Below are 111,122 nucleotides of genomic sequence, written 5' to 3'. Positions count from 1 at the left end.
TCGGCGGTGGCGCCAGCTTTCTTCAGCACATTCTCATGCGCGTCGATACACATGCCGCAGCCATTCATCGCCGAGACGGCGAGGCTGAACAGCTCGAAATCGACCTTGTCGATGCCCGGCGCGCCGATCACGTTCATGCGCAGCTTGGCCGGCATGGTGAGATATTCCTTGTTCCCGGCGAGATGCGTGAACCGGTAATAGACATTGTTCATCGCCATCACCGCCGCCGCCGCGCGGGCCGCATTGGCTGCCTCGGGCGAAAGCTTGTCGGCCACTTCGGCCTCCGTCGCATCGACCAAAGGCTTGTAGCCCGAGCCGTGCGCGCAGGTGAGCAGCAGGCCGTATTTCTGCTGGTCGGGCAGATGCGCTTCGTTGAGCAGCGAGCCGACATTCAGCCGGATATCCTTGGCGAAATCGGGCAGCGTGGCGGCGAATTCCTTGAGCGACATGATGTACTCCAATCAAGCGAAGGGGCGCGGAGCCGCTGGCCCCGCGCCCCTTCAACGTTCGTCAATTACGCGGCAACCTGGAGGACGTCGTCGCCCTTGTTCCAGTTGCACGGGCAGAGCTCGTCGGTCTGCAGCGCGTCGAGCACGCGGAGCGTCTCGGCGGGGTTGCGGCCGACGTTCAGGCCGTTGACCTGCACCGCCTGGATGACATTGTCCGGGTCGATGATGAAGGTCGCACGATACGCGACATGCTCATTGGCATCGAGGATGCCGAGCTTCGACGCGAGGACAGCGCCATTGTCCGCCAGCCAGGGGAAGTCGGCAGCGGCCAGATCCGGATCCGACTTGCGCCAGGCCAGGTGGACGTGCGCGGTGTCGGTCGAGGCGCCGATCAGCACGGCGTCGCGATCGGCGAAATCGTCCTTGAGCGCGGCATAACCCACGATTTCGGTCGGGCAGACGAAGGTGAAGTCCTTCGGCCAGTAGAACAGGATCTTCCAGCGGCCCGGAAACGCATCCTGGCTGAGCGTCTCGCCGGCGGGGAGCGCGTCGATGCCCTGCTGGACGGGAACGGTGAATTCGGGGAGCTTGTCACCGACAGTAAGCATATTGGCCTCCTCAAGAAATGGGTCGGCCTTCGGCATCCTCGCGACGCGGCGATTGATTCGCCGTCTGTGCTGAAGTGCATATAAGGCTGGCGTTTGATCGATCCAACAGGTTATTTAGGCCGTGTTGATCGATTGAGGCGATTATGGCCACTTACCTGCCGACCTTGAAACAGCTGCAATATCTCGTGGCGCTGAAGGACCATGGTCATTTCGGCCGGGCGGCGGATGCGTGCTTCGTTACCCAGTCGACCCTGTCCGCCGGCATCCGCGAGCTGGAGACGCTGATCGGCGTGACCCTGGTCGAGCGCACCCGCCGCGTGGTGCGCTTCACGCCGCTGGGCGACCGGATCGCCGACAAGGCGCGCCGGGTGCTGCGCGAGGCGGAGGAACTGGGCGACCTGGCCCGCGCCGCCGGGCGGCCGCTGTCGGGCGAGATGCGGATGAGCGTGATCCCGACCATCGCGCCCTTCATGCTGCCGCGTATCCTGCCGCGGCTCCGCCGCGACTATCCCGACCTGAAGCTGTTCCTGCGCGAGGAGCCGAGCGGGGCGGCGTGCGAGGGGCTACACAATGGCCGCACCGACTGCGTGCTGCTGGCCCTGCCCTATGCGTGCGGCGAGGTGGCGTCGCAATTCCTGTTCGACGACCGCCTGTTCGTCGCCGGCCCCGAAGGCGAGATCGGCAGCGCGACCGGGGCAATGCATGCCGATGACATCAATGAGGACCGGCTGTTGCTGCTCGAGGACGGGCATTGCCTGAAGGACCATGCCCTCGCGGCCTGCAACCGGCCAGAGCTGCGCGCGGAGGCGACGATGATGGGCACCTCGCTGCACACCATCGTCCAGATGGTCGACAACGGGCTTGGCGTGACGTTGCTGCCCGAGATGGCGCTGAAGGCGGGCATCCTCGACCATACGGGACTCACCGCACGGCCACTGGATGCCGCAAATCCTGCACGCCGTATCGCGCTGGTGTGGCGCCGTGCCTCCCCCCGCGAAAAGGATTTCCACCTGCTCGCGGAGGTACTTGCCGAGGCGCAGTAGCCTGCGGTTTGTGAAACCAATCAGCCGCCGGACCGTATCTTGTCCTGTGCGTCACCTCTGCGCGCATTCGATTAGCTGGAGAGACTGATGAAATTTTCCACCAAGCTTCCGGTTGTGGCGATATCCGGCCTGTTGATGGTCGCGTCCGCTGGAGCGCGTCCCCCTCAGGCGGCCCCTGCCCCCGCCGCGCCGGCAGCTCCCGCGGCCGAGGCGGCTCCGAACCCCGCCGTCGGCGGCGCCGCGATGGACGCGGCCAAGCCGATCCCGGAAAACGCCGCCGCCGCGCCGAACCTGACCACCCTGGTCAGCGCCGCGAAGGCAGCTGGCCTCGACGCGACTCTGGCTGGCCCTGGCCCCTTCACCGTGTTCGCGCCGACCAATGACGCATTCGGCCGGCTCGCGCCCGGCACCGTCGACACGCTGATGAAGCCCGAGAACAAGGCCACGCTGGTCAAGGTGCTCAGCTATCATGTCGTGCCCGGCGCGATCACGCTCGAGCAGCTCAAGCAGCAGATGACCGCCGGCGGCGGCACCGCGAAGCTGACCACCGTCGAGGGCGAGCCCCTGACCGTCACCGATCTCAATGGCGCGATCCAGATCACCGACGTCAACGGCAACAAGAGCTATGTCGAAGTGCCCGATGTCCGCCAGTCGAACGGCGTGGTGCATGTCGTCAACGGCGTGCTGCTGCCCAAGCTGGGCTGAGCTGGGCTAGGGCTTGTCCCATCGCGCGGCGGCATGCGTGTCGCCGTCGCGCGGTTCCACCCAACGCGCTTCGTCACCGCGCGTCTCGCGCTTCCAGAAGGGCGCCTCGGTCTTCAGGCGATCGATCAGGAAGGCGCAGGATTCGAGCGCCGCGCCGCGATGCGCCGCCGCCGTGCCGACGAACACCACCAGCTCGCCCGGTCGCATCACGCCCACCCGGTGCACCACGCTTGCCGCGGCAAGGCCCCATCGGCCGGCCGCTTCCTCCGCGAGACTGCGCAGCGCGGCTTCGGTCGCCCCGGGATAATGTTCGAGCTCCAGCGTGGTGACGCCGTCATCGGCGCGCACCACGCCGGCAAAGGTGGCGATCCCGCCGACGCCCGCCGCGGTGATCGCAGCGAATTCGGCGGACTGGTCGATCGGCTCGTGCTGGACGGCGACGCGGATCATCCCCCGGTCACCGGCGGGAAGATCGCCACTTCGCGCGGAGTCCCGAGCGGGGAATCGAGGCCGACAAAAACCTGGTCCACGGCGGCGCGCAGCCGGCCGCGATCGGCCAGGGCTTGGGCATGGCCGTCGCTGCGCGTCGCCAGCCAGTCGATCAGATCCGTGACCCGCGCCAGTCCTTCGGGTGGGTCCACCGTTTCACTGCCGGTGCCGATCGCTTCGCGCACCCAGGAGAAATAAAGCAGGTCGATCGCCATGACGGCGTTCAGTCCATGTGCTTCAGGCCGACCCGCAGATAGTCCCAGCCAGTGACCAGGGTCAGTACCGCGGCGCCCCAGAGGGCAGCGATGCTGAAGGTCTGGATCCAGGGAAAGGCGGGCAAGGCACCGGCAAGGATCAGCCCGCCGAGCGAGACGAGCTGCAAGGTCGTCTTCCATTTGGCCAGCTTCGACACCGGCACCGAGACCTGTAGCTGGGCCAGGAACTCCCGCAGGCCCGAAATGGCGATCTCGCGCAGCAGGATGATGATGCCGGCGATCAGCGACCAGCCCGCGATGTCGCGCGTCGCGACCAGCATCAGCACCACCGACGCGATCATGATCTTGTCGGCGATCGGATCGAGAAAGATGCCGAGCTTCGAGACGGTGCCCTTCGACCGGGCGAGATAGCCGTCGAAATAATCGGTGATGCCCATCAGGCAATAGAGCGCGAAGGCGATCGCATAGCCCGCCGGCCAGGCCGGCCACCACAGGAAGCCGACGAGCAGCGGCACCGCGAGAATCCGCGAGAGGGTGAGGATATTGGGCAGGGTCAGCATCGCCACCGACCCTAGGAGCCGGCGCCCTCCCCCGCAAGCTGGAGTCGGGCCTCGAGAAAGGGCCACAGCGAGGGGCTGGCAGGGCGGGTACCGACTATTCGGTTGCCGCCTTGTCTCCCGGTCGGCTATGCGATGCCCCTATTTCGCCACATGTGAGGCCGTTTCCCATCATGCTCAATGCGCTCGGCTTGCTGAAAGAGCGCCGGTTCATGCCGCTTTTCGTCACCCAGTTCCTCGGTGCCTTCAACGACAATCTCTTCAAGACTTCGATGGTGCTGTTCGCGACCTACCAGGTCTTCAACGACCCCAAGGTCGAACAGAGCTTCAATGCGCTCGCCACCGGGCTGGCGATCCTGCCCTTCTTCATATTGTCCGCCCTGGCGGGGCAGCTCGCCGACACGACCGACAAGGCGAAGATCATCCGGATCGTGAAGACCGCGGAAATCGCCATCATGCTCCTCGGCGCGGCCGGGTTGATGGTGGCGCGGGCCGGATTCTGGACACTCGGACTCGGGCTGATGCTTGGTGCCGTGCTCTGCCTCGGCGCGCACTCGACCTTTTTCGGGCCGATCAAATACGCGATCCTGCCGCAGCATCTGAAGTCGGACGAAGTGCTGGGCGGTACCGGCCTGGTCGAGGCGGCCACCTATCTCGCCATCCTGCTGGGCACGATCTTCGCCGGCGTGCTGTCCGTCGAGGGCGCGGCGATCATGGGCATCTGCGTCGCGCTGGTCGGCTGGTTCACGGCGCGAATGATCCCCGCGGCACCGCGCGCGGGCGCGGTCCTCTCGATCAACTACAATCCCTTCACTGCCTCCTGGCGGCTGATCAACGCCACAATGCACATCCCGCGCCTGTTCCTCGCGATCTGCGCGATCAGTTTCTTCTGGACGATCGGTGCGGTGCTGATCGTCACTTTCCCGCCGCTGGTGAAGAACGTCCTTACCGCCGATCCGCAGGTCTCCAGCATCGTCATCGCGCTGTTCTCGATCGGGATCGCGATCGGATCGATCGTCATCAATACCCTGCTCAAGGGGCGGGTATCGGCAAAATACGCCCCGGCCTCCGTGATCGCGATGGGGGGAATGGTGGTCGTCTTCTCGCTGATGATCCGCGCCTGGCCGGCCGCGCCGGCGGGCACGCTGTACGACTGGGTCGCCTTCTTCCAGATCCCCCGCGCGATCCCGCTCGTACTGGTGTTGATGGGCATCGCGATCACTGGTGGCATGTTCGTGGTTCCGCTCTACACCTTCCTCACCACCACGGTGACCAAGGACCAGACGGCGCGCACCGTCGCTGCCAACAATGTCGTCAATTCAGGCGCGATGGTGGTCGGGACGCTGCTGGTGCTGGGCGCGTCGGCGCTCGGCGTCACGCCCGACAACATGTTGTTCGTGGTCGCTGGCATGTGCCTGATCTCGGCCTGGCTGGCGCAGAAGCTCCATCTGGCCTGCGACTAGGTCGGTCGTCCCGGGATCGCGGAAATTCCCTGTTCCTGCCCCGTAACAGGGAATTAACAGGGAATTTTCATTTTTCTCGACCGTTTTTAGCCGATTTTCTCTGATTTTTTCTATTTTTTCAAGGTGTTAATGCCAATTCCCTGTTACCCGATAACAGGGAATTCATCCGCGCATAACAGGGAAATCCGTCTTCGCCCGCGATGAGAAACAGCGGGTTGGCGCCACGAGCGCCATCCGCCATCATCCTGCGACGATCGCCGTCTTCTTTGAATCGATGCGTGATCGTGCCGCGCCGGCCTTCAGAAGATGAAGGTGTAGATACAGATGAAGAAGGCCGTGAAGCTCAGCGCGAACAGCTTCAGATCCTGATCGTCGTTGCGCGGTCGCGACGGACTCGCCGGCTGTGCCGAGACGAGCCGGCGGCGGAACGGGTGACGGGCGGCGGTAGCCGCAAGGGCGAGATGCTGGGCCATGCGGAACAGTTAACGCCGCGTTTACGATTCGCGCCAGCCCCGAATTTGGTGAACCCGAGTCCGATATCGGGACAGCGCAGACAAGGATTTTCCCACACCCGAACTGGAACCAATCCAGGGTTGGACGATAGCGCCTCGAGCGGGTTAGGATTGCGCCGTGACCTTTTTCGAAAGCCTGATCGCGCTGCTGCTGATGGCGATCCTGCTCCTGCAGGTGGCGCGGCGCACCTGGATTCCCTATCCGACCATGCTGGCCGCCGCGGGGGTGATCGTCGCGCTGATTCCGGGCAGCCCGGTGATTCGCCTCGACGGACATACCGCGCTGGCGCTGTTCATCGCGCCGGTGCTGGTCGACGCCGCGTTCGATTTTCCGCTCGCCGCGATCCGCACCTTGTGGCGCCCGCTGCTCGCGCTGGCGGTCGGCGCGGTGCTGTTGACCACCGCGGTGGTCGCCTGGATCGGCTGGACCTTCGCCGGATTGCCGATCGCGGCGGCGATCACGCTGGGCGCGATCGTCGCGCCGCCCGATGCCGCGGCCGCGACCACGGTGCTGCGATCCGCCAAGCTGCCGCGCCGCACGGTCGAGGTGCTGACCGGCGAAAGCCTGCTCAACGATGCGACCGCGCTGCTGCTGTTCAGTGCCGCGCTCGCGGTCCAGAGCCATGGCGGGATCGACGGCGGCGTGGCGCTGCGCCTGGGCCTGGCGGTGCCGGGCGGCATCGCGCTCGGCATCGCCTGCGGCTGGGTCCATCGCTTTGTCGTGCCGTACACGCGCGGAACGCTCGGCGGAAACCTGCTCGAGTTCGTCAACACCTTCCTGGTGTGGATCATCGCCGACCGGCTCGGCCTGTCCGCCGTGCTGTGCGTGGTCGCGATGGCGATGTACCTCGCCAGTTCCCCGATCGTGCGCGCCAGCGCGCGCAACCGCATCCAGTCCTTCGCGGTGTGGGGCGGCGTGGTGTTCCTGCTCAACGTGCTCGCCTTCCTGCTGATGGGCATGCAGGTCCGCGAGATCGTCGGCGACATGCGGCCGGAGCGATTGCAGGAGGCGCTGAAGTTCGCGGGGCTGGTCGTCGCGGGCGTCGTCGTGACCCGTATCGCGTGGGTAGTGCTCTACAACCGGCTCGCGCGACATTTTGCGGCGATCCGCGGCCCCCTGAAGGCGCCGAGCCTGGCGCAGAGCATCGTGATCGGCTGGTGCGGCATGCGTGGGCTGGTGACGATGGCGACCGCCTTCGCCCTGCCCGCCGATTTTCCGGCGCGCGACATGATCCTGCTCGCCGCCTTCGGCGTGGTGCTGGCGACGCTGGTCGTGCAGGGCCTGACCCTGACGCCGCTGATCCGGCTGCTCAAGCTGCACGACGGCGGCGCCGAGGAGCGCGAGATGGCCAATGCCCGGAAATCCCTCGCCGACGTGGCCCTGGAGGCGATCGCCGATGCCAGGGGCAAGGTCGCCGAGGAAACGCGCCGCCAGCTCGAGATCGACCGGGATGCGTTGATCGATGCCGACGCCTGCACCGTCTTCGAGGAGCGCCAGAAGTTGAAGCGGACCGCCATCACCGCGCAGCGCGACCGGCTGCTCGCCCTCCGCGACGAGGAGAAGATCGGCGAAGATGCCTATGAGGTGCTTCAGGAAGAACTCGACTGGCGCGAGCTGGCGGTCGGACCTGAAGATATCCGCACGATCGAGGAAGGCTGACCTTGCCGACGAAACCCCTCCCCCATCGGCAGATCGGCGGTGTGATCGCACACGGCGTGCGGCGCGGACTCGTCCGGCAGGTGCGGGCCGTGTTCAACGATACGAAGAAGGGCGAGCGCCCGGTGGTGCGCAGCGACGACGCGCTGTTCGATCCCGGAACAATCGTGTGGCGCGTGCACGGCGACGTGACGACGATGATGGTCGGCGGGGTCGCCGCCTTGCTGCTGCAGATGCTTCATCCCGCGGTGCTGGCGGGCGTGTGGGACCATTCCAATTTCCGCACCGACATGCTCGGCCGCCTGCGGCGCACCGCGCGGTTCATCGCGATGACCACCTATGGCGCGCGGGACGAAGCGGAAGCCGCGATCGCCCGGGTCCGCGGCATTCACGACAAGGTGGGCGGGGTGCTGCCCGACGGCACGCCCTATCGCGCTGGCGATCCGAAACTGCTCGCCTGGGTGCATGTCAGCGAGGCGACGAGCTTCCTCGACGCCTGGATCCGCTACAGCGAACCGGACATGTCGGCCGCTGACCAGGACCGGTATTTCGCCGAGTTCGCGCGCATTCCCGAGGCGCTGGGTGCCGATCCGGTGCCGCGCAGCCGGGCGGAGGCGACTGCGCTGATCGCCGCGATGCGGCCCGAACTGACCGTCGATGCGCGCACGCAGGAAGTTGCCGCGCTGGTGCTGAACCAGCCCGCCCGAACCCTGTCGGCGGGGCCGGTACAGGCGATCACCTTTCAGGCGGCGGTCGATCTGTTGCCGGATTGGGCACGGCACATGCACGGCCTTGCCGCGCCGCGCCTGACCCGGCCGCTGGTGCGCGCGGGCACGTTCGGGATTGCGCGCACTTTACGCTGGGCGTTCGGTTAGCCCCACTCCCCCGTTCGTTTCGAGCGACGTCGAGAAACATTAATGGAGCGCCTGACCCGGTTTCTCGACTTCGCTCGAAACGAACGGAAAAAGAGGAAAAACAGACTTGGACGTAGAAGTTAGTCGGCCGCCGGCGCGACGATCCGCAACGCCCCTGCCCTGATCCGGAACTCCAGCGGGAATTCGAGCTCGCGCACTTCGCCGTCGAGACCGACATCGACACCCTTGCGATGCGCATGGACGGTCAGCGTCTCGCACTCGCCATATTCGACGAAATCCTTGTGGTGGTCGGCCCGGCCCGCCACCGCGCGAAGGGCGAACCACAGCAGGGCGAACCGCCCCGGCGCGGCCAGCGCGAAGACCGACAGCTTGCCCTGGCTGAGCGACGCCCGCTCGCCGATCTGCCCGCGTTCGAGCGAATAGAGATTGTTGCCGACGAAGAGCAGCGACGTGACCAGCGGCTTCTGCCCCTCGCCCATGTCGAGGCTGAGCTGATAGCGCCGCAACCGCCTCCAGGCGTTCCAGGAAGCGGGAATGGACGCGAGCCATTTCGGCATGCCCAGCCTTTCGCGATAGGCGTCGCGTTGCCGAACCATCATCGGGTAAAGGCCGATCGACGCGTTGTTGGCGAAGACATGGCCGTTGACCTCGGCAAGGTCGATCGAGGTCGCGGTGCCGTGAACGGCCAGCGCCGCCGCCTCTTCGAGCGTCGCGGGGATACCGAGGTCGCGCGCGAGGTGGTTCAGCGTGCCGAGCGGCAACAGGCCCATTTCGACATCGCCATCCGCCAGCACGGCGGCGGCGCACGCCGCGGTGCCGTCTCCGCCACCGACGACCACGCGCTTGCTGGTGGCCGCGGCATCGCGCACCGCGTCCGCCGTATCTGGTCCATCGAGCAGGCGGACCGCGATATCGGCACCCGCAAAGGCATCGACCAGATGCTGTTCGAGATCCTCGCCGGCCGATGCGGCGGTGCCTCCCTTGCGGTTGACCAGGACGGGAAGCGGCAAATTCGACACAGACCCGTAACGATCGAGTGTCGCGCTTGTTCAGATCGAAATCGCGGGCGTCTGAAAGATATCGTCCGCCACCTCGCGCGACGTCCAGCTGTCGCCGTCGCGGGCGAAGCGGACATGGTTGCCGCGATTGAACGCGGCCCCGTCCCAGGCGATCACCTGCAGTTCGATATCGTCGTTGCGATGGACATGGATCCAGTTGAAGCTCTGCAGCTCGTCATTGCGGAGCCGCGTCGAGGTCGCGGTGCCCGCCTGGATGACGAGCGACCCGCCGGCGGTTTCCACCATGCGGCGTGCCGCCTCGGCATAGGTCCGGTGAAAATGCCCGGCCAGCGCGATATGTACGCCCGCGCGGCACATCGCGACCACCGCGTCGCGGTGGCGGCCGACCGCCTCGCTCAGTTCGCCACCCTCGCCGATCGGCATGGCGAACAGCGGGTGATGCGTGACGAGGATGCGCGTCTTCTGCGGCGCCACCGGGCCGAAGCGGTCGTGAACCATCGCGAGCTGGTCGCGATTGATCCGGCCATCCTTGAAGGTGAGCGAGCGTGCCGTGTTGATGCCGAGGATCGCGACCTCGTCATTCTCGAACCAGGGACAGAGATTGTCGTCGACATAGCGCTTGTAGCGATCGAGCGGCGCGAGGAAACGCCGGGCCACGTCATAAAGCGGCACGTCGTGATTGCCGGGAATGAGCAGCAGTTTCAGGCCCGCCGCGCGCAGCCGATCGAGCCAGGCCGCCGCCTCGCGGAACTGGGCAACACGCGCACGCTGCGTAAAATCGCCGCTGACGATGACGAGATCGGGGCGATGCTCGGCCAGCCAGGCCTCGGTCGCCGCGACGATCCGGGGATCATGCGCACCGAAGTGAATATCCGAGAGGTGCGCGATCCGGGCCACGGCCGTCCAACGAGCGACGGCACGCCCGGTTTCATAATCGCCCTGCCGCATTTTTTCCTATTAAAAGCGTAGGAATTGATCCATGCAGACGGCGGACACAACGCCAGGACGGAGCGGGTGACGATCGCGTCTCCCCGTGACGTCCTGAAACAACTACGGAGAAACCGTCCATGAAGAAGTTCGTTATCCTGCCGCTCATCGCCGTCGCCTCGCTCGGCCTCGCCGCCTGCGACCCCAAGACGCCCGTCGACAACAGCGCGAACGCGACCGACGTCACGCTGAACAGCGAAGACACGCTGGACGTGAACGCGACCGACGAAGCCGCGCTGAACCTGACGGACAACGCGACCGCGGTGGACAATGCGATTGCCCCGCTGGACAGCGCCGGGAACGTCACGACCAACTGATTCCGACCCGGCGCTCCCTAGGCGTCGAACAGGCCGCGCGACCGGATGGTCGCGCGGCCTTTTTAATGCGCGACGCGCCGCCTGGATTTCATCCGATGGCCAAGGCGGACTATCGCAAAGCAAAGCAGCTCTGTATTTCCCAGTCATCCGATAGGGATTAGAGAGAAGCTGCGTTGATGCTCCCTAGCAGAACGTAACCTAAGGCCCGGCGCCCCTGGGTGCCGGGCCGCTACTTTAGGCCGTTAACCCATTGACGGCAGGCACGATGCCCGGCGTCCATCCGAGTTGGTCGAGGAAGGTCACGAGCTGAGCTGGGGCAGCATCCGCCGGCACAGCCCGTTGCCATTGTCGGTCTGCGATTGCGGTGTCGATGTAACGGAAGTCCACCATTCCCGACGGTAGCGGTGACATCCGGAGGTAGGGTCCAGCGTAGGGAGCCGTGTCGGTTTGCTGCACGCACAGATCGTGCATCGAGGTCCACCCGAATAGCGACCGGTTCAGGGGGCCTTCAGCGATCAGAATGGCGAGCTGTTCTACACCAGCTATTGCTGATCGAAACGTTTCGTCCCCAAGTGTTCGCTTCTGCCCGAAGATGGCAATGATGTTGGCCCACGGCTCACTCATGGAGGAAACCTGCGGCGAGAAGTACCGCCTGTCAAACGGCTGAAATGGCACTTCCGCCGGTCCAACAATTTGATGGACGCGCACCATGAGCCGATATGATCTGACCGACTTCGAGTGGCGCGTGATCGAGAGCGCTTCTTCAGCAGGTTCAAGCACTTTTGTCATATCGCCATCCGATACGGCAAGCCGCCGAGAAATTCCTCGCGATGGTCCAACTCGCCTCAGCGCACCTGGGGCTCCGCGAATGAGTCTACGGCCGCATTCGGGTCTGCCCCTGTCTGGCCGTGGCCGCGTCCTCGATCAGCGCGCTGACCTCGGCAGGGTGCGACATCATCAGCGCGTGCGACGCGCCGTCCACCACCACCGTCTTTTTCGCGTGCGCGCGTTCCGCCATGAACTTCATCACGGCGGCTGGAATATTCCGGTCCGCGGTGCCGTAGATCACGAACGACGGCAGAGTCTTCCAGCTGGCGTTCCGGGACGGCTCGCCCAGCGCCGACAGGGTGACCGGCCGCTGGGTAGCCGCCATCGTCGCGGCCTGCGCGTCAGGGACATCGGCGGCGAACTGAGCGTGGAACGTCTCCGCGCGGATATAGAGATCCTCGTCGCCATCGGGCAAGGCGATCGCCGTCAGGCTGTCCCCAAGGGTGCTGCCGGGGAATTTCGAGGAGAGCGAGAGGCTCGATTCGCCCGTCTCCGGCGCGAAGCCGGCCACATAGACCAATGCTCTGACGTTGACGTTGCCGGTGGCCGCTTCGGTGATGACCGGCCCGCCATAGGAATGGCCGACCAGCACCACCGGCCCCTTGATCGACCGGACGATCGTGGAAACGGCGGCCGCGTCGTTCGCGACGCCGCGCAGCGGGTTGGCGGCGGCGATGGCGGTATAGCCATGCTGCTCGAGCAGCGTGATCACCGGAGCCCAGCTCGAGGAGTCGGCGAAGGCGCCATGGACCAGCACGATCACCGGCTTTTCCGGCGCGGGCGCCGTCTGCGCCGCGGCGGGGCCGGAAAGGATGAGTGCCGCGGAAAACAGCGCGGGAAAAAGACGCATGACGATAGCTCCTACTTCTCAGCCGGCGCGGATCGAGAAGCGGCGCGGCTGCAGGCTGTCGCGCAGCCAGTCTTCGAATTTCAGCGACGCGATAAGCGCGTCCGGCCCGGCGAGCAGCGAACGCTCGCCCAGTTCGGCACCGAAATAACGGGCATGGACATCGGGCACGACGCGGCGCCCATCCTCATGCGCGGTCGCGATCTCGGTCGCCACCTCGTCGAGCCTGAAGCATTCCGGCCCGGCGACTTCGAGGATTGCGTCGGACGGCTCGCTGAACACCGCGTCCGCCAGCGCATCGGCGACGTCCTCGCCGGCGATCGGTTGCACCAGCGCGGGCGAGATCGGAATCTCGCTCGCCGTGCCTTCCTGCACGACGTCGCTGATGAATTCGAAGAACTGAGTCGACCGCAATATGGTGAACGGGATGCCCGAGCTCGCAACCAGATCCTCCTGGATCTTTTTCGCGCGGAAATAGTCGCTGGCGATCAGGCCATCGAGACCGACGATCGACAAGGCGATGTGGTGGCGCACCCCGGCGGCCCGCCCCGCGGCAAGCAGGTTGCGGCCCGACGCCTCGAAGAAGCGCAGTGCCGTGGGACCATCCAGCGACGGCGAATTCGACACGTCGACGACGATCTCCGCCCCGTCGAGCGCCGCCGCCAACCCGATGCCGGTAACGGTGTCGACGCCGAAAGTGGGGGATGCCTCGAAGACGCGCAGATCCTCCTGGCGCAAATTGCGGACCAGCTTCTCGCCGATGCGGCCACTGCCGCCGATCACGACGATTTTCATGTCAGCGCATCGAAGGAGGAGGAGTCGATCAGGGGGCGCGGGTCGAACAGGCCCTCCTCGGCGAGCGCGCGGCGTACGGTCTCGCGTTCCGCGACACGCTCGAAATACCCCAGCATCTCGGGCGACATCGGCACCCCGAATGCCCGGGCCCATCGCAGCATGACGAACAGATAGGCGTCGGCCACGGTGAAGCGCGCGCCGAACAGATAGAGTTCGTTGATATGCTCCGAAATCAGATCCAGCCGCTGCGCCACCGCCGCGCTCGCGGCCGCCCTCTCCTTTTCATCGTCGGAATGCCAGAAGGGTTTGAAGGCGATGTGAAGCTCGGTGGAAAGCCAGGACAGCATCTCGATCAGCCGCGTACGGCCGAGCGGGCCGCCGGGCGCGAGATTGGGATCGAGTCCGGAAATGAAGTCCAGAACGGCGGTGTTCTCGGTAACGGCATTGCCGTCGTCGAGCACCAGCATGGGCACATAGCCCCGGGGGTTGATCGCCGTGTAATCATAACCGTGCTCGGTGGTCTTGGTCTTGATGTCGACCCGCTCGAAATCGGCGGAAATCCCCGCTTCGTGCAGCGATATCCGGCCGGAGAGACTGCAAGCGCCAGGCGCGTAATAAAGCTTCATGCGATGAACTCCGTTGGAGAAATGGCCATCATGCCGGCGTCGCTGCGGGGCGGCGGTCGAGGACCGACCAGATGGTCAGTCCCCCACCGAGGAGCGCCGGCAGCGTGACCGCGGCGAAGTCGCGGAGGAGCGCCGAGGGCCCGCAAATGCCGACGGCTACCTCCCAGAAATGGAAGGTCGCGTGCGCGCCCAGCCATAGTGACGCCGCCGCCCAGAGCGTGGTTCGATAGGCAGGCCGCGCCGCGCCGAGCAGGAAGGCCGCGCCGATGAAGAGGAAGATCAGGCCGATATCCCGCAGGAAATGCTGATTGAACGGGCCGGTGGTGGTCACACCGGGCACCGCGAAATACCAGTTGGCCGGCGAGACGAGCATGAAGCAGCCATTCGCCAGCGCACCGAAACCCAGCACGACGGCCGTTGCGAGACAGAATTGCCTGAGCATCGCGCGATCTCCGCGCTTATCGGCGCGCCGGCGGCGGCACATTGGCCAGCCACCAGTCGAGCGTGGTCTTGCCGAGGCGGGCGCCCGGATCGGGCACCAGCGTCCGGTCGCTGACGGCGACGCCGAAATAGGGCGCGGCCGGATCGACGATCACCGCGCGCGGATCGCCGTCGAAGGCGAGCACCCGACGGACCGGCTCGTCGAGCGTGAACGCCTCCGGTCCGGCGATCTCGATCGTATCGTTCGCCGGCTCTCCCAGCGCGACCTCGACGATCGCGCTCGCCACGTCCGCCGCCGCCATCGGCTGGAATTGCACGGCCGGCAGCCGGACCGCGCCGTCGACGGTGGAGAATTGGGCGATCTGGCGCAGGAATTCGAAGAACTGGGTGGCGTGGAGCAGCGTGTACGGCACCGGCGAGGCCTTGATCTGCTCCTCCTGCGCCAGCTTGGCGCGGAAATAGCCGCTGTCCTGCAGCCGGTCCGTGCCGACGACCGACAGCGCGACATGATGGCGGACGCCAGCGCCCAGCTCCGCCGCGGTCAGATTGCGGCCGGCGGTCTGGAAGAACTCCATCGCCGCCGCTTCCTCGAACGACGGCGAGTTGGACACGTCGACGACGACCTCGGCCCCTGCCAGCGCGTCGGCGAGTCCTTCGCCGGTGATGGTGTTGACGCCCGTGTTCGGGGCGGCGGCGATCGCATCATGACCGCGCTCCTTCAGCTTCTCGACGACCTTGGAGCCGATCAGGCCGGTCCCGCCGATGACGACGATCTTCATGTTTTCCATCCCTTGCTGGCGTTTCGCTACGAGGGGGAAACTGGGCGGATCGGCAGACTCTCGCCATCGTGCGGACGGCTGCATCGGCCACGCCAAAGGTCAGGCGAACCCCACCCTTGGGGCAGGTCCGGCGCCAGACTTCCCGGCATCGGCGAGCACCCATCGATGCCAGGCTCTCCCGACATGCCACGATCTGGCGAAGGTGCCTTCTACCGGGGGGATGGGGCCGCCTCTTCTCCCGCCCGATCGATCGTCGGCCGTCCCCCGAATAGGCGAGGCGGGTGCCGCAAGGGCGTCCGCGTCGGACCGCCCGAGCACGAAGAGGAGGCGTATCGTGCCGCTATTCACCACCAAGGACGGTCATGACATCTTCTACAAGGATTGGGGCCAGGGGCCCGTGGTCACATTCTCGCATGGCTGGCCGCTCAGCTCGGACGCCTGGAGCATCCAGATGCAGTTTTTGGCGGAGAGGGGCTTTCGCTGCATCGCGCACGACCGGCGCGGGCATGGAAAATCGGCCCAGACCAGCACGCGCAACGACATGGACGGTTATGCCGACGATCTCGCGGAACTGATCGAGGCGCTCGACCTGAAGGATATCGCGATGGTCGGTCATTCGACCGGCGGCGGCGAAGTGGCACGCTATATCGGCCGGCATGGGACCGCGCGGGTCGCCAGGGTGGTATTGCTCGGCGCCGTGCCGCCCGTGATGCTCAGGAGCGAGGCCAATCCCGAGGGTCTGCCGATCGAGGTGTTCGATGGCCTGCGCCGCGACATCCTCGCCAACCGCTCGAAATTCTACCAGGACTTCGCCATCCCCTTCTACGGCGCCAACCGGCCGGGGGCGACCGTGCCGCAGAGCCTGCTCGACGAGTTCTGGCTCATCAGCATGCAGGCCGGGCTCAAAAACGCCCATGACAGCATCAAGGCGTTCGGCGAGACCGACTTCACCGCGGACCTCGCCAGGTTCGACGTGCCGACATTGGTGGTGCACGGCGAGGATGACCAGATCGTGCCGATCGCGGATTCGGGTCACAAATCGTCCAGGCTCATCGCGGGCGCCAGGACGATCTTCTATCCCGGCCTGCCGCATGGCCTGACGGCGACGCATGCGGACCAGTTCAACGCCGACCTGCTCGCCTTCCTGCGCAGCTGAGCATTCGCTGTCCGGCGGCTCCGCGAAAGGGGCCGCCGGACGACATCATCCGGGCGCGATAGCGGGCAGCGTGACCTGGAAGATCGCCCCGCCGCCGGGATCGTTCGACGCCGTCAGGGTGCCGCCATGCGCGGCGATGATCGACTGGCAAATGGCAAGGCCGATTCCCATGCCGTCGTCCTTGGTCGTGAAGAAGCTGTCGAAGATCAGGTCGAGATTCTCGGTCGGGATGCCGGGGCCATTGTCGCGAATGGAAAAGATGACGCGCCCCTCCCCATCCATGCCGGTTTGCAGAGATATCCTGCCCTTCCGGCCGCTATCCGGCGTCATGGCCTGAAGGGCATTCAGCACCAGGTTGACGAAGACCTGCTGCAACTGAACCCGATCGCCGAGCACGCGAGGAATCTCGCGGGCGTGCAGGACCGACAGGTCGATCGACCTGGAGGCGATCTCATAGCCCAGGAACAGCAAGGTCTCGTCGACGACGTCGTTGAGGTCGAGCGGAACCCGTTCCGGGGGGTGACGGGTCGTCATGGCGCGAATGCGCCGCACGATGTCGCTGGCGTGCCGCGCGCTCTGCGCGATCCGGGTGGTGAGCTGGGTTACCTTCGCCAGGTTGGGGTCCTCGCGCGCCATCCAGCGCAGGCTGGTTTCGGCATTGGTGACGATCGCGGAGAGCGGCTGGTTGACCTCGTGCGCGATCGAGGTCGCAAGTTCACCCAGCGTCGAGATTCTGGCAGCATGAGTCAGATCGGTCTGAAGCTGGCGGAGCTGCGCTTCGGTTCGCAGGCGATCGGTAACGTCCTCCAGCGTTGCGAGGTGCACGTCCACATTTTCCCTGGGCGCGGGAAAGGTGATCGAAAGCCGTACGTCACGGACGCGACCATCGAAGGTGACCAGCTTCACGACCTCGGAATAATGCCGTTTTCCGGCGAAACGGGCGACGATGATGCGCTGCTGGCTGTCGTGCGACACCGTGAACATGAAGGCGACCGGCCCGATGACTTCGGCCGGCGTGGCGCACCCCAACAGCCGCGCCGCGCTCAAGTTCGCCTGCACCACGCGCACTTCGCCGTCCGCCAGTTCGACCAGCTCGGGATGATCGTTCAGATACTGGTTCAGGCCCAGCTCGCTGATGCCTTCCGACTGGAGCTTGTCGTAGATCGGGCTCATGCAACTGGCATCGACCTGCAGCATGGCGGTCTGGGCGTGATGAATCAGGTCGAGATAACGGGCCTCGCTCCCGCGCGAATAACCGGGACGCTCGCTCTTCGGGGCATCGGTAATGGTGAGGAACACCAGGTCGCCGCGCCGCGGCTCGACCGATCTCCAGATCGTGAGGACCGGGTCCTGCAATCGCCCCTCCGGCGCGATCCTGCGCACGCGGGTGTTCGAGGCGGCATTGTCGCTCGCCACGGCGACGATCAACTGGGCAAGCACATCCCTGCTCCCAGGCGGCCAGAATGCCGACAGACGCTGTCCCAGAACATGCTCGCGCCCTGCCGGCCAACGGATCAGATTCTCCACATCCTCGGCGACTTCCGCAGCATGCGTGTCGCTCAGGATGGCATGCATCCAGTCCGGCGATGCCTCGCCCCGCGCCACCGAATCGATGATCGACCGCACTCGGGAGATGTCGAGCGCCCAACGCATTTCGTCGTGATAATGCAGGCCGCCGTCTCGAGGCGCGGCGGCTGCCTCCGGCATGGTCTCGCCGCTGCGCCCCGGCGGGGCGATGGAGGGGAAAGCTTCCCCCATGTCAGCTTTTCGGATGCTCCCCGCCCGCGACCATGCTTCCGCCAAGCGCCCGGCGCACATGACCGAGAAAGACCTCATCGGCCACGGGCTTGGTCAGACAGGCCAACGCGCCGGCGTCCATGGCGCGCGCATAGGACCCCTCATCCGTCGCGGAGGTAATGACGATCACCGGAAGGTTCGAACGCAGCGCGCGCAATTGCTGTTGCAGCTCGAACCCGTCGATACCGGGCATCCTGATATCGGTGACGAGGCAATTGAACCTGTCCGGCGCATAGTCCTTCAGAAACGCTGCCGCGCTGTCGAAGCCGCGGCACGGCAGGCTTTCAACCTGAAGGAGATCGCAAAGCGCCTCGCGCACGGCCTCGTCGTCATCCACGATGGCAATCACAGGCGGGTTCGACAAGCGCAGGCCTCTCATTGACAAGGCCCTTCTGGCCCCCCGTCGATGTCGCTGAATTCCGGGAAGATTGTAACCATACCATGGTCTAGGTCGCCCGGTCGCGCAGCACGGCGGGGAGCATGTCCCAGGCGCGGACGAGTTCGCCGATCGATGCCGCCTGCATCTTCTTCATCACGCTGCTGCGGTGGAGCTTGACCGTTACCTCGCTGATGCCGAGCTCGAAGGCGATCTGCTTGTTGAGCCGCCCCTGCGCAACCAGCCGCAACACCTGCCGTTCGCGTGCCGTGAGCGTGGCGTAGCGGTCCGCCTGTTGCCGCACCGCCCTGGAATCCGCCCGCTGGGCAAGATCGCGCTTGATGCCGGCCGTCACGGCATCGAGCAACGACTGGTCCCGGAACGGCTTGGTCAGGAAGTCCACGGCGCCGGCCTTCATCGCCTGGACCGTCATCGGGATGTCGCCATGCCCGGTCAGGAAGATGATCGGCTTGGCGTTGCCATTGGCGGCGAGATGCTGCTGGAGATCGAGACCGCTCGATCCGGGCATGCGGACGTCGAGCACCATGCAGCCCGGGCGTTCGGGCAGTTCCGCGTCGAGCAGTTCGCGCGTCGAAGCGAATCCGGTCGCGTCAATCCCCACCGACAGCATGAGTTCCTCGAGCGAGGCGCGAACCGCGGCATCGTCGTCGACGATGACGACCAGCGGACGCTCGCTGTCAGCGGAGAGCGCAGTCATGACGGTACCTCCTGATGCGAAGATGATGCGACGTGCGACGTGCGGGTGCGGCCCGCGATCCGGTTGCCGACCCACGCGTCCACCTTGGCCGGGAAGTCGGCGGGGGCCTTGCCGCTGACCGTTCGCCCCAGATCGCGCAGCGACGTGCGGGCAAGCGTGTCGCGCATCGATTTCTCGGCCTGCAACATCACGGCGTGGATCGCGCAGACTCCGTGCGTCGCCCAGCCCGGCGCCGCTTCGCCGAACACGGCGCAGCGCCCCCGGATCTCCTGGCAGTCGAACAACGGCTTTCGCCCTTCGATCGCGTCGACGATCTGGAGAACGCTGACCTCCTCGGGCGCGCGCGCGAGCCGATAGCCGCCGCGGACGCCCTCCGAAGCGCGGACTATCCCGGCCTTTTCGAGCTTGGGAAAAATCTTGGCGAGGAAGCTGTGCGAGATGCCCTGCAGGTCGGCGAGATCCCGGCTGCTCAGCGGCGCATCGCCCGAATCCGCCAGCCAGAGCAGGCAGTGAACCCCATATTCGACGCTGACGGTGAGATGAGCCATAACGCGGACAATATCACTCTGCGTTTGAGTCGGCAATTCGAAACGCGAACTGCTCGCACCACGCTTCACCCCAGCCGGCGCGGTCCGCGATCTAGTCGCTCCTCCCGAAATCCATGGCGCGGGACCTATCGGAATCATCGAGGCAGGCGACCCATCCGCTGGTCGAGCGCTGCCCAGACCAAGGTTCAGCCGAGGCCAGGTTTTGCGCCCACCCCCGGCCCGCGATCAGGTCGGCCGGCAGGACATCATCGTCGATCGTGGTGGCGAGCCCGGCCGATCGGCCGGCGCGGCACGTCCCCGGGTCCAGGCATGGCCATGCCGGCGTTCAGATGCAGCCGCGCGCTCGAACCGGCAGTGCAAACGGCGGTGGCTCCGCACCAGTAAGCCGGGGCGACCCTGGAGGGCCGTGTCAATCGGACGTGACAGGGATGATGAACGCAGGGGTTTTTCCGATTTCACCCTGCGGCCAACGAAATGGCAGTCGAGCGTCCAACCTGTCCGGCTCTTCGGGACACGATCAGGCCCCGGAACCGGCGGCCGGCCGCTTCCGCGATCAGCGCCGGAGCTGACGCGCCGCGTCTGGCGGGAGGCGGAGCTATCCCCGCACCGTCCAATTATACCAACAAAATCAATTTATAGGGAAATGGTGGAGCCGTGGGGGATCGAACCCCAGACCTCTGCAATGCCATCGCAGCGCTCTCCCAGCTGAGCTACGGCCCCATCGTCGCGGGTCTGGAATTTCCCGCGAAGGCGTCGCCCCTACCGAGGCGAGACGACCTTGGCAAGCGGTGTGATCACCATGCCGGTCGATTTTTAAGACAAACCTCGAAGCGACACCCCGGCCGAAGCCGGGGCGCCCCTTTTCATTGGATCAATGCTCGTCGTCGTCCGTCGGCGCTTCCACGCCGAGATCGTCGTCGCCGCCGAGATCGACCTCGTCGTCGGGCGAGGGCTCCTCGTCTTCACCGGTGTCGATATCCTCATCGTCGCCGACCAGATCGGCGTCCTTCTTGACGAGTTCCGGCTTCGGCGCGTCGAACGGCAGAGGCTGTTTGGATTTCAGAATCGGCTCGGGCACCCAGGTCGACCCGCATTCGATGCAGGTGACGGGATCGTCCTTGCCGAGATCGTAGAAGCGCGTTGCGCATTTCGGACACGACCGTTTCGTGCCCCATTCCGGCTTGATCATGCCGATTCGACCTTTCGAAGAAATGGGAGTTTTGCGAGTTGACCCGCAAAGTGGGGCGCGCCTTGCCATAGCGCAAGCGCACTGTCAAAAGCCCGCGCCAATGCCCCACCCCCTGCCCCGCCCGCTCCAGATCGCCCCTTCCGGCCCGCTGCACGGCACCGCCGTCGTGCCCGGCGACAAGTCGATCAGCCATCGCTCGCTGATGCTGTCGGCGCTCGCCGTCGGCGAAAGCCGGATCGAAGGGTTGCTGGAGGGCGAGGACGTGCTCGCCACCGCCGCGGCGATGCGGGCGATGGGCGCCGACATCCGGCGTGGCGAGGACGGCATCTGGACCGTCAACGGCGTCGGCGTCGGCGGACTGCTGCAGCCGGAAGCGGCGTTCGACATGGGCAATTCGGGCACATCGACTCGACTGCTGATGGGCCTTGTCGCCTCGCACGCCATCACCGCGACGTTCATCGGCGACGCTTCCCTGTCGAAACGGCCGATGGGCCGCGTCATCGAGCCGCTGTCGCGCATGGGCGCCGACTTCACCGCAAGTCCGGGCGGGCGCCTGCCGCTGATGGTGCGCGGGCTGAACCCGGCGGTGCCGATCGAATACACGCTGCCGGTCGCCTCCGCCCAGGTTAAGTCGGCGATCCTGCTCGCCGGGCTCAACACCCCGGGCATCACCCGGGTGATCGAGCCGGTCGCGACGCGCGACCATAGCGAGCGCATGCTGCGCGGCTTCGGTGCCGAACTGAGCGTCGAGGAAACGAATCAAGGCAGGATCATCTCGCTCGTCGGCGAGGCCGAGCTGAAGCCGCAATCGATCGTGGTGCCCGGCGATCCCTCGTCGGCTGCCTTCCTCGTCGTCGCGGCCTCGATCGTGCCGGGGTCGGACGTGCTCGTCATGAATGTCGGGCTGAACCCGACGCGCGCCGGCCTGTTCGAGGCATTGCGCATGATGGGCGCCGACATCGTCGAGGAAAATCCGCGACTCGTCGGCGGCGAGCCGGTCGCCGATCTGCGCGTACGCCATGCGACGCTGCGCGCGATCGAGGTGCCGGCCTATCTCGCGCCGAGCATGATCGACGAATATCCCGTGCTGTTCGTCGCCGCGGCCTTTGCCGAGGGGCGGACCGTCGCCCGCGGCGCGCACGAGCTGCGCGTCAAGGAATCGGACCGGATCACCGCGATGGCCGATGCGCTGGGCGCGTGCGGCGTGCTGGTCGAGGAGTATGAGGACGGTGCCGCGATCCAGGGCACTGGCGGCGGGCCGATCGCCGGCGGCGCGACCATTGCCTCGCAACTCGACCATCGCATCGCGATGAGCATGGCGGTGGCCGGCCTCGCCGCGAAATCCGCGCTGACCATCGACGACGTCTCGCCCATCGCAACATCCTACCCTATGTTCCTCGAAACGCTGGAGGGGTTGAAGGGTAAAGAAGTGGTTGCAGGGTCATGATCATCGCCGTCGACGGGCCCGCCGCATCGGGCAAGGGCACCATCGCCCGCGCGCTCGCGAAACGCTATGGCCTGCCCCATCTCGACACGGGGCTGCTCTACCGCGCGGTCGCGGCGAATGTGCAGCGGCTCGAGCTTGACCCGACGATCGAGGCCGATGCCGTCGCCGCCACCGATTTCGACGATCACCTGCTCGATGACCCTGAGCTGCGCAGCGACGAGATCGGCAAGAACGCCTCGGTGGTCTCCGCGCACCCGCTGGTGCGGGCGGCGCTGTTCCACCGCCAGCGCCGCTTCGCGCATCAGCCGGGCGGGGCGGTGCTCGACGGGCGCGACATCGGTACGGTCATCGCGCCCGACGCCGACGCCAAGCTGTTCATCCGCGCGACGCCGATGATCCGCGCCAAGCGCCGCCATGCCGAGCTGCGCGAGCGTGGGTCGCAGGTCAGTCTGGACCGGGTGCTGGCCGACATCCGTGCCCGCGACCTGCGCGATTCGACACGGGGCATCGCGCCCATGACACCGGCCGACGATGCCGCCTTGCTGGACACCAGCTTTCTCTCTATAGACGCCGCCATCCAGCGGGCGATTGCGCTCGTGGAGGCTCGGACAGCGGCGCAGGTGGCAACACCCTAGCCGGGCGAGGCGCGAAGCGGAAACGGCGCTCATCCTTGTCGGATGGTATCTGCCGATCCTGCTTACGCGCCCTTTTTCGCTTTGTCGGTGATCTTCACAAGGGCGATGGACGCTGGGCGTCGCGACCGGCAACCGGCCGCCGCGACATTTAGGCCAAGACCGCCGGAGACAACCGGCTGGCCGGAAACATAGTACTTAGGAATCAAAGATTTATGGCCACTTCGGCATCCCCCACGCGCGATGATTTCGCGGCACTTCTCGAAGCCACGCTCGGCGACGCAGACGGCTTTGAAGGCCGGGTCGTCAAGGGCACCGTCACCGCGATCGAGAATGATCTCGCGGTCATCGACGTCGGCCTCAAGTCGGAAGGCCGCGTGCCGCTCCGCGAATTCGCCATGCCCGGCCAGAAGGCCGATCTGAAGGTCGGCGACGAAGTCGAAGTCTATGTCGACCGAGTCGAGAATGTGCATGGCGAAGCGATGCTGTCGCGCGATCGCGCCCGCCGCGAAGCCGCCTGGGACAAGCTGGAAACCGAATTCGCCAAGACCGCCCGCGTCGAGGGCGTCATCTTCGGCCGCGTGAAGGGTGGCTTCACCGTCGACCTGAACGGCGCCGTGGCATTCCTGCCGGGCTCGCAGGTCGATATCCGCCCGGTCCGCGACGTGACCCCGCTGATGGACATCCCGCAGCCGTTCCAGATCCTGAAGATGGACCGCAAGCGCGGCAATATCGTCGTCTCGCGCCGCGCCATCCTGGAAGAGACCCGCGCCGAGCAGCGTTCGGGCCTGATCCTGTCGCTGGCCGAGGGCCAGGTGATCGACGGCGTCGTCAAGAACATCACCGATTATGGTGCGTTCGTTGACCTCGGCGGCATCGACGGCCTGCTGCACGTCACCGACCTGAGCTACAAGCGCGTCGGCCATCCGAGCGAAGTGCTGAACATCGGCGACACCGTCCGCGTTCAGATCATCCGCATCAACAAGGACACGCAGCGCATCTCGCTCGGCATGAAGCAGCTCGAGAGCGATCCGTGGGAAGGTGCAGCCGCCAAGTATCCGATCGGCGCCAAGCTGTCGGGCCGCGTGACCAACATCACCGAATATGGTGCGTTCGTCGAGCTGGAGCCGGGCATCGAGGGTCTCGTCCACGTCTCCGAAATGAGCTGGACCAAGAAGAACGTCCATCCGGGCAAGATCGTCTCGACCTCGCAGGAAGTCGATGTCGTCGTGCTCGAGGTCGATCCCGACAAGCGCCGCATCAGCCTTGGCCTCAAGCAGGCCCAGTCGAACCCGTGGGAGGCCTTCGCCGAAGCGCATCCCGTCGGCTCGACCGTCGAGGGTGAAGTCAAGAACGCCACCGAGTTCGGCCTGTTCATCGGCCTCGACAACGATGTCGACGGCATGGTCCACATGTCCGACATCGCCTGGGGCGTTTCGGGCGAGGACGCGCTCAACCTGCACCGCAAGGGCGAAATGGTTCAGGCCATCGTGCTCGACATCGATGCCGAAAAGGAGCGCATCTCGCTCGGCATGAAGCAGCTCGAGCGTGGCGCTCCGGCAGCCGGCGGCGCCGCAACCGCATCGAGCGGCGGCGGTTCGGGCGGCCTCAACAAGAACGCGATCGTCACGGTCACCGTTCTCGAAGTCCGCGACGCGGGCCTCGAGGTTCAGGTCGGCGACGATGGCGCGACGGGCTTCATCAAGCGCACCGATCTCGGCCGCGACCGCGACGAGCAGCGTCCGGAGCGTTTCCAGGTCGGCCAGAAGTTCGACGCGATGGTGACCGGTTTCGATCGTTCCAAGAAGCCGACCTTCTCGATCAAGGCGATGCAGATCTCCGAGGAGAAGCAGGCAGTTGCGCAGTATGGCTCGTCCGATTCGGGCGCGTCGCTGGGCGACATTCTCGGCGAGGCGCTCAAGGCGCGCAGCAGCGAAGCCAAGAAGTAAAACCCTCTTTCGGGGCGGGCGGGTTACCCCCGTCTGCCCCGAAATGGCGATTTTTTACAAATTTGCGTCGATTCGATCCTATTCGGCGGCCAGCACTTGATATAGATAAAGGTCCGGGACGGTCGTTTTTCAAGGCACCAAAAAGGCTGGAAAAATGATCGTCATTGGGGAAAAGATCGAGCGGCCGACGGCCGCCGTGCTTTGGTCTTGAGGAGTCGACGACGCCATGATCCGTTCCGAACTTGTCGAAATGCTCGCCGCGGATAACCCCGATCTCGCCCTTCGCGATGTCGAGGCGATCGTCACGACCTTCTTCGACGAGATCTCGAAGCGGCTGGCGACGGGCGGCCGCGTCGAACTGCGCGGTTTCGGCGCTTTCTCCACCCGGGCACGCGATGCCCGGACCGGCCGCAACCCGCGCACCGGGGAAGTGGTCGAAGTCGACGCCAAGCGCGTCCCCTATTTCAAGCCGGGCAAGGAAATGCGCGTTCGATTGAACGTCTGAGGGCCAACGCGGCTTGACGCCCGGCCCGGCTTGCGCTTCGTCGCAGGCGGCGCGGACGTGGCGAAACTGGTAGACGCACGGGACTTAAAATCCCTCGCTCGAAAGAGTATGCGGGTTCGAGTCCCGCCGTCCGCACCATTTCATGGGAATTCCTGTCCACGTCCCCGATCCGTCGGCGTCGCTTGCGCAGTCGGGGCGACCACCCGCTGGACGCTGTATCGTGTTCGGTAAATAACGGGCCTGCAATCAAGGGCGGCCGCCTGCACCACGGCCTCACGTCCACCGCAACTTAGGGTGCCGGCTCGAATCCGGTTTTCCCGGCCCGCGGCCTCAATATCCTTGCCGAGGATGCCGTCATCCCTATTCTGCCCAAGGGGGCAATAACCGCGGCGAGCACAGCCGACCGCCACCGCCTGAACTTTCTTTACGGGATGGGGAGCCTGCCGCGTCTAACGGATCGGGAGGATCGTGCATGCCAGATGCCGCCAGGCACCAATGGCTCGATGAAGTGGCCACGCAATATCGCACGCCGTTGCTGCGCTTCTTCCAGCGCCGTGTAGACCGCCGCGAGGATGCGGACGACCTGGTGCAGGACGTCTTCAGCCGCCTGGCGGGCCAGGATGTCGACACCATCGCCAACATCCAGGGCTATATCTTTCAGGTCGCCGCCAACGTGCTTCGCGACAAGGCCCGCCGCGCGAGCGTCCGAAGCATCATGACTCAGGCCCCGGAGGGGTTCGATGTCGAGGACGAGGCCGGTTTTTCCCCCGAGCGCATCCTGCAAAGCCGGGAAGCGCTCCAGATCATGATCGCGGCGCTCTACGAGCTGCCTGAAACGGTGCGAATGACGTTCAGTCTCTATCATTTCGACGGGGTGGCGCAGGTCCAGATCGCGCGTCGCATGGGCCTGTCCGTCAGCACCGTCGAAAAGCATATGGCGAAGGCCAATAGCCATCTCCTCTACCGTCTGCGGAAAGTCCGATGAACAAGCGCTTCGACCAGATGGAAGAGACCGCCGCGGTCTGGGACGCGCGCCTGCGCGGTGCCAAGTCGACATTTCGTGATCGACGGGCATTCCGGTCCTGGCTGCACGAGGACGATCTGCACCAGGCGACGCATGACCGGCTACAGGCGGCATTGTCGAGTTTAAGGGAGAATGCGGCGCTGCCGGAACTGAGCGCGTTGCGCGATGAAGCCCGCAACGGCGTTCATGAGAACCAACGGCGCCGCCTCGCTTCCGCCGTCGCGATGGCGGCTGCCATTGTCATGGTCGTGATGATCACGCTCGGCGCCCGGACCGACTATGGCGCGGAGGTCGTGGCCCGACTGCAGGGTAGCACATTCTATACGACCTCGCCCGGCGAGCGCACCAAGGTGACTCTCGCCGATGGCTCGGTGGTGACGCTGGATGGCGCCACCCGGCTGTCGGCCCTGCTTGGCGCCGGGCGTCGCGATATCACGCTGTTCGCGGGCCGCGCGCTGTTCCAGGTCGCCAAGGACAAGCATCGCCCGTTTGTCGTCAAGGCGGGAGATCGAACCATCACGGCACTCGGCACCATATTCGATGTTCGCCTTTCCTCGCAGGAGCTGCGCGTGACGCTCGTCGAAGGGAAAGTCGCAGTCCGCCCCGTCCAGTTCGCCCACGGCCCGGCCGAAGAGGTCCTGAAGCCGCGACAGCAGTTCGTGGCACGCGCCGGCATTGCGTCACCGCAGGTCCGGGCCGTCGACGCGGACAAGGCGCTGAGCTGGGCCGACGGGCAGGTCTTTTTCGAGGATGAACCTCTCGCCAGCGCGGTCGAGGAAATGAACCAATATTGGCCCGAGAAGATCGTGGTCGATCCGGCCGTGGCGGATTTGCGCATCAACGGCATGTTCCGCACGAACAATCAGGCCGGTTTTCTGGAGGCGCTGCAGGTGACCCTGCCCGTCAAGATCCGCGAAGGAAATGACCGACTGGTCGTTTCCGGACGCCCTGAAACCACCGCCGACTGATCGATAAGGGGACATATGCGCTTTTCATCTCTCGCCCTCGCCGCTGCCCTGCTGCCCGCCACGGCCATTGCCCAGGACAAACCGGACCCGGCCCGGCTCAAGGCCGATGTCGAGAAGCTGGTGAGCTTCGGTACGCGGCATACGCTCTCCTCGCCCGACGATCCGAAGCGCGGCATCGGCGCCGCGCGGCGCTGGTTCGCGGAGGAGATGAAACGGACCAGCGCGCGCTGCGGGGGCTGCATCGAGGTGTCGACGGTCGAGCGCATCTTCACGGGCGACCGAGCGCCCAATGGCGTGAATATCGTCGACGTGCTCGCGGTGCAGCCTGGCAGCGATCCCAATCGGGTGGTGATCGTGCAGGGTCATATCGACAGCCGCGTCACCAATGTGATGGACATCACCAGCGATGCCCCCGGCGCGAACGACGATGCGTCGGGCGTTGCCCTGGTGCTCGAATCCGCCCGTTTGCTGTCGGGGAAGAAGTTCAAGGCGACGATCATCTATGCCGCGCTGTCGGGCGAGGAGCAGGGCCTGTTCGGCGGACAGTTGCTGGCGGATACCGCCAGGGAACGCGGCTGGCAGGTCGCCGCCGTGCTCAACAACGATATCGTCGGCAACACGCTCGGCCAGAACGGCCAGCGCGTTGCCGACCGGGTGCGGGTCTTTTCCGAAGGCATCCGTTCCTCGGAAGACCAGACCGCGCAGATGGCCCGCCGGGTCGATGGCGGCGAGGATGACGGCCCCAGCCGCGCGCTGGCCAAGGCGATCGACCATGTCGCGGATGGCATCCCCGGCGGGTTCGACGTGTTCGTCGACCGGCGCAATGATCGCTTCGGCCGTGGCGGCGACCATGAGCCGTTCCTGAAACTCGGCTATCCGGCCGTGCGCTTCTCGGTCGGCATCGAAAACTACAACCAGCAGCATCAGGACCTGCGCACCGAGAACGGCGTGGTCTATGGCGACACGGTCGACAAGATGGACTTCCCCTATCTCGCCAGGGTGACGGCGATCAACGCGGCCACGATCACGCGCCTCGCGTCCGCGCCGGCAGCCCCGGCGCAGGTAAGCCTGAACGGTGCGCTGGGCATGAACACGACGGTGACCTGGACGCCGGTGCCCGATGCGAGCGGATACCGGATCCACTGGCGCCGCAACGACAAGCAGGACTGGACCGCCCATCGCGACGTCCCCGCCCCGGCGGGCGAACTGGTCCTGAAGGACGTGATCGTCGACGATGTGTTCATCGGCGTATCCGCCCTGTCGGCGGACGGGTCAGAAAGCCTCGTCACCTTCGGCGGCCGGGCGCCAAGGCCCGCAAGGCGCTGAAGCCATGCCTCCGCGGCACGAGCACCGCGGAGAGTAATTCTATCGGGGGAGCCCGGTTCATTAGAGCGGCGAGCGTTAATCTGATCCGTTCGTCCTGAGTAGGGATCGAGGTGCCGAAGGCGTATCGAGAGCCCGTATCAAAGGACAGGTTGTCGCGCGGAACCTGTCCTTCGATACGCCCTCTCGATACGCCGCTACGCGGCTACTCGATGGCTACTCAGGACGAACGGGTGCTGGCGGCTCTGATGTAATGCAAGCTACTCTAATGATCGCCATCCCGGCGCTGACCGGGATGGCGATGCGGAACTGGGCGAGAGATCCGTCTAGAATTTGAAGCGGAACCCCAGACGATAGCTCCGCCCGATCAGGTCATAGGGCGCCGAGGTGCCGAACGAGGTGCCGCTGCTCGGGATCGGCTCGGGTTGACGATCGAACAGGTTTTCGACGGCGCCGAATATCGTCACCTTCTTGCCACCGATGCTGATGTCGTAATTCTGGGCAAGCTCGAAATACCAGACCGGATCGACATGATTGAACGCCGCCGGGATTCCCGTGCGGCTGGTCTCGGGCTGGTTGGTGATCTTGCCGGCCCCAAGGTACCGCGTGGTCAGCGTCGTGCGGCTCGGGCCCACGGCATAGGTTGCCGTCATGAGGCCACGCCACCGCAGGCTGGCGAACGTGCCGAGCGTCGGAGGCGCCGAATCGCCGGGCAGATTGGTTTCGTCCTTCAGCCGCTGCGACACCAGCAGCCGGAGATTGAGCGCGCCGGGCAGGCTTTCCGAGATATCGCTGAGATTGGTCCGATAGCTCGCCTCATAGTCGATGCCTTCTACCGCCACATTCTGCGCGTTGATGCCGCTGGTGAAGATGGTGGCGTTGACCAGGTTGGTGGCGCCCGCCGCCTTGACGATGGACTGGCAGGCCGCCGCATTCTGCGGCCGGTTGAAGCCGTAGCACATGTCGATGATCTGCTGCGCCCCGACTGCGGTAATCGCGTCCTGGATATCGATTTTGTACCAGTCGACCGAGACGCTGAAGCCGGGCAGCCAGCGCGGCGTATAGACTCCGCCCGCCGTCCAGGTGTCGGCGATTTCAGGCTTCAGGTTGGGATTGCCGCCGCTCAGCGTGATGTTCGGCACCTGCGGGCTGCCGGGCTGGCTGCGATCGAGATAGGCGTTCACGAACTGGCTCGCCGGCGCGAACAGATCGTTGAGGTTCGGCGCGCGGATGTCGCGCGATCGCGTGCCGCGCAGCCTCAGGCCGTCGACCAGCTCCCAGGTCAGGCCCGCCTTCCAGGTCGTCACCGCGCCGCTGGTCGAATAGTCGGTCCGCCGCACCGCGCCGTTCAATTCCAGATTCTTCGCGACGACCGAGTCCTTCAGCAGCGGCACCAGTACCTCGCCGAAGAACTCCTTCACATTATACCCGTTGCTGCCGGGCTTGAAGTTGCCGACGTTCCACTGCGACGCGACGGAAAGATCGTCGGCCGTCGCGGAAAAGGATTCCTTGCGATATTCGAAGCCGGCGGCGATCGAGACCGGCCCCGCCCAGGTGGAAAAGGGATTATACTGGGCGTCGATCGACCAGACGTCCTGGTAGAAATCCAGGTCCTGGCGCGTCCGGTATCCTTGCGCGGCACCGGTGACCCAGGCGATCGACGCGGCGCCGAGCGATCCTTCGCCGAACACGTTCATCGGCACGCAGCCATTGGTCGGACTGGCCAGGGTCGAGCGGCAGATCGGCGCGCCGACCGCGACGCCCGGCACACCGCCGACCGCGGGGTTGGTGGTCGCGTCGATGGCCTGGTTGAAGCGGGTAAGGATGATGTTGTTGTCGCGGGTATACCACACATTGCTATGGCCGCGCTGGTAATAGGCGCGCCACCTGCCGCTATCGAGGAAGCTGCCCTCCAGCGCGAGCAGAACCCGATCCTGGCGGCGATTATAGCCCGCCTCGCCGATATGCGTGCCGGGCGTATTGATCATGTCGTAGAAGAGCCGGCTCATCTGGAACGAGGTGATCTTGGCGGTGTCCATCGCCTGCTGCACCGATACCGGGATGAACGGATTGTCGCGGGTAATGACGAGGTTTGTGGCACCCTGGCGGTTATAGACCGCCGACCAGTTGATCGTGTCGTTCCCGGCATAGCTCGCCTCGACGATCGCGTTGATCGAGTCGGTGAGCTCGTAGCTGAGCCGGCCATAGACGCTCCAATGCTTGTCGTCGGGCATCAGCGCACCGCGAATGGGCATGGATTCCACCGTCCCGCCGGCCTGTACCTGGCCCTGCTGGATCGGCCCGTAGACGAAGGTGCCGACCGTGCCGCCTGGGCCGAACGACATTCCCTTCAGCGGGCCGGCAGCGATCACGCCGCCTGGCGTGCTGTTATAGCCGGCATCGGTGCGCACGATCTGGCCGGGCTGACCATTGGTCGCCGTCCAGTCCGGATTGTTCAGCAGGCGCAGGCCGGGCTGAAACCATTTGCGCTGATGCTCGTAGAAATCGATCCTGTCGCCCTTGTAATAGGAGCCGCTGAGCAGGACATGGCCGCGGCCGCCCGCGAATTTCGCGCCCCAGGCAAGATCGCCGGTAATGATCCTCCCGTCGGAATAGTCGGTCTGGCTCGCGTTAAAGCTGCCCTTCAGGCCAGTGAATTTGGTGTCGAGGATGAAGTTGACGACGCCGGCCACCGCGTCCGAGCCATAGGCCGCCGACGCGCCGCCCGTCACCACATCGACCCGCTGCACCAGGTTCTGCGGCAGCAGATTGACGTCCACCGCAGGCGACATGCCGGAGCCGACGACGCGGCGGCCGTCAAGCAGCACGAGCGTGCGGGTGACGCCGAGATCGCGCGCGCTGAGCTGGTTCGCGCCACCGGTCGCGTTGGCGAACAGCGTCGTGGTGCGCGGCGTGTTGCCCGTTCCCATCGACGGCAACTGCGTGACATAATCGGCGATGTTGGTCGGGTTGCGCTCGGCGATGTCTTCGGAGCTCAGCACGGTGGTGGGTGTCGGCGCGTCGTTGCCGTTGCGCACGATGCGCGAACCGGTGACGATGACCTCGCTCGCCGGGACTTCGCTTTCCTCCGGTTCTCCCACCCCGCCGGGAGTCAGGCTGGTCGCGCGATCCTGAACGCGGACCGCCCGCGCTGAAGGAGCATCCTCATAGTTGATCGGCTGCCGCCGCACCGCGACTGGCTCAGGCGCCATGACCTTGCGCAGGGTGAGGACACTGCCGCCCTCAGCGCGCAGACCAGTCCCGTCAAGCAGGGCCTGCAGGGCCGCACGGGGCTCGACACTGCCGCGAACGCCTCTGGTCCGCTTGCCGGCGACCAGGGCGCTGGAGAAGATGATCTCCTGGTTCGCCTGCCGGGCGAAAGCGTTCAGCGCGCTTGCCAGATCACCGGCGGCAATGTCGAAAGTCCGTGACTGCTGGGCAGCCGCGGCAGGCGCGGTGGCAAGCAATAGCGCCGTCGCCACCGCCGAGCTGCAGCCATAGATGGAAATAAACCCCCTATTACGCATGATGACCCTCCCGCCGCGTTCATCGCGGTTCCGTCCTGTGAGACGCAGGGGGGGCCTGATCCCGCCAAAAAAATGTCATGAAACGCTTGAGCGCACTGCCTTCTCAGCCGGGGACAGGATCAGCCCTTTGCCTGATCGGTGGAACCGCCCGGCCAGCGCGCCGCCTCCATCTTCTTCCACAGGCGGTGCATTATGGCCCGCGCGTTGCCCAGTCCGGCGCGGTCGGTGGTGTCGCGCCAGCGATCGGCGTGATCGAGCAGTAGCGCGATGCGTGGCCCGGGTGTCTGTTCGGCGGCCCAATTGGTGATGGAACCGGCGTTGGTCAGGGTAAGCGAGAGCGTCATCATAGCTATGACCATCGACGTCCAGCGCAGGGCATGCATCTGCCCCGCAGGGCCGGGCAGATCGACGGGGAATTCGGAGGCTATGGGCATGCGAGGCTCCTAGAAGCGGTAATAGATGAACGGGGCGACGCCTTCGAAGCGCATCGCGTCGATGACGAGGATCAGCCCGGCCAGGCCGACACCGACCAGCGGCGCGGGCATGGTGCGGATGCGGATGGCCATGCCGCTCATCCACCGCGTCGGCACAGCGTGAATCGCCAGCCCGACGCCGATCAGCAGCACGATCAGCGGCGAGGCAGTGAAGCCGGCCGGGCTGCCGAACGGATCGAGCATACCGCCGAGATAGGTCATGGCGTCGCCGAAGCTGGCCGCGCGGAAAAAGATCCAGCCGAGCAGGACGACATGGAAGGTGAGCAGCAGCCTCACCCATACCGGCAGCGGCGGCCAGGTTCTCGGCGCGTGATCGGCCCAGAAACGCTCCACCGCCAGCGCGCTACCGTGCAGGCCGCCCCAGATGACGAAGGTCCAGCTCGCGCCGTGCCACAGACCGCCGAGCAGCATGGTCAGCATCAGGTTGCGATAGGTGGCGAGCTTGCCGCCGCGGCTGCCGCCCAGCGCCTCGATATAGAGATAGTCGCGCAGCCATTGCGACAGGGTGATGTGCCAGCGCCGCCAGAAATCCTGCAGCGAGGTGGCACGGTAGGGCTGGTCGAAATTGCGCGGAAAACGGTAGCCGAGCAGTGCCGCCAGCCCGATCGCCATGTCGGTATAGGCGGAGAAGTCGCAATAGATCTGCACCGCATAGCCATAGGCCGCGAAGACCAGGTCGAGCGACGAGTGCGAAGCCGGATCGGCGAACACCGGATCGACGAAGCCGACCGCGAGTTCGGAGGCGATCACCGTCTTCTTGAACAGGCCCCAGACGATCAGCAGCAAGGCCATCGACACCATCGACCGGTCGAGCTTCGGGCGCGTCTGGAATTGCGGCACGAGATCGGCCGCGCGCACGATCGGCCCGGCGACGAGGTGCGGGAAGAAAGACATCAGCAGCAAGATGTCGAGCAGGGCCGCCGGCTCGACGCGCCGGCGATAGACGTCGACGACATAGCTGATGCCCTGGAAGGTGAAGAAGGAAATGCCGATCGGCAGGATCACCCGGAGCATCGGCAGGTCGCGCTCAAACCCGATCGCGGCGAGCGAGGCGCCGACCTGTTCAGTGAAGAAGTCGAAATATTTGAAGAAGCCGAGGATGACCAGATTGACCGCCACGCCGCACAACAGGAGCAGCTTGCGCCGGTCGGCAAAGCGATCGTTCGCGAGACCCGCGGCGACCGCCCAGTTCATCAGCGCGGAGAAGATCAGCAGCGGCACGAAACGCCAGTCCCACGCGCCGTAAAAGACCCAGCTCGCGACGAGCAGCAGGATCTTGCGCCACTCGTTGGAGCGCATCGACCAGACCAGGGTGAAGACGAAGAGAAAGAAAACGCCGAAGGTGAGCGTCGGAAACAGCATGGTTATTCCGCGGATGCGGCTCCCCTGTCGAGGTCGGCCTGGAGGCGCCGAGCGATCTCCAGTCCGCCCGCGGTGTTGAAATGGACATAGTCGCCGCGCATCAGCGGCACCTCGCGCTGGACCCAGTTGCGGGCCGCGCAGGGGCCGCCCATTCGGGCCTGCCAATCCCACAGGGCAAGGCCCATCTCACCCGCCACCCGGCGCTGGATGTCGCGTACGGCAGCGAGGGCGGGCGGCGCGAACAAGGTGGGTTGATCGCCGGCGCCCTCGCAGCCGACCAGCGCGCCGGGTGCATTGGTGCGCAGCGCGGGCTGGCGACTGAGCGAATCCGGGGCGCCGAGCAGCAGTATCGGGACGTTGCCCGAGAGCAGGCGCAGCCGGGTGATCTGCGAGCGGAGCACGGCCTCGAACGCGACCGGATCGAAATGCGGCGCGAAGCCTTCGTTGGTGCCGAAAGCGAGGACGATCAGGTCGGGGCGATAGGCTTTCAGTTCCTCTGCCATAACGGCATCGTCGGTCCGCGCGAAATGGGCGAGTTGCGATCCGACCACGCCGAGATTGGACAGGGCGATGCCGCCATCGTCGCGGAAGGTCGCCCAGGACGTGAGCGTGAGAGGACGCCCGTCAGCGACAATCTCGACTGACGCGTGCGGCACGGTCGAACGGATCGTTCGGCAGGCCGGCCGCCGCGACGGCGCCGTGAAATCCAGCCGGTGCTGATCATCTCCATCGAACCGGACGCTGACGCCGCCAGCGTCCGGGCCACCGATTGCGCAGAGGATGAACCGGTCGAACGCCATGCCCGGCGCGGCATTCAACGCCATGCTCGCGCCGACACGTGTCGCGGTCATGCTGAAGCCGGAAAGACCGAGCGGCGGCCGCGGTGCAATGGCGCCCTTGCCGAAGGTCGCGCCGATCGCCCAGCCGGACGACATGGAGACCGTGACACCGCGCGTGACATATCCGTCATAGGGGCGCCCCGGCGGCAGCACGCCCCTGCCGCCGCCGCCGAACCGCGCCTGTAACAGGTCCCGCCACGCGCCCGTCACCGCGTCGCCGGCGGTATGGCTGTCGCCGATCTGCAGGATATGAACCGGGGCGACGCCCTTCGCGACCCGCACGGCCTCGAGCCTGGCGAAATAGGGTGCCAGCGCCTCGGGGTTGCACAGCGGTCCGGCACAGGTCGACGCCGCCGCGGGCGCCGAGAGCGCGGCCATGGTCATCAATGCAAGCTTCACTTCGCGGCTTCCCCGCCCCCGGTTGCGGGCGTACCGGCGACGGTGCGCGCGGCATCGGCATAGTTGCGGATTCGGCCGGCCAGCCCGCGCGTGATCCAGAGATAGCCGGTCATCGACATGTGCACGCCGTCCGCCGCGCGGATCAGCGTGCGCTTGCCGGACTTCGGGTCGTTGAGATAGGTCGCGAAATTGCCCTGCGCGTCGGAGACAACCGGCCGCGTATCGATGAACGGCACGCCGAGCTTCGCCATCCGCTCGGCATAGAAATCATTGATCGCCATGACATCGGTATCGAGCGATTCCTTGCCGATGCGCGGCAGGCCGACCCAATAGACCATCGCGTGATGGCGGCGCAGCAAGGCGACGTAGCGATCGAGGCGTCCGCCGACCTCCTGCTGCCAGAGCGGTCCCATGAACTTGGCATATTTGCCCTGGGGCGTGATGATCCCCTGCGCATCATTGGCGCCGAACGAGATGATCGCGATGTCGAGCGGCGCGTCGCCGAGTTGTTCGGCGGCATGGGTTTCCAGGTTCAGGCTCTTGTAGCGGGTGAAGCCGGTGGCCGGCTGGCTGTACTTCACGACCTCATAGCCTGCCTTGTTCGGCAGTTGCTGCGCCAGCCCCCACCAGACACCGTCCCCGAAACTGTCGCCGAACACGCCGACCTTGATCCGGTTGCCAGTCGCGACCGTTTTCACCAGTTGCTGGAACGGCGTGGCATATTGGCGGATGAGCGCATCCTCCGCCTGCACCGATACGGGCATCGGCCGGGCGATGGCAGGACGGACGGGCGAGACCGCCGCCGCGGATGCGCTGCTGCCGGTCTGGAAAGCCCAACCGATCGCCGCCCCTACCGCGGTGCCCAGCAGGAGCACCGCCGTCCGGTCGAGCAGGATACGCAACGGGGGACGATTTGAGGAAGAAATCAGGTCGATTTGGCGCGCGGCGTCCTGCGGCGCTTGCACTGTACCTTGCAACACGGCGTTCATACTTTCAGCGGGAGAGTGTATTCTATCGAACGACGCACTCATGCGCTCTTCACTCTCCCTTTGTCTATAGACTCACGAGCGATTGCAGAATTTTACGGTACGGCGGCAACTTTGTCCGCAAACATCACAAGAAATCATGATAAGTATTACTTGGCTATTTCTTTGCGGACCAGGCACCAACTGGCGACACAGATGGCGTCAGCGAGATTTCGAATAATCAGGCGCACCGGATCGGATAATTTCCATGGATAGAATAGATACGAATTTCGATTGGATCGTCATTCGCAGTAGCATCACAATGAAGGAGGAGGTTCTTCGTCAAACCTCACAGTGAACGCGAGGGATTCCATCGGGATTCGCTGATCGACTCCGACCGGATCGGCTATTGTCCCCTTCTGTTCCAGCGTGAACGACAGGCAGGTGGAAGCCAGGCGCGCAAGGCGGTAGGAACAGGCGTGCCCTCCCCCCCGCCCCTTCAGAATTCCCCCGATCGAAGCGGGAGTCGATGGAGGCCGGGCCGCCTTTTGGGCATGGCCTTGTGCGTCACACTATCGATCGGCGGCTGCAGCCGGAACGAGCACGGCAAGCATGACGGCCTCGTGCGACTGTCGGACGACGAGGTGAAGAATCTCGATCCGCAGAAGATCTCCGATCTCACCTCGCTTCGCGTCGCCGAGGATCAGTTCGAGGGGCTGACCCGCCACCGCGGCGACGGGCAGGCCGAGTTGGGTCTGGCGAAGGCGATGCGCTGCACTGCGGACAAGCTTTCGTGCAGTTTCACCCTGCGGCCCGGTCTGCGCTTCTCGGATGGAACGCCGATCACCGCCACCACCTTCGCGGACGGTTTTGCCCGGCTGCGCGACCCGAAAACGACTGCGCCCAATGCCAAGCTGTTCGAGGGCATCTCAAGCATCGCCGCCGCCGATCCGGCGACGGTCACCGTTACCCTGCACCGCCCGCTCCCCTGGCTGGCCGAACTGCTCGCCCAGCCCGCGCTCGCGGCACTGCCGATTCACCGGATCGCCGCGGCCGGCGACCGCTGGACCAGCGACCGGCCGCTGGTCACCTCAGGGCCGTACCGTCTGACCGGCTGGCGGCTGGGCGACCGGCTGACCCTGGCGCGCAACCCGGCCTGGCACGACCGCCCGGCCCCAACCCCGATCATCGTCTGGCAACCGGCGGAGGACAAGCTGGCGGCACTCCGGCGCTTCCGCGGGAAAGAGGCGGATACGATCAGCGACATTCCCGGGAGCCGGATCGACTGGGTACGCCGGCATTTGCCCGGCGCAGCGCGGATCGCGCCTTATGCCGGCACCTATTATCTCGCCTTCAACACCCGCAAGCCGCCGTTCGACGATGTCCGGGTCCGCCGCGCCCTCTCGATGGCGATCGACCGCGACTGGATCGCGACCAGGCTGATGGGCACCGGCGAGACCGGCGCGCTCGGCCTGGTACCTCCAGTGCTCGGCGGGCACGACCTGAACGTCTTCGCGACGACCGATCGTCCCGCGGCTATTCGCGGCCTGCTCGCCAGAGCGGGATATGGCCCCCGACATCCGCTGGTGTTCGATGTCCGGTTCAACAGCGGCGGCGACCATCGGCGGATCGCGGTGGCGCTGGCGGCGATGTGGCGGCCTTATGGCGTCGAGGCGCGGCTGCTCAACAGCGAGGCAGCGCTGCATTTCGCCGCGCTGCGGCTCGGCGATTTCCAGCTCGCGCGGTCCGGCTGGATCGCCGACGTGCCGCGACCGGAGAATTTCCTCGCCGTGCATCTGAGCAATGCGGGCGCCGTCAATTATTCGGGCTATGCCGATCCTGACTATGACCGGCTGATCGCGCAGGCGCTCGACACGGTCGATCCCGCCGCGCGTGCCGCGCTGCTCACGACGGCGGAGGAACGCTTGCTGCGCGCGGCGCCGATCCTGCCGATCTATCATTATGTCAGCCGCGCGCTGGTGGCGCCCGACGTCCGGGGATGGCAGGATAATGCGATGAACATCCACCCCAGCCGCCTGCTGTACCGGGATTCGCGATGAAGAGCGGCGCGCTGCTCCTGGTCGTGCTCCTGCTGACAAGCTGCGGCCGGCGATCGGACGCAGGGCCCGTCGTGGTCAGCGCGATCGGCGCGGCGCCGGGGCTTGCGGATTCGTCGCTGGGGCCGCTCGCCACGCCGTCCCGCCTGCTGGTCGATTCGACCGCTCAGGGCCTGGTCCGCTTCGATGCCAGCGGGCAGATCGAGCCGGGCATCGCCGAGCGCTGGATCGTGATCGACGACGGCATGAGCTATATCTTCCGCCTGCGCGACAGCGAATGGAGCGACGGCCGGCCGGTGAGCGCCGAGGAAGTGGTGACGATCCTCCGCCGCCAGATCGGCCCCCGGTCGCGCAACCCGCTGCTGCCGTTCCTCAGCGCGATCGACGAGATCGTCGAGATGACCCCGCAGGTGATCGAGATACGACTCAAGCGGCCGCGCCCCGATTTGCTCAAGCTGTTCGCCCAGCCCGAGCTTGCCCTGTTCCGCGCCCGGCCGCCGGGCGGTAGCGGCCCGTTCCGCATCACCGAAACTCATCGCGACGGCATGATGCTGCGCCCCGCCTTCGATCCGGCCCGCTCGCCCGACGACGAGGCCGCCGAGCCGGGACCCGAACAGAATGTCCGGCTGATCGGCGAACGGGCGTCTCGCGCCATTGTCCGATTTGCCAAACGCGATTCCGACATGGTCACCGGCGGCAGCTTCTCCGACTGGCCGCTGCTCGCCACCGCCGAGATCGCGCCGGCCAACCAGCGGCTCGATCCGGCCGCCGGCCTGTTCGGCCTGACGATCGCCAGCCGCAAGGGTTTCCTCGCCGAGGCAGCGAACCGAGCGGTGGTCGCCCGTTCGGTCGATCGCCAGGCGATCGTCAGCGCCTTTGCCCCCGGCTGGAACGCAACTGCCCAATTGCTGCCCGACCGGCTGGATTCCGCGGCGGCGCCGACCCCGGGCTGGGTCGCCTCCGCCACCGATACGACCCCGGCGATCGACCGGGTGCGCGCCTGGCGCAAGGCGCATGACGGGCCGCTGATGCTGCGTATCGCGCTCCCGCGGGGGCCCGGCTCCATGATCGTCTACGGAATCGTCGCGGCGGGGCTGCAGCGGATCGGCATCGACACGCAGCGAGTGGCGATCGACGCCGATGCCGATCTGCGGCTGGTCGACGCGGTCGCCCCCTATGACAGCGCGCGCTGGTATCTCGCCACCGCCTGCCAGCCCTGCGGCGACGACGCGCAGGCAGCGGTGGATGCAGCCCGCGATGCCCCGACACTCGAGCTGCGCGCCACCCGGATCGCCGAGGCCGACGCCGCGGTGGCGGCCGATATCGCTTATATTCCCATCGCCCGGCCGCTACGCTGGTCGCTGGTCGCGCTGCGGCTGGGCCAGTGGCAGGGGAACTCTCGCGCCTGGCACCCGTTGAATCACCTGCGTAACGACACCAAATGAGGTGATATGGCCAACCGTGCGACCCGAATGAGCCCCGAGCCCCTCGGCAATATCGCGAGCAGCCTGACCGGCAGCGACGCCGCGTCAGTGCGCAAGCGCATCGTGGCGATGGAGCATCTGCTCGAGGGCCTGTTCACCATTCCCGGCATCAACCGCAAGGTTGGGCTGGACGTAATCCTGGACATCATCCCGATCGGCGGCGGTGCCGTCGCCGCGCTGATGGGCGCCTGGATGGCGTGGGAAGCCCGCAATCTGGGCATGTCGAAATCGCAGATAGCGCGTATGGCGGGCAATATCGGCATCGACTTCCTGCTCGGCCTGATCCCCTGGGTCGGCGCGGTCCCCGATCTCTTCTTCCGATCGAACACCCGCAACCTGCGGATCATCAAGCGCCATCTCGACAAGCACCATCCTTCGACGGCGGTGATCAACCAATAACGCCGTACGGGCCGCGCCTCAGCGCGACCCGCGCCGGATCTTGCCTCAGCGGGACCCGCGCCAGATTTTCAGCGCCGCTGTCGCCGGCAGGCCGCCACTGCCCGCCTTGCAGCGTTCATAGGCGAAGCTCTTGTCGAGGCAGATCCACAGTTCGTCGAGCCAGCCCTGGCGATTGGCGGTCACCCGGATCGCGTTCGCCGGCAGCCCGGGATTGGCCTTTGCCATTGCCGCTGCGAAACCGCCCGCCGTCACATTGCCGCGCGAGAGCGCATCCATGTCCGGATAGCGCAGCTTCGCATAAAGCCCGGTCGATCGCTCGAAATAGGCAGCCGGCGTGGTGCGCATGCAGGTGCCGTGCTTGGCCCATTCGTGCTGGAGCAACTGCACCGAAGGCGTCGCGCAGAGATGCTTGCGGATCACCTGGCGCGGCAGGATCGCGGTCGCGGTGCAATATTGCGGCCATTCCTTGCCCACCCCGTCGGGCCATAGCCCGTGCAGGGTGAAGCCGAAGCGATTGCCGCTGCCGCATTCGAGCCGGGCCGAGGCATTGCGCGCATTGTCGTGGCAATATTGCGGAGCCCAGGTGACGGCGAGCGTATAGCCGCCGATCGGCAGCACGCGCTTCGGCTCGCTGCGGCTCGGCAGGTCGGGCCGCGGACGGGCGAGATTGGCGGGGATCGCGCATTGATAGGCCTGGGCCTGGGCGACGCCCGGCGCGGCGGCGAGCAGGGCCGCGATGATGAGCGCCGGCTTCATGCGGCGGCTCCCGCCCTGGCGCCGAACCAGGGCCGTGCGTCCGGGCGGAACAGCATCACGACCGCATAGGCCTGAAGCACGGTCGAGAACAGGCCGAGCAGGCCGCTCAGCCCAAGCGAATAGCGCCCGCTCGGGATCGCATACAGCGTCCACGCCAGTGCCAGCGCGATGAAGATGGCGAGTATCCATTTGGCGATCATGCTCCCCTTGCGTGCGACCAGAAACCACAGGACCAGAGCGATGACGAAACCGATCGCGGTCATGAGCGGCAGGGTCGCGTCACCGAACATCTGGGGCTTAAGCAACGCCCGCTCCTCCCGCTCCGACCAGGACAGGACGGTGTTCACCACATCCACGCCGATGGCGGCGAGATAGAAGCGTTCGAACTGAATGATCGATTTCGGCCGTTCCATCGACTCTCCCCCACCAGCGCTGTCGGCGACAGCTTAGTCCTCTTTTGTTCTCATGCAACCGTCAGGTGGCGGCGGTGAAATCAAGCCCGATATCCGCCGCCGGAGCGGACTGAGTCAGCCGCCCGACGCTGATGAAGGTCACGCCGGTTTCAGCGATCGCGCGGATCGTATCGAGCCTTACGCCGCCCGACGCCTCGGTCGGCACGCGACCACCGATCAGGGTCACCGCGCCGCGCAGCATCGGCGGATCCATATTGTCGAGCAGCAGATGCGTCGCGCCGGCAGCCAGGGCCGGCTCGATCTGGTCAGTCGAATCGACTTCCACGATGATGCGCGCGATCCCTGCCTCCTTCGCGCGCCGCACCGCCTCGCCGATCCCGCCGGCGACCGCGACGTGATTGTCCTTGATCATCGCCGCGTCCCACAGGCCCATGCGGTGATTGGTCGCCCCGCCCATCCGCGTGGCGTATTTCTCCAGCACGCGCAGGCCCGGGATGGTCTTGCGGGTATCGAGCAAGGTGGCGCCGGTGCCGAGGATCTTGTCGACATAGCTGCGCGTCAGCGTCGCGATGCCCGAAAGGTGCTGGACGGTGTTGAGCGCCGATCGCTCCGCCGTCAGCATCGCCCGGGCGCTGCCCTCCAGCCGCATCAGGTCAGTGCCCGCTGCGACCCGGTCGCCATCCTGGACCAGCCGCTCGATCCGCACCTCGGGATCGAGCGACCGGAAAAAGGCCTCGGCGATCGGCAGGCCGGCAACGACGATCGCGTCGCGGCTGTCCATCACGCCGGTGAAGCGGGCATCGGCCGGAATGACGGCGGTCGAGGTGATGTCGCCCGCATCGCCAAGATCCTCGGCCAGCGTCGCGGCGACAAAGGCCGGCAGGTCGAAACCGGGCAACGCCCAGTCGGTCGCGCCGTCCGGCAGTGCCGGAGAGAGAGTGCCCGACATCATCATCCGCTCCGCCGCTGCTTTGGGTCAGCATTGTCGACACCCGGCGGCGAACGCAAGCATCCAGCCCGTCGCTGCGCAACAAAACCGATGCATCGCCCGATGCCGAAACCGCCCATGTCCGCCAACCACCCGCCGACGTTACACCTCGGGCAGCAGGTGCCCGTCGATCGCGACGGGAATCGCCTCGATCAGAATGAACACCACGCGACAGGGTTCGGTCCCGGGGTTGCGCCAGAGATGACTCGTGCCGCGCTGGATGACGATGTCGCCGGTCTCGAGATGCTCGACCTCGCCACCGTCGAGCTGCAGCTCGATCTCGCCATCCAGGATGATGGCATAGTCGATCGACCAGCTGCGGTGGGTGCGTGATTTCCGGCCCGGCAGGAAATCGACGACGCGGATCATCGATCCGCCTTCGTCGCCCGGCATCCGATCCCCGTCGCTGTCGTCGTTGAGATTGGCGGGCACCTCGGGTGTCGCCCAGACCTGCGCCAGGGCGGCCTCCCCCGTGCCGGTGGTGACCGGGCGCAAGGTGTCGACGCTGTCCACGATCGACCAGCCGGCATCGTCATGCCCGGTCACGATCCTGCGGAACGGCGCGGTCATAACCGGACCACCGGGCAGGCCCTTCGCTTTTTTCTTGCGGAAGAACATGATCCTACTCCCCTCCCGCCTGGGCGACCCTAGTCGCCCGTCACCTTGACCGGCCCGAGATCGCCCATGCCGACCGTTGCGCTGGCCATGGACAGCATCGCGTCGAGGCTCTTCTTGGCGCGGAGGCGCAGGCCCTCCTCGATCTCGATGCGCGGCTCGAGATCGCGCAGCGCGACGTACAGCTTCTCCATCGTGTTGAGCGCCATGTACGGGCAGATGTTGCAGTTGCAGTTGCCGTCGGCACCGGGCGCGCCGATGAAATTCTTGTCCGGCACCGCCTTCTGCATCTGGTGGATGATGTGCGGCTCGGTCGCGACGATCAGCGTGTCGCCCTCCATCGCCAGCGCATATTCCAGGATGCCGCGGGTCGAGCCGACATAATCGGCATGGTCGAGGATATAGGGCGGGCATTCCGGATGCGCGACGACGGGCGCGCCGGGATGCTGTAGCTGGAGCTTGAGCAGCTCGGTTTCGCTGAACGCCTCGTGCACGATGCACACGCCCGGCCAGAGCAGCATGTCGCGCCCGGTCTTGCGCGCGAGATAGCCGCCGAGATTCTTGTCCGGGCCGAAGATGATCTTCTGGTCCTTCGGAATCTGGGCGAGGATCTTTTCGGCCGAGGAACTGGTGACGATGATGTCGCTGAGCGCCTTCACCTCGCAAGAGGAGTTGATGTAGGTCAGCGCGATATGATCGGGGTGCGCGGCGCGGAAGGCAGCGAACTGCTCGGGCGGGCAGCTGTCCTCCAGGCTGCACCCGGCGTTCATGTCGGGCAGCACCACGATCTTCTGGGGCGACAGGATCTTCGCGGTCTCCGCCATGAAGCGGACGCCGCAAAAGGCGATGACATCGGCGTCGGTCGCCTCCGCCTTCTTGCTGAGATCGAGGCTGTCGCCGACGAAATCGGCAATGTCCTGGATCTCCGGCTTCTGGTAATAATGGGCGAGGATGACCGCGTTGCGCTCCTTGCGCAGCCGGTCGATCTCGGCCCTGAGGTCGAGCCCGGTGAGCGTGCCGCCGATGCCGTTACGTGCGTCCATGGTTACTTCCTATTCCCCAAAACCTGGTCGAGCGAGCGGGTCGTGTCCCAGACCTCGCTATTGTCTTTCGCCTCGTCGGCGAAGCGCACCTTCACCGTCACGTCCATGCCCGCCGCCTTGAGCGGCATGGCGAAACTCCGCTCCACCGCCCGGCGCGTGGCGTCGCGGGCGAGGTTCATCGGTACCGCTTCATGCGCCTGGCGCACCAGCTCCTGCTGACCGGCGCGGCGATTGGCGTCCTGCAGCTTCGCATCGGCATCGGTAAAGGCCGACAATATGCCACCCTCACCATATTCGCGCATCTGGGTGAGGTCGATCTGCGGCGGGGAGACCTCGATGGGCGGCAGCACGACGCCAAGCGTGCGCGTGCCGGCATCCCAGGACACGTCCTTCTGCCGCAGCTTGGCGAGATCTACCTCGTAGCGGACCATGCCGGGCATGATCAGCGTCTTCTTCGCGCTCAGCCCGAATTGCGACTGAGTCGAGGTCGTCACCGCCACGAACCGCGCGGCGAAGGCCGACAGGCGGTTCTGCTCCTTCAGGCCCTGAAGCGAGGCGCTCGCGATCGTCACTGGATCGGGGCCCTTCATCTTGCCGCTGACATAATAGCCGAGCGCCCAGAAGCCACCCGCGATGAACAGGGCGATCAGCGCCAGCGCACCGGCGAACTTGCCGAGGAACCTCATGCGGCCATCTCCCAGTCGTCGCCCCTGAGGGAGACAACGCCCCGGTCGCGCAGATCGATCAGATGGGCAAGCACGGATCGCTCCGCCGCGGGAAACAGCCGGGGGTCGATGCCGACATACATGCGCTCGACCATCGCCGGGATCGCCCGGGGCTCGGCACGCAGCAGCCGCAATATCTGGCCCTCGCGCTGCTTGCGATGGCCGATCATGCCGCGGACGAGGCGGCGGGGATTCTCCACCGGATCGCCATGCGCCGGGTAATAGATGCGGTCGTCGCGGTGCATCAGCTTGTCGAGGCTGGCCATATAGGCCGCCATGTCGCCATCGGGCGGCGAGACGATGGTGGTCGACCAGCCCATCACATGATCGCCGGAGAACAGCGCCTTGCTCTCGGACAGCGCGAAGGCGAGATGGTTGGAGGTATGGCCGGGCGTGGCGATGGCGGTGAGCGTCCAGCCATCGCCCGACACCGATTCCCCATCGGCCAGGACATGGTCGGGCGCGTAATCGCCATCGAACGACGCGTCGGCGCGGGGGCCGAGATCGTCGAGCGCCAGCGGGGCGCAGCCGATGATCGGCGCGCTGGTCGCTGCCTTCAGCGCGCGCGAGGCCGGGCTGTGGTCGCGGTGGGTATGGGTGATGACGATGGCGGTGACGCGGCGGCCCGCGATCGCGCGGATCAGCGCCTCGACATGGCCGGCATCGTCGGGCCCTGGATCGATCACGGCCAGATCGCGCGTGCCGACCAGATGCGTCTGGGTGCCGGTGTAGGTGAAGGGCGACGGATTGGGCGCGAGGATGCGGGTGACGAGCGGTTCGAGCTGCTCGGCGACGCCAGGTAGTTGCTCGCTCATGATGGCGAGATGGCGGGTCGGCGCCGGGATGGCAAGTGGCACGGAAAGCCCCTCCCCCGAAGGGGAGGGGTGAAGATCGCTCAGTTTGCCCTGGCGATATTCTCTTCCATGTCCTGGATCGCTTCGTCGATCGCCTTGATCGCTTCGTTGCGGGCGACCTCGCCCATCGCCTGGTCGCTGCGCATGCGGGCCTGCGCGTTGCGCAACCCTTCGAGCGCCGAGCGATAGGCGTTGCGCTCGATGTCCTTGCTCCGTGCCGCCACCGCTGCGCCTTCTCGCGCCGCTCTCTCGATGCGGTTAGTGCAGATGATGATGATCCGCTTGTCGCCCTTCTTCTCGTTGATCACCGTCTCGTGGCGCTGGCCGTCGCCCGGGCAGTTGCGCGAGGAGACCTCGGGCATGGGTGGCATCGGGGGCATGGGCGGCATGGCGCCCATGCCATGGAAGTCCTCGGTCACCATCTTGCCGTCCTTGTCGCGGCGGACGATGCGGACGACCCTGCGCTTGGTGACTTTCCCATCGGGCGAGACGGTGGTGGTGGCGCTGTCCTCGTCATCGCCCCATGCCGGCGGCGCGGGGGGAGCAGGCGGGGCCGGCGGCGCGACCGGTGCGGGGCCGACTTCCTGGACCGGCATCGGCGCGGGGATGGCGCCGACGGCGGGGACGGCCGGAACAGCAGCGGGCGCCGGCACCGGCGCCGGGGCGACGAGCGGCGCCACGGCGGCGATCGGGTTCAGCTCGGCGAGGCTCACGCCGGTCGCCTTCTCCATGCCCGAGCGGACGCGCTCGGCGGCCTGGGTGCCGGAGGCGGTGACGCCCAGCCCGGCCACGGTCAGCATCGCGACCGCGGCACAGCCGCTGACGAGGCGAAGGCGCGACGTCTTGTTGGTGGTCAGCATTCTCAGTCTCCCTTTCAGATCCTCGATGGTGTGCAGGTGGCAGGCGGCCGACACGGCGCCGCCATGCGCCGCCTTGACGATGGCGCAGGCATAGGTGTGCCGCAGCATGGGGTTCTTGCCGGCGAGCACGCGGGCGTCGTTGGCGATCTCCTGGTCGGCACGGAAGGCGCGGAAGGCACGCCAGGCGATCGGGTTGAACCAATGCAGTGCGAGCACCACCAGCGCGATCCAGTTGGCGATCAGATCGCCGCGATGATGGTGGCCGACTTCATGGGCGAGCGCGAGGTCGCGCTCCTCCAGATCGTAGCGCTCGGTGAAGTCGCGCGGAAAGGCGACGTAGCGGCGCCAGATGCCAAAGGCGAGCGGACCGCTGGCCGCGTCGGTCTCGATCAGCTGGATGCCGCCCTCGATCTCCGTCTCGCGCGCCGTCTGGTCGAGCATGCGGCGGACGAAGCGGGCATGCGCCGTGGCGTGCCAGGCAATGAACGCCGCCGCTCCCAGCACCCAGAGCGAGACCAGCAAGGGGCCAAGCGAGGGATTTTGGGCAACGGGCGCGGCGGCGTCTCCGCCGAGCGGCTCGATCACATAGACCGTGATCTGCTCGCTCGCACGGATCACCGGCGCGACTGCGATCTCGCGCCAGGACTGGGGTAAGGGCGGCAGGAACAGCCTGAGCGCAGGCAAGGCCCAGAGCGCATAGGCGATGTCCGGCCCGAAGGCGCGGCGGACGGGGCCGCGCAGCAACAGCACCGCGACCATCAGCACGGCGGAGGCGATCAGCGCCTCGATCGCCCACGCCGTCACGACTTGAGACCCTTGAGCAGCGCCTCGATCTCGGCGATGTCTTCGTTGGTCAGCGCGTCGCGCTCGGCGAGATGGGCGACCAAAGGGGTAAGCTTGCCGCCGAACAGCCGGTCCATCAATCGGCGCGATTCACCCTCGACATAGTCGCCGCGCGCGACGAGCGGTCGATAGAGGTAGCGGCGGCCATCTTCCTGGTGTCCGATGATGTTCTTGGCGAGCAGCCGGCCGAGCAGGGTCTTCACCGTATTGGCCGACCAGTCGCGCTCCGGCGGGATGCGCTCGGCCACGTCCTGCGCGGTCAAGGGCGACTCATCCCAGAGCACCTCCATCACCGCATGTTCGGCATCGCTGATCCGTTCGCTCACGACTCGCTCCCCGTAATGACCACATCTGTAATCGTCGCGATTACATCTGTAGTCAATTGGCTGAACGGTCGATGAATGCGGCGCCTCCCACGCCACCCGTCACCCCGGACTTGTTCCGGGGTCCATCGGGCCGCGGGCGCTGCGCGAGGAACGAGGCACTGGCGGTGCGTACTCGCCGACGAATTCGCCACAGGCCCGATGGATGCCGGAACAAGTCCGGCATGACGGAGAGGGTGTTGCGCTGTAGGTTGCCCAAAAGAGGGAGAGGAAGATGAGCCAGTTCACCACCGTCGCCACCGGTCTGCGCTTTCCCGAAGGCCCCGTGGCAATGCCTGACGGCAGCGTGATCCTGGTCGAGATCGCGGCCGGGCGGATCACCCGGGTGAAGCCCGACGGATCGACCGAGACGGTGGCCGAACCGGGCGGCGGGCCGAACGGGCTGGCGATGGGGCCGGACGGCAAGCTCTATTGCTGCAACAATGGCGGCTTCCACTATGTCGAGCGCGGCGGGCTGCTGATCCCGCATGGCCAGCCCGACGATTATTCGGGCGGACGGATCGAGCGGATCGATCTTGCGACCGGCGCGGTCGAGACGCTCTACAAGGATGGCGATTTCGGCTGCGTGCTGCGTGGGCCGAACGATATCGTGTTCGACGCGCATGGCGGCTTCTGGTTCACCGACCATGGCAAGAACCGCCCGCGCGAGCGTGACATCACCGGCATCTTCTATGCGAAAGCCGATGGCAGCCATCTGGAGGAAGTGGTTTTCCCCAGCGAGAACCCGAACGGCGTAGGCCTCTCGCCCGACGGCGCGACACTCTATGCGGCGGAGACCTATACCTGCCGGCTGATGGCCTTTCGCGTCACCGCGCCGGGCAAGATCGATCCGACTGTGGGTCTCGGCGGCGCGGGCATCCCGCTCTATCGGCCTGCCGGGTACAAGTTCTTCGACTCGCTGGGCGTCGAGGAGAATGGCAATATCTGCGTCGCGACGATCGGCGAGAGCGGGATCAGCGTGATCTCGCCGTCGGGCGAGCTGGTCGAGTTCGTGGCGACCCCTGATCCCTTCACCACCAACATCTGCTGGGGTGGGGCCGACCGGCGCACCGCCTACATCACCCTGTCAGGCACGGGCCAACTGGTCAGCATGGAATGGCCGCGTCCGGGCCTGAAGCTGGCCTATTGAGTCAGCCGGCCCATTGCGCTGCGAGCTGGGCGGCTGTGCCGTTGAAGTGATCGAGATCGAGCGCGCCGATCCCATTGCCGGGGATGCCCGGGATGTTCGCGACCTTCTCGGCATATTGCCACAGCCAATAGGTCGCCCAGCTCTTCTGCACGACGGCGGTCGGGCCATATTGCGCTAGCCATAGCCGGTGCGCGCCGAAGAACGGATCGACGCGGGTGCCGAGATCCGCCTTGGCCAGTTCCCCACTATAGATCACCGCTTTCCGGCCGAGCTTCTGCTCGATCAGGGTGAGGAATTCGCGCGCGATATCCAGCGTCATCTGGTTGCCGTTGGTGCGCTCGTAATCGAGCGCGACCAGCGTCTTGTCATCGGGCTTGGCCCAGCCGAGGAAATTCTCGACCTGCTGCTTGGCCGGCGCGGCGGTGCCCCAGTGATAGGCGCCCCACAACATGCCCGCCGCGAGCGCCGCAGGACGGCGATCGTCATACAACGAGTCGCGACCGGTGCCGCCCGTCGTCGCCTTGTGGATGATCCCGCGCACGCCGGCCGCGAAGGCCTGGTGAAAGCTGGTCACCACATCGCCGTGATAGATGTCCAGCACCAGCGGCACCGCCGGCGGGAACGGAATCGCGGGGGCGGGCGTGACCGGCGTGCCGGTCTGCGGCACGCTGGCGGGCGCAGGCCCCGCCTTGAACGGACCGCAGCCCCCGCTCCAGGCAAAGGCGTCCTCGGCGATCTTGTACCAGAGCGGATTGCCCTCGACCGAATCGCCGGCGACGATCGCGGAGACGGCGAGTGTCGTGCCGGGTTGCGCCTTGCGCAGCACCGGCGCGGTGGTCGATGGCGCGCCCTGGCGGAGGTTGACGAGGGAGGTGGTCTGCACCTGCCCGGTGACGAGGATCTGCGCGACCATGATCAGCCCACCGAGCCATCGGCTGCAGTCGCCGTCACTGTAGCGGATGGCGGCGGTGGCGCAGGGATCGGCGGCGTATAGGCCGGCGGTGTCGTGGCGATCGTTACGGCGACGGTCTCGCGCGACATGAAGCCTTCGACGAAATCGGCGCCCGAATAGCCCGCCGCCATCAGCATGAAGATCTGTTGCGCGCTGATATGAGCGAGATCGGTGACCAGGCTCACCGCCGCGAGCGCGCCCGCGATAAATCCGATGCCGAACGATATCAGGACCCGGCTCGGCTGGATCATGTCGCCGGTGGTGGCCGTGGTGCCGCTGGCGGCATCGTTCAGCTTCTTGATGCCGACGATCGCGCGGATGCCCTGCCCGAGCATTCCCATCGCGCCGCCAAGTCCGACGACCTGCAACCAGCTAACCGCATCAAGTGTGGCGGACATCGGCCCCTCTCCTTCCGGTATGGCTCACGCCATGCTTGAGGAATCGGGCACCCCCAACAAGCGCAACTAGGCTCGATTCGACTATATCGGTGGCGCGCCGGGTTGAATCGATTGCGTGCATTCTCTGCAATTGCACTTGCAACAACCGCCCGATTGACCGGGGCGCGTGCCGATGGCTTATGCGCGCCAAACATGTCTAGGAGATCATGGCGATGAAGAAGCTCTATCCCGATGCAGCGGCAGCGCTCGAGGGTATCCTGTTCGACGGCATGACGATCTGCGCAGGCGGCTTTGGCCTGTGCGGCATCCCGGAACGCCTGATCGACGCGATCCGCGATGCGGGCACGAAGGAGCTGACCATCGCCAGCAACAATGCCGGCGTGGACGGCGAGGGCTTGGGCAAGCTGCTCCGCAGCCGCCAGGTGAAAAAGATGATCTCCTCCTATGTCGGCGAGAACAAGGAGTTCGAGCGGCAATATCTGGCGGGCGAGCTCGAGGTGGAATTCTGCCCCCAGGGCACTTTAGCCGAGCGCTGCCGCGCGGGCGGCGCGGGCATTCCCGGTTTCTACACCAAGACCGGCGTCGGCACCCAGGTGGCCGAGGGCAAGGAAGTGAAGGTCTTCGACGGGCAGGAATATATCCTGGAACGCGGCATCCGGGCCGACCTGGCGATCATCAAGGGCTGGAAGGCGGACGAGAGCGGCAATTTGATCTTCCGCAAGACCGCGCGCAACTTCAACGCCCCGATGGCGACCGCGGGCAAGATCTGCGTCGCCGAGGTGGAGGAAGTCGTGCCGGTCGGGTCGCTCGATCCGGACTGCATCCATCTGCCGGGGATTTATGTGAAGCGGATGATCGTCGGCAGCCCTTACGACAAGAAGATCGAGTTCAGGACGGTGCGCGAGCGGGTGGCGGCGTGATCTTGCGCGCTTTTTCTCCCCTCCCGCTGGCGGGAGGGGTCGGGGGAGGGCCTGTCCGAAACAGCGCCCTCCTTTCGGGGACATGCCCTCCCCTAACCCCTCCCGCCAGCGGGAGGGGAATGATTTTGGCCCTTGCTGCGCTCCTCGCGGGCTGCGCGCATGCCGAGGCTCCGGTACGGGTCGCGCCTCCCCCGCCGGAACCGGTCGTTCAGGCGCCGCCACCGCAGCCTCCGATACCCGCACCGCCCCCCGCCCCGACCGTCCCACCCGGCATGCAATATCTCTACGGCTCGGGCGAAGGCTCGGCGATCAGCCTCCAGGCGTGGCGCGGCCTCACCGGTTATGTCGCGCAGCAGGTTCGCAGGCGGCCGCGCGACAGCGTGGTTCTCGCCGCCGGCACGACGCTTGCCGCGCCGAGCTTCGTGCCGTGTGCGAAGAAGCCCTTCGCCGCGGTGTTCGACGTGGACGAGACGGTGCTGCTCAACCTCGGCTTCGAATATGCCGACGCGGCCAACCCGCAGCCCTATGACGAAGCGCGCTGGCAGGCTTGGGAGAAGACCGGCGCCGACAAGGTCGTGCCAACACCCGGTGCGCTCCAGGCGCTGACCGCGCTGCGCAACCTTGGCGTGACGGTGGTGTTCAACACCAACCGCTCGGCCGGCAATGCCGCCCAGACGACCGGCGCGATCGACGGCGCGGGCCTCGGCCCCGCCGTGCACGGCGACACGCTGTTCCTGTCGGGCGACGACGCCACGGGCTCCAAGAAGGACGGCCGGCGCGCGGTGATCGCCGCGAAATATTGCGTGCTCGCGATGGGCGGCGACCAGCTCGGCGATTTCAGCGACCTGTTCAATGCCGGCCTGGCGCCCGCGCCGCGCCGCGACGCAACGCTGGCCGCGCCGGTCGCGGCCAAATGGGGTGCCGGCTGGTTCGTGCTCCCCAACCCCGTCTATGGCAGTGGCCTCAGGGGCGGGTTCGACGACGTATTTCCTGCAGACAAACGCTGGGCCCTGCCCGCGACGACGGAGAAGTAAGACATGGCCTGGACCCGTGACGACATGGCGGCGCGTGCCGCGCGCGAGCTGCAAGACGGATTCTACGTCAATCTCGGCATCGGCATCCCGACCCTGGTGGCGAACCATATCCCCGAAGGCGTGACCGTCACGCTTCAGTCCGAGAACGGCATGCTCGGCATCGGGCCGTTCCCCTATGACGACGAAGTCGACCCCGACCTGATCAATGCCGGCAAGCAGACGATCAGCGAGCTGCCGCAATCGGCCTATTTCGGATCGGACCAGAGCTTCGCGATGATCCGCGGCGGGCATATCGACCTGACCGTGCTCGGCGCGATGGAAGTGGCCGAGAATGGCGACATCGCCAACTGGATGATCCCGGGCAAGATGATCAAGGGCATGGGCGGCGCGATGGACCTGGTCGCCGGCGTGAAGAAGATCATCGTGGTGATGGAGCACACCAGCAAGAATGGCGACCCGAAGTTCATCCCGGCCTGCACCCTGCCGCTGACCGGCAAGAATGTGGTCGACATGGTCATCACCGATCTCGCGGTGTTCCAGCGCCCCGATCACAGCTCGCCTTTCAAGCTGATCGAGACGGCGCCGGGCGTGACGGCGGATGAGGTAGCGGCGAAGACGACGGCACAGTATCTGGCCTGATGCGGCGTGCCCTCGCCGCCGTCGCGCTCCTGCTCCTCGTCTCAATCGGCCTGACCGTGGCGCTCGTCTCCCCGCCGGGCCTGCTCAGCCTGTATGACGGCACCCTGGGCGGCGGGACCGGGGCGAGCCGGCCGGGCAGTGCCCTGCCCTTCGGCACGCAAGGCCAGACGCTCGACGTCTGGCGCCCCGCCGGCAAGGTCAGCGCGAAGCGGCCAGTGCTGATCTTCTGGTATGGCGGTGGCTGGGTGAAGGGCGACCGCCGCGCGTACGCCTTTGCCGCGCGTGCCTTCGCCAGGGCCGGCTTCGTCGTGGTCGTGCCCGACTATCGCAAGGTGCCGGGCGTGCGCTTTCCCGCCTTTCTGCAGGACGGCGCCGAGGCGGTGAAATGGACGCGCGACCATGTCGCCGACTTCGGCGGCGACCCGGGGCGGATCGCCATCGCCGGCCATTCCGCCGGCGCCTATATCGTCGCGATGCTCGCGCTCGACCGGCGCTGGCTCGAGGCGGAGGGCGTCGACCCCGGCATCGTCAAGGCAGCGATCGGGCTGAGCGGGCCCTATGATTTCTATCCCTGGACCTCGCCGCGATCCGAGGCGGCGATGATGGGCGTGGCCGATCCGGCGATGACTCAGCCGATCCGCTTCGCCCGCGCCGACGCGCCCCCGATGCTGCTCGTCACCGGCGACAGGGACACCACCGTCAGGCCGCGCAACGCCATCCACCTCGCGGCGCGGCTGAAGGCGCTGGGCGCGCCGGTGACCTTGCGCATCCATGCCGGGCTCAACCACGAGGATGTGGTGATGGCGCTGTCCAAACCCTTCCGCGGCAAGGCGCCGGTGCTGGCGGAAAGTGTGGTGTTCCTGGAGGCGGCGCTCAAGGAATAGGGTCGCCCCCTTCCTTCCTCCCCGGCGAAGGCCGGGGCCCAGTCGGGAAGGTGGAGGCAACGACTCGCAACGCCAGACAATCAGCCGCTCCCAACTGGGCCCCGGCCTTCGCCGGGGAAGGCAGGAGAATGAGCCCCTGTGTTGCGTCGATAATACGCGCTGCGGTAGGAGTGATCCATGATGATCGCGGCCCTCCTCCCCCTCCTGCTTGCCGCCATGCCCGTCGAGCGCGACTGGTCTCAGGCGCTGCGCCAGGACGCGCAGGCGCTGCATGACGATGCGGCGGCCAATCATCCCGGGCCGATCAACACGCTCGACCCCGACTTCGCCAAGCGCAACGACCAGGGCCTGGCCCTGGCGCTGAAACGGGCCGGGCAGGTGCGTGATTTCGCGGGCTATTGGTATGCGATGAAGGCCTATGTCGCCTCGTTCGAGGACGGGCATATGGGGTTCGGCACGACCGGCGAGGCGCCGAAGTTCGACACCAGATGGCCCGGATTCCTGACCGGCTTCGACGCGGCCGGCGCGCAGCGCGTGGTGTCGCGCGCCGACGATGCGCCGCTACCGCTCGGCGCTCGGCTCGCCTCGTGCGACGGCATGCCGGCGGAATCGCTCGCGGCCGAGAATGTCGGCGCGTTCGAGGGCCGATGGTTCCTGAAATCCCGCCATATCTGGCGCGGCGGCGAGCTGTTCGTCGATCGCGGCAACCCGTTCATCCGGCGCCCGGCGACCTGTGTGTTCGAGGTCGGCGGCAGGCTCGAACAGGTCAGCCTCACCTGGAAACCGATCGCGCCCGAGGCGCTCACGCCGCGGCTCTGGACCGCCAGCCAGCTGATCCGCCCGCCGGTCGGCACGCGGACCCTGGCCGACGGAACGCGCTGGTATGGGCTCAGCGACTTCAACGGCGATCCCGGTTCGGATGCCGGGCGCAACCTGCCCGGCGTGATCGCAGGCATGAAAGCGGATCGCGCCGCGCTGGTCGCCGCGCCCGCGATCGTGCTGGACCTGCGCGGCAACAATGGCGGATCGTCCGACTGGTCGCGCCAGATCGCCGCGATCCTATGGGGCGAGCAACGCTTCGCCGGCCTCGATATCGACTCGGATTCGGTCGAGTGGCGCGCGTCCGAAGCCAATATCGCGTCGCTGGTCGAGACGCGCGAACAGCGCAAGGCGATCCTCTCGCCCGAGGCCAGGAAATGGTTCGATCGCACCATCGCCGGCATGCAGGCGGCCCATGCCAAAGGCGAGACGCTGTGGCGCGACCCGGAGGACAAGGAGCCCCCGGTCCCCGGCGATCCGCCTGCCCCGCCACGCGGCCCGGTCTATTTCGTCACCGATTCGGGCTGCGGATCGGCCTGTCTCGATGCGGCCGATCTGTGGGCGGCGCTGGGCGCGATCCAGATCGGCCAGCAGACCAGTGCCGACACGCTCTACATGGACGTGCGCCAGGACGTGCTGCCGAGCGGCGTCGCGCGCCTTTCGGTGCCGATGAAGGTCTATCGCGGCCGCAAGCGCGGATCGAACGTGCCGCTCGACCCGGTCCATGTCTTTCCGGGCAATCTGCGCGATACCGCGGCGCTGGAGGCATGGGTCGCGACCCTGCCCGAACGGAGGAAGTGAATGCGTGTCCTGCTGACCGGATCGAGCGGCTGGCTCGGCCGATTCCTGGCCCCCCGGCTGCGCGCGCTCGGCCATGAGGTGACCGGCCTCGACGTGGCGCCGGGCACCGACACCGATGTGATCGGCAGCGTTGCCGACCGGATGCTGATCGACCGGCTGTTCGGCGAGCGCGGGATCGAGGCAGTGATTCACGGCGGCGCGCTGCACAAGCCGGACATCGTGCGCTATCCCAACCAGACCTTCATCGACGTCAACAGCAGCGGCACGCTCCACCTGCTCGAGGCGGCCGTCGCCAGCGGCGCGAGCCGGTTCGTCTTCACCTCGACCACCTCGCTGATGATCTCGACCGCGATCCGCGAAGCGCGCGGCGAGACGGCAGTGTGGATCGACGAGGAGATGGCACCGCTGGAGCCGCGCAACATCTACGGCGTGACCAAGCTCGCCGCCGAGCAATTGTGCCGGCTGATCCATGCCGATCATGGCCTGCCCGTCGTCATCCTGCGCACCTCGCGCTTCTTTCCCGAGGACGACGATACGCATCTCGTGCTGTCGGGCGAGAACATGAAGGCGAACGAGCTGCTCCACCGCCGCCTCACCGTGGAGGATGCGGCCGAGGCGCATATCGTCGCGCTGGATCGCGCCCCGGAGATCGGGTTCGGCACCTTCATCGTTTCCGCCCCCACGCCGTTTGTGCGGGACGAGGTGGCGGCGCTGAAGGCCGATGCGCCCGCCGTGATCGCGCGGCATTACCCCGATGCGGCGGCGCTCTATGCGCAGCGCGGGTGGCAGCTGCCGCCGTCGATCGACCGGGTCTATGACGCGAGCCTTGCCGAGCGCGTGCTGGGTTTCCGCTGCGAGACCGATTTCGCGGCGGTGCTCGAGGCATTGCGCGACGAGGCGGAACTGCCGTTCGCGCATGACGCGGACTATGTTTCGCCGAAGGAAGTCTTCGTCGCAAATTAGTCGCCACAGTCGCGCGACCGCAGCACCGACACTCCGTTCCGCCTAGGCGCCCCGCTCGATTTTTTGAGGAAGCGGGAGTTTTTCGTGCGGATAGTGAAGCGTATCGTCCTTGGGCTGGTCGCGATCGTCGTGCTGGCGGTCATTGTCCTCTACGCAGGATCGGAATGGAAGATGCGGCGCGGCTATGACGTCGCCTTGACGCCGATCGCGGTGCCGCACGACGCGGCCTCGATCGCCGAGGGCGCGCGGCTCGCCAAGATCACCGGCTGCCGCGATTGCCACGGCGCCAATGGCGGCGGCACGGTGATGCTGAAGGACCCGATGATCGGCACCATTGCCCCGCCGCCCTTTTCGCAGGTGGCGGCGCGCTACAGCGATGCCGAGTTGCTCCGCGCGATCCGCCATGGCGTGCGGCGCGACGGCAGCGCGTTGTTCATCATGCCGACCGACGCGCACACCTATCTGGCCGACGACGACGCCGCGCGGATCATCGCCTGGATCCGCTCGCTCAAGCCGCAGCCGACCGATTCCCGCGAGAAGACGAGTCTCGGGCCGCTCGGCCGCGGACTGGTGCTTGCCGGCAAGGTGCGGCCGAGCGTGCAGCTCCCGGATGTCTCGGTGCGGACTCGCCCGGCGGATACCGGCAAATATTTCGTCGATATCTCCTGTGCCGCCTGCCACAAACTGCACGAGCCCTCGCCCTCGCATGACGGCAAGCAGATCGTGCCGGCGCTGGCGCCGATGGCCGCCGCCTATGACCCGGCCGCGTTCCGCACCCTGCTGCGCACCGGCGTCGGCGCCTCCAAGCGCGACCTGGGCCTGATGCGGGTGGTCGCGGTCGCCGGGATGCACGCGCTGACCGACCAGGAGATCGCGGCGATCCAGGCCTATCTGACGGCGGAAGCGGCCAGGGTGCCGGCGCAATAGGCCGTTCCCGCCGACGTGCCACTCCCTTCGCTGTTATCGATCGATAACAGCGAAGGAACAGGGAAGCATTACCTTTTCCCCTTTCAACGTCGGTTTGTTTCAACTATTACCTAAATATATCAGTATCTTAAAGAGAATTTCCCTGTTATCCGTAACAGGGAAAGCGCCGTGCGGAACAGGGAATGGCCGTTGCAGGAACAGCGAACGCCCGGGCCGTGACGCAGCGACTTGATTCAAATGTCCGCGCAAAGCGGCTTTTATCCGGCGATCATTCATCGACGGGAAACTGCCATGACGAAGCGGAAGGTTGAATCAGGTGCGACGGGCTATGCGATTGGGCGTTGCAAGCCGCCGGTCGAATATCGTTTCCGCAAAGGGCAATCGGGCAACCCCGCGGGCCGGCCGCGCCGGACCGGCGCACCGGGCGACCGGCTGCGCGGCGCGGCCGAGCCGACGCAGCAGATGATCCTGGACGAAGCCTATGGCCTGGTCACGGTATGCGACGGCGACAGCGAAATCGAGATGCCGATGAACCAGGCGGTATTCCGCGCAATCGGCCTGGCGGCCCTGAAGGGCAGCCTGAGTGCGCAACGCCGCTGGGCGGAGATGGTGCAGGCAGCGGAGGCGGCGCAGAAGCGCGCGCAGGTCGCGATCTACAATGTGGCCGAACGCGGGGACAAGGAAGTCGCCGTGCGGTTGCACCGATGGAAGGAGGAGAGTGAAGACGACGTCCCCCCTTATGACCATTATGCGGAGGACATCATCATCGATAGCCGGTCGGGCGCGGTGGTCATCCGGGATGACGGGGACGCGGAAACCTGAGACGGCGCCGCGCGCCATCGGCGGAGGGCGCAGGACGGGCAATGTCTGCCCGGCCTTGCCGACGGCCAGCTACCGCTTCCGATTGCCCGCCGCCCGTTTTTCCTTGATGGCCGTCAATCGCCAGGGATGTAATCCTGCTAGACGCCATGGCCCGGCCCCACCCAAGTGTCCGCAAGGATCCGATATGCTGCTCCACATTCCCAGCCTGTTTTCCGCCGAGGAAGCACGCGACGCGCGCGCGCGGCTCGAGGCGGCGGATTGGGAGGATGGCCGGCGGACCGCCGGGCATCAGGCGGCGCAGGTCAAGAACAACCTGCAGCTGGGCCTGGACGATCCGGTCGCACGATCGCTTGGCGACCTGATCCTCGAAAGGCTCGCCGCGACCCCGTTGTTCATCGCGGCGACGCTGCCGCTGCGCGTGCTGCCGCCGCGGTTCAACCGCTACGAAGGCGGGGGAACCTATGGCGCTCATGTCGACAGTGCGATCTTCCCCATCCCCGGCACGCCAACGCGCGTGCGCACCGATGTCTCGACGACGGTCTTCTTCAGCGATCCCGACGATTATGACGGCGGCGAGCTGGTGGTGGAGGATACGTTCGGCGAGCACCGGGTGAAGCTGCCCGCCGGCGACATGATCGTCTATCCCGGCTCCAGCCTGCACCATGTGACGCCGGTGACGCGCGGCACGCGCTTCGCCGCCTTCTTCTGGACTCAGAGCCTGGTGCCGCCCGATCCCCAGCGCAAATTGCTGTTCGACCTCGACACCGCCATTCAGCGCCTCACCGCGGATCACCCGGAGCATGCGTCGATCGACGGGCTGACCAACGTCTATCACAATCTGCTGCGCCAATGGTCGATCACATGACCCTGGTGCCGCCGCTCACCGCGATACCGCCCGACCTGCGCAGCCTGGCGGATTATGAGGAGAGGGCCCGTCACCACATCGACCCCGCCGCCTGGGAGCATCTCCAGGGCGGCGCCGGGGCGGGACTCACGCTCATCGAAAACCGCGCCGCCTTCGACCGGCTTCGCCTGTTGCCGCGCATCCTGGCGGACCTGACCGGCGGGAGCACCGCGATCGAGTTGTTCGGGCGGTCGCATGCCACCCCGATCCTGCTCGCCCCGCTCGCCTATCAGCGCCTCGCCCATCCCGACGGCGAACTGGCGACGGTCCGCGCCGCGACGGCGATGCAGATCGGCATGGTCGCCAGCACCTTGTCCAGCGTCACGCTGGAAGAGATCGCCGGAGCGGGGCGAGGCGCGGCGCTGGAACTGGGCAGCGACCCGGCACCGCTCTGGTTCCAGCTCTATCTCCAGGAAGACCGTAGCTGGACGACCGACCTGGTACGGCGGGCCGAAGCCGCGGGGTATGACGCGATCGTGCTCACCGTCGATGCGTCGATCAAGCGCTCCGACTTCACCCTTCCCGCCGGCGTGGAAGCCGCCAATCTCCGCGGCATGCCGGGCCTGCGCCAGACGAGCATGCCGCAGGGCCGCATCCTGTTCGGGACGCCGCTCGTCGACGCGGCACCGGGATGGGCGGATCTGGCGTGGCTGCGGTCGCTGACCAGCCTTCCCCTGATCGTCAAGGGCGTGCTGGCGGCGGACGATGCGCGCCTGGCCGTCGCGGCGGGCGCGGACGGGCTGATCATCTCCAATCACGGCGGGCGGGTGCTCGATGGCCTTCCGTCGCCACTCGACGTGATGCCCGGCATAATCGATGCGGTCGGCGGCAAGGTTCCGTTGCTGCTCGATGGCGGCGTGCGCGGCGGGACCGACATCGCCAAGGCGCTCGCGCTGGGCGCTGCCGCGGTCCTGATCGGTCGCCCGCAGATGCACGCGCTTGCCGTCGCCGGAATGGCAGGCGTCGCGCATATGCTGCATATCCTGCGGGCCGAGCTGGAGCTTGTCATGGCGCAGCTGGGGTGCCGGACGGTGGACGATCTGGACAAGAACGTCCTGTTGCTCCCGCACGCCCAGGCCGCGGCGAGCTCGCGCGTGTGAACCCAGGCTATGCGTAACTAAATGCCGCGCGCGCTTGATCGCGCGCAAGAAAGGGCTAGATGCCGCCGCATGGCTTCCCGTCCGCTCACCTTGTACGAAAAGATCTGGGCCGCTCATGTCGTCGAACGGCGCGATGACGGCACCTGCCTGATCTATATCGACCGCCACCTCGTCCATGAGGTCACCAGCCCGCAGGCCTTTGCCGGCCTTCGCGCGGGCGGCCGCAAGGTGCGCCGGCCCGATCTGACCCTGGCGGTGCCCGATCACAACCTGCCGACGACGGCGCGGCTCGACGCGGCGGGCAAGCGCTTGCCGATCGCCGATGCCGAGAGCGCGGCGCAGCTCGACGCGCTGGAGCGCAACACCGCCGAGTTCGGCATCGACTATATCGACGCGGTCGCGCCCGAGCAGGGCATCGTCCATGTCGTCGGGCCGGAACAGGGCTTCACCCTGCCCGGCACCACCCTGGTCTGCGGCGACAGCCACACCTCGGCGCATGGCGCGATGGGGGCGCTGGCGTTCGGCATCGGCACCAGCGAGGTCGAGCATGTGCTCGCGACGCAAACCCTGTTGCTGACTCAGTCGAAGACGATGGAAATCCGCGTCGACGGGTCGCTCGGCTTCGGCGTCAGCCCCAAGGACGTGATCCTGGCGATCATCGGCAGGATCGGCGCGGCCGGCGGCACCGGCCATGTCCTGGAATATACCGGCGAGGTTATCCGCGCCATGTCGGTCGAGGGCCGGCTGACCGTCGCCAACATGTCGATCGAGGGCGGCGCGCGCGCCGGGCTGATCGCGCCGGACGAGACCACGTTCGCCTATCTGAAGGGCCGCCCGATGGCGCCCGCCGGTGCGGATTGGGACAAGGCGGTGGCCTGGTGGACGTCGCTGCGGAGCGACCCCGCCGCGACCTATGATCGCAGCGTGCGCCTCGACGCGACCGATATCGCGCCCTCATTGACCTGGGGGACGAGCCCGGAAGACGTGGTGGCGATCACCGGCGTGGTGCCCGATCCCGACAGCTTCGCCGACCCCGCCAAGCGCGCCGCCGCGCGCAAGTCGCTCGATTATATGGGCCTGACGCCGGGCACCGCGATGCAGGACGTGCCGGTCGAGCATGTCTTTATCGGCAGCTGCACCAACAGCCGGATCGAGGATCTGCGCGCCGCGGCCTCGGTCGCGAACGGCCGCCATGTCGCGGACGGCGTGCGCGCGCTGGTCGTGCCCGGATCGGGCCTAGTGAAGCGCCAGGCCGAGGCCGAAGGGCTCGACCGCATCTTCGTCGACGCCGGGTTCGAATGGCGCGAGCCGGGCTGTTCCATGTGCCTTGCGATGAATCCGGATAAAGTGCCGCCGGGCGAACGCTGCGCTTCCACTTCGAATCGGAATTTCGTAGGGCGTCAGGGGCCAGGAGCACGGACGCATCTGGTTTCACCCGCGATGGCGGCAGCAGCGGCTGTCACCGGGCGGTTGAGCGACGTCCGCGACCTGATGGGAGGGTCGAGACCATGAAGAAGGCGCTTGTGCTGCTGATCCTGGGCACCGTGCTGAGCGGCATCGCCGCTTATGCCGCGACGGCCAGGACGAAACCGGCCGACGGAACGATCGCGGTCCGGTAATGAAAGCGATCAGCCAGGTCTCCGGCCGCGCCTATCCATGGGGCGCGAAGAACATCGATACCGACGTCATCATCCCGGCGCACTGGCTTAAGACGGTGACGCGCGAGGGGCTCGGCAAGGGCGCGTTCGAGACGGTGCGCGCACAGCCGGGCAATATCTTCGACGATCCGCGCTATGCCGGCAGCCCGATCCTGATCGCGGGCGACAATTTCGGCTGCGGATCGAGCCGCGAGCATGCCGCCTGGGCGCTCGCCGACATGGGCATCGTCGCGGTGATCGCGCCGAGCTTCTCCGACATCTTCTCCGGCAATGCCTTCAAGAACGGCATCGTACCCGTGGTTCTACCGCAGGAAGCGGTCGACCGGCTGGTCGAGGTCGCGGCGACCGATCCGGTGACGATCGATCTCGAGACGATGACGGTCACCACGCCCTACCAGGATCGCTTTCCGTTCGAGCTCGACGCCTTCCGCCGCCAGTGCCTCATGGAGGGGCTGGACGAGATCGGGCTTACGCTGGCAAGGGATACCGCGATTTCGAAATACGAGTCCGGCGTCAACGAGCACCGGCCGTGGATGAGCGGAGGACGATCCTATGCGGGCACTGTTGTCGAAGGCGCCGGGCGGCCCTGACACCCTCGTCATCGACGAGATGCCGGATCCCGTGGCCGGGCCCGGCCAGGTGGTGGTCGCGGTCAAGGCCTGCTCGATCAACTATCCCGACGTCCTGATCATCGAGGACAAATATCAGTTCAAGCCGCCCCGGCCGTTCGCGCCGGGCAGCGAGATTTCCGGCGTGATCGACAGTGTCGGCGACGGCGTGACCGGCTGGGCGGTGGGCGACCGGGTGATCGCCACCACGGGATCGGGCGGCCTGGTCGAGAAGATCGCGGTCGATGCGGCACGGCTCTACCGCCTGCCCGAAGGCCGCAGTTTTGCCGAGGGTGCCTCGCTGCTGCTGACCTATGCCACCACCATCCATGCGCTGCTCGACCGCGGGCATCTGGTCGAGGGCAATACGCTGCTGGTGCTGGGGGCCGCCGGCGGCGTCGGGCTGGCCGCGATCGAGCTGGGCAAGGCGTTCGGCGCACGCGTCGTGGCGGCGGTGTCGTCCGAGGAGAAGGCCGCGGTCGCCCGGGAAGCCGGCGCCGATGTCGCGCTGGTCTATCCCCGCGCGCCATTCGACAAGGATCAATCCAGGGCGCTCGCCGAGCAGTTCAAGGCAGCGCTCGGCCCGGGCGGCGCCGATGTGATCTACGATCCGGTGGGCGGCGACTATGCCGAGCCGGCGCTGCGCTCGATCGCCTGGGAGGGGCGTTATCTGGTCGTCGGCTTCCCGGCGGGCATCCCCAAGCTGCCGCTCAACCTGACCCTGTTGAAGAGCTGCGACGTGTGCGGGGTGTTCTGGGGTGCCTTTGCCGCGCGCGACCCAAAGGCCAACCAGGCGCATATCGAGCGGCTGTTCCGCCTGTGGAAGGACGGCCGCATCGCGCCGCGCGTCACCGAGACCTTCGCGTTCGAGGATGGCGGCAAGGCGATCGCGAAGATGGCGGCGCGTGGGGCGATCGGGAAACTGGTGGTGACGGTCGCGGAGTAACCTTGTTCCTCCCCGAGCTTGCTCGGGGAGGAATAGGTGCGGGGACGTATTCGACGTGCGCCCTGCGCGGTTGCGTCATGGCGGCCGCGCCCCTATCTCCGCGGTAATATTTGAGAGACCCAAGGGGACCGAGCAACCATGAGCACTTTCGACGATCGCGAGCGGGCCTTCGAAACCAAATATGCGCGCGACGAGGAAATGGCGTTCCGCATCACGGCGCGGCGCAACCGGCTGCTTGGCCAATGGGCCGCCGCCCAGATGAAGCTCACCCCGGAAGAGACCGACGCCTATGCCAAGGCAGTCGTGCAGGCCGATTTCGAGGAAGCGGGCGACGAGGACGTGATTCGCAAGCTGGTCAGCGACCTGAACGCCGCGGGTGTCGAGGTCGACGAGGGGGCGGTGCGCCGCGCGATCGAGGACCATACGATCGAGGCCCGCCGCCAGCTGATGCAGTCCGAATAAGATGGGGGCGGAATAATCCCATGGCGATGGCAGCCGAAGAGATCGAAGCGCTGATCACCGGGGGCATCCCCGATGCCAGGGTCGAGATCACCGATCTCGCCGGTGACGGCGATCATTATGCGGCGCGCGTGACGTCCGAGAGTTTCCGGGGCTTGCCCCGAATCAAGCAGCACCAGGCGGTCTATGCCGCGCTGGGCGGGCGGATGGGCGGCGTGCTTCACGCGCTTCAGCTCACCACCGCGGTTCCCGAGTAACAGGAGTAGAACCAGTGACCGATGACGCACAGGCCCGCATCGCCGAGATGGTCGCCAAGAGCGACGTTCTCCTTTTCATGAAGGGCAGCCCGCTCTTCCCGCAATGCGGCTTTTCCAGCCGCGCGGTCGCCATCCTCAACCACCTGAACGCCGAGTTCGACAGCGTCGACGTGCTGCAGGACCAGGGCGTGCGCCAGGGCATCAAGGCCTTTTCCGACTGGCCGACCATCCCGCAGCTCTATGTGAAGGGCGAATTCGTCGGCGGCTCGGACATCATGATGGAGATGTACGAGAGCGGCGAGCTCGCGCAGCTTCTGGAGGATCAGGGCGTCACGTCGGGGAATTGAGGCTTCGAACGCTACCGAAAGGCCCCGCACCGGAGACCCGGTGCGGGGCCTTTTTTATTCGCCACCCTCCCCCGTTCGCCCTGAGCTTGTCGAAGAGCTGTTCTTTCTTCCGTCGAAGAAAAGAGCAGGGCTTCGACAAGCTCAGCCCGAACGGGGAAAGACTGGCCAATGACGTCATGACCGCACGAACATTCCGGAGATATGGAGAAGCCGGGTAGGACGGACCGATACGAGATCGGGGGGAGTATCGGCCCGTCCTGCTGAAGCGATGAACGCTCGGCATGCTTCAGACTATGCAGTCGGCGTGCCACTCCGGATGAAGGGCGGACATCCGGGCATGGCGATGGTTAACGCCCCTGCCCGCGCCGCGCCGACTGTAAACCCTTCCGACAGTTCAGCCGCCGATGGTGACGGCGACCTCGTACAGCCCGGGATGCGCGGTGCCGAGCGCGGCGTTGCGCGCGAAGAAATCGCTCGCCTTCAGCCGGGCCATCACCCGATCCTGCGCCGCCTGGTCGCGCACCTGGGCATAGTTCACCACCCGATTTCCTTCGAGCCCGCGGTGGATGCTGGCCGACATCCAGCCCTCCACGTCGCTGACCGATCGCGCGCCCTCGGCGAGCAGGGCGATCAGCGCCGCCTGGTTGGCGGGATCGCAGGTGAAGACGTTGATCTGGGTGATGACCCCGGTTCCGCTGGTAATGATCGGCATGTCGTTTCTCCGTACAGGCCTGTGGGGCACACCCCGACAGGCCGGGAACGCGGGTATCGCGTCCCTTCCTGTCGCGGGTTCCGCCTCGGCGGATACGGAGAGCGCTCCCGAAGGAGCGGTGGCCGGGCTTACCGATACCGGCCTGCTTCTTTTCGACCGGCACGGACTAGCAAATTGGCGCGGGCCGGTCCAGGAATCACGGCATGACGAACTCACGCTCCGGCGGCCGTATCCTGGTCGACCAGCTCGTCGCGCAAGGCTGCGACCGAATCTTCACCGTTCCCGGCGAGAGCTTCCTCGCCGTGCTCGACGCGCTGCACGATACGCCCGAGATCGACCTGGTGGTGTGCCGGCAGGAGGGCGGGGTCGCCTTCATGGCCTGCGCCGACGGCACCCTGACCGGGCGGCCGGGCGTCGCCTTCGTGACGCGCGGGCCGGGCGCGACCAACGCCTCGATCGGTGTCCATGTCGCGATGCAGGATTCGCAGCCGATGCTGCTGTTCATCGGCGATGTCGATCGCGGGACGAAGGACCGCGAGGCGTTCCAGGAGATCGATTTTCCAGCGATGTTCGGGCCTATCGCGAAATGGGCGGCGAAGATCGACGATGCCGCGCGCATCCCGGAATATGTCGCGCGGGCGTGGAGCATCGCGCTGTCGGGGCGGCCGGGGCCGGTGGTGCTGGCATTGCCCGAGGACATGTTGCTGGACGAGGTGGTCGCGGTCGACCGGCCGCGGATCGAGCGGCCCGCGCAGGCGGCTGCCAGTGACGCGGTCACGGCCGCGATCGATCTTCTCGCCGGGGCAAGGGCGCCCGTCGCCATTATCGGCGGCGCGGGCTGGGATGCCGCCGCGACGCGGGACTTCACGGCCTTTGCCGAACGCACGAGCCTTCCCGTCGCCGCCGCGTTCCGCCGGCAGGATGCCATCCCCAATGCCTCGCCGGCCTGGGCGGGCAATCTCGGCTATGGCCCCAGCCCGAAGCTGGTCGCGCGGATCAGGGCGGCCGATGTGCTGCTGGTCGTCGGACCGCGCCTCGGCGAGGCGACGACCGACGGCTATGCGCTGGTCACGCCGGATCATCCCGGCCAGGTCCTGATCCATGTCCACCCCGACCCGGACGAGCTGAACAGCGCCTATCGCGCCGATCTCGCGATCTGCGCGGGCATGGCGGAATTCGCGGCCGCGCTCGCCGCATCCAATGCCGCCCTGCCCGGTTTTGCCGGCGCGGAAGCGCATGGGGAATGGCTCGCCTGGTCCAGCCCTGCCCCACGCGACATCAAGCTCGATCTCGGCCCCTGTGTCGCGGCGATGCGCGATGCGCTGCCGGCCGACACGATCATCTGCAACGGCGCGGGCAATTATTCGGGCTGGTGGCATCGTTACTGGCACTATGCCGGCCCCGGCTGCCAGCTGGCGCCGACCGCCGGCGCGATGGGCTATGGCGTGCCGGCCGCCACCGCCGCGGCACTACGACATCCGGATCGCATGGTGGTGGCGCTGGCCGGCGATGGCTGTTTCCTGATGAACGGTCAGGAACTGGCGACCGCGGTCGGGCACGGCGCCGACATGCTGGTGCTGGTGATCGACAATGGCGGTTACGGCACGATCCGCATGCATCAGGAGCGCGAATATCCCGGGCGGATCTCCGGCACCGAGCTGCGCAACCCGGACTTTGCGGCACTCGGCCGGGCCTATGGTTGCTGGGCGGAGACGGTGGAGACGACCGAAGCGTTCGCGCCAGCCCTGGCCCGCGCCATGGCGGAGACCGGCGTCAGGCTGCTCCACCTGAAGACGGACCTGGAGGCGATCACGCCTGCCACCACGATCTCGGCGATCCGGAAGCGGTAACGCCTGTAGAAAAGGCCGCCCCGGTTGCCCGGAGCGGCCTTCAAGGCAATCGAAACGGATCGCGTCAGATATCGTCGCCGAGCGCACCCTTGACCTTACCGATCGTCTGCTGGGCCTTGCCCTTCACTTCCTGACCGGCGCCTTCATCGCGCGTGGCGGGATCGTTGCTCTGCTGCTTGGCCTTGCCGATCGCTTCGTTGACATTGCCTTTGATCTTGTCGACGAGTTCACCCATGTCCGTGCTCCTTGGTGTCCGCGGCGCCGAGGGCCGGCGCCAGCCACTCCCGGAACAAGAACGGTCGATCGCGCGCGCGGTTCCTGCGGTTCATCGCGTATCCGCCTCGCAATGCACTGAAAACAGAGGGGATGCCGCCGGCGGGCGCCCCTAGGGTGCGACCTTCTTGAGGAAGGCCATGACCGCCGCCCAGTTCGCCTCGGCGCCCTTGGGGTCCTTCGCCGCGATCAGCGTCGACGAGCCGTGCACACCAGCGGCGGGCACATATTGCTCGGCGCGACCGCCGGGCACCGCGGCGGCGATCGCCTTCGCCTCGGCGATCTCCCCGGAGTCGCTGGACGAGGTGATGAAGACCGGGACGGTCACACTGGCCGCCGCCGTCTTCACCAGCGCCTTGTCCGGGAAATATTCGCCGGGGGAGAAGGCCAGGATCGCCTTTACCTTGCCGGGGTTCTCCGCGGCGAGCGGGAAGGTCAGCGAGGAGGAGTAGCTGCTGCCCCACAGGATGACCGGCAGCTTCGACTGGCTGGCGAAATCGAGCGCGGCCTGCAGGTCGGGCTTCGCCTCGAGATAGTCAGTGCTCTTGCCGAGCAACGCCACGGTCTCGTTATCGCCATAGAGCTTGCCGCCGGAGCGCTGGTCGATCGCGATGGCGGTATAGCCGGCGTCGCGCAGGCGCGGCGCGATCTCGGTATATTCGCCCTTGCTCGAGTCCGCCTGGTGGAACAGCAGGATCACGGCCCTGGGCTTAACCGCCGGATAGCTGCGCGCGAAGACGGTGAGGTCGTCCGCGGCCTTGAAGGTCACCGGCGTCCAGGCATGTGCCTCCGAAGGGGGCACATTGTTGTATTTGGTCTCCGGCTTGTCGCACGACGACAGCGCGGTCGCCGCGAGCAGCATCAACCCGACACGCACCGACTTCATCAGATCAACCCCGCCAAAGGGCTCGACGGATCGGCGTACAGGCGCTTGCCCATGCGACCGGCGAGATAGGCGAGCCTCCCTGCCTCGACCCCGGCCTTCATCGCCGCCGCCATCATGATCGGGTCCTTGGCTTCGGCGATCGCGGTGTTCATCAGCACGCCGTCGCAGCCAAGCTCCATCGCCGCCGCCGCGTCGGACGCGGTGCCGACACCCGCATCGACCAGCACGGGCACACCCGCGCCCTCGACGATCAGGCGGATCGTCACCCTGTTCTGGATGCCGAGCCCCGAGCCGATCGGCGCGCCCAGCGGCATGATCGCGACCGCGCCCGCATTCTCCAGACGCTTCGCCGCGATGGGATCGTCGACGCAATAGACCATGGGCAGGAAACCTTCCTTCGCCAGGATCTCCGTCGCGCGCAGCGTCTCGACCATGTCGGGATAGAGCGTCCTGGCCTCGCCCAGCACTTCGAGCTTCACCAGGTCCCAGCCGCCCGCCTCGCGCGCGAGGCGCAGGGTGCGGATCGCCGATTCGGCATCGAAGCAGCCGGCGGTGTTGGGGAGATAGGTGACTTTCTTCGGGTCGATAAAGTCGGTCAGCATCGGTGCCTTGGGATCGGACACGTTGACGCGGCGCACCGCGACGGTGACGATCTCGGCGCCCGAGGCCTCCAGCGCGGCGGCGTTCTGGGCGAAATCCTTGTATTTGCCGGTGCCGACGATCAGCCGCGAGCGGAAGGTGCGGCCGGCCACCGTCCAGCTGTCGAGCGTCGGCGTGACGTCGCCGCCGCCGACGAAATGGACGATCTCCAGCTCGTCGCCATCCTCGACCATGACCTGGCCGAGCGTCGAGCGCGGCACCACCTCGAGGTTGCGCTCGACCGCGACCTTTTCGGGGACGAGGCCGAGATCGGCGGCGAGCTGCGCCAGGGTGAGGCCCGCGGCGACACGGCGGTGTTCGCCGTTGACGCGGATCGAGACGGTGTGATCGGTGTGCATTGATCTTCCCTAGCCGTTCGCTTCGAGCGAAGTCGAGAAGCCCGTTCCCGCACCACTGTGTCTCGACTTCGCTCGACACGAACGGCTAAAGAAGGGCCGCCCGCGATATAGAGGGCGAGACGCTGCCCGCAACCGAAAGGCTCCTCCTTGGCCGATACGATCTTCGTCCTCAACGGTCCGAACATGAACCTGCTCGGGCTGCGCGAGCCGGAGATTTACGGCAGCGACACGCTCGACGACATCGCCGGGCAGCTCGAGGATCGGGCGCGGGAGCTCGATCTGAAGGTCGATGTGCGCCAGTCGAATCACGAGGGGCACCTGGTCGACTGGCTGCACGAGGCGCAGGCCGTCGGCGCCAGGGCGGTGATCCTCAATGCCGCCGCCTTCACCCACACCTCGGTCGCGATTCACGACGCGATCAAATCGATCAAAACGCCCGTGATCGAGGTGCATCTTTCCAACCCCCACAAGCGCGAGGACTTCCGGCATTTGAGCTGGGTAGGTCGTGCCGCACGGGGAACCATCGCCGGCTTCGGCGCGCTTTCGTACCTGCTTGCGCTTGAAGCCGCCGCCCGTCTCTGACAGGACGCCCCGCTTAATAGGGTTTTTGGCCCAATAAGGGAGATCATGGGTCGCATGGCCGAAGAAACGAATACCGATCCGATGCGGATCGATGTGGAGCTGGTCCGCCAGCTCGCGCAGATGCTCGACGAAACCCAGCTGACCGAGATCGAGGTCGAGGACGGCGGACGGCGCATCAGGATCGCGCGCAAGGCCGCCGCAGCGGCGCCAACGGCGCATTATGCGCCGGCGCCTGTCGCCGCGCCCGTGGCAACCGCCGCCGCGCCGGTCGAGGCCCCGGCGGCCGTTCCTGCCGCGAACGCGGTCAAGTCGCCGATGGTCGGCACTGCCTATCTGTCGCCCGAGCCCGGTGCGGCCTCGTTCATCAGCGTCGGCAAGACGGTCAAGGCCGGCGATACGCTGCTGATCGTCGAGGCGATGAAGGTGATGAACCCGATCCTCGCGCCCAGTGCCGGCACCGTCCGCGCGATCCTGGTCGAGAGCGGCCAGCCGGTCGAGTTCGACCAGCCGCTCGTGGTCGTCGAGTAAGCCATAATGGCTGAAATCAAGAAGCTCCTGATCGCCAATCGCGGCGAAATAGCGCTGCGCATCCATCGTGCCTGCCATGAGATGGGCATCAAGACGGTCGCGGTGCATTCCACCGCCGACGCCGACGCGATGCATGTCCGGCTTGCCGACGAAGCGATCTGCATCGGCCCGCCGCCCGCGACCGAGAGCTATCTCAACGTCGCCAACATCATCTCGGCGGCCGAGATCAGCCATGCCGACGCGATCCATCCCGGTTATGGCTTCCTGTCCGAGAATGCCCGGTTCGCCGAGATCGTCGAAGCGCACGGCATCATCTTCGTCGGGCCCAAGCCCGAGCATATCGTCACCATGGGCGACAAGGTGGAGGCGAAGCGCACCGCCGGCGCGCTCGGCCTGCCGCTCGTCCCGGGTTCGGACGGCGCGATCGGCGACGTGGTCGAGGCCAAGGCGATCGCGCGGGAGATCGGCTATCCGGTAATCATCAAGGCCGCTTCCGGCGGCGGCGGGCGCGGCATGAAGGTGTGCGCGTCCGAGGATCAGCTCGAAACGCTGATGATGCAGGCGGGCAGCGAAGCCAAGGCGGCGTTCGGCGACGCGACCGTCTACATGGAAAAATATCTCGGCAACCCGCGCCACATCGAGTTCCAGGTGTTCGGCGACGGCCAGGGCAATGCCATCCATCTCGGCGAGCGCGACTGCTCGCTGCAGCGGCGGCACCAGAAGGTACTGGAGGAGGCCCCCTCCCCCGTGCTCGGCGCCGAGGATCGCGAGCGCATGGGCGGGATCGTCTCCAAGGCGATGTCCGACATGGGGTATCGCGGCGCGGGCACGATCGAGTTCCTGTGGGAAGACGGCGAGTTCTACTTCATCGAGATGAATACCCGGCTCCAGGTCGAGCATCCGGTGACCGAGATGATTACTGGCCTCGACCTGGTGCGCGAGCAGATCCGCATCGCCGAGGGGCATCCGCTGACCCTGCGCCAGCAGGACGTGGTGTTCCGCGGCCATGCCATCGAATGCCGCATCAATGCCGAGGACCCGCGGACCTTCGCGCCTTCGCCCGGGCTGGTGAAGCAATATCATGCGCCGGGCGGCATGAACGTGCGGGTCGATAGCGGGCTCTATGCCGGTTACCGCGTGCCGCCTTATTACGACTCGATGATCGCCAAGCTGATCGTCTACGGCACCACCCGCCAGGGCGCGATCCGCCGCCTGCGCCGGGCGCTGGAGGAATTCGTGATCGAGGGCATGAAGACCACGATCCCGCTGCATCAGGCATTGATCGAGGACCCGGATTTCCAGGCGGGGGATTATACGATCAAGTGGCTCGAGGAATGGCTGGCGCGGCAGGAGGATTGATCTTGCCCAACCTTCCCCGGCGCAGGCCGGGGTCCAGTTGGGAAGGCTGACGTAACAGCGCGCGACGCCAATCACTGCTGTGCCCCGACTGGACCCCGGCCTGCGCCGGGGAAGTGAAGGGTCTTTCCGTGGCCAGCGCAGCCCTCTTACCATCATGGCTGCCACGAGGCCGACAAGATGATAGACTTTCCCAATCGGGGGAGAGCAATCATGTTCATCGGCCATTACAGCGCGGCACTCATCGCGGCGACGTCCCCTAAAGCACCACGACTCGGCACGTTGTTCGTCGCGGCGCAGCTCGTCGATCTCGCCTTCTTCTCCTTCGTGCTGCTCGGCGTGGAGCATATGCGGCTCGTCCCCGGCATCACCGCGATGAACCCGATGGACCTGTACGACATGCCCTGGACTCACAGCCTCATCGGCGCGCTGGCCTGGTCGGCGGGGTTCGCGCTGCTGATATGGCTGTGGCGGCGCAGCGGCGTGACGGCGCTGATCGGTGGCGCCGTCGTGTTCTCGCACTGGCTGATCGACCTGTTGGTCCACCGGCCCGATCTGACGCTCGCGGGCGGGCCGCCGCCGTTCGGGCTGGGCCTGTGGAATTATCCGGCGATCGAGATGCCGCTCGAACTGATCCTCGCTTACGGCACGCTTGCCTGGTTCACCCGGAAGACGCGCGGGCCGTGGATGCCGGTCGCCGCGCTGGCGGTGGCGATGGCCGCGTTCCAGGCGTTCAACTGGTTCGGGCCGGAGCCGGCGACGATCGTCGATCCGCCGCCGCCATCGCTCGCCATTCTCGGACTCCTTGCCTATGTGCTGCTCGCGCTGCTCGCCTGGTGGGTGAGCCTGACGAGACAGTTGAAGGTTGGGAGTTGAGAGTTGAAGGCGACGATCTGGCATAATCCGCGCTGTTCCAAGTCGCGCGAGACCCTGGCGATCCTGCAGGAGACGCCCGGCGTGGAGGTCGAGGTGATCGAGTATCTCAAGACCCCGCCGACCCGCGAGAAGCTCGCCGCGCTGTACGAACGCGCCGGCATGACGCCACGCCAGGGCCTGCGCATGGCCGAGGATGCGGCGCGCGGCCTCAAATATGCCGAGGGCGACGCGATCCTGGATGCGATGATGGTCGATCCGATCCTGATCGAGCGGCCGCTCGTCGAGACCGAAAAGGGTGTCCGGCTCGGCCGGCCGCCGGAGAAGGTACGCGAGATTCTCTGAGGGATGCGCGTGCGCGGCCCCGATCGAGACGTTCTGCGATCATTTGCGGATTCCGACGACGAGCTTCACCGTGCGTGAATGCTCGAGCGTGTCGAGATTGCGTCCGCGATCATAGCCGAGCCCGATCGACAGATTGTCCGACGGCGCGAAGGTCAGGCGAAGCCCGAGCCGTTGGGCATCCCCGAGCCCGCGCTCCAGATTCTCGCGCAGCGCATAGGTGCCGGCCAGCGACAGGATATCCGCGTTCGCCAGCTTCAGGCGCAGCTGGGCGGCAGCATCGAACCCCAGCCGCGTATAATGCGGTGCGCCCGCCAGATCGGTCTTGCGGCCGATATCGCTGAAGCCCGCATGATCGCCGACGCCGGTCAGCTTCCACGAGAAGTCGACGCCGCCGCCCAGCGGCGCGGCGATAAGATTGCCAGGGATGGGAAAGCGCGGTGTCCATTGGGCGGCGACGGACCAGCCCGAGGAGTCGAAGCGCGTATCGGTGAGATAGCGCACGCTCAGCGCATAGAAGTGATTGGCGGTGGTCTTCCCGCGGGTTTGCACGACACCGCCGAGTTGCAGACCGAGATTGAGATTGTCGACCTTTGCCGTCGCGGCATCGCTCGCTTTCTCATATTCGAGCTGCGTGAAGACAAGCGGACGAATGCGCGCCATCACCTTGCTGCGCCCCGCGTCATACGCCTTTCTACCGATCGACCGGTCGCCAAAGCCGATGCCGAGCGTGCCGTAGAATGAATAGGTGTCAGTGTCCGCATCCTCGTCGCGCAGATAGGCGAACTCCGCGAACGGGCGGTCGGTAAGCTTTGCCGCCGCGAAATCGGTCGGCTCCTTGGCGATCAGCAACTGCCCGACACCCCCGCCATCGGAGGGCGGCGGCGTGTGCTCGGCCGACGGGATGCACAGGAAGCGGTAGTTCGCGTCGCTCCGATCGAAAATGTCGGCAAGCACGGCCGCGGTGTCGGCCGCGCCGAGCGGACCGCCGCTGCGCGCCTGCACCTCGATGCCACCATCGGCGAGCGGCAGGAAGCGTCCGGCCCCCTCTTCCGTCGGCGCAGTCCAGCCGCCGACCGTGCGGCTGACCAGCAGATACGCTCCCCGGTCATCGCCTTTCCCGGCGATGAAGAGCGGCGCCAGCACGCTCCCCGGTTGCGCCAGCAGCGGCGCAACGTTCTTGAAGGTCACCACATCGCTCGACAGCAACGCCTCGTACAGCGCCGCGGCCTTGATCTCACCCCGCCTGTCGCCGGTGGGCGTGCAATGCTTCGCGATCAGCGGGGCGAGGTTGTCGATGAGGTTCCGGTCCGGCCTCTCGGCCCCCGGGCGTGCCTGCGCGGCGGGAGAGGCGGCGATCGCCAGCCCCGTGGCGGCGGCGAGCAGCGCGCGGTTCACAGATACTTCCCATTGGCCAGCACCTGGTCGCGCACCCAGGCGGCGAGGGAGAGATAGGATTCCTTGCCCAGTTCGGTCATTTCCGCGTCGCTGCCGCTGGCAAGCGAGACGAAGATTCCGAGATCGTGGATCACATCCTGCACGCAGCTCAGCAGGACCCGCACCTTGTCCGCATCGTCGAACGCATCCGCGACCGTGTCGGTCAGCGAAGGTTCCTCGGCCGGCACGCGCAGCACGCCGTCGATCACGCAGGTCTCGGCCTGCGCCTGCGAGAAGTCGGCAACGCCGCCGCCCGTGTCCCGCGCCGCCGTGAGCGCATGCAGCGCCTCCATCGCCGCGGCGGCGGGTGCGTGCGGATAGCAGGTGGCGGCGAAGTCATAGTCGAGCGCGTCGATATCCGCGCCGCCCGGGATCGGATGGTGATCCCGCGTCAGCGCGCCGGGGATCTGGTAGCACATGATCGAATTGCTGTCCGCGCGGGGCGTGCCGAGCAGGGAGCCATCCTCGATCGGCGTGAGGACCTGCGCGATCACTTCCTCGCGCGACCAGCCCTGCGTCGCCATATAATAGGCGATGGCCTTTTCCCGATCGATCTTCTCGACCAGTTCGCGGCGCATATGTTCGTGCGGGAAACCCAGGGTATGGCCGGTCTCGTGCCGGACGACGCGAATGAACTCGCTTTCCGGCGTGTTCATGGTGAAGCCCTCGAGGTTCATCGTGGGCTTGTCGGCGTCGATCAGCAGGACATCGGTGCCGAGATAGGACCAATAGCCGCCATCCTCGCCGCCGCCGCGCGCAATGCGGACCTGGGCCTCGCCGCTGGTCTCGGTGAAGGCGACGTTGGCGCTCGTCCCCCATGCGTTCATGTGCGCGAGGATGCGCCGGCGCAGCACCGGCTCGGGATTGTCGAGAAATCCGACGGTCAGCCGCACCCCGTTGGTCTTCCATTTCCGCTCGATGAGAATTGAAAGCGACGCGCGGTCGAGGTCGTGCGTGGGAAGCAATCGCTTGAAGCGCGTGACGGGAGAATAGTTGCGCAGATTGACCTCGACGGCCTTGATCAGCGCGCCGTCGATCGACGCTTCGGGCAGGCGTTTGGGCGTGCAGGTATGAACGGTCATGACGCACTCCTGTGGTAAGAAGTTGGGATGCCGACGACGCGTCGGCGGACAGGACTATTTCCTGGGCGGCTCGGCCGGCGCGAGGGCATTGCCTTGTGCGCCGCCGGCGGGCGTGCATTTCGCGGTGCACTCCGCAGGCCCAGGCTTGCCGACGACCGCGCCGCTGGCGACCGCGGCGATGGAAAGGAACAGAATCGAGCCGATCAGCAGGGCCAATGCAGGCCCCGCCTTGGACAGGCTCTCGCTCAGCGACGTCAGCGCCTTGACGAGGTCAGTGAGTTCGCCGACGCTCACCGGGGTGAGCCCCTGGGCCTTGACGGCCATCTGCCTGGCCGGTTCGGACGGCCTTGCGGTTTGCGCCTTCACACTCAACCAGAGAAACAGCGCGAAACACAGGCCGCCCATCACCAATGCGGTGATCGTGACAATGGCTTGCATGATCTTCCTCCTTCGCGATCCGTGTCGATCGCAACGAGGAGACAGTCCTCCCATCAGGGTCCGGGCAGCGTGAAATTCCTGTTCGCCGAGCGTGAAAAAGGGAATTCGCGCCGAAACGGTTCAGAATGTCCCGATCACGCGCCAGCCGCCTGCAAGATGGCCTCCAGCATCTGGCGATGCTCGGGTCGGCGCATTTGCCGCGCGAGCGCCAGTCCCGGACCATTCACCAGCGTGGCGGCAAGCGTGCGGGCCTCTTCCTGCCTGCCGAGCAAGTGTGCGCTCACGCACAGGCCGAGCGCCGTCGGCGGAAAGCCCGGCGTCGCACGGTCCGCCTCGACGAAGAAGTGATAGGCGTCCTCGATCGTGCCGCGCTGGAGCGCCGCGAAGCCGATACCCGACAGCGTCTGCCCAAGCGCGCCGGTCGCCGGGTTGATCCGCAGCGCCAGCTCGAACCGCTCGGAGGCACGCTCGGCGTCGCCGCGCAGCACGTCCACCCAGCCGCCCCAGAACAGCGTCGGCTGGTGCGCCGGCAGCAGATGCAGCGCCCGGGCGACGATTCGATCGGCCATCTCCAGGTCGCCGCCGATATTCATCAGCGTACCCGCACAATAGCCCAGCGCCTCCACATTCTCCGCCCCGAAGCGCATCGCGGCCTGATAATTGCTGATCGCCCGGCGCAGCGTCGCCTCGCGGTCCGGCGAATAGTTCATGAGATAGGCGATGCTGCAACAATAAGCTGCGAGCGAGGTGGCCCAGGGGCAGGTCGGATCGTCATTGACCAGCTGCAAGGTCAGGTCGAGCGCCTCGGCGATCGCCTCCTTCTCCCAGCTGCGGAACAGGGCATTGGCGCGCCAATAACGTTCATAGTCGCCGGAGATCGGGCCAGTCAGGCGCAGGCTGCGCTGGCGTTCGGCATGATCCACCTTGGTCCATATCTGCGGTGCGATCTTTCCGGCGATCGCCTGCTGGAAGGTGAAACTGGCGTCGATCCGGCCGATAAAGGTGTCCGACCAGAATTGCTCGCCGTTCAGCCCGTCGATCAGCGATGCGAGCACGCGCAGATTGTCGCCGTCGCTCAATATCGTGCCGTCGAGCAGATAGCGCACGCCCAGTCGGCTGGCGATCTCGGGGCGCGACCGCCCCTCCTCCGCCAGGAGGCGCGAAGCGTTGCTGGAGACGATGAAAAGTTGCGGAAAACCACTCAGGCACACGCTGATCTCACCTGCCAGCCCGATGCCGAGCCAGGCCTGGGGATCGGGGCCGAGCACGGTAAAGGGGAGGACGGCAACCGACGGCTTGGGCGGTGGCAACGGCCGCGTACCCAATGCCAGGGTCTCGCGCGCGGTCGGCACGGCGCCGCCGAAGATCTCGTCGGCGCTGGGCAGCGGCTCGGCAGGCTCGGGCAGCGCCAGTTCGATCATGTCGCGCACGCGCTCGCGCTCCTCGCGCAGCCAGTCCTCGAATTCGTCGCAATCCGGCAGATCGATGCCTTCCAGGAAATCGCCACCGAAGCGGGTGCGGGCATCGGGCGCGCTCACGCCGAGCGCGAACACGTCGACTTCCAGCCGGTCGATCGCCAGCGCCACCCGTTTGGTCTCGCAGATCAGCAGATCGCTCGCGCCATGATCGGACAGCACCCTGCGCAGATTGGAGAGTTCGCGGCGCAGGCTGTCCTGTGCCTGTTTGGGCGCGCGAGCCCCCCACAACATCGCCTCCAGCTTGCGGCGGGCGCGCACGCCGCCCGACGAAACGACGACGATCGCAATGAGCGCGGCGGCTTTCTGGCTGCTGATCTCGATGCGGCTGCCATCGGGCGCAAAAAGCCCGAAGGGCCCCACCAGATTGAGCCGATAGCGCTGCATCCCCAATTCCCCGCCCCCACGGCCGATGCCGGAACCCGTTACGCAGCGACGCCCGTTTCACGCTTTTCGGACTCTGCGCCGCTTAAAGCCCCCGGCAACGAGTGAATCCTTTCCTAACGCCAAAGAGGGGCAACCGAAATGCGAATCGCGGCAATCATCTCCGTCCCGGTTCTTTTGGGGGGGTGCGTCCATCTGGGCGCACGACCGATGCAGTTTCGCTGCGGCGACATGCTCAGCGGCAACATCGAGAGCTATCAATCCACGCCGCTCTTCGCGGAACTGCAGCGTGACGCCGGATATGACGAATGCCCAAACGGGCTGGACGGCAAGCCGGATTGCAGCGGAATCCGGTCGTTCCAGATCGATGGCAGCGGGAGCGATCCGATCATCGAGGCGCTCAAGGGCTGGGAGGACCGGCGGGCGAGTATCCTGTCGGACAAGCGAGCTGCGCCGCTGGAATTGCCAGTGCTCATGCTCTCCGGCGGTGGCAGCTGGGGGGCGTTCGGGGCCGGCTATCTGAACCAGCTCGGCAAGCGGGACTGGGCGGTGGTGACCGGCGTGAGCACGGGGGCGCTGCAGGGGCTGTTCATCGCCGCCAACGACTATGCGGGCCTGGAGGCCGCCTATCGCATCAAGGACGAGAGCGAGCTGTCAAAGAAGAACGGTCTGCTCCGCATGCTGTCGCGTGGATCCGAGAACGACATCACGCCGCTCCGGGCGAAGGTCATGGCCTATCTGCTCCCGCTGGATGGCTCGGAATCGCCGTTGCTGCGCATCGCCCGCCCCGACAGCCCCGCCCTGTCGGTTGCGACGGTCGAAGCGCGCAGCGGTGACCTGAAGGTAGTGCACATCACCCGGCTGGTGCGCCAGGCAATCGCCACCAACCAGCCGCTGTCCCGCGTGGCCGAATGCGTCGCCGGCGCCGCGATCGCGTCAAGCTCCATCCCGGTGCGGCTCACGCCCGTGCAGATCGACGGGCATAGCTACACCGATGGCGGCGTGCGCAGTTCGGTGTTCGATACCGGCATCGGCGAGCGGATGACGAAGTTCCTGGCACGCCCCGATGCCCGCGACCGGCCGCACCTCTATGTGATCCGCAACGGCCCGACGATCGTCTTCCGCGACGCCGATGACAAGGACCATCCCGGCATCGCCGAAGTCGATGCAAGGCCGGATATCCTGCGCCTGGGCCTGCGCGGCTATTCGACGATCGTGAACCAGAACGAGCTGATGTCGATCGCGAGCCTGCGCATCAACTATCCGAAGGGGCCGATCAGCGTGATCTCGGCCGACGGCTTCAACGCGCCGCGCCCCAAGCCGGGCGACATCTCGCACCCGGCCGGCGAAGTGCCAGTGATTCCCCCTTCCTGCGGCCCCCGCCCGGCCGCGCTGTTCGACAAGACCTTCATGAACTGCCTGGCCGATTGGGGGCGGTTCAAGGCCAGGTACGGGCCTGACTTCATTGCGCTGTCCGAGCTGGAGATGAAGCACCTGCCCGCCACCCCCGGTGGCCGCTGAACCGATCCGTGAAGGAGCAAGCGATGCCCAAGATCACCTATGAGTCCAATGTGGACTGGTCGAACTTCCACTATACGCTGGGCGTACCGACGCCACAAAACCCCGTTCCGCACCTCCAGATCAGGAGCCTGGCCCATATCGATGCGAGCGATGTGACGATGCCATCGGGGCTGGCCCGCTTCGCGGCGACCGGGGCTGTATTGTTCGACTATCTGGCCAAACTCGAAGCGCAGAATCCCGCACCTCCGACCGGCTTCGCCGCCGGCACCACCGGCAAATGCTGGAGCTTCGCGCCGTTGATCGGCACGCCTGACGCACAGCTCGATGCGCTTGGCCTCAAGGGGACCGAGATGCTCGCCGAGGACGAACGCGACCCGCGCTGCCGGTCGGCCGCCGATTTCGTGGCGCTGACCAGCGGGGGGACGATGTTGCGCGACCTCGCCGACTGGGCGGAAAGCAGGAACCGCACGATCCACACCAGCGGTACCTTTTTATGGCCCAGCGTCGCCGGATCGATCGGCACGTCGAGCCATGGCTCGCGGCTCGGCTTTGGCGGTATCCAGAATATGGTGCTGGGCCTGCACCTTATCGTCGGCAGCGGCGAGCATGTGTGGATCGAGCCGGCGTCAGCGCCGCTGCTGAGTGCCCAGGGTCTGGCCAGGCTGGCGATCAACGGCAAACCGCCCAGGCTGGTGCGGGACGATGATCGTTTCGAGGATGCGCTGGTCCATCTCGGCGCGATGGGAATCGTCAACGGTATGGCCCTGGAGCTGACGACCAACGACCATTTCACGGTGATGCGGCGCGTCGACATCCTGCAGCCCGCGTTGCTGACAAGCATCGCCGCCGGCGACTTCACCGCCATGGCCCAGCACCTCGGCTGCAAGGCCGCGCCGCTGTTCTACGAGGTCACGATCAATCCGCACGCGTTGTTCGACGACGTGTCCACACACACCATGTATTTCCGCACCAGCCGCGCCGCGTTCGTCTCGGAATCCGCCAACATCCAGCATCCGGACCTGGTGCTCATGGAACTCGGCGATCTGCTCGTCAACGCGGTGGCAAACGCACCGGCCACCATTCCGATGGGCTTCGCCACCAAGGCCGCCGGCACCGTCCCGGCCTGGGTTTTCTCGCTCCTCATCAACGCGCCGTCGGCCTTCGCCCGGTATCTCGGCATGCAGCATTATGACATGATCAATGGCGACTTCGATCCGGACGGCGCAGACGCACCGGGACCGTTTCGCTGGAGCCAGATGCATGACGGGGAAATCACGGGCGACCGGCCGGGCGCGCTGTACAATGCCTCCTTCGCCGTCCCGCTCGAGCAACTTGCGCAGGTGCTGCCGCTGCTCTGCGCTGCCGTAGGGGATTTGCCCCCGTCGTTCGTGTTCACCGTGCGGTTCGTCGAAAAGGCATGCGGCACGCTCGCCTTCACTCGCTTCGAGAAGAATGCGGTGATCGAGATCGACGGCCTGTCGCCGCTGATCTGCGCGATGGCCCATGCGACAGTCAAACCGACCTTGTCCTACGCCGCGGACCTGAAGGCCGCCCTCGAACTGCTCGCCGACACGCTGCCGCAAGGCGCCAAACTGGTGCGCGACACGCTGGACGGCAACCACATCCCCTATTCGATGCACTGGGCCAAGCGGGGCGAGCTCGACAAGAACAAGGTCTATGCCGATTATGGCCACCCACAGCTAAAGGACTCACTGATCCGCCAGTGGCGCGATACGCGAGACGCGTTGCTCACCCCGTTCGGCAAGCGCGTGTTCCGCAACCGGGCGGTTGTCGACTATGGCCTGCTCGATCCCTGAACAGGGCAAGGCGCCGAGAGCAAGGCGAGCCGCGCCAGGAGTTTCAGCCAGGGCGGGATTCCGCTCGACCAGGCAAGCGTGGATCGCTCAGCCTCGCGCCCTGGGGGCGCCGCCCGCCCGCCATTCCATGCGCCACGAAGCGCCGGTGTCCGCCGTCTTGCGAAAGCCGATGCGGCGATAGAGGTGGATGGCGCGGCTCATCTTGTCGACGTGCAGGCTGACGCTGCGCCCGCCCTCCGCCGCGGCACGCTGCACCGCGGCGAGAAGCCCGGCGCCGAGACCCTGGCCGCGCCATTCGGGCAGGACGCTGATATCGACCAGGCGCAGATCGGGGCGCCCCGCCGCCTCGGTCCGCCAGAGGTCGATGCGGCCGATGGGCCGATCCCCGGCGAGCACGACGAGACGCTGCCCGCCGAGCATATGGTGCGCGTCGAAATGGCGGCACTGGAGATCGAACTGGCTACTCAGGAAAAGCGCGGCGGACAGCGGATCGAGCCCGGCAGCCGCCACTTCCTCGGCCCGGGTGCTGCGGTAGAGGTCGCGCAGGAACGCCAGATCCTCCGGCTGCCGCAGCCTGAGGCCGATCCCGCGCGCCTGCCACTCGGCCGACAGCGCCAACCACGGGCCACTCGGCCCCACCCGTCCGGCCCCGATCAATCGGGGCGCGGCGGGTAGGTCCCGTCGTTGCAGATATAATAGGCCATGACGAGATAGGGCTGGATGTTCGGGTGCGGATCCGTGCCCCCCTGCGCATTGCCATAGCCCACCGAAACCTTCACCCCAAACGCCGTATCGTTGGTCGCCGGTGGAATATCATAGGCTTTGATGGTCTGGCCCGCAGCCGTCAGCGGCCGGCTCAGGAACGACGTCCCGACCAACGACGGCGGCGTACCGGTCGTCTGCGCGACGCCCGTCATGCCCGCTATCCCCGCGCTCGACACCTTGGCGGTGACGACATGGGTATGGGCCGGCGCCTCGTTGAAGACCAGCGTCACGGTCTCCTGCCCCAATGCCCCGGCAAAGGTATAGGGCGTGCCCGTCTTCGCGGTTCCGAAGCTCAGCGGGATGCGGCCGTTCAGATTGGGCACGTTGAAGTAGTTCTTGTTGTCCCCGCCGAACCTCGACCCGAGCAAACTGAACAGCGCCTGGTTCTGCGGCAGGTTGACCTGCTGACCGCTGCAGACAATCCACCCGATCGGGGCATAGCCGAAAGGAAACATGCGAATTTCGCCAATGAAAGCATCAGCCATAAAAATCTCCCGTGGTCAGGATCACGTGTTGAAGTCGGGATAGGTGCCGTTCACGGCCATCACATAGGACAGCACGAGACTTGGCTGCACATTGAGGTGCGGCTGGTTGCTCCCGCCGTTCGTGATCACGCTCCCCGGGGCGAGAGTCACCGTCGTGCCGGCCTGGGATTCGTTACAATAATAGAAATCCGATCCGACATTGGCCGGCGCGTTGCTCGACGCGGGTATCATGGCGGTCGCAGAGCTGCTCAGGGCCGATATCGTGTGCGTATGCGGCGGCACCGTCGCCAGGGTCAGCGTCACCAGCTCCGCCCCGGCGGACTGCCCGAGCGCATAATTGGTACCGCCGCCCGTGGTCTGGCCCTTGTGGACCGGGCTGCGGCCGCGCAGATCGGGGATACCGAAGGTCGAGACTCCGTCGCCGCCATAGGCCGTGCCAAGGAGCGAAAACAATGCCTGATACTGCGAAATGCCGAGCAGGCGACCGTCGCAGGGCAGAAAATTGACCGGCGCAAATTGATCGAACGCCAGAAGGCGAATTTCGCCCAGGAAATAATCCGACATATATTCCTCCGCTTGATGGGGAGCACTTCAATTGCGCGCCGGCCAGAGGCCGCGCGTGGCGATGCAGATCTGCACCGCGAGAATCGGCTGCCGATTTTCATGCGCCCCGCCGCCGCCCACCGAAGAAAAGGTCGAAGGGTGCAGCGGCAGCCAGCTGGGGTCGTTGGGATTCCCGGGCGCCGGCGCATAGAGATTGAAGGGCTGAATTCCCGTATTGCTGGCGAGCGCCTCCCCGATATAGTTGTTGGCGGGGCCGCTCGCCGTCGTCGTCGTGGACTGCGACGCAACGACGACATGGACATGCGGCGGGGTTTGAGTCGCCGTCAGCGTCACGCCTTCCGCGCCCCCGGTCTTCCCGAGCTGATAATTGGTCGGACCGGCGTTCGATTGGCCCTGGGCGACGGCGACGCGGCCCCGCAAATCGGGCAGCGCGAAATTGACCTTGCCGTCCCCGCCATAAGTGTTGTGAATGAGCGCAAAGAGCGCCTGATACTGCGTTATGGTCAGGATCTGGCCCTCGCACGGTAGCCACCCTACGGGCGTTTTTCCGAACGCGAACAGCCGCAATTCACCAACAAAATTTTCAGACATCCACTCCCTCCCACCGATTATCCTCTGGCGATTTCAACCGCACGTAACTTCACAACCTTGGCGCTCCACATCTTTTACAACAAGAAATGGTGCAATTTGTTCAGGAAGTCCGTTTTTAATCACTGCGAACAGAACAGATTTGATAACGGCTGCCATCATCAAATGCGACTATTGCCCGCCCCATTACGGGTGGGGCAGGTTCTTGAGATGAACCGGAAGCTGCGGTAAGTCCGATGAGACATAGGGAGAAAAACAAGCTTGCCGCAGCGCGACGAGCTTCGTAAATCCCCGGCGGTCCGTTACGGCAACTAATTGATATGACGGGAGTGATGATGACCGAACAGCGCAATACCGACGCTCTTGTGGGCCAGCGCGCGGCCGATGCCCCGCCGGCCCTTTGGGTCACCCCGCTCCAGTGCGTGACGGTCTTTTCGGTTGTGGAGTTCACCGAAGGTGGGGCGTTTCCTCCCAACGACGACGGTAACGGCACCTGGACGACATCCTGAGCAGCCAGAGATAAGCCGGCACCTGGATCACTCTCCAGGCCACGACGTCTTCGGCACGTCTTGCCGGGACTTTCGATGGAGAGCCGAAGATCCGTCGTATTGGGATTTTACTTCATCCTTTACGTCAAGATGATCTTTCAATACAGCCAGTCGAGACGCGCGACATCTTTCGGAGATGGCGCATTTCTGGTACGACGATGCTCTCCCGATCATCGGCCTCGCGATTGGCGGGAGGCCTGCTCGGCGGCGCCCACCATGACTTTGCAGGGCCGACCATGACCCGCGCGCCATCGACACTGCCCGCATGACGGAATTCCGCGGCTATCTCGCCTTCGAGCGGGAAGAAGGCTCACCGGACGATCGAGCGCGGGCGGGCGCGGGATTCCTCGCGGCCGGTGTCGGGCCGCCGCGCGCCTGGTTTGACGAGCATGCAGCGCTGGCGCTCGCTCAGCGGATCGTGACCGAGGAAGATCGCGGAGAACGCCAGCCGATCGAGGACCCGGCGGGGCGCGTCATCCTGTTCAATGGCTATCTGTTCGACCCTTCCGGGATGAGCGCGGCCCTTGGCCTGCCGCCGCGATCGCCCGATTCCCGGATCGCCGCGGCGTGGATCGAGCGATATGGTTTCGACGAACTGCACCGGCTGAAGGGCGACTATGCCTTCGCGCTATGGGATCCGAACCGGCGGCAGATGCACCTGGTGGTCGCGCCGATGGCGATCCGGGTCGTCTATTGGCATGCGCGGCGGAAAGGCTTCTGGTTCGCCACGACCTTGAGCGCGCTCCACCAGTTCCCGAGCCTTCCCCGGCAGCTCGATCCGTTGCAGCTGGCGCTTCACTTCACCGCTCACGTCGCCGATCCAGCGGATACGCTCTACCGGCAGATCCGGTTGCTGCCGCCGGGAACGCATCTGGCGGCCGATGCCCGAGGCGTGCGGGAACGGGCCTTTTGGCGCCCCGACCCCAGCCGCCGCCTGACCTTGCCGACACCGCAGGCTTATGTCGAGGCGGCACGCGAGCGCCTGGACCAGGCAGTGCGGCGCCAGCTGCGCGGCGCGAGGACGCCGGGCGTGCTCGCCTCCGGCGGGCTCGACAGCGCGGCGGTCGCAGCCACGGCAGCGCGCCTGATCGCGCCGGCGACGCTCCAGACCTATACCGCCGAGCCGCCGCCGGGACATGCGCTCGAAAGCACCCAGGGCCGTTATGATCGCGAGCGGCCGCATGTCGAGGCGCTCGCTGCGCGCTACCCGAATCTCGACGCCCGTTTCTGCCATTCGACCGAGCCAGCGTCGTTCGAGAAGGACCCGACCGCCCTGTTCGTCGCCGGGGGGCGCATGCAGTTCATCGCCAATCACATCGGCTGGTTCGACGCGGCCTATCGCGCCGCCCGAAACGACGGGCATGTCGCGCTGCTGACCGGTGCGATGGGCAATATGACGCTGAGCTTCGATGGCCTGCGCGGGCTGGGCGACTATGCGCGGGCCGGGCGGCTGGACAAGCTCTTCCAGCTCCTGCCCGGCGCGGCCCGGTTCCGGCAGCAATCATTGTTGACCATGATCAAGGCATATGTCCTCGCGCCCTCCCTGCCCTCTGCCGTGCGCGACGGGCTGTGGCGCCGGCTACATCCCGACGAGCGCCCCTGGGTGCGCTATGCCGCGATTCGCGCCACCTTCGCGGCGGAGGTCGATCTGGAGGCCATGCTGCGCGCCTCGAAGGTGGACGCGCATTATCAGATCAGTCCCGACAGCCGGAAACTGGCGGCCCATTTCCTGCAGACGCAGCGGATCCGCATTCTCGAGACGCTCGGCACGCTGAGAGCCTTTTACGGTTTCGAGTTGCGCGACCCCCTGGCCGACCCCGATCTCGTCGATTTCTGCCTGGCGATCCCGCGCGACCAATATCTCCTGGGCGGGGAACCGCGCAGCCTCGCCCGGCGCGCGCTGGCCGACCGGCTGCCGCCCGCCCTGATCGCCGAACGGCGCCATGGCCAGCAGAACCCGGAATGGTTCGCCCGCCTGTCCGTCCAGCGCGCGCGTTTCGCCGACGAGATCGACCGGTTGAGCCATGTGCCGCTCGCCGCCGAGATGCTGGATCTGCCGCGGCTGAAGCAGTTGATCGACACGTGGCCCGCCGATGCCGCCGCGGCGGCGGCCCGGCGCTTCGACTATGAGCATCTGATACCGCGCGCGATCCAGACCGGCCGCTTCATCCGCTGGGCCGAGGGCAGCAATCAATAGGCCGGGAGATAGCCGAGGCGACGCATGACCGGTCCGTGATCGGCCTCGATCCGCGCGACCTGGTGCGGTGTCAGCCGGTCGCGCCAGCCCTGCACCCGGCCTTCGCCGAAAAACGCCCGCCCTTCCCATTCAGTGAAGCCTTTTTCCGCCTCCTGTGCGCGCAGCGTGTCGAGCGTGGTGGCCGCGATCGCCAGCCGCGCGGCCCGGGGATCGAGCGGCAGGGCCAGAGCGGCGAGGATCCCGGCCAAAGCGCTCTCCGGATCGGCGCGCAATGCTTCGTACCGAACGATATGCGCCGGGAAGGGCCGCGGCGCGCACCAATCCTCGACATTCTCGCTCCAGCTGCCCCAATGATCGAACAGCTGCGGTCGCAGGCGATGGCGCGACCGCTCCATCCGCTGGCCGGGCGTGCCCATCACCGCGATGGCGGCATCGACGCTCACGTCCAGATGCCGCGCCAGCGACAGCGCCACGTCGCGCGGATCGCGCACCAGATAGATCGCGCCCGATGTCAGGTCGGCGGGGAACAGGCTGGCGATCCCCGCAACCGGCCTCCGCATTTCATGAGTCTTGAAAAAGACCGGCGGCGTCTCGGCCCGCGCCCAGGCGCGCAGCGCGGCAAGGCGCCAGGCCAGAATCTCGTCCTCGGTCAAATCCGCCGACGCGATGCCGATATCCTCGTCGAACTGCGCGCGATCCTTGCCCCGCCGGCCGGCCAGCGCGATCGCATTGATGTCGACCGCCTCGCCCCCCGCCAGGCAGGATTGCAGCAGCAGCCGCAGCCAGGTGTTGCCCGATTTCGGGTAGGAAGCGAGCCAGTAGATGCCCGTCATGGCGGCGAGGTCAGCGAGGCCAGGATCGAGTCGACCAGGCGCGGAAGATCGGCGAGATCGTCGCTGCGCGTCGCCTCGACCACCGGGGCCGCTTCCACCAGCCGGGCCATGCCCCTGAACATCAGCGCCTGCTGGCCGAGCCCGAGCCCCAGCTTCCAGCGGTGCACGAGATCATAGCGTCGCAAGGCCTCCAGCCCGCTCAACCGCCGGAGGCGCGGTGGCCCGGACGCGTGGTTGGCGCGCAGGAACAGGGTGCAGACGGGCGATAGCGGATCGGGCTGGAAGCCGGTTTCGCCAAGGGGGATATGGTATTTCTCCAGCTCCTCCCGGCTGCGTTCCAGGCCCAGGGTGGCGATGGCGAGATGATCGGCCGAATCCCGCCACAGCTTCAGGCGCGGAAAAGCGGGACGGATTTTCGGCCCGTCCGGCCCGTCCAGGTCAAGCGCGCAGAGATCGTCGCCGAGCAACCGATAGCCCCGCTGGGCGAAGGCGGCGGCGAGCGTCGATTTCCCCGCGCCGGAATTCCCCGACAGCAGCAGGACGTGGCCATGGATATCGACCGCGCTGGCGTGAAGCGGCACCAGCCCGCGCTGAAAGCAGAGGATGGCGAGCACCGACCCGAGCAGGAACACGCGGATATCGGGCGCCTCCAGCGGCAGTACCGGCTGGATGATCACCCGCCGCCCGGCCTCGACCCAATAATCCGCCACCGCCGGAATCGTCACGCGCACGCCGGCCGGCAGGATCTGCACGGCGGGGCTGAAAACCGGCTGTTCCGGATCGAGCGGCGGCACCGCGCCGATCTCCACGGCAAGGTCCGGGTCGCGGGCATTGCCCCGCCACGGCAGCAGATCGGGAAGCGGCAGGGCGCTTCGCACGCGCCAGCCGAAAAGACCGTAATCGTTCATGCGCTCCGGCAGCTTTCGCCCCCGCGCGGAAAAGCGGGAGAAATATCGACGGTGGGACATTTTATCCGACCATGAATGCCGGACGATTCCTATACTGTGCCGATGGCAGGTCCGAAAGGGTTCGACACGATGATGGCAATGGACAGGGTGGTCGTGCGCAAGGACGGGATCCTCGATGCGCAGCTCGGCGCGGAAACCGTGCTGATGGGCGCCGACAATGATCAATATTACGCCCTGACCGCGACCAGCCGCGATATCTGGCATCGGCTGGAAACCCCGACCCGCGTCGGCGATCTCTGCCAGGCGCTCGCTGAGGCCTATGGCGTACCGGTCGATACGGTGGAGCCCGACACGCTGGCGTTTCTCGACTTTCTCGAGGCGGAGAGGTTGCTGGACTGAAGCCAGGACCGCAGTTGCTCTGTGGGCGTTGCCGTCTTGATAGCGCCCCGCGACGCCTGCAAAGTCGGTCGTGACCGACAATGCGGGAGCCGTTCTTGACCGACCGTATCGCCAGCCTTTCGGAGCGCGAACGAGAGGCGTTGCGGCTCCTGTTCGCTGGCCACGACGCCAAATCGGCCGCCAATGCCCTCGGGCTTTCAGTGCACACGGTGAACGAACGCCTGCGGGAGGCACGGCGCAAGCTCGGGGTGTCGAGCAGCCGCGAGGCGGCGCGCCTGTTGTGCGCGACCGATGCGGAAGTCCCCAAATTCCTTGGGGACAAGGATATCGGGGTTGGCGACGGGATCGCCGCCATGGCTGTTCGCCGTCGGGACGCGATGCGGACCGCAGGCGGCAACCGCCTGCTCCTCTATGCAGGTGGAGCACTACTGATGATATTCCTGACTCTGTCCTCGATCATGTTCTGGGTCTCGGCACCCGACCAGAAGAACGAAGGCCCGGTCCCCGCCGCTGCACCCAGGGTCGTCGCGACCTATCCGGCGCGGGATAGCACGATCCCGTCCGGGTCGCTCACGCTCTCGGTCACGTTCGACCAGGCGATGCGCGACGGGAGCTATTCCTTCGTTCAGATGTCGGAGGAGACCTATCCGACATGCGAGCCGCGCCCTCAGGTTTCAGCGGACCGGCGGACCTTCACGCTCCGTTGCACGACCTTGCCGGGCCGGAAGTACGAAATCTGGTTCAACCGGGCGCCCTATATGAACTTCAGGTCCGTGGCGGGCACGCCCGCCCAGCCCTTCCAGCTGCTGTTCAGGACGCGCTGACGAAGGGGTCAGTCGCCGTCGCATAATGCGCCATCGCCATGGTGGTGAGCTGGGCGTTCACGCGGATGCAGCTCGAAAAGGTGCTGGCGTCAGTGACCAGCACATTCGCCGTGCCGTGGACGCGGCACTCCAGGTCGATCACGCCCTTTTCCGGATCGGCGTTGCGCGCGTTGCCGCCCTGGGGATGCGAGCTGGACAGGGTGACGTCGTCCGCCTCGCCGATATGTCGGTCGAAGAACGCATCCACGTCCTCGCCCCGGTGCAGGGTCTGGCCGCGGGCGAGGGCTGGATAGACCTCGGTCGCGCCGGCGGCGAAATGCACCTTGGCGAGCGTGCCGAGCGCGCGGCGGAGCAGGGGTAGCTCGACATCGGCGCGGAGCTTGAAGTGGAGCGAGCCGCCGATCAGCCGGCCCTGGCGGTCGGCGGGGAAGAGGATGCCCGCCGAGGCGAGCTTGTTGTAGTTGAGCATCCGTTTCGCATGGCGGCCGAACCAGCCGGGCATCAGGGTCGACATGCTCATCGGCGGCTGGAAATGCGATTCGAGCAGGAAGTCGCCGCGATCGACATAGGTCGCCATCTGGTCCTCGTCCCAGGCGCGGACCTGACCCGGCATCAGCGCCACCACCGGGCAGGCGATGTTGAGCGAGATGCCCTCCCCCGTGCCTTCGATGCCGCTCTTGTCGAGGATCCGGCTCGACGCCATCGTGCCGGCGGCGACGACCACGCCCTTGGTCGCCGCGATGGTGCGGCGGCTGCCGTCGGGGAGCAGGACCTCCACGCCGGTCGCGACGCGGCGCCCGGCGAGATCGGGATCGCCCCAGACGATCTTCTCGACCCGGGTCTCGGGCAGGATGCGGGCGCCCGAGCGGCGCGCGTCGATCAGGAAGGACTGGGCCATGCCCTGCTTGCGCCCGTAAGGGCAGCCGGTGTTGCAATAGCCGCAATAGGCGCAGTCCGCCTTGAGGCTGCGCGGACCATAATTCTTGCTGAACCAGAGCGCGGGGGCAGCGGTGTCCATCGGATCGGTGCTGGCGGCGGCGTGCGTGGCCCAGCCGTTCAGCAGATGCGTGCCGTTGTTGCGGCCGGCCTTCGGATCGATCGGTTCGATGCCGAGCCGGGTCTCGACCGCGCGATAGGATTCCTCGAACCGCGCGACGTCGACCGGCGCGCCGAGCGCGGCCCAGGTGGCGAACACGTCGTTCGCATGCGGGTGCGTGAGGCCGTCCTGCTTCACGCGAAGCGCAATGCCGTTGTTGATGACGGTCGAGCCACCGACGCAGTGGCCCTGGAAGACGACGATGTCATGGTCGCGGCTGGTCTGGACGCCGCCGTCGACGAACAGCCGCGCGGTCATACGGCGTTCCTCATGGGTGAGCGCGCCCGAGGGGAAATGCGGGCCGGCCTCGATCACCAGTACATCGTGGTGACGGGCGAGATTGGCGGCGGAAACGGCACCGCCGGCGCCCGAGCCGATGACGATGATCTCGGCCGAGGCCGGCGCCTCGGCGGGATCGAGCACGTCGTCATGGCCGAGGTCGCGGCCGGGAAAGGGCGTGATCGCCACCTCGCCCAGCCCGCGCTTGCGCTGGTGGGGAAGCTCGAAGCCGATCGCCTGGAAGACCGGATTGGCGTCATTGTCGGCCTCTGCCGCGCCGATCCAGTGGCCGTAATAGCCGGCATAGATGATGCCCCGGATGCGGGCGAGATCCTGCATGAGGTTGTTGCGGCTGCGCTGGAGCCGCTTCGCCACGCGCCGCTTGCGCCAGGCCGGACCCATCAACAGGAAGAAGGGGCCGCCCATCAACAGGCAGATCAGATAAAGGGTGAAGCCGATCTCGCGCGGCTTGCCCCCTTCGACCATGCCGAACTGATGCTGGAGATTGGCGACGACGCGTTCGGGCGGGATCTTCATGTCGACGCCGTGGAACAGCGCCTCGGTCAACGCCTTGAGGATGACCGCCTGCAGCGGATTGAACGGTTCGCGCATCGCCGATTGCCCCCTTGGTCCCGGTCGTGACGCTAGCGGAGCGATATTGCAGCGGCGAGGGGGATGCGTCGGAAGTGCGACCGAATGGTTTTCCGCTTCGGCCGGAGAAGCGGTGCTGTGACGACTGCGCCCTGTCGCTGCGCGCACGTCCCGCTGAAGCCCACGAGCATGGACTAAATCGCCCCCGAGATCGTCGCCTGCCGACGATCGGTGACCTCTGGCGCGAATACCGGGGTGGTCGACGTCAGCGCACTGAAATCGTCGGAATTCACGCCGGCGCGCCCATTGCGGACCTCGGCGGACACATTCTCGGGCTCGAAAAACCTCGCGGCAGCGTCATGGCATCGACATGCCGACGGACTGCGTAAGCTGTCCATATTCGCGATCACGCGTCGCGTACTGCTTGCTGGCGTATCAAGATTTTGGCATGCTCCAGCCATGGAAACTGAGAAATTACCGTTCTGCAGTCAGCCTTGGACCACTCTATACGTCCAATGGGATGGTCAAGTAACCAGGCCTTGCATTCGTGGGCCTCAGAATATGGGCTCGCTCGATTCCATCTCCGACATACGGAGTTTGTGGAACGGCGCCTCCTTTCAGAGCGTAAGGGATTCGGTGGCACAGGGCAGCCGATTAAATGCCGCCTGCCGCTCATGCTTTTCTTCGCCGACACGCACAATAGATCATTTGAATAGCTTTGGGCGTAATATTGGCGGAGATTTTGGTTTTGATAAAGTTGCGAATTATTATGACGTTTATGATTCGTGGTCTGGCGGCGTCGTTAATCCCAACACGGGCCCCATAGTCATTGTTATGGATATGAGCTCAAAGTGTCATATTCGTTGCCAGAAATGCTTTGTTTATCATTCCGATATGCAATACGGCCTCGGCCATATGCCCGACTCCGTTTTCGACAAGGTCAAACCCCTATTTAGAACCGCACTTGAGGTTATCGGCCATGAGAATGGCGAATGCATGCTACACAAACGGTTCATCGAAATGGTTCGCGAAATCAAGGCGAACGGATGTCGCTTTATGTTCAATACCACCGGGCAGCTAATTACTCCGGAGCGCGCTGCTGAACTTGTCGACCTCGGCGTTGACAAGATCATGCTTTCAATTGATGCAACCGAGCCGGATACCTACGCGTATTTACACAAAGGTGGAACGATAGAAAAGACGATGCTGGGCATCCAAGCCATTAATGAAGAGAAAGCCAGACTCGGGGTTAACATGCCTCGTCTGGGCTGGTATTTCGTGGCCTGCAAGTCCAATATTGATCAGCTTGTAGCCGCCGCACGATTAGCGGTGGAATTGGGTTTTGGCATGATGTTTGTTACTCACCTAAATAAGCCAACGGGAGAGCAGTGGCGCAGCTATTTTGACTTTTATCGAAGTGAAAGTCTGTTTAGCGACCCTGTGACCCAGCAACAGTTTGTCGACGCCGTCAATGAGGCCCGGTCAATCGCCGAAGGAGCCGGGCTTGAGTTCTTCTCTGGCTCTGCCGACGCGTAGGGCAGCCCAGCTACGAACCTCAAGGCTGATGATTCGTGGAAGACGCATCGAGCCACCTCATCTCCCTCATAGATAGCAGCCCCAGCGAGCCGTCGGGCTTTGCCCCGTAAGTTAAGCCGTAACCCGGCTCTCCCGTGACACCACGCAATTTTGCCGTTTCGATAGCTGTTGCTCCTATCGACGCCCCTAGCCCCTGCCGCCCTCCCCCGCTAAAGCCCGCGGGCATGAGCCAGATCACCCCCGAGATCGTCGCCCAGCATGGGCTTTCCGTGGAAGAATATGAGCGCGTGCTGCACGCCATGGGGCGCGAGCCGAACCTGACCGAGCTTGGCATCTTCTCGGTGATGTGGTCCGAGCATTGCTCGTACAAATCCAGCCGCATCCATCTGAAGAAGCTGCCGACCACCGGCCCGCAGGTGATCTGCGGCCCGGGCGAGAATGCGGGCGTGATCGATATCGGCGACGGGCAAGCGGCGATCTTCAAGATGGAGAGCCACAACCACCCATCGTACATCGAGCCTTATCAGGGCGCGGCGACCGGCGTCGGCGGCATATTGCGCGACGTGTTCACCATGGGCGCGCGGCCGGTGGCGAATCTCAACGCGCTGCGCTTCGGGCGGCCCGATCATCCCAAGATGCGGCACCTGATCGCCGGCGTCGTCCATGGCATCGGTGGCTATGGCAATTGCGTGGGCGTGCCGACGGTGGGCGGCGAAGTGAATTTCCACCGCGCCTATGACGGCAACATCCTGGTCAATGCGATGACGGTGGGCGTCGCCGAGCAGGACAAGATCTTCTATTCGGCCGCCTCCGGCGTGGGCAATCCGATCGTCTATGTCGGCTCCAAGACCGGGCGCGACGGCATTCACGGCGCGACCATGGCCTCGGCTGATTTCTCCGAGGATTCGGAGGAGAAGCGCCCGACGGTGCAGGTCGGCGACCCGTTCACCGAGAAGCTGCTGATCGAGGCGTGCCTGGAGCTGATGGCGTCGGATGCGATCGTCGCGATCCAGGACATGGGCGCGGCGGGGCTTACCTCCTCCTCAGTCGAAATGGCGTCCAAGGGCGGCGTCGGCATCGAGCTGGTGATGGACGCGGTGCCGCAGCGTGAGACCGGCATGACGCCGTACGAGATGATGCTGAGCGAGAGCCAGGAGCGCATGCTGATGGTGCTCAAGCCCGGCCGTGAAGCGTTCGCCGAGGCGATCTTCCACAAATGGGAGCTGGATTTCGCGGTCATCGGCCATGTCACCGACACCGGGCGGATGGTGCTGAAATGGCAGGGCGAGACCGTCGCCGACATTCCGCTCGGGCCGCTCGCCGACGAAGCGCCGGCTTATGACCGGCCCTGGGTGAAGACCCCGCCGCCGGCACCGCTGACCAACGTGCCCGACACGAGCGATATCGCGGCCGACCTGCTCAAACTGATGGGCTCGCCCGATATCGCCAGCCGGCGCTGGATCTGGGAGCAGTATGACCACATGGTCGGCGCCGACACGGTGCAACGCCCGGGCGGCGATGCGGCAGTGGTGCGCGTGCACGGAACGCAGAAGGGGCTGGCGATCACGACCGATTGTACCCCGCGCTATTGCTATGCCGATCCCTATGAGGGCGGGAAGCAGGCGATCGCCGAGGCGTATCGCAACCTCTCGGCGGTCGGCGCGAAGCCGCTCGCCACGACCGACTGCATGAATTTCGGCAACCCGCAGCGGCCCGAGATCATGGGCCAGTTCGTCGGCTGCATCGAGGGCATGGCCGAGGCCTGCGCTGCGCTCGATTTCCCGATCGTGAGCGGCAATGTGTCGCTGTACAACGAGACCAAGAATGACGACGGCACCGGGAGCGCGATCCTGCCGACCCCGGCGATCGGCGGCGTTGGCTTGCTCGACGACTGGTCGAAATCGGCGACGATCGCGTTCAAGGGCACGGGCGACGTGATCCTGCTGGTCGGCACGCGGCGCGGGCATCTGGGCCAGTCCTTGTGGCTGCGCGACGTGCATGGCCGCGAGGAAGGCCCGCCGCCGCCGGTCGATCTCGCCGCCGAGCGTCGGAACGGCGAGTTCGTGCGGGCGCATATCGCCTCGGGCGCGTTCACCGCGGTGCACGACGTGTCCGACGGCGGCGTCGCGGTGGCGATCGCGGAGATGGCGCTGGCGAGCGGCATCGGCGCGATGCTGCATGCCCCCCTGCCCTGTGGCGTCGCCTGCTCGTTGTTCGGCGAAGACCAGGGGCTGTATGTCGTGACGGTCGCCGACCATGCGCTGCTCGACACGCTGGCGGGCGCCGGTGCCGCGGGGATCGAGGTCGAGCGGATCGGGCGGACCATTGCCGGCCGGCTGATCTTCGAGTTGCCCGACGACGACCATGTCGTGACCCTGGCCGATCTGCGCGCGGCGCATGAGGGTTTCTTCCCGACCCTGATGGGCGATACGATCGTCTGAGCCCTTGGCGGAGACCGGCCCGGATCGGTCCGAAAATGCGTCAGCTCGGCATGGACCTTGGCCGTTGCGGCCGGTAGCTTCCCTCACCGCACATGTGCAAACCGGGGGACTGCATGACGACGACGGAAGAGGCAGCCGCGTTCGCCGGACCGCGCAGGATTGCGACGCTCGACGTGATCCGCGGGGTCGCGGTGATGGGCATCCTGATCATGAACATCGTGGCGTTCGCGATGCCCGAGGTCGCCTATATGAACCCGGCGGCCTTTGGCGGGCATAGGGGCGCCGATCTGGCCGTGTGGGCGTTCAACTTCGTGCTGGTCGACGGCAAGATGCGCGGCCTGTTCTCCTTCCTGTTCGGCGCCTCGACCCTGCTGGTGATCGACCTGGCGACAGCGAAGGGCGAGAGCCCGGCCAGGGTGCATTTCTCGCGGATGTTCTGGCTGTTCCTGTTCGGCGAGGCGCATCTGATCCTGCTCTGGTGGGGCGACATCCTCCACCATTATGCGCTGATCGGCTGCATCGCGTATCTGTTCCGCAAGGCCGCGCCGTACAAGCTGGTGTCGATCGCGATCCTCCTGCTGCTGGTCGAGTTCGCGCTGATTTCCTCCGTGACGGTGAGCGTGCGCGCGAGCGAGATCGCGATGCAGGCGCCCAAACCGAGCGCCGAGGCCGTGCGCCAATATCAGGAGTTCCAGCGCGGATTTGGCGTACCGACACCCGAGGCGCTGGCCAAGGACCTGGCGCTGCATCGCGGGCCCTATCCGGCGCTGATGGCGCACCGGCTGGACAAGGCGCTGACGACGACTTTGCAGACCGTCGCCTTTGTCGGGGCGGAGACATTGGCGTATATGCTGCTGGGCATGGCGTGCTTCAAAGCGGGGATGCTGACCGGGGCGTGGGACCGAAGGCGGTATCTGCGCTGGATCGCGATCGGCTTCGGGACTGGTGTGCCAGCCTATATGGCGCTTGCCTGGTACGTGGCCTCGCACGATTTCGCGCTATTCCCGCTGGTGCTCGGCGCGCTGGCATTGCCCACGCTGGTCCGGCCGCTGATGATCATCGGCTGGGCCTGCCTGATCGTGCTGCTGGCGCAGCGCGGCGGCGCCATCGTCACGCGGATCGGCGCGGCGGGGCGCATGGCCTTTTCCAATTATCTCGGCACCAGCATCGTCTGCACCACCTTGTTCTACGGCTATGGGCTCGGTTGGTACGGATATCTGTCACGCGCGCAGCTCTATCCGGTGGTGATCGCGGTGTGGGTGCTGATGCTGCTCTGGTCGAAGCCCTGGCTCGCCCGTTTCCGATTCGGTCCGCTCGAATGGCTGTGGCGATCGCTGGCGCGGATGCGGTTCCAGCCCATGCGCGGGGCGGCCGGGGACAATTAAGTCTTCTGCGACTGATGCGCAAAAGCGCTTGCGACTGGTTCGCATTAGCCCTAGATCAGGGTCAGGCGAGGGAGCACCCATGGTCGTTTGTATCTGTAATGCGATTCGTGAGCAGGATGTGCGCGAGGCAGCGCGCGGCGGCGCAAAAAGTGCCTGCCAGGCCTATCGGACGCTCGGCCGCCAGCCGAAATGCGGCCAGTGCGTACCGTTCGCGAGAGCCATTATCGACGAGGAACGTGCGGCTGCGTAGCGTTCGCAGGCACAGAAAACCGCAGATTTCCGCCATTTTTCGCCTGTTCGGAGTCCGTGTTCTGCGTTAGGTTACGCAGGCATTACGGAGACACGACATGAAGGGCGACCCCAAGGTCATCGACTATCTGAACGAGGCGCTCAAGAACGAGCTGACCGCGATCAACCAATATTGGCTGCATTACCGGCTGTTCGATCACTGGGGCGTGCGCAAGCTGGCCGAGTTCGAGAAGCACGAATCGATCGACGAGATGAAGCATGCCGACATGCTGTCGGAGCGCATCCTGTTCCTCGACGGCCTGCCCAATTTCCAGCTGCTCGGGCGCCTGCGCATCGGCGAGACGGTCGAGGAAGTGCTGAAGGCCGATCTCGCGCTGGAGATGGAGGCCCTGCCGCTGCTGCGCGACGCGATCGAGCATTCCGAGAAGGTCCGCGACTATGTCAGCCGCGACCTGTTCCGCCGCATCCTCGACAGCGAGGAAGAGCATGTCGATACGCTGGAGCGCCAGTTCGAGATGATCGAGCGCATGGGCATCGCCAATTATGTGCAGCTGCAGAGCAAATCCGCGGATGAGGATGGGTGAGGCGGAAACGCCTGACGTGAAATAACCGTCACCCCGGACTTGTTCCGGGGTCCATCGGGCAACAAGCGTTATGGTAGCGGATCCAGCCCGAACCCCACCGCAAGGTCGTTCCATGCCGGATTGTCGCGCTCGATCAGGTTGATCCGCCAGTCGCGCGGCCATTTCTTGATCGTTTTCTCGCGCGCGATTGCGCCGTCCATCGTGTCGCCGACCTCGAACCAGACGAGGCGCTTGATATTATAGCGTTTGGTGAACCCATCGAACATGCCGTCGCGATGCTGCTGGATGCGGCCGACCAGGTTCGAGGTTTCGCCCGTATAGACGCAACCGTAAAAGCCGCTGGCCAAGATATAGACGCAGGGCTGCCGTTCTCTCACGAGCGACATCTATCGCCGAAACATGGATGCCGGAACAAGTCCGGCATGACGGAGGATTGAGACCTCAGCCTTTTTACCGCGCCGCCTCGTTCGACAGGCCGTAGAAATCAAGCGTCTGGGGGGTCACCCAGCCATAGGAGTAGTTCAGCAGGAAGATGCCGAACAGGATGGTCGCGACGATCGTCACCCGCAGCGCCGTGCGGCCCACGCGGAATTCATGGGGCGCGCTTTCGGCCTGGCCGGGCACGCGCTCGGTTCCTGCCTCGTCCGCCGTCCTGACCCCGAAGGGCAGGACGAGGAAGACCGACAAGGCCCAGAACAGGAAGTAGATCGCGAGCATCGACGGCCAGCGCATCGGATCAGGCCTCGATCAGCAAGACGTCGACAATGGGCTTCTTGCCGGTCCACCGCGTCGCGACGCGGCGGGCCGACAGGCGAATATCCTCGCGCAGCCGGTCGCGGTCGCGGCCGCCCTTGCGGGTCGCCTCGATGACCGCGTCGATCGCTTCGTCGAGGAAGGGATCACGATCCTCCTCGACCGGGATGCCCTGAAGCCGGACCTGGGGCTGGCCGATCATCTTGCCGCCGCGATCGATCGCCACCGCGACCGACATCTGGCCGAACAGGCCCAGCTTGCGGCGTTCGTTGATCGTCGCGCCGTCACCCGGCAGGATCACGTCGCCGTCGAGCACCAGCCGGCCGACATGGGCATGGCCGAGCTTCTCGGGCACGCCGGGCGCGAGCCGGACGATATCGCCATTGGTCTGCACCAGCGCGCGCGGAATACCCTCGGACAGACCGAAACGCGCCTGCTCCATCAGATGGCGCATCTCGCCGTGCACCGGCATCAGGATCTCGGGGCGGATCCAGCGATACATCGCGGCCAGCTCGGGCCGGCCGGGATGGCCCGAGACATGGACATGCGCCTGGCGCTCCGTGATCATCTCGATACCCTTGGTGGCGAGCTGGTTCTGGATACGGCCGATGGCGACTTCGTTGCCCGGAATCTGCTTCGACGAGAAGACGACGGTGTCGCCGGCATCGAGGCTGATCGGGTGCGTGCCCGAGGCGACCCGCGCCAGCGCGGCGCGTTCCTCGCCCTGCCCGCCGGTCGCGACGATCAACACCTTGTTGCGCGGCAGGCGCATCGCGGCATCGGGATCGACCGTTTCCGGGAAGTCCTTGAGATAGCCGGTCGCGCGCGCGACCTTCAGGATGCGGTCGAGCGAGCGGCCGGCGACGCAGAGCTTGCGCCCCGTCTCGCGTGCGACCTGGCCAAGCGTGTGCAGCCGTGCGGCGTTGGAGGCGAAGGTGGTGACGAGCACGCGGCCCTTGGCCTTGGCGATCACGTCGGCCAGGCCGACGCGGACCTCGGCCTCGGAGCCCGAAGGCTCGGGATTGAAGACGTTGGTCGAATCGCAGACGAGCGCGAGCACGCCCTCGTCGCCGATCACCTCGAGCTGCTCCGGCGTGGCCGGCTGGCCGAGCACGGGGGCAGTATCGAGTTTCCAGTCGCCGGTGTGGAAGATGCGGCCGTACGGCGTGTCGATCAGCAGCGCGTTGGCTTCGGGGATCGAGTGCGACATCGGCACGAAGTTCACGCCGAACGGGCCGATATCGACGCGCTGGCCGGGCTTCACGATGTTGAGGCGTACGCGATCGGCGTTACCCTCTTCCTCGAGCTTGCCGTGGATCAGGCCGGCGGTGAAGGGCGTCGCGTAGAGCGGCACGCCCAGATCCTCGGCGAGGTAAGGCAGCGCACCGATATGGTCCTCATGACCATGGGTGAGCACGATGCCGACGAGATTGTCGATCTGTTCCTCGATAAAGGCGAGATCGGGCAGGATCACGTCGATCCCGGGATATTGGGGGTCGGCAAAGGTGATGCCGCAATCGACCATCAGCCACTTGCCGCGGCAGCCATAGAGATTGACGTTCATGCCGATCTCCCCCGACCCACCAAGGGCCAGGAAGAGGAGTTCGTTATTGGGAGTCACTTAGTTTTTGTTCTTTCTTGTCGTGGAGTCCACGCGAGTGCGGGGACGTACTGGATGCGCGGTCAGCGCTGAATAATATCGCGATGGAGATGGCGGTAACGCCACGGGACCCCTTGCCGGGATCGCACATCAGACCCTTATATGGGCGCGATCCCACAACATCGCCAGCCCCTGAATGGTGAGGTCGGGTTCGATCACGTCGAAAACGTCGGTCTGCTTCTCGAAAAGCGTGGCGAGACCGCCGGTCGCGATGACCTTTACCGGCCGCCCGACCTCCGCCTTGATGCGCGAGACCAGCCCCTCGATCATCGCGATATAGCCCCAATAGATGCCGATATGCATCTGGCTGACCGTGTCGCGGCCGATGACGCTGGTGTTGGCCGGCGCCTCGATCGCGATGCGCGGCAGCTTGGCGGCGGCGGTGACAAGGGCGTCGAGCGACAGGTTGATGCCGGGCGCGATGATGCCGCCCTTGTACGCGCCGCGAAAGTCCGAAAAGTCGAAGGTGGTCGCGGTGCCGAAATCGATCGTGATCAGGTCGCCGGCATGCAGCGCATGCGCCGCGATCATGTTGACCGCGCGGTCGGCGCCGACGGCGTGCGGTTCCTCGACGTCGAGCTGCATGCCCCATTCGACCGGAGGCTGACCGGCGATCAGCGGCTCGCCGCCGAAATATTTGCGCGCCAGCGTCTGGAGATTGTGCAGCGCGCGCGGGACGACGGTGGCGATGATGACGCCGGTGACGGCGCTTCGGTCATAGCCTTCGAGCGTGAGCAACTGGCTGAGCCAGACGGCATATTCGTCGGCGGTGCGGCGCGGGTCGGTCGCGATGCGCCAGCGCGCCTTGATCGTGCCGCTATCGACAAGTGCGAAGACCACATTGGTATTGCCGGCATCGATCGCGAGCAGCATGCGAACCTCAATCCCTTCCGTTCGTGTCGAGCGAAGTCGAGACACATTTGCCTGGCGCCAAGCCCTGTTTCTCGACTTCGCTCGAAACGAACGGAGTCATATCAGATCAGGAAGACGTCGGCGGCGTGAATGACACGGCTCGATCCGTCCGCCAAGCGCAGGATGAGCGCGCCCTCCGCGTTCAGGCCCTGAAACAGGCCGTCGATCGCGCTGCCGTCGGGCAGGCGTGCGGTAAGCGCGGTGCCGGGCTGATATCCCCGTTCCAGCCAGCGGGCGCGGATCGGGGCGAGCCCCTCGACGCGCCAGATGCCGAGCCAGCGTTCGAAGGCGGCGGCGAGGGTTTCGAGGAAGTCGGCCGGATCGGGCGCCGCGCCGTGCGCCGCGAGGCTGGTGGCGGCGCGTTCGAGATCGGTCGGGTGGTGCGCGAGGTTGATGCCCATGCCGATCACCACAGCAGCATCAGCGCGTTCGAGCAGGATACCGGAGAGCTTCGCCCCATCGAGCAGCAGATCGTTGGGCCATTTGATCGCCAGCCCATCGCCCCCCGCCGTTCCCCCGCGAAGGCGGGGGTCCAGAGCCACAAGCGACGCGCTCTGCGACTCTGCCCCCCCGCCTTCGCGGGGGAACAGGGAAGGAAGGTAGGCGCGAACGACCTCCTCCAGCGCCACGGCGGCCACCAGGGCCAGCGTGGACGCCTGTGAATCGTGCGGGCGCAGGCGGACCAGCGTGCTTGCGTAGAGATTGCCTTCGGGCGAGGACCAGGCCCTGCCCTGCCGCCCTCGGCCGCCGGTCTGGCGCTCGGCGCGAAGCCAGAGCCCCTCGACGGCCCCGCTGCCGGCGAGCATCAGCATGTCGGCGTTGGTCGACCCCGTCTCCGCGACGGTACGGATGCTATGCGTCAGAACAACGCCCTGGCAGCGGCAGCGGCCCAGGCGCCGAGGCACGGGATGGCGAGATAGCCGATCGGCGAGATGAAGGTCGCGGCAACCGCGATCAACCCGCCCTCGACCTTGCTGTCGATCGGCGCGAAGGCCGTCGCGGCATCATCGAAATACATCGTCTTCACGACGCGCAGATAATAATAGGCGCCGATCACCGAGGCCGCGATGCCGACCACCGCGAAGGGGAAGAGCCCCGCCTGCACGGCCGCCTGGAACACCACGAACTTCGCATAGAAGCCGAGCAGCGGCGGGATGCCGGCCAGGCTGAACATGAACAGGCCGAGCGCCAGCGCGAGGCCGGGCTGAGTCTTGGACATGCCGGACAGGCTGGCGATCGTCTCGACCGGCTGGCCGCTCTGGTCGCGCATCTGGAGCACGACGAGGAAGCTGCCGAGCGTCATGGCGATATAGATGGTCAGGTAGATCAGCACCGCCGACACGCCCTCGGCGGTGCCGCAGGCGAGGCCGACCAAAGCGAAGCCGACATTGTTGATCGAGCTGTACGCCAGCAGGCGCTTGATGTTGCTCTGGCCGATCGCCGCGACCGCACCGAAGATGATCGAGGCGAGCGAGGCGAAGATGACGATCTGGCGCCACTGATCGGTCGCCGGGCCCATCGCCTCGACCGCGACACGAACCGCCAGCGCCATCGCCGCGACTTTCGGCGCGGAGGCGAAGAAGGTCGTCACCGGGGTCGGCGCGCCTTCGTACACGTCGGGCGTCCACATGTGGAACGGCACCGCGCTGATCTTGAAGGCGAGGCCGGCAAAGACGAATACCAGGCCGAAGGTCAGGCCGAGCGAATGGCCCGCGCCGTACGCATCGGCGATCAGCGAGAAAAGCGTCGTGCCGCTGAAGCCATAGACCAGGCTGATGCCGTAGAGCAGGATGCCGCTCGCCAAGGCGCCGAGCACGAAATATTTGAGGCCCGCTTCGGCCGAGCGCGCATCGCGGCGCATGAAGCTCGCCAGCACATAGGCGGCAAGGCTCTGCAGCTCGAGACCGACATAGAGCGTCAGCAGGTCGCCGGCCGACACCATCATGCCCATGCCGATGGCGGAGAGCAGGATCAGGACCGGATATTCGGGACGCAGATCGTCGCCCGAGGTCTGCTGGAAGAAGCGCGGGGCGACCAGGATCGCGACGCCGGCCGCGATATAGATCAGCACCTTGGCGAACGCGGCAAAGGCATCGGCGCGGTACAGGCCGTCGAACGCCTCACCCCCCGACGAGGCCGGGCCCATCAGCGCGATCCCGGCGCCGAACAGCACCGCGACCGACGTCCAGGAAATGGCCTTGGTCGAGGCCTGTCCGCCCCAGGCGGCGGCGAGCATCAGGATCAGCGCGCCGGCGGTCAGCACCAGTTCCGGCAAGGTCATGAGCAGGGAGGCGTTCATTGATGTGCCTCCCCATGGTGCGCGGCGGGGGCGGCAGGTTTCCCTGCAGTCGGCAGCGAGTCACCGGCGGGCGCGGCGCGGGCGATGCGCGCCTCGAGCGTGGCGACGTCACCGCGCATCGGGGCGAGGAAGCTTTCCGGATAGACGCCCATCCACAGCACCACCGCCGCGATGGGGGCGAGCAGCGCGATTTCGCGCAAGCTGAGATCGGGCATCGCGCGAACGTCATCCTTGGTCAGATCGCCGAACACGACGCGGCGGTAGAGATAGAGCATGTACGCGGCACCGAGGATGATGCCGGTGGTGCACAGCAGCGTGATGGTGGTCGAAACCTTGTAGGTGCCGGCCAGCGAGAGGAACTCGCCGACGAAGCCGCTGGTGCCCGGCAGGCCGACCGAGGCCATGGTGAACAGCATGAAGAACAGCGCGTAACGCGGCATGTTGATCGCAAGGCCGCCATACCGGTCGATCTCGCGGGTGTGCAGCCGATCGTAGATCACGCCGACGCAGAGGAACAGCGCGCCCGAGACGAGGCCGTGGCTGAGCATGACGACCATAGCGCCTTCGATGCCCTGGCGGTTGAAGGCGAACAGGCCGATCGTCACGATCGCCATGTGCGCGACCGAACTATAGGCGATCAGCTTCTTCATGTCGGACTGAACCAGCGCGACCAGCGAGGTGTAGATCACCGCGACCGCCGACAGGCCGAAGATCAGCCAGACGAACTCGGCCGACGCCTCCGGGAACATCGGCAGCGAGAAGCGCAGGAAGCCGTAGCCGCCGAGCTTCAGCAGCACGCCCGCCAGGATGACCGAGCCGGCGGTCGGCGCCTGGACGTGCGCGTCGGGCAGCCAGGTATGGACCGGCCACATCGGCATCTTCACCGCGAAGGAGGCGAAGAAGGCGAGCCATAGCCAGGTCTGCGCAAGCGCCGGGAAATCGGTGTTGAGCAGGGTCGGGATGTCGGCGGTGCCGGCATATTGCGCCATCCACAGCATCGCGATGAACATCAGCACCGAGCCGAGCAAGGTGTAGAGGAAGAATTTGTACGACGCGTAGATGCGGTTCGCGCCGCCCCAGATGCCGATGATCAGGTACATCGGGATCAGGCCGGCTTCGAAGAAGATATAGAACAGGAACAGGTCCTGCGCCGCGAAGGTGCCGATCATCAGCAGCTCGGTGACGAGGAATGCGCACATATATTCCTGGACGCGTTTCTCGATCGCGACCCAGCTGGCGCCGATGCAGATCGGCATCAGGAACACGCTGAGCATGATCAGCATCAGCGCGAAGCCGTCGATACCGAGCTTCCATCCGATCGGACCGAACAGATTCTCGTGCGCCTCGACGAATTGCCATTGCGGCCCGCCGATATCGAACTGCGCCCACAGACCGATGCCGAGCAGCAGATCGACCAGAGTCGCGATCAGCGCGATCCAGCGCGCGTTGGTCGCACTGACGAACAGGCACGCGACAGCGGCGATCGCCGGGATCGCGAGCATCAGCGACAGGATGGGGAAACCGCTCATCGTGTGATCGCCCAGGTAATAGCGGCGGTCAGGCCGATCAGCATGACGAAGGCATAGGTATAGACATATCCGGTCTGGACCCTGCCGGCGACCCGGGAGCCGAGCGCGACGACCCAGGCCGAGCCGTTGGGCCCGAAGCGGTCGATCGTCTTCTCGTCGCCGCGGTGCCAGAAGAGGCGGCCAAGGGCGAAGGCGGGGCGGACGAACAGGATGTTGTACAGCTCGTCGAAATACCATTTGTTGAGCAGGAAATCGTAGAGCAGGCTGAACTGCCCCGCGAGCTTCGCCGGGAAATCCGGGTTGCGGATATAGGCGAGCCACGCGCCCAGCAGCCCGAGCAGCATCGCGACCGACGCCGACAGCTTCACGCCCAGCGGCACCTCGTGCATCGCATGCATCAGATGTTCGCTGAAGGCGATGCTGCCCTTCCAATATTCCTCGCCCGCCGCTGGTTCGATGAAATAGCCGTGGAAGACGAAGCCGGCGGCGACCGCGCCGATCGACAGCAGGATCAGCGGGATCAGGATCGGCAGCGGGCTCTCATGCGGATGATAGCCGCCGGTGCCGTCACCATGATCATGCGCATGGCCATGATCGTCGTGATGCGCGCCGTGCGCGGACGTCTCGTCGGCAGGCGCATCGTCGTGATGGCCATGGCCATGCGCGTCGTGCACCGCGTGCTGGATATGCTCCGACTGCGCCCAGCGCGGTTTGCCCCAGAAGGTCAGGAACATCAGGCGCCAGGAATAGAAGCTGGTCAGCAGCGCGACGATCATGCCGACGATCGAGGCGCCGCCCTGGCCAGCGGCCCAGGCCGCTTCGATGATCGCGTCCTTCGAATGGAAGCCGGCAAAACCGATCGCGAGCGGATTGCCGAACACCGCGGGGATGCCGACGCCCGTGATGGCGAGCGTGCCCGCCATCATGCCCCAGAAGGTGATCGGGATATGTTTCCTGAGGCCGCCATAATAGCGCATGTCCTGCTCATGGTGCATCGCATGGATCACCGAGCCGGCGCCAAGGAACAGCAGCGCCTTGAAGAAAGCGTGCGTGAACAGGTGGAACATTGCCGCGCCATAGGCGCCGCAGCCCGCCGCGAAGAACATGTAGCCGAGCTGCGAGCAGGTCGAATAGGCAATGACGCGCTTGATGTCGGTCTGCACCAGGCCGACCGTCGCGGCAAAGAAGCAGGTCGCGGCGCCGACCGTCATCACGACGTGAAGCGCGAACGGGCTCGTCTCGAACATCGGCGACAGGCGGCAGACCATGAACACGCCGGCGGTGACCATCGTCGCGGCGTGGATCAGCGCCGACACCGGAGTCGGGCCTTCCATCGCGTCGGGCAACCAGGTGTGCAGGCCGAGCTGCGCCGACTTGCCCATCGCGCCGACGAACAGCAACAGGCACAGGATCGTCATCGTATCCCAGCGCTGGCCGAGAAAGCCGATGCTCGAGCCGGCCATGCCGGGCGCAGCGGTGAGGATGTCGGGAATCGACACCGTGCCGAACACCAGGAAGGTGCCGAAGATGCCGAGCATGAAGCCGAGATCGCCGACGCGGTTGACGACGAACGCCTTGATCGCGGCGGCATTGGCGCTGGGTTTCTTGAACCAGAAACCGATCAGCAGATAGGAGGCGAGACCGACGCCTTCCCAGCCGAAGAACATCTGGACCAGATTGTTCGCGGTCACCAGCATCAGCATGGCGAAGGTGAACAGCGACAGATAGGCGAAGAAACGCGGCTGATCCGGATCCTCCGCCATATAGCCCCAGCTATAGAGGTGGACGAGCGCGGAGACGCTGGTGATGACCACCAGCATGACCGCGGTCAGCGCATCGACGCGGAGCGCCCAGGCGACGTCGAGATCCCCCGAGCGGATGAAGTCGAACACCGGCGTGACGCTGGGTTCGGCACCGCCGAGATAGGAGATGAAGATCGGCCAGCTCAGCAGGCACGAGACGAACAGCGCGCCTGTCGTGAGCGACTTGGCGACGGTGTTGCCGAGTGCCCGGTTGCCGAGGCCTGCGACGATCGCCGCGAGCAGCGGCAGGAAGACGATGAGGAGGATCAACGAATTACCCCTTCATCCGGTTGACGTCGTCGACCGAGATCGTGCCGCGTCCGCGGAAATAGATAACGAGGATGGCCAGGCCGATCGCGGCCTCGCCGGCGGCGACCGTCAGCACGAACATCGCGAACACCTGCCCGACCAGATCGTGGAGATAGGCGGAGAAGGCGACGAGGTTCAGGTTCACCGCGAGCAGGATCAGTTCGACCGCCATGAGCATGACGATGAGGTTCTTGCGGTTGATGACGATGCCGAGCACGCCGAGCGCGAACAGGATCGCCGCGACGACGAGATAATGCGTCAGGCCGATCATGCGACGCGCCCTCCACAACCGTCATGCCGGACTTGTTCCGGCATCCATTCAGCGGCTTGGCGAGACACCATCGATTCTATCGAAACCTTTGCGCCCAGCGGAGAAATGGACCCCGGAACAAGTCCGGGGTGACGAAGGAAGAAGAAATCGATCACAGCTCGATCCCCTGCCCTACGCCAGGCTGGGTGTTGCGGGTCGCATCCTGCGGCCGGCGCGACACCTGGCGGTTGATGTTCTGCGGGCGGGTGCCGCCACGCTCGCGGTGAGTCAGCACGATCGCGCCGATCATCGCGACGAGCAGGACGAGGCCGGCGCCTTCGAAGATGAACAGGTAGCGGGTGTAGAGCAGGTTGCCGATCGCCTGGATGTTGGGCACGTCCTCAGCGATCGGCGCCGCGCGGCGGCTGAGCTCGATCGCGCCCGCGCTATAGGCGCCGATCGCGACGACGATCTCCGCCGCGAGGCCGATCGCCAGCACCAGCCCGATCGGGAGGTAGCGCGCGAAGCCGCTGCGCAGCTCGGCGAAATCGATGTTGAGCATCATCACGACGAACAGGAACAGCACCGCGACGGCGCCGACATAGACGATGACCAGCAGCATCGCGATGAACTCGGCGCCCAGCAGCACCATCAGCCCCGCCGCGTTGAAAAAGGCGAGGATCAGCCACAGCACGGCATGGACCGGGTTCCGCGCGGTGATGGTCAACGCTGCCGACAGCAGCACCATCACGGCGAACAGGTAGAAGGCGAGTGTCTGTATCACGGAATCAGGAGGCCCCTCGGATTCGGCTGGCGCTTAACGGTACGGTGCATCGGCGGCAAGGTTCGCGGCGATCGCGCGTTCCCAGCGATCGCCATTATCGAGCAGCTTCGCCTTGTCGTAGATCAGCTCCTCGCGGGTTTCGGTGGCGAATTCGAAATTCGGCCCTTCGACCACGGCATCGACCGGGCAGGCTTCCTGGCACAGGCCGCAATAGATGCACTTGGTCATGTCGATGTCGTAGCGCGTGGTGCGGCGGCTGCCGTCCTCGCGCGGCTCGGCCTCGATCGTGATCGCCTGGGCCGGGCACACCGCCTCGCACAGCTTGCACGCGATGCAGCGTTCCTCGCCGTTCGGATAGCGGCGCAGCGCATGCTCGCCGCGGAAGCGCGGGGAGATCGGGTTCTTCTCGAACGGATAGTTGATCGTCGCCTTCGCCTTGAAGAAATACTTCAGGGTGAGCGCGTGCGCCTTCACGAATTCCCACAAGGTGTAGGACTTGATGATCTGGCCGACGTTCACGGGCGTTTCTCCGGCTGGACGACGAGCTGGCTGCGACACGCGCCGTCGGTAGGATATTGAGGACGCTGCGCCTGATAGAGCCCCTCAGCCGTCGCATATTGCTTGAGATACACGCGCTGTGACGGATCGCACTCGGTGCCGACCCGCGTCAGCATCAGGAAGCCCGACACCAGGAACACCCAGAACAGCGACAACGGGAGGAAGATCTTCCAGCCCAGCCGCATCAGCTGATCGTAGCGGTAGCGCGGGACGGTGGCCTTCACCCAGCTGAACACGAAGAAGAAGAACAGCATCTTGGCGAACAGCCAGATGATGCCCGGGACGTAATAGAGCGGCGCCCAGTCGACCGGGGGCAGCCAGCCGCCCCAGAACAGCGTCGCGTTGAGCGCGCACATCAGGATGACGTTGGCATATTCGCCGAGCCAGAACAGCGCGAAGCTCATCGAGCTATATTCGGTCTGATAGCCGGCGACGAGCTCGCTCTCCGCCTCGGTCAGATCGAACGGCGCGCGCTGAGTCTCGGCGAGCGACGAGATGAAGAACACGATCGCCATCGGGAACAGCAGCGGATTGGCGTAGAAGCCGTTGACGAAGCCGTAGAGCCCCTTCTGGGCAACGACGATGTCCGACAGGTTGAAGCTGCCCGCCCACATCACCACCGAGATCAGCACGAAGCCGATCGCGACTTCGTACGACACCATCTGCGCCGCGGCGCGGATCGCCGAGTAGAAGGGGTATTTCGAGTTGGACGACCAGCCCGCCAGGATGATGCCGTAGACGCCGAGCGACGAGGCCGCGAGCACATAGAGCAGGCCGACATTGATGTCCGCCAGCACCACGCCCGCCTGGAACGGGATGACCGCCCAGACGATCAGCGCGACGGTGAAGGTGATGATCGGCGCGAGCAGGAACAGGCCCTTGTTCGCGCTGGTCGGGATGATGGTTTCCTGCAGGAAGACCTTCAGGCCATCGGCAAAACTCTGCAACAGGCCGAACGGGCCGACCACGTTCGGGCCGCGGCGCAGCGCCATCGCCGCCCAGATCTTGCGATCGGCATAGATGATCATGGCAACCGCCAGCATCAGCGGCAGGGCGATGACGAGGATGCCGATGATCGTGGCGAGGAACCACGCCCATTCGAACTGCATGCCCCAGGAGACGAAGAGAGCGGTCATCAGTTCAGCCCTCCCTTCACAGATACGCTACGAGCACGGCACAGCCGATAAGCACGACAACCACCGCCAGACATCCGAGCTGCACCTTCGGTGGCAGCGACAGGAACAGCGCTTCGGAAATGAACTCCCACATGCATCACTCCGCCGCCTCCGCGAACTCTTCACCGTGGATCAGCTCGGCCGAGCAGCGCTGCATCGTCGGGGACGCGCGGCAGATGGCGTTGGTCAGGTAGAAATCCTTGATCGGATAGCCGACCGGGCCTTCGCTCTTCGCATCGAGCGCCGGGGCGTTCCAGGCGAAGCGGCGCAGGCCAAGCGTGGCGAGATCGGGCGTGTCGACGCCCATCGCCGCGCGCAGTTCCTCGAGCGTGTCGAACGGCAGGGTCTTGCCCAACACCGCGGAAAGCGCGCGCAGGATGGTCCAGTCCTCGCGGGCGTCGCCCGGCGGGAAGACGGCGCGTTCGCCGCGCTGGACGCGGCCTTCGAGATTGACCCAGGTGCCCGACTTCTCGGCATAGCTCGCGCCCGGCAGCACGACATCGGCAGCCGCCGCGCCCTTGTCGCCGTGATGGCCGATATAGACCTTGAAGCTGTCGGCAAAGGCCGAGAAATCGGCCTCGTCGGCCCCGAGGAAGAAGGTGAGCTTGGGCCTGGCCGCGACGATATCGGCGATGCCGCCCTTTTGCGCGAGGCCGAGCATCAGCCCGCCCATGCGTGACGCCGCCATGTGCAGCACGTTGAAGCCGTTCCACCCATCGCGCACCAGGTTCAGCGACGAGGCCAGCTTGAGCGCGGCACCGTGACCGCCCTTGAGCGCGCCGCCGCCGACAATGACCATCGGGCGCTGGGCATTCCTGAACGCCTCGGCCGGGCCATCGGGCAGCTTGCCGAGCAGAGACAGGTCGTTGCCGAGCCATTCGACCTTGTAGGTCAGGTCGGTCTCTTCGCCGATCGCGAAGACCTTCGCGCCCTTCTTGATCGCCTTGCGGATTCGGGTGTTCACCAGCGGCGCTTCCCAGCGCAGATTGGTGCCGACCAGCAGGATCGCGTCGGCGTCTTCGGTGCCGGCGATGGTGGTGTTGAAATTGACCGCGGACAGCGACGACGCGTCATACGCCATGCCGGTCTGACGGCCTTCGAGCAGGGTCGAGCCCATCGCGCCGAGCAGCGCCTTGGCGGCGTAGAGCGTCTCGCAATCGACCAGATCGCCATGGATCGCGGCGACGCTGGAGCCGGCGTTCACTGCGGCAATGGCGGCGAAGGCCTCGTCCCAGCTTGCCTCGGTCAGCTTGCCCTGCTTGCGCACGAACGGACGATCGAGCCGGCGGCGGACCAGCCCGTCGACCGCGTGGCGGGTCTTGTCGCTGGCCCATTCCTCATTGACGTCCTCGTTGATCACGGGGAGCGCGCGCAGCACCTGGCGGCCGCGGCTGTCGAGGCGGATATTGGTGCCGACCGCGTCCATCACGTCGATCGTCAGCGTCTTCTTGAGCTCCCAGGGCCGCGCCTCGAAGGCATAGGGCTTGGAGGTCAGCGCGCCGACCGGGCAGAGATCGACGACATTGCCCGACAACTCGCTCGTCACCGCACCCTCGAGGTAGGAGGTGATCTGCATGTCCTCGCCGCGGCCGATCGCGCCGATTTCCTCGACGCCGGCGACTTCCTCGGCGAAGCGGATGCAGCGGGTGCACTGGATGCACCGCGTCATCACCGTCTTCACGATCGGACCCATATATTTCTCGGTGACCGCCCGCTTGTTCTCGTCATAGCGGGAATGGCCGCGGCCATAGGCCAGGCTCTGGTCCTGCAGGTCGCACTCGCCGCCCTGATCGCAGATCGGGCAATCGAGCGGGTGGTTGATCAGCAGGAATTCCATCACGCCTTCGC

116 protein-coding genes and 2 tRNA genes (2 of these 118 cut by a window edge) are annotated in these 111,122 nt (G+C 66.0%); 52 read left to right on the top strand and 66 right to left on the bottom strand.

Translation table 11 applies throughout. The annotated features are described in order from the left end of the window. On the bottom strand, positions 1-449 hold the 5' portion of the coding sequence (gene ahpD / locus ACZ1I5_RS05210; RefSeq protein ID WP_465172668.1) for an alkylhydroperoxidase, AhpD family. 73 nt of this gene lie to the left of the window's left edge; only the first 449 of its 522 coding nucleotides appear in the window; its start codon is at positions 447-449; its stop codon lies beyond the left edge, outside the window. Between the two features lie 65 nt (positions 450-514). After that, entirely contained in the window at positions 515-1,057 is a 543-nt protein-coding gene (locus ACZ1I5_RS05205; protein ID WP_465172667.1) for a peroxiredoxin, read from the bottom strand. A 143-nt stretch (positions 1,058-1,200) separates the two neighbouring features. Here ACZ1I5_RS05205 and ACZ1I5_RS05200 point away from each other — a divergent pair, with 143 nt between their 5' ends. Together ACZ1I5_RS05200 and ACZ1I5_RS05195 are read left to right on the top strand one after the other, a co-directional pair. Beyond that, a complete protein-coding gene (locus ACZ1I5_RS05200) occupies positions 1,201-2,100 on the top strand; it encodes a hydrogen peroxide-inducible genes activator (protein ID WP_465172666.1) in 900 nt (299 codons plus the stop codon). An 87-nt stretch (positions 2,101-2,187) separates the two neighbouring features. Further along, positions 2,188-2,805: a fasciclin domain-containing protein gene (locus ACZ1I5_RS05195; protein ID WP_465172665.1), complete on the top strand. Its 618-nt coding sequence runs from the start codon at positions 2,188-2,190 to the stop codon at positions 2,803-2,805. Positions 2,806-2,811: 6 nt separating this feature from the next. Here the strand turns inward: ACZ1I5_RS05195 and ACZ1I5_RS05190 are convergent, their stop codons facing one another. Genes ACZ1I5_RS05190 through pgsA form a run of 3 tightly spaced genes read right to left on the bottom strand, consistent with a single transcriptional unit; the run spans position 2,812 to position 4,069 of the window. Then, positions 2,812-3,255 carry a molybdenum cofactor biosynthesis protein MoaE gene (locus ACZ1I5_RS05190; protein WP_465172664.1) on the bottom strand — a complete coding sequence of 148 codons (444 nt, stop codon included), beginning with the start codon at positions 3,253-3,255 and terminating at the stop codon, positions 2,812-2,814. Next, positions 3,252-3,509, bottom strand: coding sequence for a MoaD/ThiS family protein (locus tag ACZ1I5_RS05185; protein ID WP_465172663.1), 258 nt, complete (start codon positions 3,507-3,509; stop codon positions 3,252-3,254). Before ACZ1I5_RS05185 ends, ACZ1I5_RS05190 begins: the two co-directional genes overlap by 4 nt. An 8-nt stretch (positions 3,510-3,517) precedes the next feature. Continuing rightward, entirely contained in the window at positions 3,518-4,069 is a 552-nt protein-coding gene (gene pgsA, locus ACZ1I5_RS05180) for a CDP-diacylglycerol--glycerol-3-phosphate 3-phosphatidyltransferase (RefSeq protein WP_465172662.1), read from the bottom strand. Positions 4,070-4,239: 170 nt separating this feature from the next. Between pgsA and ACZ1I5_RS05175 the strand changes: the two genes are divergently transcribed. Then, the gene (locus ACZ1I5_RS05175; RefSeq protein WP_465173896.1) at positions 4,240-5,529 is read left to right on the top strand and encodes an MFS transporter; all 1,290 of its coding nucleotides are present in this window, start codon (positions 4,240-4,242) and stop codon (positions 5,527-5,529) included. A gap of 299 nt (positions 5,530-5,828) precedes the next feature. On the opposite strand, the gene ACZ1I5_RS05170 is transcribed toward ACZ1I5_RS05175, so the two are convergent. Continuing rightward, on the bottom strand, positions 5,829-6,002 hold the full coding sequence (locus tag ACZ1I5_RS05170; protein ID WP_465172661.1) for a hypothetical protein: 174 nt from the start codon (positions 6,000-6,002) through the stop codon (positions 5,829-5,831). 157 nt (positions 6,003-6,159) lie between these two features. On the opposite strand from ACZ1I5_RS05170, the gene ACZ1I5_RS05165 reads away from it, so the two are divergent. Together ACZ1I5_RS05165 and ACZ1I5_RS05160 are read left to right on the top strand one after the other, a co-directional pair. After that, entirely contained in the window at positions 6,160-7,701 is a 1,542-nt protein-coding gene (locus ACZ1I5_RS05165) for a cation:proton antiporter (RefSeq protein WP_465172660.1), read from the top strand. A 32-nt stretch (positions 7,702-7,733) separates the two neighbouring features. Then, on the top strand, positions 7,734-8,573 hold the full coding sequence (locus ACZ1I5_RS05160; RefSeq protein WP_465173895.1) for an oxygenase MpaB family protein: 840 nt from the start codon (positions 7,734-7,736) through the stop codon (positions 8,571-8,573). Between the two features lie 119 nt (positions 8,574-8,692). Here the strand turns inward: ACZ1I5_RS05160 and ACZ1I5_RS05155 are convergent, their stop codons facing one another. After that, positions 8,693-9,592 carry a diacylglycerol/lipid kinase family protein gene (locus ACZ1I5_RS05155; RefSeq protein ID WP_465172659.1) on the bottom strand — a complete coding sequence of 300 codons (900 nt, stop codon included), beginning with the start codon at positions 9,590-9,592 and terminating at the stop codon, positions 8,693-8,695. A gap of 30 nt (positions 9,593-9,622) precedes the next feature. After that, positions 9,623-10,489, bottom strand: a complete 867-nt coding sequence (locus ACZ1I5_RS05150; protein ID WP_465173894.1) for a metallophosphoesterase family protein — start codon at positions 10,487-10,489, stop codon at positions 9,623-9,625. A 170-nt stretch (positions 10,490-10,659) separates the two neighbouring features. Here ACZ1I5_RS05150 and ACZ1I5_RS05145 point away from each other — a divergent pair, with 170 nt between their 5' ends. Beyond that, complete coding sequence (locus tag ACZ1I5_RS05145) at positions 10,660-10,896, top strand: hypothetical protein (protein WP_465172658.1); 237 nt, start codon at positions 10,660-10,662, stop codon at positions 10,894-10,896. 234 nt (positions 10,897-11,130) lie between these two features. Here the strand turns inward: ACZ1I5_RS05145 and ACZ1I5_RS05140 are convergent, their stop codons facing one another. The 6 genes from ACZ1I5_RS05140 to ACZ1I5_RS05115 form a co-directional block, all read right to left on the bottom strand. After that, positions 11,131-11,685: a hypothetical protein gene (locus ACZ1I5_RS05140; RefSeq protein WP_465172657.1), complete on the bottom strand. Its 555-nt coding sequence runs from the start codon at positions 11,683-11,685 to the stop codon at positions 11,131-11,133. A gap of 85 nt (positions 11,686-11,770) precedes the next feature. Further along, complete coding sequence (locus tag ACZ1I5_RS05135) at positions 11,771-12,574, bottom strand: alpha/beta fold hydrolase (RefSeq protein ID WP_465172656.1); 804 nt, start codon at positions 12,572-12,574, stop codon at positions 11,771-11,773. Between the two features lie 18 nt (positions 12,575-12,592). Next, a complete protein-coding gene (locus ACZ1I5_RS05130; protein ID WP_465172655.1) occupies positions 12,593-13,366 on the bottom strand; it encodes an SDR family oxidoreductase in 774 nt (257 codons plus the stop codon). Next, positions 13,363-13,992 carry a glutathione binding-like protein gene (locus tag ACZ1I5_RS05125; RefSeq protein ID WP_465172654.1) on the bottom strand — a complete coding sequence of 210 codons (630 nt, stop codon included), beginning with the start codon at positions 13,990-13,992 and terminating at the stop codon, positions 13,363-13,365. Before ACZ1I5_RS05125 ends, ACZ1I5_RS05130 begins: the two co-directional genes overlap by 4 nt. A 28-nt stretch (positions 13,993-14,020) precedes the next feature. Next, positions 14,021-14,434, bottom strand: coding sequence for a hypothetical protein (locus ACZ1I5_RS05120; protein WP_465172653.1), 414 nt, complete (start codon positions 14,432-14,434; stop codon positions 14,021-14,023). A 16-nt stretch (positions 14,435-14,450) separates the two neighbouring features. Next, on the bottom strand, positions 14,451-15,212 hold the full coding sequence (locus ACZ1I5_RS05115; RefSeq protein WP_465172652.1) for an SDR family oxidoreductase: 762 nt from the start codon (positions 15,210-15,212) through the stop codon (positions 14,451-14,453). A 334-nt stretch (positions 15,213-15,546) separates the two neighbouring features. Between ACZ1I5_RS05115 and ACZ1I5_RS05110 the strand changes: the two genes are divergently transcribed. Beyond that, positions 15,547-16,368 (top strand): alpha/beta fold hydrolase, encoded by an 822-nt coding sequence (locus tag ACZ1I5_RS05110; protein WP_465172651.1) that lies wholly within the window; start codon positions 15,547-15,549, stop codon positions 16,366-16,368. 45 nt (positions 16,369-16,413) lie between these two features. On the opposite strand, the gene ACZ1I5_RS05105 is transcribed toward ACZ1I5_RS05110, so the two are convergent. From ACZ1I5_RS05105 to ACZ1I5_RS05080, 6 genes are all read right to left on the bottom strand, one after another. Then, positions 16,414-18,126, bottom strand: coding sequence for a sensor histidine kinase (locus tag ACZ1I5_RS05105; RefSeq protein ID WP_465172650.1), 1,713 nt, complete (start codon positions 18,124-18,126; stop codon positions 16,414-16,416). A 1-nt stretch (position 18,127) separates the two neighbouring features. Continuing rightward, entirely contained in the window at positions 18,128-18,514 is a 387-nt protein-coding gene (locus tag ACZ1I5_RS05100; protein ID WP_465172649.1) for a response regulator transcription factor, read from the bottom strand. 97 nt (positions 18,515-18,611) lie between these two features. Beyond that, positions 18,612-19,259 carry a response regulator transcription factor gene (locus ACZ1I5_RS05095; protein ID WP_465172648.1) on the bottom strand — a complete coding sequence of 216 codons (648 nt, stop codon included), beginning with the start codon at positions 19,257-19,259 and terminating at the stop codon, positions 18,612-18,614. Next, complete coding sequence (locus tag ACZ1I5_RS05090) at positions 19,256-19,807, bottom strand: RrF2 family transcriptional regulator (RefSeq protein ID WP_465172647.1); 552 nt, start codon at positions 19,805-19,807, stop codon at positions 19,256-19,258. The genes ACZ1I5_RS05095 and ACZ1I5_RS05090 overlap by 4 nt, the downstream gene beginning before the upstream one ends. 644 nt (positions 19,808-20,451) lie before the next feature. After that, positions 20,452-20,527 (bottom strand) — tRNA-Ala (locus ACZ1I5_RS05085). Positions 20,528-20,678: 151 nt separating this feature from the next. Then, positions 20,679-20,996 (bottom strand): FYDLN acid domain-containing protein, encoded by a 318-nt coding sequence (locus ACZ1I5_RS05080; protein WP_465172646.1) that lies wholly within the window; start codon positions 20,994-20,996, stop codon positions 20,679-20,681. Positions 20,997-21,096: 100 nt separating this feature from the next. Between ACZ1I5_RS05080 and aroA the strand changes: the two genes are divergently transcribed. From aroA to ACZ1I5_RS05040, 8 genes are all read left to right on the top strand, one after another. After that, complete coding sequence (gene aroA, locus ACZ1I5_RS05075; RefSeq protein ID WP_465172645.1) at positions 21,097-22,443, top strand: 3-phosphoshikimate 1-carboxyvinyltransferase; 1,347 nt, start codon at positions 21,097-21,099, stop codon at positions 22,441-22,443. After that, positions 22,440-23,078, top strand: a complete 639-nt coding sequence (gene cmk, locus ACZ1I5_RS05070; protein ID WP_465172644.1) for a (d)CMP kinase — start codon at positions 22,440-22,442, stop codon at positions 23,076-23,078. Before aroA ends, cmk begins: the two co-directional genes overlap by 4 nt. A 212-nt stretch (positions 23,079-23,290) precedes the next feature. Further along, positions 23,291-25,024 carry a 30S ribosomal protein S1 gene (gene rpsA, locus ACZ1I5_RS05065; RefSeq protein ID WP_465172643.1) on the top strand — a complete coding sequence of 578 codons (1,734 nt, stop codon included), beginning with the start codon at positions 23,291-23,293 and terminating at the stop codon, positions 25,022-25,024. Positions 25,025-25,250: 226 nt separating this feature from the next. Further along, entirely contained in the window at positions 25,251-25,529 is a 279-nt protein-coding gene (gene ihfB / locus ACZ1I5_RS05060) for an integration host factor subunit beta (RefSeq protein ID WP_465172642.1), read from the top strand. Between the two features lie 51 nt (positions 25,530-25,580). Continuing rightward, positions 25,581-25,667, top strand: a tRNA-Leu gene (locus ACZ1I5_RS05055). A 334-nt stretch (positions 25,668-26,001) separates the two neighbouring features. After that, a complete protein-coding gene (locus ACZ1I5_RS05050; protein ID WP_465172641.1) occupies positions 26,002-26,514 on the top strand; it encodes an RNA polymerase sigma factor in 513 nt (170 codons plus the stop codon). Then, positions 26,511-27,521, top strand: a complete 1,011-nt coding sequence (locus ACZ1I5_RS05045; protein ID WP_465172640.1) for a FecR family protein — start codon at positions 26,511-26,513, stop codon at positions 27,519-27,521. The genes ACZ1I5_RS05050 and ACZ1I5_RS05045 overlap by 4 nt, the downstream gene beginning before the upstream one ends. 15 nt (positions 27,522-27,536) lie before the next feature. Further along, a complete protein-coding gene (locus ACZ1I5_RS05040; protein ID WP_465172639.1) occupies positions 27,537-28,847 on the top strand; it encodes a M28 family peptidase in 1,311 nt (436 codons plus the stop codon). 323 nt (positions 28,848-29,170) lie between these two features. On the opposite strand, the gene ACZ1I5_RS05035 is transcribed toward ACZ1I5_RS05040, so the two are convergent. The 5 genes from ACZ1I5_RS05035 to ACZ1I5_RS05015 form a co-directional block, all read right to left on the bottom strand. Next, positions 29,171-32,371 (bottom strand): TonB-dependent receptor domain-containing protein, encoded by a 3,201-nt coding sequence (locus ACZ1I5_RS05035; RefSeq protein ID WP_465172638.1) that lies wholly within the window; start codon positions 32,369-32,371, stop codon positions 29,171-29,173. Between the two features lie 119 nt (positions 32,372-32,490). Next, on the bottom strand, positions 32,491-32,805 hold the full coding sequence (locus ACZ1I5_RS05030; RefSeq protein WP_465172637.1) for a hypothetical protein: 315 nt from the start codon (positions 32,803-32,805) through the stop codon (positions 32,491-32,493). 9 nt (positions 32,806-32,814) lie between these two features. Continuing rightward, positions 32,815-34,227 carry an MBOAT family O-acyltransferase gene (locus ACZ1I5_RS05025; protein WP_465172636.1) on the bottom strand — a complete coding sequence of 471 codons (1,413 nt, stop codon included), beginning with the start codon at positions 34,225-34,227 and terminating at the stop codon, positions 32,815-32,817. A gap of 2 nt (positions 34,228-34,229) precedes the next feature. Further along, on the bottom strand, positions 34,230-35,465 hold the full coding sequence (locus ACZ1I5_RS05020) for a GDSL-type esterase/lipase family protein (protein WP_465172635.1): 1,236 nt from the start codon (positions 35,463-35,465) through the stop codon (positions 34,230-34,232). After that, entirely contained in the window at positions 35,462-36,367 is a 906-nt protein-coding gene (locus ACZ1I5_RS05015; protein WP_465172634.1) for an SGNH/GDSL hydrolase family protein, read from the bottom strand. Before ACZ1I5_RS05015 ends, ACZ1I5_RS05020 begins: the two co-directional genes overlap by 4 nt. 617 nt (positions 36,368-36,984) lie before the next feature. On the opposite strand from ACZ1I5_RS05015, the gene ACZ1I5_RS05010 reads away from it, so the two are divergent. From ACZ1I5_RS05010 to ACZ1I5_RS05000, 3 genes are read left to right on the top strand one after another with little or no spacing between them, the layout of a single operon-like run. Next, positions 36,985-38,490, top strand: a complete 1,506-nt coding sequence (locus ACZ1I5_RS05010) for a peptide ABC transporter substrate-binding protein (protein ID WP_465172633.1) — start codon at positions 36,985-36,987, stop codon at positions 38,488-38,490. Continuing rightward, positions 38,487-39,932, top strand: coding sequence for an ABC transporter substrate-binding protein (locus tag ACZ1I5_RS05005; RefSeq protein WP_465172632.1), 1,446 nt, complete (start codon positions 38,487-38,489; stop codon positions 39,930-39,932). Before ACZ1I5_RS05010 ends, ACZ1I5_RS05005 begins: the two co-directional genes overlap by 4 nt. A gap of 27 nt (positions 39,933-39,959) precedes the next feature. Then, positions 39,960-40,370, top strand: coding sequence for a DUF4112 domain-containing protein (locus ACZ1I5_RS05000; RefSeq protein ID WP_465172631.1), 411 nt, complete (start codon positions 39,960-39,962; stop codon positions 40,368-40,370). Between the two features lie 45 nt (positions 40,371-40,415). On the opposite strand, the gene ACZ1I5_RS04995 is transcribed toward ACZ1I5_RS05000, so the two are convergent. From ACZ1I5_RS04995 to ACZ1I5_RS04955, 9 genes are all read right to left on the bottom strand, one after another. After that, the gene (locus ACZ1I5_RS04995) at positions 40,416-41,126 is read right to left on the bottom strand and encodes a ribonuclease T2 family protein (protein WP_465172630.1); all 711 of its coding nucleotides are present in this window, start codon (positions 41,124-41,126) and stop codon (positions 40,416-40,418) included. Then, the gene (locus tag ACZ1I5_RS04990; RefSeq protein WP_465172629.1) at positions 41,123-41,539 is read right to left on the bottom strand and encodes a hypothetical protein; all 417 of its coding nucleotides are present in this window, start codon (positions 41,537-41,539) and stop codon (positions 41,123-41,125) included. The genes ACZ1I5_RS04995 and ACZ1I5_RS04990 overlap by 4 nt, the downstream gene beginning before the upstream one ends. 61 nt (positions 41,540-41,600) lie before the next feature. Beyond that, a complete protein-coding gene (nadC, locus tag ACZ1I5_RS04985) occupies positions 41,601-42,491 on the bottom strand; it encodes a carboxylating nicotinate-nucleotide diphosphorylase (RefSeq protein ID WP_465172628.1) in 891 nt (296 codons plus the stop codon). A gap of 138 nt (positions 42,492-42,629) precedes the next feature. Beyond that, on the bottom strand, positions 42,630-43,145 hold the full coding sequence (locus ACZ1I5_RS04980) for a cupin domain-containing protein (protein ID WP_465172627.1): 516 nt from the start codon (positions 43,143-43,145) through the stop codon (positions 42,630-42,632). A 29-nt stretch (positions 43,146-43,174) separates the two neighbouring features. Then, on the bottom strand, positions 43,175-44,185 hold the full coding sequence (gene nadA / locus ACZ1I5_RS04975; protein WP_465172626.1) for a quinolinate synthase NadA: 1,011 nt from the start codon (positions 44,183-44,185) through the stop codon (positions 43,175-43,177). Positions 44,186-44,187: 2 nt separating this feature from the next. Beyond that, entirely contained in the window at positions 44,188-44,871 is a 684-nt protein-coding gene (locus tag ACZ1I5_RS04970; RefSeq protein ID WP_465172625.1) for a DUF4230 domain-containing protein, read from the bottom strand. Further along, a complete protein-coding gene (locus tag ACZ1I5_RS04965) occupies positions 44,868-45,725 on the bottom strand; it encodes an MBL fold metallo-hydrolase (protein ID WP_465173893.1) in 858 nt (285 codons plus the stop codon). The genes ACZ1I5_RS04970 and ACZ1I5_RS04965 overlap by 4 nt, the downstream gene beginning before the upstream one ends. An 80-nt stretch (positions 45,726-45,805) precedes the next feature. Continuing rightward, positions 45,806-47,428 (bottom strand): M56 family metallopeptidase, encoded by a 1,623-nt coding sequence (locus tag ACZ1I5_RS04960; protein ID WP_465172624.1) that lies wholly within the window; start codon positions 47,426-47,428, stop codon positions 45,806-45,808. Further along, positions 47,425-47,793, bottom strand: coding sequence for a BlaI/MecI/CopY family transcriptional regulator (locus tag ACZ1I5_RS04955; protein WP_372852358.1), 369 nt, complete (start codon positions 47,791-47,793; stop codon positions 47,425-47,427). Before ACZ1I5_RS04955 ends, ACZ1I5_RS04960 begins: the two co-directional genes overlap by 4 nt. Before the next feature lie 271 nt (positions 47,794-48,064). Between ACZ1I5_RS04955 and ACZ1I5_RS04950 the strand changes: the two genes are divergently transcribed. After that, the gene (locus ACZ1I5_RS04950) at positions 48,065-48,979 is read left to right on the top strand and encodes an SMP-30/gluconolactonase/LRE family protein (RefSeq protein ID WP_465172623.1); all 915 of its coding nucleotides are present in this window, start codon (positions 48,065-48,067) and stop codon (positions 48,977-48,979) included. A gap of 1 nt (position 48,980) precedes the next feature. Here the strand turns inward: ACZ1I5_RS04950 and ACZ1I5_RS04945 are convergent, their stop codons facing one another. Together ACZ1I5_RS04945 and ACZ1I5_RS04940 are read right to left on the bottom strand one after the other, a co-directional pair. Continuing rightward, entirely contained in the window at positions 48,981-49,892 is a 912-nt protein-coding gene (locus ACZ1I5_RS04945) for a glycoside hydrolase family 25 protein (RefSeq protein WP_465172622.1), read from the bottom strand. Positions 49,893-49,894: 2 nt separating this feature from the next. Next, positions 49,895-50,329, bottom strand: a complete 435-nt coding sequence (locus ACZ1I5_RS04940; protein WP_465172621.1) for a hypothetical protein — start codon at positions 50,327-50,329, stop codon at positions 49,895-49,897. Between the two features lie 212 nt (positions 50,330-50,541). Here ACZ1I5_RS04940 and ACZ1I5_RS04935 point away from each other — a divergent pair, with 212 nt between their 5' ends. From ACZ1I5_RS04935 to grxD, 16 genes are all read left to right on the top strand, one after another. Next, positions 50,542-51,249 (top strand): CoA transferase subunit A, encoded by a 708-nt coding sequence (locus tag ACZ1I5_RS04935; protein WP_465172620.1) that lies wholly within the window; start codon positions 50,542-50,544, stop codon positions 51,247-51,249. Positions 51,250-51,521: 272 nt separating this feature from the next. Continuing rightward, positions 51,522-52,283 carry an HAD family acid phosphatase gene (locus ACZ1I5_RS04930; protein ID WP_465172619.1) on the top strand — a complete coding sequence of 254 codons (762 nt, stop codon included), beginning with the start codon at positions 51,522-51,524 and terminating at the stop codon, positions 52,281-52,283. A gap of 3 nt (positions 52,284-52,286) precedes the next feature. Next, entirely contained in the window at positions 52,287-52,922 is a 636-nt protein-coding gene (locus ACZ1I5_RS04925) for a 3-oxoacid CoA-transferase subunit B (protein ID WP_465172618.1), read from the top strand. After that, positions 52,922-53,806 (top strand): alpha/beta hydrolase, encoded by an 885-nt coding sequence (locus ACZ1I5_RS04920; protein ID WP_465172617.1) that lies wholly within the window; start codon positions 52,922-52,924, stop codon positions 53,804-53,806. Before ACZ1I5_RS04925 ends, ACZ1I5_RS04920 begins: the two co-directional genes overlap by 1 nt. 177 nt (positions 53,807-53,983) lie before the next feature. Continuing rightward, positions 53,984-55,426: a hypothetical protein gene (locus tag ACZ1I5_RS04915; RefSeq protein ID WP_465172616.1), complete on the top strand. Its 1,443-nt coding sequence runs from the start codon at positions 53,984-53,986 to the stop codon at positions 55,424-55,426. Beyond that, positions 55,427-56,389, top strand: coding sequence for an NAD-dependent epimerase/dehydratase family protein (locus ACZ1I5_RS04910; RefSeq protein WP_465172615.1), 963 nt, complete (start codon positions 55,427-55,429; stop codon positions 56,387-56,389). A gap of 84 nt (positions 56,390-56,473) precedes the next feature. Next, complete coding sequence (locus ACZ1I5_RS04905) at positions 56,474-57,316, top strand: c-type cytochrome (RefSeq protein ID WP_465172614.1); 843 nt, start codon at positions 56,474-56,476, stop codon at positions 57,314-57,316. Between the two features lie 291 nt (positions 57,317-57,607). Then, positions 57,608-58,138, top strand: a complete 531-nt coding sequence (locus tag ACZ1I5_RS04900) for a DUF5681 domain-containing protein (RefSeq protein ID WP_465172613.1) — start codon at positions 57,608-57,610, stop codon at positions 58,136-58,138. Positions 58,139-58,322: 184 nt separating this feature from the next. Further along, on the top strand, positions 58,323-59,003 hold the full coding sequence (locus tag ACZ1I5_RS04895) for a Fe2+-dependent dioxygenase (RefSeq protein ID WP_465172612.1): 681 nt from the start codon (positions 58,323-58,325) through the stop codon (positions 59,001-59,003). Continuing rightward, entirely contained in the window at positions 58,988-60,142 is a 1,155-nt protein-coding gene (locus ACZ1I5_RS04890) for an alpha-hydroxy acid oxidase (protein WP_465172611.1), read from the top strand. The genes ACZ1I5_RS04895 and ACZ1I5_RS04890 overlap by 16 nt, the downstream gene beginning before the upstream one ends. Before the next feature lie 69 nt (positions 60,143-60,211). Then, positions 60,212-61,654, top strand: coding sequence for a 3-isopropylmalate dehydratase large subunit (leuC, locus tag ACZ1I5_RS04885; protein ID WP_465172610.1), 1,443 nt, complete (start codon positions 60,212-60,214; stop codon positions 61,652-61,654). Between the two features lie 106 nt (positions 61,655-61,760). Next, positions 61,761-62,390, top strand: coding sequence for a 3-isopropylmalate dehydratase small subunit (leuD, locus tag ACZ1I5_RS04880; RefSeq protein ID WP_465172609.1), 630 nt, complete (start codon positions 61,761-61,763; stop codon positions 62,388-62,390). Further along, the gene (locus tag ACZ1I5_RS04875) at positions 62,353-63,354 is read left to right on the top strand and encodes an NADPH:quinone oxidoreductase family protein (RefSeq protein ID WP_465172608.1); all 1,002 of its coding nucleotides are present in this window, start codon (positions 62,353-62,355) and stop codon (positions 63,352-63,354) included. The genes leuD and ACZ1I5_RS04875 overlap by 38 nt, the downstream gene beginning before the upstream one ends. Before the next feature lie 138 nt (positions 63,355-63,492). Beyond that, on the top strand, positions 63,493-63,816 hold the full coding sequence (locus ACZ1I5_RS04870; RefSeq protein ID WP_465172607.1) for a DUF1476 domain-containing protein: 324 nt from the start codon (positions 63,493-63,495) through the stop codon (positions 63,814-63,816). 20 nt (positions 63,817-63,836) lie between these two features. Next, positions 63,837-64,070, top strand: a complete 234-nt coding sequence (locus ACZ1I5_RS04865; RefSeq protein ID WP_372852413.1) for a BolA/IbaG family iron-sulfur metabolism protein — start codon at positions 63,837-63,839, stop codon at positions 64,068-64,070. Positions 64,071-64,084: 14 nt separating this feature from the next. Continuing rightward, complete coding sequence (gene grxD, locus ACZ1I5_RS04860; protein WP_465172606.1) at positions 64,085-64,417, top strand: Grx4 family monothiol glutaredoxin; 333 nt, start codon at positions 64,085-64,087, stop codon at positions 64,415-64,417. Positions 64,418-64,811: 394 nt separating this feature from the next. On the opposite strand, the gene ACZ1I5_RS04855 is transcribed toward grxD, so the two are convergent. Next, the gene (locus tag ACZ1I5_RS04855) at positions 64,812-65,129 is read right to left on the bottom strand and encodes an antibiotic biosynthesis monooxygenase (RefSeq protein ID WP_465172605.1); all 318 of its coding nucleotides are present in this window, start codon (positions 65,127-65,129) and stop codon (positions 64,812-64,814) included. Between the two features lie 203 nt (positions 65,130-65,332). Here ACZ1I5_RS04855 and ACZ1I5_RS04850 point away from each other — a divergent pair, with 203 nt between their 5' ends. Continuing rightward, positions 65,333-66,979 carry a thiamine pyrophosphate-binding protein gene (locus ACZ1I5_RS04850; protein WP_465172604.1) on the top strand — a complete coding sequence of 549 codons (1,647 nt, stop codon included), beginning with the start codon at positions 65,333-65,335 and terminating at the stop codon, positions 66,977-66,979. A gap of 64 nt (positions 66,980-67,043) precedes the next feature. Here the strand turns inward: ACZ1I5_RS04850 and ACZ1I5_RS04845 are convergent, their stop codons facing one another. The 3 genes from ACZ1I5_RS04845 to thiS all read right to left on the bottom strand — a co-directional run bounded on the left by ACZ1I5_RS04845 (position 67,044) and on the right by thiS (position 69,136). Next, positions 67,044-67,214 (bottom strand): CsbD family protein, encoded by a 171-nt coding sequence (locus ACZ1I5_RS04845; RefSeq protein WP_465172603.1) that lies wholly within the window; start codon positions 67,212-67,214, stop codon positions 67,044-67,046. 150 nt (positions 67,215-67,364) lie between these two features. After that, complete coding sequence (locus ACZ1I5_RS04840) at positions 67,365-68,138, bottom strand: alpha/beta hydrolase (protein WP_465172602.1); 774 nt, start codon at positions 68,136-68,138, stop codon at positions 67,365-67,367. Next, a complete protein-coding gene (gene thiS / locus ACZ1I5_RS04835) occupies positions 68,138-69,136 on the bottom strand; it encodes a sulfur carrier protein ThiS (RefSeq protein WP_465172601.1) in 999 nt (332 codons plus the stop codon). Before thiS ends, ACZ1I5_RS04840 begins: the two co-directional genes overlap by 1 nt. A 147-nt stretch (positions 69,137-69,283) precedes the next feature. Here thiS and aroQ point away from each other — a divergent pair, with 147 nt between their 5' ends. The 5 genes from aroQ (at position 69,284) to arsC (ending at position 72,820) form a co-directional block, all read left to right on the top strand. Then, positions 69,284-69,718, top strand: a complete 435-nt coding sequence (gene aroQ, locus ACZ1I5_RS04830) for a type II 3-dehydroquinate dehydratase (protein ID WP_465172600.1) — start codon at positions 69,284-69,286, stop codon at positions 69,716-69,718. 54 nt (positions 69,719-69,772) lie between these two features. Then, positions 69,773-70,246, top strand: a complete 474-nt coding sequence (gene accB / locus ACZ1I5_RS04825; RefSeq protein WP_465172599.1) for an acetyl-CoA carboxylase biotin carboxyl carrier protein — start codon at positions 69,773-69,775, stop codon at positions 70,244-70,246. A 6-nt stretch (positions 70,247-70,252) separates the two neighbouring features. Beyond that, positions 70,253-71,605, top strand: a complete 1,353-nt coding sequence (accC, locus tag ACZ1I5_RS04820; RefSeq protein WP_465172598.1) for an acetyl-CoA carboxylase biotin carboxylase subunit — start codon at positions 70,253-70,255, stop codon at positions 71,603-71,605. Between the two features lie 210 nt (positions 71,606-71,815). Then, positions 71,816-72,478, top strand: a complete 663-nt coding sequence (locus ACZ1I5_RS04815) for a hypothetical protein (protein ID WP_465172597.1) — start codon at positions 71,816-71,818, stop codon at positions 72,476-72,478. A 3-nt stretch (positions 72,479-72,481) separates the two neighbouring features. Continuing rightward, positions 72,482-72,820 (top strand): arsenate reductase (glutaredoxin), encoded by a 339-nt coding sequence (gene arsC, locus ACZ1I5_RS04810; protein ID WP_465172596.1) that lies wholly within the window; start codon positions 72,482-72,484, stop codon positions 72,818-72,820. Positions 72,821-72,859: 39 nt separating this feature from the next. On the opposite strand, the gene ACZ1I5_RS04805 is transcribed toward arsC, so the two are convergent. The 4 genes from ACZ1I5_RS04805 to ACZ1I5_RS04790 all read right to left on the bottom strand — a co-directional run bounded on the left by ACZ1I5_RS04805 (position 72,860) and on the right by ACZ1I5_RS04790 (position 77,636). After that, positions 72,860-74,215, bottom strand: coding sequence for a hypothetical protein (locus ACZ1I5_RS04805; RefSeq protein WP_465172595.1), 1,356 nt, complete (start codon positions 74,213-74,215; stop codon positions 72,860-72,862). Continuing rightward, complete coding sequence (locus ACZ1I5_RS04800; protein WP_465172594.1) at positions 74,212-75,336, bottom strand: zinc metalloprotease; 1,125 nt, start codon at positions 75,334-75,336, stop codon at positions 74,212-74,214. The genes ACZ1I5_RS04805 and ACZ1I5_RS04800 overlap by 4 nt, the downstream gene beginning before the upstream one ends. A gap of 54 nt (positions 75,337-75,390) precedes the next feature. Further along, the gene (locus ACZ1I5_RS04795) at positions 75,391-75,774 is read right to left on the bottom strand and encodes a hypothetical protein (protein ID WP_465172593.1); all 384 of its coding nucleotides are present in this window, start codon (positions 75,772-75,774) and stop codon (positions 75,391-75,393) included. 134 nt (positions 75,775-75,908) lie between these two features. Continuing rightward, positions 75,909-77,636 (bottom strand): hypothetical protein, encoded by a 1,728-nt coding sequence (locus tag ACZ1I5_RS04790; protein ID WP_465172592.1) that lies wholly within the window; start codon positions 77,634-77,636, stop codon positions 75,909-75,911. Positions 77,637-77,843: 207 nt separating this feature from the next. On the opposite strand from ACZ1I5_RS04790, the gene ACZ1I5_RS04785 reads away from it, so the two are divergent. Together ACZ1I5_RS04785 and ACZ1I5_RS04780 are read left to right on the top strand one after the other, a co-directional pair. Then, a complete protein-coding gene (locus ACZ1I5_RS04785; protein WP_465172591.1) occupies positions 77,844-79,154 on the top strand; it encodes a patatin-like phospholipase family protein in 1,311 nt (436 codons plus the stop codon). A gap of 23 nt (positions 79,155-79,177) precedes the next feature. Further along, positions 79,178-80,971 carry a hypothetical protein gene (locus ACZ1I5_RS04780; RefSeq protein WP_465172590.1) on the top strand — a complete coding sequence of 598 codons (1,794 nt, stop codon included), beginning with the start codon at positions 79,178-79,180 and terminating at the stop codon, positions 80,969-80,971. Between the two features lie 87 nt (positions 80,972-81,058). Here the strand turns inward: ACZ1I5_RS04780 and ACZ1I5_RS04775 are convergent, their stop codons facing one another. Genes ACZ1I5_RS04775 through ACZ1I5_RS04755 form a run of 5 tightly spaced genes read right to left on the bottom strand, consistent with a single transcriptional unit; the run spans position 81,059 to position 83,535 of the window. Continuing rightward, complete coding sequence (locus tag ACZ1I5_RS04775; RefSeq protein WP_465172589.1) at positions 81,059-81,589, bottom strand: N-acetyltransferase family protein; 531 nt, start codon at positions 81,587-81,589, stop codon at positions 81,059-81,061. Between the two features lie 35 nt (positions 81,590-81,624). After that, positions 81,625-82,221, bottom strand: a complete 597-nt coding sequence (locus tag ACZ1I5_RS04770) for a phage tail protein (protein ID WP_465172588.1) — start codon at positions 82,219-82,221, stop codon at positions 81,625-81,627. A gap of 21 nt (positions 82,222-82,242) precedes the next feature. Further along, positions 82,243-82,785, bottom strand: a complete 543-nt coding sequence (locus ACZ1I5_RS04765) for a phage tail protein (RefSeq protein WP_465172587.1) — start codon at positions 82,783-82,785, stop codon at positions 82,243-82,245. Positions 82,786-82,812: 27 nt separating this feature from the next. Beyond that, positions 82,813-83,376 (bottom strand): phage tail protein, encoded by a 564-nt coding sequence (locus ACZ1I5_RS04760; RefSeq protein WP_465172586.1) that lies wholly within the window; start codon positions 83,374-83,376, stop codon positions 82,813-82,815. Between the two features lie 33 nt (positions 83,377-83,409). Continuing rightward, positions 83,410-83,535 (bottom strand): hypothetical protein, encoded by a 126-nt coding sequence (locus ACZ1I5_RS04755; protein ID WP_465172585.1) that lies wholly within the window; start codon positions 83,533-83,535, stop codon positions 83,410-83,412. Between the two features lie 170 nt (positions 83,536-83,705). Here ACZ1I5_RS04755 and ACZ1I5_RS04750 point away from each other — a divergent pair, with 170 nt between their 5' ends. Beyond that, complete coding sequence (locus ACZ1I5_RS04750) at positions 83,706-83,882, top strand: hypothetical protein (RefSeq protein WP_465172584.1); 177 nt, start codon at positions 83,706-83,708, stop codon at positions 83,880-83,882. 304 nt (positions 83,883-84,186) lie between these two features. Continuing rightward, positions 84,187-86,118, top strand: a complete 1,932-nt coding sequence (locus ACZ1I5_RS04745; protein WP_465172583.1) for an asparagine synthase-related protein — start codon at positions 84,187-84,189, stop codon at positions 86,116-86,118. On the opposite strand, the gene ACZ1I5_RS04740 is transcribed toward ACZ1I5_RS04745, so the two are convergent. Beyond that, a complete protein-coding gene (locus ACZ1I5_RS04740; RefSeq protein ID WP_465172582.1) occupies positions 86,112-86,951 on the bottom strand; it encodes a sulfotransferase domain-containing protein in 840 nt (279 codons plus the stop codon). The two genes, ACZ1I5_RS04745 and ACZ1I5_RS04740, sit on opposite strands and share 7 nt — an antisense overlap. Then, positions 86,948-87,859 (bottom strand): HPr kinase/phosphorylase, encoded by a 912-nt coding sequence (locus ACZ1I5_RS04735; protein ID WP_465172581.1) that lies wholly within the window; start codon positions 87,857-87,859, stop codon positions 86,948-86,950. The genes ACZ1I5_RS04740 and ACZ1I5_RS04735 overlap by 4 nt, the downstream gene beginning before the upstream one ends. A 102-nt stretch (positions 87,860-87,961) precedes the next feature. Here ACZ1I5_RS04735 and ACZ1I5_RS04730 point away from each other — a divergent pair, with 102 nt between their 5' ends. Further along, a complete protein-coding gene (locus ACZ1I5_RS04730; protein ID WP_465172580.1) occupies positions 87,962-88,258 on the top strand; it encodes a PqqD family protein in 297 nt (98 codons plus the stop codon). 95 nt (positions 88,259-88,353) lie between these two features. Next, on the top strand, positions 88,354-89,082 hold the full coding sequence (locus ACZ1I5_RS04725; RefSeq protein WP_465172579.1) for a helix-turn-helix domain-containing protein: 729 nt from the start codon (positions 88,354-88,356) through the stop codon (positions 89,080-89,082). Here ACZ1I5_RS04725 and ACZ1I5_RS04720 read toward each other — a convergent pair. Together ACZ1I5_RS04720 and ACZ1I5_RS04715 are read right to left on the bottom strand one after the other, a co-directional pair. Then, on the bottom strand, positions 89,069-91,069 hold the full coding sequence (locus ACZ1I5_RS04720) for a GMC family oxidoreductase N-terminal domain-containing protein (protein ID WP_465172578.1): 2,001 nt from the start codon (positions 91,067-91,069) through the stop codon (positions 89,069-89,071). The genes ACZ1I5_RS04725 and ACZ1I5_RS04720 overlap by 14 nt on opposite strands. 173 nt (positions 91,070-91,242) lie before the next feature. Beyond that, entirely contained in the window at positions 91,243-91,374 is a 132-nt protein-coding gene (locus ACZ1I5_RS04715; protein ID WP_465174040.1) for a hypothetical protein, read from the bottom strand. 133 nt (positions 91,375-91,507) lie between these two features. Here ACZ1I5_RS04715 and ACZ1I5_RS04710 point away from each other — a divergent pair, with 133 nt between their 5' ends. From ACZ1I5_RS04710 to bfr, 5 genes are all read left to right on the top strand, one after another. Next, entirely contained in the window at positions 91,508-92,584 is a 1,077-nt protein-coding gene (locus ACZ1I5_RS04710) for a radical SAM/SPASM domain-containing protein (RefSeq protein WP_465173892.1), read from the top strand. Positions 92,585-92,808: 224 nt separating this feature from the next. Beyond that, on the top strand, positions 92,809-95,025 hold the full coding sequence (purL, locus tag ACZ1I5_RS04705) for a phosphoribosylformylglycinamidine synthase subunit PurL (protein ID WP_465172577.1): 2,217 nt from the start codon (positions 92,809-92,811) through the stop codon (positions 95,023-95,025). Between the two features lie 113 nt (positions 95,026-95,138). Continuing rightward, complete coding sequence (locus tag ACZ1I5_RS04700; RefSeq protein ID WP_465172576.1) at positions 95,139-96,410, top strand: DUF418 domain-containing protein; 1,272 nt, start codon at positions 95,139-95,141, stop codon at positions 96,408-96,410. Positions 96,411-96,489: 79 nt separating this feature from the next. Then, complete coding sequence (locus tag ACZ1I5_RS04695) at positions 96,490-96,660, top strand: (2Fe-2S)-binding protein (protein WP_372852469.1); 171 nt, start codon at positions 96,490-96,492, stop codon at positions 96,658-96,660. A 97-nt stretch (positions 96,661-96,757) separates the two neighbouring features. Then, complete coding sequence (bfr, locus tag ACZ1I5_RS04690) at positions 96,758-97,243, top strand: bacterioferritin (protein ID WP_465172575.1); 486 nt, start codon at positions 96,758-96,760, stop codon at positions 97,241-97,243. A gap of 68 nt (positions 97,244-97,311) precedes the next feature. On the opposite strand, the gene ACZ1I5_RS04685 is transcribed toward bfr, so the two are convergent. The 13 genes from ACZ1I5_RS04685 to nuoG form a co-directional block, all read right to left on the bottom strand. Further along, positions 97,312-97,629, bottom strand: a complete 318-nt coding sequence (locus ACZ1I5_RS04685) for a GIY-YIG nuclease family protein (RefSeq protein WP_465172574.1) — start codon at positions 97,627-97,629, stop codon at positions 97,312-97,314. Between the two features lie 64 nt (positions 97,630-97,693). Then, positions 97,694-97,975: a DUF1467 family protein gene (locus tag ACZ1I5_RS04680; RefSeq protein WP_465172573.1), complete on the bottom strand. Its 282-nt coding sequence runs from the start codon at positions 97,973-97,975 to the stop codon at positions 97,694-97,696. A 4-nt stretch (positions 97,976-97,979) separates the two neighbouring features. Next, positions 97,980-99,617 carry a ribonuclease J gene (locus tag ACZ1I5_RS04675; protein WP_465172572.1) on the bottom strand — a complete coding sequence of 546 codons (1,638 nt, stop codon included), beginning with the start codon at positions 99,615-99,617 and terminating at the stop codon, positions 97,980-97,982. Positions 99,618-99,746: 129 nt separating this feature from the next. Beyond that, entirely contained in the window at positions 99,747-100,529 is a 783-nt protein-coding gene (locus tag ACZ1I5_RS04670; protein WP_465172571.1) for a type III pantothenate kinase, read from the bottom strand. A 101-nt stretch (positions 100,530-100,630) separates the two neighbouring features. Continuing rightward, positions 100,631-101,380, bottom strand: coding sequence for a biotin--[acetyl-CoA-carboxylase] ligase (locus ACZ1I5_RS04665; protein ID WP_465172570.1), 750 nt, complete (start codon positions 101,378-101,380; stop codon positions 100,631-100,633). Between the two features lie 47 nt (positions 101,381-101,427). Beyond that, entirely contained in the window at positions 101,428-102,867 is a 1,440-nt protein-coding gene (gene nuoN / locus ACZ1I5_RS04660) for an NADH-quinone oxidoreductase subunit NuoN (protein ID WP_465172569.1), read from the bottom strand. Continuing rightward, positions 102,864-104,396 carry an NADH-quinone oxidoreductase subunit M gene (locus ACZ1I5_RS04655; protein WP_465172568.1) on the bottom strand — a complete coding sequence of 511 codons (1,533 nt, stop codon included), beginning with the start codon at positions 104,394-104,396 and terminating at the stop codon, positions 102,864-102,866. The genes nuoN and ACZ1I5_RS04655 overlap by 4 nt, the downstream gene beginning before the upstream one ends. After that, on the bottom strand, positions 104,393-106,468 hold the full coding sequence (gene nuoL / locus ACZ1I5_RS04650) for an NADH-quinone oxidoreductase subunit L (protein WP_465172567.1): 2,076 nt from the start codon (positions 106,466-106,468) through the stop codon (positions 104,393-104,395). Before nuoL ends, ACZ1I5_RS04655 begins: the two co-directional genes overlap by 4 nt. 4 nt (positions 106,469-106,472) lie before the next feature. Continuing rightward, entirely contained in the window at positions 106,473-106,778 is a 306-nt protein-coding gene (nuoK, locus tag ACZ1I5_RS04645) for an NADH-quinone oxidoreductase subunit NuoK (protein ID WP_372852487.1), read from the bottom strand. Between the two features lie 151 nt (positions 106,779-106,929). Further along, entirely contained in the window at positions 106,930-107,541 is a 612-nt protein-coding gene (locus ACZ1I5_RS04640; protein WP_465172566.1) for an NADH-quinone oxidoreductase subunit J, read from the bottom strand. A 33-nt stretch (positions 107,542-107,574) separates the two neighbouring features. Beyond that, entirely contained in the window at positions 107,575-108,060 is a 486-nt protein-coding gene (gene nuoI / locus ACZ1I5_RS04635; protein WP_372852491.1) for an NADH-quinone oxidoreductase subunit NuoI, read from the bottom strand. Further along, complete coding sequence (nuoH, locus tag ACZ1I5_RS04630) at positions 108,057-109,235, bottom strand: NADH-quinone oxidoreductase subunit NuoH (protein ID WP_465172565.1); 1,179 nt, start codon at positions 109,233-109,235, stop codon at positions 108,057-108,059. Before nuoH ends, nuoI begins: the two co-directional genes overlap by 4 nt. Positions 109,236-109,371: 136 nt before the next feature. After that, positions 109,372-111,122, bottom strand: the 3' portion of a protein-coding gene (nuoG, locus tag ACZ1I5_RS04625) for an NADH-quinone oxidoreductase subunit NuoG (RefSeq protein ID WP_465172564.1). 250 nt of this gene lie beyond the right edge of the window; the window shows 1,751 of its 2,001 coding nt (coding positions 251-2,001); its start codon lies off the right edge, out of view; the stop codon is at positions 109,372-109,374.

The organism is Sphingomonas sp. BL-S-30 (genome assembly GCF_055521475.1).
The sequence above is the reverse complement of the archived record's forward strand: the minus strand, read 5'-3'. Positions and strand labels throughout refer to the sequence as shown.

Coding starts and splice junctions, on each gene's coding strand:
- ACZ1I5_RS05025 (WP_465172636.1), bottom strand. CDS start 34,227: ATGCTGTTTCCGACGCTCACCTTCGGCGTTTTCTTTCTCTTCGTCTTC.
- pgsA (WP_465172662.1), bottom strand. CDS start 4,069: ATGCTGACCCTGCCCAATATCCTCACCCTCTCGCGGATTCTCGCGGTG.
- ACZ1I5_RS04965 (WP_465173893.1), bottom strand. CDS start 45,725: ATGAGCGAGCAACTACCTGGCGTCGCCGAGCAGCTCGAACCGCTCGTC.
- ACZ1I5_RS04790 (WP_465172592.1), bottom strand. CDS start 77,636: ATGCAGCGCTATCGGCTCAATCTGGTGGGGCCCTTCGGGCTTTTTGCG.
- ACZ1I5_RS05010 (WP_465172633.1), top strand. CDS start 36,985: ATGGCCTTGTGCGTCACACTATCGATCGGCGGCTGCAGCCGGAACGAG.
- ACZ1I5_RS05205 (WP_465172667.1), bottom strand. CDS start 1,057: ATGCTTACTGTCGGTGACAAGCTCCCCGAATTCACCGTTCCCGTCCAG.
- ACZ1I5_RS04920 (WP_465172617.1), top strand. CDS start 52,922: ATGCGGCGTGCCCTCGCCGCCGTCGCGCTCCTGCTCCTCGTCTCAATC.
- ACZ1I5_RS04890 (WP_465172611.1), top strand. CDS start 58,988: ATGGTCGATCACATGACCCTGGTGCCGCCGCTCACCGCGATACCGCCC.
- ACZ1I5_RS05105 (WP_465172650.1), bottom strand. CDS start 18,126: ATGGGGGAAGCTTTCCCCTCCATCGCCCCGCCGGGGCGCAGCGGCGAG.
- ACZ1I5_RS04700 (WP_465172576.1), top strand. CDS start 95,139: ATGACGACGACGGAAGAGGCAGCCGCGTTCGCCGGACCGCGCAGGATT.
- ACZ1I5_RS05185 (WP_465172663.1), bottom strand. CDS start 3,509: ATGGCGATCGACCTGCTTTATTTCTCCTGGGTGCGCGAAGCGATCGGC.
- ACZ1I5_RS05115 (WP_465172652.1), bottom strand. CDS start 15,212: ATGAAGATCGTCGTCATCGGCGGGACCGGCCTGATCGGCTCCAAGGTC.
- ACZ1I5_RS04795 (WP_465172593.1), bottom strand. CDS start 75,774: ATGCAAGCCATTGTCACGATCACCGCATTGGTGATGGGCGGCCTGTGT.
- ACZ1I5_RS05200 (WP_465172666.1), top strand. CDS start 1,201: ATGGCCACTTACCTGCCGACCTTGAAACAGCTGCAATATCTCGTGGCG.
- ACZ1I5_RS05125 (WP_465172654.1), bottom strand. CDS start 13,992: ATGAAGCTTTATTACGCGCCTGGCGCTTGCAGTCTCTCCGGCCGGATA.
- ACZ1I5_RS05050 (WP_465172641.1), top strand. CDS start 26,002: ATGCCAGATGCCGCCAGGCACCAATGGCTCGATGAAGTGGCCACGCAA.
- ACZ1I5_RS05130 (WP_465172655.1), bottom strand. CDS start 13,366: ATGAAAATCGTCGTGATCGGCGGCAGTGGCCGCATCGGCGAGAAGCTG.
- ACZ1I5_RS04755 (WP_465172585.1), bottom strand. CDS start 83,535: ATGATGGCAGCCGTTATCAAATCTGTTCTGTTCGCAGTGATTAAAAAC.
- thiS (WP_465172601.1), bottom strand. CDS start 69,136: ATGCACACCGATCACACCGTCTCGATCCGCGTCAACGGCGAACACCGC.
- nadC (WP_465172628.1), bottom strand. CDS start 42,491: ATGATGTCGGGCACTCTCTCTCCGGCACTGCCGGACGGCGCGACCGAC.
- nuoN (WP_465172569.1), bottom strand. CDS start 102,867: ATGAACGCCTCCCTGCTCATGACCTTGCCGGAACTGGTGCTGACCGCC.
- ACZ1I5_RS05170 (WP_465172661.1), bottom strand. CDS start 6,002: ATGGCCCAGCATCTCGCCCTTGCGGCTACCGCCGCCCGTCACCCGTTC.
- aroA (WP_465172645.1), top strand. CDS start 21,097: ATGCCCCACCCCCTGCCCCGCCCGCTCCAGATCGCCCCTTCCGGCCCG.
- ACZ1I5_RS04865 (WP_372852413.1), top strand. CDS start 63,837: ATGGCGATGGCAGCCGAAGAGATCGAAGCGCTGATCACCGGGGGCATC.
- ACZ1I5_RS04995 (WP_465172630.1), bottom strand. CDS start 41,126: ATGAAGCCGGCGCTCATCATCGCGGCCCTGCTCGCCGCCGCGCCGGGC.
- ACZ1I5_RS05195 (WP_465172665.1), top strand. CDS start 2,188: ATGAAATTTTCCACCAAGCTTCCGGTTGTGGCGATATCCGGCCTGTTG.
- ACZ1I5_RS05120 (WP_465172653.1), bottom strand. CDS start 14,434: ATGCTCAGGCAATTCTGTCTCGCAACGGCCGTCGTGCTGGGTTTCGGT.
- ACZ1I5_RS04945 (WP_465172622.1), bottom strand. CDS start 49,892: ATGGTCGCGCAGATCCTCGTCACCGGGCAGGTGCAGACCACCTCCCTC.
- ACZ1I5_RS04840 (WP_465172602.1), bottom strand. CDS start 68,138: ATGAAGTCGGTGCGTGTCGGGTTGATGCTGCTCGCGGCGACCGCGCTG.
- ACZ1I5_RS05190 (WP_465172664.1), bottom strand. CDS start 3,255: ATGATCCGCGTCGCCGTCCAGCACGAGCCGATCGACCAGTCCGCCGAA.
- nadA (WP_465172626.1), bottom strand. CDS start 44,185: ATGGACGCACGTAACGGCATCGGCGGCACGCTCACCGGGCTCGACCTC.
- ACZ1I5_RS04695 (WP_372852469.1), top strand. CDS start 96,490: ATGGTCGTTTGTATCTGTAATGCGATTCGTGAGCAGGATGTGCGCGAG.
- bfr (WP_465172575.1), top strand. CDS start 96,758: ATGAAGGGCGACCCCAAGGTCATCGACTATCTGAACGAGGCGCTCAAG.
- ACZ1I5_RS05140 (WP_465172657.1), bottom strand. CDS start 11,685: ATGACAAAAGTGCTTGAACCTGCTGAAGAAGCGCTCTCGATCACGCGC.
- ACZ1I5_RS04855 (WP_465172605.1), bottom strand. CDS start 65,129: ATGCCGATCATTACCAGCGGAACCGGGGTCATCACCCAGATCAACGTC.
- ACZ1I5_RS04670 (WP_465172571.1), bottom strand. CDS start 100,529: ATGCTGCTCGCGATCGATGCCGGCAATACCAATGTGGTCTTCGCACTT.
- accC (WP_465172598.1), top strand. CDS start 70,253: ATGGCTGAAATCAAGAAGCTCCTGATCGCCAATCGCGGCGAAATAGCG.
- ACZ1I5_RS05030 (WP_465172637.1), bottom strand. CDS start 32,805: ATGCCCATAGCCTCCGAATTCCCCGTCGATCTGCCCGGCCCTGCGGGG.
- ACZ1I5_RS04800 (WP_465172594.1), bottom strand. CDS start 75,336: ATGACCGTTCATACCTGCACGCCCAAACGCCTGCCCGAAGCGTCGATC.
- ACZ1I5_RS04930 (WP_465172619.1), top strand. CDS start 51,522: ATGCAATATCTCTACGGCTCGGGCGAAGGCTCGGCGATCAGCCTCCAG.
- ACZ1I5_RS05045 (WP_465172640.1), top strand. CDS start 26,511: ATGAACAAGCGCTTCGACCAGATGGAAGAGACCGCCGCGGTCTGGGAC.
- ACZ1I5_RS05040 (WP_465172639.1), top strand. CDS start 27,537: ATGCGCTTTTCATCTCTCGCCCTCGCCGCTGCCCTGCTGCCCGCCACG.
- ACZ1I5_RS05090 (WP_465172647.1), bottom strand. CDS start 19,807: ATGGCTCATCTCACCGTCAGCGTCGAATATGGGGTTCACTGCCTGCTC.
- ACZ1I5_RS04720 (WP_465172578.1), bottom strand. CDS start 91,069: ATGCGCGAACCGTTCAATCCGCTGCAGGCGGTCATCCTCAAGGCGTTG.
- ACZ1I5_RS05095 (WP_465172648.1), bottom strand. CDS start 19,259: ATGACTGCGCTCTCCGCTGACAGCGAGCGTCCGCTGGTCGTCATCGTC.
- ACZ1I5_RS04845 (WP_465172603.1), bottom strand. CDS start 67,214: ATGGGTGAACTCGTCGACAAGATCAAAGGCAATGTCAACGAAGCGATC.
- ACZ1I5_RS04765 (WP_465172587.1), bottom strand. CDS start 82,785: ATGTCGGATTATTTCCTGGGCGAAATTCGCCTTCTGGCGTTCGATCAA.
- ACZ1I5_RS04780 (WP_465172590.1), top strand. CDS start 79,178: ATGCCCAAGATCACCTATGAGTCCAATGTGGACTGGTCGAACTTCCAC.
- leuC (WP_465172610.1), top strand. CDS start 60,212: ATGGCTTCCCGTCCGCTCACCTTGTACGAAAAGATCTGGGCCGCTCAT.
- ACZ1I5_RS04815 (WP_465172597.1), top strand. CDS start 71,816: ATGTTCATCGGCCATTACAGCGCGGCACTCATCGCGGCGACGTCCCCT.
- ACZ1I5_RS04900 (WP_465172613.1), top strand. CDS start 57,608: ATGACGAAGCGGAAGGTTGAATCAGGTGCGACGGGCTATGCGATTGGG.
- ACZ1I5_RS04870 (WP_465172607.1), top strand. CDS start 63,493: ATGAGCACTTTCGACGATCGCGAGCGGGCCTTCGAAACCAAATATGCG.
- ACZ1I5_RS04710 (WP_465173892.1), top strand. CDS start 91,508: ATGGAAACTGAGAAATTACCGTTCTGCAGTCAGCCTTGGACCACTCTA.
- ACZ1I5_RS04770 (WP_465172588.1), bottom strand. CDS start 82,221: ATGGCTGATGCTTTCATTGGCGAAATTCGCATGTTTCCTTTCGGCTAT.
- ACZ1I5_RS04910 (WP_465172615.1), top strand. CDS start 55,427: ATGCGTGTCCTGCTGACCGGATCGAGCGGCTGGCTCGGCCGATTCCTG.
- ACZ1I5_RS04785 (WP_465172591.1), top strand. CDS start 77,844: ATGCAGTTTCGCTGCGGCGACATGCTCAGCGGCAACATCGAGAGCTAT.
- ACZ1I5_RS04980 (WP_465172627.1), bottom strand. CDS start 43,145: ATGTTCTTCCGCAAGAAAAAAGCGAAGGGCCTGCCCGGTGGTCCGGTT.
- nuoK (WP_372852487.1), bottom strand. CDS start 106,778: ATGATCGGCCTGACGCATTATCTCGTCGTCGCGGCGATCCTGTTCGCG.
- cmk (WP_465172644.1), top strand. CDS start 22,440: ATGATCATCGCCGTCGACGGGCCCGCCGCATCGGGCAAGGGCACCATC.
- ACZ1I5_RS04740 (WP_465172582.1), bottom strand. CDS start 86,951: ATGACGGGCATCTACTGGCTCGCTTCCTACCCGAAATCGGGCAACACC.
- ACZ1I5_RS04685 (WP_465172574.1), bottom strand. CDS start 97,629: ATGTCGCTCGTGAGAGAACGGCAGCCCTGCGTCTATATCTTGGCCAGC.
- ACZ1I5_RS04745 (WP_465172583.1), top strand. CDS start 84,187: ATGACGGAATTCCGCGGCTATCTCGCCTTCGAGCGGGAAGAAGGCTCA.
- ACZ1I5_RS04655 (WP_465172568.1), bottom strand. CDS start 104,396: ATGAGCGGTTTCCCCATCCTGTCGCTGATGCTCGCGATCCCGGCGATC.
- ACZ1I5_RS04940 (WP_465172621.1), bottom strand. CDS start 50,329: ATGTCCGCCACACTTGATGCGGTTAGCTGGTTGCAGGTCGTCGGACTT.
- ACZ1I5_RS04990 (WP_465172629.1), bottom strand. CDS start 41,539: ATGGAACGGCCGAAATCGATCATTCAGTTCGAACGCTTCTATCTCGCC.
- ihfB (WP_465172642.1), top strand. CDS start 25,251: ATGATCCGTTCCGAACTTGTCGAAATGCTCGCCGCGGATAACCCCGAT.
- ACZ1I5_RS04950 (WP_465172623.1), top strand. CDS start 48,065: ATGAGCCAGTTCACCACCGTCGCCACCGGTCTGCGCTTTCCCGAAGGC.
- ACZ1I5_RS05135 (WP_465172656.1), bottom strand. CDS start 12,574: ATGCGTCTTTTTCCCGCGCTGTTTTCCGCGGCACTCATCCTTTCCGGC.
- ACZ1I5_RS04970 (WP_465172625.1), bottom strand. CDS start 44,871: ATGAGGTTCCTCGGCAAGTTCGCCGGTGCGCTGGCGCTGATCGCCCTG.
- ACZ1I5_RS04875 (WP_465172608.1), top strand. CDS start 62,353: ATGCGGGCACTGTTGTCGAAGGCGCCGGGCGGCCCTGACACCCTCGTC.
- ACZ1I5_RS04935 (WP_465172620.1), top strand. CDS start 50,542: ATGAAGAAGCTCTATCCCGATGCAGCGGCAGCGCTCGAGGGTATCCTG.
- ACZ1I5_RS04915 (WP_465172616.1), top strand. CDS start 53,984: ATGATGATCGCGGCCCTCCTCCCCCTCCTGCTTGCCGCCATGCCCGTC.
- ACZ1I5_RS04735 (WP_465172581.1), bottom strand. CDS start 87,859: ATGAACGATTACGGTCTTTTCGGCTGGCGCGTGCGAAGCGCCCTGCCG.
- ACZ1I5_RS04760 (WP_465172586.1), bottom strand. CDS start 83,376: ATGTCTGAAAATTTTGTTGGTGAATTGCGGCTGTTCGCGTTCGGAAAA.
- ACZ1I5_RS04730 (WP_465172580.1), top strand. CDS start 87,962: ATGGCAGGTCCGAAAGGGTTCGACACGATGATGGCAATGGACAGGGTG.
- ACZ1I5_RS05080 (WP_465172646.1), bottom strand. CDS start 20,996: ATGATCAAGCCGGAATGGGGCACGAAACGGTCGTGTCCGAAATGCGCA.
- ACZ1I5_RS04665 (WP_465172570.1), bottom strand. CDS start 101,380: ATGCTGATGCTCGCCGGCAGCGGGGCCGTCGAGGGGCTCTGGCTTCGC.
- leuD (WP_465172609.1), top strand. CDS start 61,761: ATGAAAGCGATCAGCCAGGTCTCCGGCCGCGCCTATCCATGGGGCGCG.
- ACZ1I5_RS05005 (WP_465172632.1), top strand. CDS start 38,487: ATGAAGAGCGGCGCGCTGCTCCTGGTCGTGCTCCTGCTGACAAGCTGC.
- ACZ1I5_RS05000 (WP_465172631.1), top strand. CDS start 39,960: ATGAGCCCCGAGCCCCTCGGCAATATCGCGAGCAGCCTGACCGGCAGC.
- accB (WP_465172599.1), top strand. CDS start 69,773: ATGGCCGAAGAAACGAATACCGATCCGATGCGGATCGATGTGGAGCTG.
- rpsA (WP_465172643.1), top strand. CDS start 23,291: ATGGCCACTTCGGCATCCCCCACGCGCGATGATTTCGCGGCACTTCTC.
- ACZ1I5_RS05145 (WP_465172658.1), top strand. CDS start 10,660: ATGAAGAAGTTCGTTATCCTGCCGCTCATCGCCGTCGCCTCGCTCGGC.
- ACZ1I5_RS04895 (WP_465172612.1), top strand. CDS start 58,323: ATGCTGCTCCACATTCCCAGCCTGTTTTCCGCCGAGGAAGCACGCGAC.
- purL (WP_465172577.1), top strand. CDS start 92,809: ATGAGCCAGATCACCCCCGAGATCGTCGCCCAGCATGGGCTTTCCGTG.
- ACZ1I5_RS04925 (WP_465172618.1), top strand. CDS start 52,287: ATGGCCTGGACCCGTGACGACATGGCGGCGCGTGCCGCGCGCGAGCTG.
- ACZ1I5_RS04680 (WP_465172573.1), bottom strand. CDS start 97,975: ATGCGCTGGCCGTCGATGCTCGCGATCTACTTCCTGTTCTGGGCCTTG.
- ACZ1I5_RS04750 (WP_465172584.1), top strand. CDS start 83,706: ATGATGACCGAACAGCGCAATACCGACGCTCTTGTGGGCCAGCGCGCG.
- ACZ1I5_RS05175 (WP_465173896.1), top strand. CDS start 4,240: ATGCTCAATGCGCTCGGCTTGCTGAAAGAGCGCCGGTTCATGCCGCTT.
- ACZ1I5_RS04850 (WP_465172604.1), top strand. CDS start 65,333: ATGACGAACTCACGCTCCGGCGGCCGTATCCTGGTCGACCAGCTCGTC.
- ACZ1I5_RS05035 (WP_465172638.1), bottom strand. CDS start 32,371: ATGCGTAATAGGGGGTTTATTTCCATCTATGGCTGCAGCTCGGCGGTG.
- nuoH (WP_465172565.1), bottom strand. CDS start 109,235: ATGACCGCTCTCTTCGTCTCCTGGGGCATGCAGTTCGAATGGGCGTGG.